The organism is Streptomyces sp. NPDC052079 (genome assembly GCF_040680275.1).
Lineage (GTDB): Bacteria > Actinomycetota > Actinomycetes > Streptomycetales > Streptomycetaceae > Streptomyces.
This window is the reverse complement of the sequence record NZ_JBFAWL010000023.1, coordinates 1-98,788: the sequence shown is the minus strand read 5'-3', so window position 1 is coordinate 98,788 and position 98,788 is coordinate 1. Positions and strand designations below refer to the sequence as shown.

The window sequence follows — 98,788 nt, the reverse complement described above, 5'->3', positions numbered from 1 at the left end:
AAACGCCCGGTTACATTCCGAACCCGGAAGCTAAGCCTTACAGCGCCGATGGTACTGCAGGGGGGACCCTGTGGGAGAGTAGGACGCCGCCGAACTCCTTTTAGAGCTCCGGCTCTTGGGCGTACAGCCCGAGAGCCGGAGCTTTTTTGCGTTGAGGTAAGGTCAGGGGCATCGTCGACACATTTCCCACAGGAGGATCCCGGGTGGAGGTCCAGGAGACGCGGGTCCAGACAGACCGCGTCCTCACCATCCCGAACATGCTCAGCATGGCGCGGCTCATTGGCGTACCCCTGTTCCTGTGGCTGATCCTCAGGCCGGAGTTCGGCGGTCCGAAAAGCGACGGCTGGGCGCTCCTGGTCCTGGCCCTCAGCGGCGTCAGCGACTACCTGGACGGCAAGCTGGCGCGACGGTGGAACCAGGTCAGCAGCCTGGGCCGGCTGCTCGACCCTGCCGCCGACCGGCTCTACATTCTTTCCACTCTGGTGGGTCTCACCTGGCGCGAGATTCTCCCGCTCTGGCTCACGGCCGTGCTCCTCGCCCGTGAGCTGGTTCTTCTCGTCATGGTGGGCATCCTCAGGCGGCACGGCTATCCGCCGCCCCAGGTGAACTTCCTGGGGAAGGCCGCCACGTTCAACCTCATGTATGCCTTCCCACTGCTCCTGCTCAGTGACGGAAGTGGCTGGATCTCGTCACTCGCTGCTATTTTCGGCTGGGCGTTCGCCGGATGGGGTACAACCCTGTATTGGTGGGCAGGAGTGCTCTACGTGGTCCAAGTCCGCCGCCTGATCCGTGCGGACGCCATGGCTGATTGACCTCGCTGACTGGTTCGCGCATTGTGGCGCGATGCCCGCAGTGGAACTGTGCGGGAGAACCCTGGCGGGTGAAGTCGGTCAGACCGTCGTCTCTTCGAGGAGGACGCTTCCGACATGAAGGCCGTCGTGATGGCCGGAGGCGAAGGCACCCGCCTTCGCCCCATGACCTCTAGCATGCCCAAGCCGCTCCTGCCGGTGGTCAACCGGCCGATCATGGAGCACGTTCTGAGGCTGCTCAAAAGGCATGGGCTCAACGAAACCGTTGTGACTGTCCAGTTCCTTGCGTCACTCGTCAAGAACTACTTCGGTGACGGCGAAGAGCTCGGAATGGAGCTCACCTACGCCAATGAGGAGACGCCGCTCGGTACCGCCGGGAGCGTCAAGAATGCCGAGGAGGCGCTCAAGGACGACGCTTTTCTCGTCATCTCCGGCGATGCCCTCACCGACTTCGACCTCACCGAGCTGATCAATTTCCACAAGGAAAAGGGCGCCCTCGTCACGGTCTGTCTGACCCGCGTGCCCAACCCGCTGGAATTCGGCATCACGATCGTGGACGAGGGAGGCAAGGTCGAGCGCTTCCTCGAGAAGCCGACCTGGGGACAGGTCTTCTCCGACACCGTGAACACCGGCATCTACGTCATGGAGCCGGAGGTCTTCGACTACGTCGAGCCCGATGTGTCCGTCGACTGGTCCGGTGACGTCTTCCCGCAGCTGATGAAGGAAGGCAAGCCGATCTACGGCTATATCGCCGAGGGGTACTGGGAGGACGTCGGCACCCACGAGAGCTATGTGAAGGCCCAGGCGGACGTCCTGGAGGGCAAGGTCGACGTCGACATCGACGGCTTCGAGATCTCCCCGGGCGTCTGGGTCGCCGAGGGCGCCGAGGTCCACCCCGACGCCGACCTGCGCGGGCCGCTGTACATCGGCGACTACGCCAAGGTCGAGGCCGGCGCGGAGATCCGCGAGCACACGGTCGTCGGGTCCAACGTCGTCGTCAAGAGCGGCGCCTTCCTGCACAAGTCCGTCGTCCACGACAACGTGTACGTCGGGCCGCACAGCAATCTGCGCGGCTGTGTCGTCGGCAAGAACACTGACATCATGCGGGCCGCGCGGATCGAGGACGGCGCCGTCATCGGGGACGAGTGCCTGATCGGTGAAGAATCGATCGTCCAGGGCAATGTGCGGGTGTACCCGTTCAAGACGATCGAGGCCGGTGCCTTCGTCAACACCTCGGTGATCTGGGAGTCCAGGGGCCAGGCGCACCTCTTCGGCGCCCGGGGAGTCTCCGGGATCCTGAACGTCGAGATCACCCCCGAACTCGCGGTGCGGCTGGCCGGCGCCTATGCGACGACCCTGAAGAAGGGCTCGACCGTCACCACGGCCCGCGACCACTCCCGAGGCGCCCGCGCCCTGAAGCGGGCGGTCATCTCCGCTCTGCAGGCCAGCGCCATCGACGTACGGGACCTGGAGAACGTGCCCCTACCCGTGGCGCGCCAGCAGACCGCGCGGGGCAGCGCGGGCGGCATCATGATCCGCACCACCCCCGGAGTGCCCGACTCCGTCGACATCATGTTCTTCGACGGGCAGGGCGCCGACCTGTCGATGGGCAGCCAGCGCAAGCTGGACCGGGTGTTCGCACGGCAGGAGTACCGGCGTGCCTTCCCGGGGGAGATCGGGGATCTGCACTTCCCGGCGAGCGTCTTCGACTCGTACACGGGGTCCCTGCTGCGCAACGTCGACATCACCGGCATCGCGGAGTCCGAACTCAAGGTGGTCGTGGACGCGTCCAACGGAAGCGCGGGCCTGGTGCTGCCGAGCCTCCTCGGCAAGCTGGGTGTCGACTCGCTGACCATCAATCCCGGCCTGGACGAGTCCAGGCCCACCGAGACGGCCGACATGCGGCGCTCCGGGCTGGTCCGGCTCGGGGAGATCGTGGCGTCCTCCGGAGCCGCGTTCGGCGTGCGGTTCGACCCCGTGGGCGAGCGGCTGTCGCTGGTAGACGAGAAGGGGCGGATCGTCGAGGACGACCGGGCGCTGCTCGTGATGCTCGACCTCATCGCCTCCGAGCGGCGCAGTGGCCGGGTCGCGCTGCCGGTGACCACCACGAGGATCGCCGAGCAGGTGGCGGCGTATCACGGCACGCAGGTCGAGTGGACGACCACCTCGCCCGACGACCTCACGCGCGTGGGCGGCGAGGAAGGCACGATCTTCGGCGGTGACGGCAAGGGCGGCTTCATCGTCCCCGAGTTCAGCAGTGTCTACGACGGCACGGCGGCCTTCGTACGCCTCATCGGCTTGGTGGCGCGCACCCAGCTCACGCTCAGCCAGATCGACGCGCGCATTCCCCGGGCGCATGTGCTCAAGCGGGACCTGGCAACCCCCTGGGCCGTCAAGGGCCTGGTGATGCGACGGGTCGTCGAGGCGGCCGGGGACCGCTTCGTGGACACCACCGACGGCGTGCGTGTGGTGGAGGCCGACGGCCGCTGGGTGATGGTGCTGCCCGACCCCGCGGAGGCCGTCACCCATTTGTGGGCCGAGGGCCCCGACGACGCCTCGGCGCAGGCGCTGCTCGACGAATGGTCGGCCGTCGTGGACAGCGCCGGACGGTAGAACGAGCGGTACGTGTGCGTGCCGGACAAGTGTCCCCAAGGGGGCCTGTCCGGCACGCCGCTAGGGCCGTTCGGAGGTAGTGGCCGTGGCGTGCGACGATGTGCGGCATGCCGCAGCAACCCCCCGTTCGGAGCACACCCGCGCGGCCCGCGCGCCCGGACGCCTCCATGTCGTTGATCACCAACGTCATGGACCACAGCCTCGACGACGGCTACGCCGAGGCCGCCGCGCGGAGGAAGGCCGACGGGGAGGACGGTCTGCCGAAGACCCTCAGGGCGAAGCTCGGCCTCGCCGTCGGTCTGGTGCTGGCGGCGCTGATCGTGACCGTCGGTGCCGCGCAGGCCCGGGTGGAGGCTCCCGTCGTCGCCAAGGAGCGCGAGGAGTTGATCGACCGGATCGACGAGGAGACCGAGGCCGCGGACCGGCTCGAGGACAGTGTCGACGAACTCCGCGCGGACGTGAGCGCCCGGCAGCGCGAGGCGCTCCGGGACAGCGGCGGAAACGACCGGTCGGCACTGGTGGGCATGCTGTCGGGCGCCACCGCGGTGCACGGGCCCGGGCTGCGGCTCGTGGTGAACGACGCCGAGGACGCGAGCGCGGGCGGTGACGGCGACGCCCGGTCGACCTCGGGGTTCTCCGACACCGGGCGGGTCCGCGACCGTGATATGCAGCGGGTGGTCAACGGACTGTGGGAGTCCGGCGCCGAGGCCGTGTCGATCAACGGGCAGCGGCTGACCGCCCTGTCGGCGATCAGGGCCGCGGGAGACGCGATACTGGTGGACAACAGGCCGCTGGTGCCGCCGTACACGGTGCTCGCGGTGGGGGACGGCGGGCGGCTCAGCGAGCGCTTCCAGAACAGCGCCGACGGGCTGTACCTGCACGCCCTGCAGGAGAACTACGGCATCAGGACCGCGATCTCCGTGGAGGACGACGTCCGGCTGCCCGCCGCACCGAGTGTGATCGTACGTACCGCACAGCCGATAACCGAGAAGGGCACATCGTGATCGCCGTACTGGGCCTCGTCGTGGGAGTGGTGGCCGGACTGTTGGTCCGGCCCGAGGTTCCGGCGGTCGTCGAGCCTTACTTGCCGATCGCCGTCGTCGCGGCGCTCGACGCCGTGTTCGGAGGGCTGCGGGCCATGCTCGACGGAATCTTCGACGACAAGGTCTTCGTCGTGTCGTTCCTGTCGAACGTGGTCGTCGCCGCGCTGATCGTGTTCCTCGGCGACAAGCTCGGCGTGGGGGCCCAGCTGTCCACGGGCGTGGTGGTCGTCCTCGGCATCCGCATCTTCTCCAACGCCGCGGCGATCCGCCGGCACGTGTTCCGGGCGTGAGGCCGATGAGTGAGCACGAGCACGACGAATCCACGCGCCCGGCGGTCTCCCGGCCCAGGACCGCTCCCGAGGAGCCGTCCCCGGCCGGCCTGCGCAGGGAACTGCCCGCGGAGGTACCCGCGGCCGAGCCCGCGCCCGCCGCAACGCCCTCCGGGGAGGACGCGGTGCGGGAGCCCGCCGGGCCGGAGGAGACCGGACGGCAGCGGCTGGTGAAGGGGCTGTGGCCGCCGCGAATCACCCGGGCCCAACTCATCGTCGCCCTGCTGCTGTTCGGTCTGGGCTTCGGACTGGCCGTCCAGGTGGCCTCCAACAGTGACGGTGACAGCGCGCTGCGCGGGGCACGTCAGGAAGATCTCGTGCGCATCCTCGATGAACTCGACGACCGCACAGAGCGTCTTGAGGACGAGAAGCAGGGTCTCGAGAAGCAGCGCGACGAGCTGGAGAACAGCTCCGACCAGGCGGAGGAGGCCCGCAAGCAGACGATCGAGAAGGAACGGCAACTCGGCGTCCTCGCGGGCACCGTGGCCGCGCAGGGGCCGGGGATCACGATGAATATCGAGGACCCGAAGGGCACGGTCGAGGCGGACATGCTGCTCGACGCCGTTCAGGAGCTGCGCGCGGCGGGCGCCGAGGCGATCCAGGTGAACGGTGTGCGGGTGGTGGCGAGCACCTATCTGACGGATTCGGGCAGCGGGATCGCCGTGGACGGGAACAAGATCACCGCCCCCTATCGTTTCAAGGTCATCGGCAAGCCGCAGGACCTCGAGCCGGCGCTCAACATCCCCGGAGGCGTGGTGCAGACTCTCGAGAAGGAACAGGCCACCGTTTCCGTGGAGCGGTCCAGCAAGATCGTTGTGGATGCCTTGCGGGCGGTGAAGCGGCCTGACTACGCTCGGTCGTCCTCCCAGTGAACCGGGGGTGCGTAGCGGGCGTCCGGCCAGGGCATGAGGTTGCGGGGGGTCGGCGCACCGAATGGGTGGTGCGTGGTGGAAACTGTCTGGCGGAGGCGGACGTTGTGAAGATGTCCGGGTCGGCCAATGTGTTCAGTCAGGGTTCGTCCTGCCCCACGGGCGGGTCTGTTTCGGTCAAGGGGAATCGCCCGTGAAGTTGTTTGCGAAGTTGTTCGGCAAGAGCGCGCGGCGAGAGGACAGCGACAACGCGACCGCTCGTCATCGCGCACAGCCTGATGCGGAAGGTCAGCGTCCGCTGTTTCGGGACCAGCTGGGTCAGGGCGCGCCGTCCGTTGACCCCGCACAGTCGGGCGGCATAGGTTTTGGACAGCCGTCGACCCCAGGTGCGGGCGGAGGGTTCTCCGAGCCGTACGCGTCCCAAGCCCCCGGTGGGCAGCCGCCGCAGGAGGATCCGTCCATGTCGGCCCTGGTGTGTACGAGGTGCGGTAACCGCAACGCGGAGAACAGCCGCTTCTGCTCCAACTGCGGCGCGCCGCTGAAGCCCGGAGTGGCCCCGGAGCGCCCCTCGGAGACGACGTCCACGATCTCCATCTCCGGTATCGAGGCATACGACGCCGAGGCCACCGGCCAGACGCAGATGCCGACGCTCTCTCCCGAGGCGCAGGCGGCCGTCGACGCGCTGCCGATGGGTTCGGCGCTCCTGGTCGTGCGCCGCGGGCCGAACTCGGGCAGCCGCTTCCTGCTGGACGGCGACCTGACCACGGCCGGGCGTCACCCGCAGAGCGACATCTTCCTGGACGACGTGACGGTCTCCCGGCGGCACGTGGAGTTCCGCCGGGGCCCGGACGGCTCGTTCACGGTCGCCGACGTCGGCAGCCTGAACGGCACGTACGTCAACCGCGAGCGGATCGACCAGGTCGCCCTGTCCAACGGTGACGAGGTGCAGATCGGCAAGTACCGGCTGGTCTTCTACGCGAGCCAGCGAGGCTGATGACCTCCCCGGATGCCATCCGGGGGACTCCAGGGAAGGTCCATGCTTCAGACACCCAGCGGCGGTGCCGGCAACGGCGCCGCCGCCGCGGACACCGGACGGATGAGCATCGGCGCGGTGCTGGGCGTGCTGCGTGAGGAGTTCCCCGACGTCACCATCTCCAAGATCCGCTTCCTGGAGTCGGAAGGGCTGATCGAGCCGCAGCGGACCCCGTCGGGGTACCGAAAGTTCAGCGCCCGGGACGTCGAGCGCCTCGGCCATGTGCTGAGGATGCAACGGGACCACTATCTGCCGCTCAAGGTGATCCGGGAGCACCTGGCGGCCATGGAGCGCGGGGAGGCCGTCCGGCTGCCCGCGCTGAGCCGTACGGGTGACGGTGACGCCGATGCGGAGCCGGCCGGCGACGACGGGCCCACGGCGGCCCGCATCGGGCGCGGCCAGCTGCTCGCGGCCGTCGGCGTAGGAGAGCCCGAGCTCGCCGAGTGGGAGTCGTACGGGCTGCTCGCTCCGGTCGAGGAGGGGGTGTACGACGCCGAGGCGGTCACCGTCGCCGGTCTCATCACGGAGCTGGGGCGGTTCGGTATCGAGCCACGTCATCTCAGGGCGATGAAGGCCGCCGCCGACCGGGAGGCCGGCCTCGTCGACCAGGTGGTGGCCCCGCTGCGCCGCCACCGGAACCCGCAGACCCGGGCGCACGCCGAGGCCCGTACGAAGGAGCTGGCCGGGCTCGCGGTGAGGCTGCACGCGGCACTGGTGCAGTCCGCGCTCGGGGTGCGGCTGCCGTGAGCCACCGGCTCAGGGGGCCGGATCGGGCACGCGTTCCCTGCCCGACTACCCAAACGTCCCGAGCACGGCCTAGGGTTGCTGTGTGAACGAGCTCGATGTCGTAGGTGTCCGGGTCGAGATGCCCTCCAACCAACCGATCGTGCTGTTGCGTGAGGTGGGCGGCGACCGCTACCTCCCCATCTGGATCGGACCGGGGGAGGCGACGGCCATCGCCTTCGCCCAGCAGGGCATGGCACCCGCACGGCCACTGACCCACGACCTGTTCAAGGACGTGCTGGAAGCCGTCGGACAGGAGCTCACGGAAGTGCGCATCACCGACCTGCGCGAGGGCGTGTTCTACGCCGAGCTGGTCTTCGCCAGCGGGGTCGAGGTGAGTGCCCGTCCGTCCGACGCCATAGCGCTGGCCCTGCGCACGGGCACGCCGATCTACGGCAGTGACACGGTGCTCGACGACGCCGGGATCGCCATCCCGGACGAGCAGGAGGACGAGGTGGAGAAGTTCCGCGAGTTCCTCGACCAGATCTCGCCGGAGGACTTCGGAAGCAGCAACCAGTGAGCGAGCGCGATCGGCGCCGCGTCAGCCGCGTCAACCGGTCGCGAGGGCCCCGGCGGAAGGCATTCGGCTAGCCTTTCCCCGCGGTGGGGCACGGGAAACCACTCTTAGGGTGATTATCACTCGGCGTGCCGAGTGTGGCGATCGTTGACGCACCCTTGGTGACTGCCTACCGTCGAGGAGGCAGGTCGAGGACGGAGGTCGGCGTGAGAAGCAGCGGCGACGGTACGGCTGGGGGTGCTCCCGAACCCGGTTTCGGGGCGAGCGGGCCGTATCCTCCCCAGGGCTCGCGGCTCCGCGTGGGCGGGGCGTATCCGATGCAGAGCGGCCCGATCGATCACGTTCCGCAGTGGCCGACGGCTGTGCCGGACGGCGGAGGGGCGGCGGCCATGGTGTCCGAGGAGATCGGTTACCGGGGGCCCACGGCCTGCGCGGCAGCCGGCATCACCTATCGGCAGCTCGACTACTGGGCCCGTACGGGGCTGGTCGAGCCCAGCGTGCGACCGGCCCATGGTTCGGGGTCACAGCGGCTGTACAGCTTCCGCGACGTCGTCGTCCTGAAGATCGTCAAACGGTTCCTGGACACCGGTGTCTCGCTGCAGAACATCCGCACCGCCGTACAGCATCTGCGCGAGCGCGGCTTCAGCGACCTGGAGCGCATGACGCTGATGAGCGACGGTGCCACGGTCTACGAGTGCACCTCGCCCGACGAGGTGCACTCGCTGCTCCAGGGCGGCCAGGGCGTCTTCGGCATCGCCGTGGGCGTGGTGTGGCGGGACGTCGAGAGCGCCCTCTCGCAGCTGCACGGGGAGCGCATCGACACCGGCGAGACCCTGGTCGGCCACAACCCGATGGACGAGCTGGCGCGCCGGCGCAACAAGGCCGTCTGAGACCCCTGTGTTCTGAGACCCCTGGGTGAAGAGGGCATTGTCAGTGGCGTAGGGCAGCATCGGACATGTGAGATCCGCGCCCACGATCCTGCATCTCGACATGGACGCCTTCTTCGCCTCGGTGGAGCAGGCGTCGAAGCCGAGCCTGCGCGGGAAGGCCGTGATCGTGGGCGGGCTCGGGCCCCGGGGAGTGGTCGCCACGGCCTCGTACGAGGCCCGGGTCTTCGGTGTGCACTCGGCGATGCCCATGTCCCAGGCCCGGCGGCTGGCGCCGAACGCCGCGTATCTCGTGCCGCGGTTCGCCCTCTACCGGTCGATCAGCGAGCAGGTGATGCAGCTGCTGCGGGCCCTGTCGCCGCTGGTGGAGCCGCTCAGCCTGGACGAGGCGTTCGTGGACCTGGAGGCCGGTGGCACCGCCTGGGACGAGCGGTCGGCCCGCCTGGCCGGAGCCAAGCTGCGCGCGGACATACGGGAGGTCACGGGGCTCACCGGTTCGGTGGGTCTGGCGGCCTCCAAGATGCTGGCGAAGATCGCGTCGGAGCAGGCCAAGCCGGACGGGCTGGTGGTCATCGAGCCGGGGACGGAGCGGGCGCTGCTGGGGCCGCTGTCGGTCCGGACCCTGCCGGGCGTGGGCCCGGCCACGGGAGACCATCTGCGCCGGGCCGGGATCCACACGGTCGACGAGCTCGCCGAGGCGGGGGAGGACGAGCTCGTACGGCTGCTCGGCAAGGCCCATGGGCACGCGCTGTTCGCCATGGCGCTGGCCCGGGACGAGCGGCCCGTGGTGGCCGAGCGGGAGACCAAGTCGGTGTCGGTTGAGGACACCTACGACGTGGACATCCACGACCGGGGGCGGGTCGGGACGGAAGTGCAGCGGCTCGCCGACCGGTGTGTGCGCAGACTGCGGGGGGCGGGCCTGTCGGGCCGGACCATCGTGCTGAAGGTGCGGCGGTACGACTTCTCCACGCTCACCCGGTCCGAGACCCTGCGGGGGCCCACCGACGATCCGGCCGTCGTGCGGGAGGCGGCGGCACGGCTGCTGGACTCGGTCGACACCACGGGCGGGGTGCGTCTGCTGGGAGTGGGGGTCAGCGGACTGGCCGACTACACCCAGGAGGACCTGTTCGCGCAGGCCGCCGGCGGGGGCGAGGAGGATCCGGTCAGCGAGGACACCGAGGCCGCGCCCACCGCGGAGGGCCCGGCGCCCGCCGAGCGGCGCTGGCCCGCGGGACACGACGTCCACCATGCCGCGCATGGACACGGGTGGGTGCAGGGCAGCGGACTGGGCCGGGTCACGGTGCGCTTCGAGACCCCCGACTCGGGCCCGGGCCGGGTGAAGACCTTCCGCGTCGACGACCCGGCGCTGGAACCGGCCGAGCCGCTGCCCCTGGTGTCACGCGGACCGGAGGAGGGCGAGGGCGTGAAGGCGGGCGGAGGGGCCGGGCCGGAGAGCGGGTGAGCGGGGCGGGTCAGGCCTGAGGGTCCTTCCCCGCGAGGTCGCCGGCGTCGCGGTCCCGAAGGGGCGGAGGGGCGGCGACGTCCAGACCGTAGTGGTGGTAGAGCTGGAGCTCCTGCTCGGGGGAGAGGTGGCGGCCCACACCGAAGTCGGGAGCGTCCTTGATCAGGGCGCGTTCGAACGGCACGTGGAGGGCACCGTCGATCAGTTCGCTCGGTTCCAGCGGGACGAAGGCGTCCCTGCTGAACAGTCCGGTGCGTATCGCCGCCCATTCCGGTACGCCGGTGGCGTCGTCGAGGTACACCTCGTCGATCGTGCCGATCCGGGTTCCGTTGCGGTCGAACGCCTTGCGGCCGATCAGGTTGCGCGGATCGATGTCGGTCTGCACGGGCCCTCCACTGGTCGCAAACTCATCAGTAAGCACTACAAAAAGGCACAATCGGCAGTGCGGCCACTCGAAGGCCCCGTGCTGTGCCCGCTGGTACTCTGACAATCGGCCGCTGACCCCGTGCGGGAGAGTCCTCCAAGCACCATCGGAGGCGCCGAAGGAGCAAATCCTCCCCGGAATCTCTCAGGCACACGTACCGCACGGACGAGGTCACTCTGGAAAGCAGGGCGGGTGTCGACGGCTTCCGCTCTCACCGACGGTGAAAACCGGATTCCTGCGGGCGGTCCGGTGAAGCTCTCAGGTTGAGATGACAGAGGGGGAGGCCGTCCGGGCACCTGCGCCGTGGTGCCCCTCGAAGGTCGTCGGACCAGGAGGCCTCCTCAATGACCGCCCCTCGCACCCCGCTCTCCGAGCTCGAACAGGGAATCCCCTTCGAGCAGCGTCACATCGGCCCCGACCACGAGGCCCGGGCCAAGATGCTCGCCCAGGTCGGGTACGGCTCGCTGGACGAGCTGACGGCCGCCGCCGTGCCCGATGTCATCAAGAACGCCGACGCGCTGGACCTGCCGGGTGCGCGGAGCGAGGCCGAGGTGCTGGCCGAGCTGCGCGCGCTGGCCGACCGCAACGAGGTGCTCGGCTCCATGATCGGGCTCGGGTACTACGGCACCTTCACCCCGCCCGTCATCCTGCGCAACGTGATGGAGAACCCCGCCTGGTACACGGCCTACACGCCGTACCAGCCCGAGATCTCCCAGGGCCGGCTCGAGGCGCTGCTGAACTTCCAGACCGTGGTCGCCGAGCTCACCGGCCTGCCGACCTCCGGTGCCTCGCTGCTCGACGAGGGCACCGCCGCCGCCGAGGCCATGGCGCTGTCCCGGCGCATGGGCAAGAACAAGAAGGGCCTGTTCCTGGTCGACGCGGACGCCCTTCCGCAGACGATCGCCGTGATCGAGACCCGCGCCGAGCCGACCGGCGTCGAGGTCGTCGTCGCCGACCTGAGCGACGGCATCCCGGCCGAGCTCGCCGAGCGCGACATCAACGGCGTACTGATCCAGTACCCGGGCGCCTCCGGTGCCGTACGCGACATCAAGCCGGTGATCGACCGGGCGCACGAGCTGGGCGCGCTCGTCACGGTCGCCGCCGACCTGCTCGCCCTTACCCTGCTGAAGTCGCCCGGTGAGCTGGGCGCGGACATCGCCGTCGGCACCACCCAGCGCTTCGGCGTGCCGATGGGCTTCGGCGGACCGCACGCCGGCTACATGGCCGTACAGGAGAAGATGGCGCGCAGTCTGCCCGGGCGGCTCGTCGGCGTCTCCGTCGACGCGGACGGACACAACGCCTACCGTCTCGCCCTCCAGACCCGTGAGCAGCACATCCGCCGCGAGAAGGCCACCAGCAACATCTGCACCGCCCAGGTGCTGCTCGCCGTCATGGCCGGGATGTACGCCGTCTACCACGGACCCGAGGGGTTGCGGCTGATCGCCCGGCGCACCCACCGTTACGCCACCGTCCTCGCCGAGGGGCTGCGGGCCGGCGGAGCCGAGATCGTGCACGGCGCCTACTTCGACACACTGACCGTGCGCGTCCCCGGGCGGGCCGCCGAGGTCGTCGCCGCCGCCCGCGACAACGGCGTCAACCTGCGTCTCGTCGACGCCGACCTCGTCTCGATCGCCTGCGACGAGACGACCACCCGGGACCGGCTGGCCGCCGTATGGAGCGCCTTCGGCGTCGACGGTGACGTCGAGGCGCTGGACGCGGCCGCGCGGGACGCGTTGCCGGACGCCCTGCTGCGCAACGACGAGTACCTGACGCACCCCGTCTTCCACCAGCACCGCTCGGAGACCGCGATGCTGCGCTACCTGCGCCGGCTCGCCGACCGCGACTACGCGCTGGACCGCGGCATGATCCCGCTGGGTTCCTGCACCATGAAGCTCAACGCGACCACGGAGATGGAGCCGGTCACCTGGCCCGAGTTCGGGCAGCTGCACCCGTTCGCGCCCGCCGAGCAGGCGCAGGGCTACCTCACGCTCATCCGCGAGCTGGAGGAACGTCTCGCCGAGGTCACCGGCTACGACAAGGTCTCCCTCCAGCCCAACGCCGGCTCCCAGGGCGAGCTGGCCGGTCTGCTGGCGGTGCGTGGCTACCACCGGGCCAACGGCGACGAGCAGCGCACCGTCTGCCTCATCCCGTCCTCCGCGCACGGCACCAACGCCGCGAGCGCCGTGATGGCCGGCATGAAGGTCGTCGTCGTCAAGACGTCCGACGACGGCGAGATCGACGTCGCGGACCTGCGGGCCAAGATCGCGCAGCACCGCGACGAGCTCGCCGTGCTGATGATCACCTACCCCTCGACGCACGGTGTGTTCGAGGAGCACGTCGCCGACATCTGCGCCGAGGTCCACGAGGCCGGCGGCCAGGTGTACGTGGACGGCGCCAACCTCAACGCCCTGGTGGGTCTGGCCAAGCCCGGCCACTTCGGCGGCGACGTCTCCCACCTGAACCTGCACAAGACCTTCTGCATCCCGCACGGCGGCGGCGGCCCCGGCGTCGGCCCGGTCGGCGTGCGGGCGCACCTCGCCCCCCACCTGCCCAACCACCCGCTCCAGCCCGAGGCCGGGCCGGAGACGGGCGTGGGGCCCATCTCGGCGGCCCCGTGGGGCTCCGCGGGCATTCTGCCCATCTCCTGGGCGTACGTCCGGCTCATGGGCGGCGAGGGCCTGAAGCGGGCCACGCAGGTGGCCGTGCTCAGCGCCAACTACATCGCCAAGCGCCTCGAGCCGCACTACCCGGTGCTCTACACCGGCCCCGGCGGGCTGGTCGCCCACGAGTGCATCATCGACCTGCGCCCGCTGACCAAGGCGACCGGCATCACCGTGGACGACGTGGCCAAGCGTCTGATCGACTACGGCTTCCACGCGCCGACGATGTCGTTCCCGGTGGCCGGCACCCTGATGATCGAGCCGACCGAGTCCGAGGACCTGGCGGAACTCGACCGGTTCTGCGAGACGATGATCGCGATCCGCGCCGAGATCGAGAAGGTCGGCTCCGGCGAGTGGCCCGCGGACGACAACCCGCTCCGCAACGCCCCGCACACCGCCGCCGCGCTCGGCGGGGAGTGGGAGCACGCGTACGACCGCCAGGAGGCCGTCTTCCCGGCAGGGGTGAGCGCCGCCGACAAGTACTGGCCGCCGGTCCGTCGCATCGACCAGGCCTTCGGCGACCGCAACCTGGTCTGCTCCTGCCCGCCGCTGGACGCCTACGAGGACTGAAGTGCACCGAAGGGCCCCCGCGCCGACGCCGGAGCGGGGGCCCTTCGGCGTGTGCGCGGCTGCAGCCGTCGCGGGGACTGGCCCCCGTCAGGCCGGATACGCGTGTGTCTGGGTCGCCTTGACCGCCGCCCAGACCGGTGCGCCCGGATGCAGATCAAGTTCGGCCGCGGCGACCGTGGTGAGGTCGGCGGCCAGGGAGAGTTCCCCGGTGAGCTCCGCGCGGATCTGGTCGCCGTGGCTCTCCAGCCCGGCGACCGCGCAGTGCCAGAGGTTGCGGGCGCTGGACCCGGTGGGCCGTTCCCGGTGGAGCGTCACCGCGCCGGGCGGGAATGCCACGAACACCGGCCCGGAGAGGTCCTCGGTGGTGCTGACGGCCGGGCCCGCGTCGAGCCGCACCGTGTGGCCGTCCGCCTGCCCGCGGTACAGGTTGAGGCCGACCAGCTGGGCGATGTACTCGGTGCGCGGGTGACGGGCGATGTCGGACGGCGTGCCCTCCTGCACGATCCGGCCCTGCTCCACGACCACCAGACGGTCGGCCAGCACCATGGCGTCCAGCGGGTCGTGCGTGACCAGGACCGCGACGGCCTCGAAGGCAGCCAGATGACGGCGCAGCTGTGCGCGCACCTCCAGCCTGGTGCGGGCGTCCAGGGCGGCGAGCGGTTCGTCCAGGAGCAGCAGCCGGGGGTGGGTGGCCAGGGCGCGGGCGAGCCCCACGCGCTGGGCCTGGCCGCCGGAGAGATGCCGGGGCTTGGTACCGGCCTGCTCCGCCAGCCCCATCCGGTCCAGCCACCCGGCGGCACGGGCTCGTGCCTCCGCCTTGCCGGCGCCCCGGCAGCGCGGTCCGAAGGCCACGTTGTCCAGGGCGGTCAGATGCGGGAAGAGCAGGTAGTCCTGGAAGACGACACCCACCGGACGTGACTCCGGCGCCGTCCGGCGCAGGTCGATGCCGTCCAGCCGCAGGTGGCCCGCGGTGAGGGGAGCGAGGCCCGCCAGTGCGCGCAGGGCCGTGGTCTTGCCGGCGCCGTTCGGGCCCAGCAGGGCGACGACATCGCCGGGGGCGGCGGTCAGCGCGATGTCGAGGCGGAAGGAACCGCGGTCCACAACGAGCCGCGCGTCCAGCCCGCCGGCGGCGGGCACGGGTGCGGGGGTCTCGCGATTCTTCGGCATGGTGTCAGACGGCCCTCATCCAGCGGTCCCGCAGCCCGGCCAGTACGGCGATGGACACCGCCAGCAGGACCAGGCTGAGGGCGATCGCGGCGGCCGGGTCGTTCTGCAGGGCGAGGTAGACCGCCAGCGGCATGGTCTGGGTGCGGCCGGGGAAGTTCCCGGCGAAGGTGATCGTGGCGCCGAACTCGCCGAGGGCGCGGGCCCAGGCGAGGACCGCACCGGCCGCGATGCCGGGGGCGACCAGCGGCAGCGTGACCCGGCGGAAGGCGGTGAAGCGGGAGGCGCCCAGCGTCGCGGCCGCCTCCTCGTAGCGCGGGTCGGCGGCCCGCAGCGTGCCCTCGACGCTGATGACGAGGAAGGGCATCGCCACGAACGTCTCGGCGAGGACGACGCCCGTGGTGGTGAACGGAAGGGTGATGCCGAACCACGCGTTCAGCCACTGGCCGACGACGCCGTTGCGGCCCAGCGCCAGCAGCAGGGCGACGCCGCCCACCACCGGAGGCAGGACGAGCGGAAGCGTCACCAGCGCGCGGACCAGGCCCCGGCCGGGGAAGTCCGTACGGGCCAGCAGCCAGGCCAGCGGGACGCCGACGACCAGGCTCAGCGCGGTCGCCGTCGTGGCGCACAGCAGCGACAGCCGCAGAGCCTCCCACACCTCCGGGCTGGTCAGCTGCTCGGGGAGACTCCGCCAGGGAGCGCGCAGCAGCAGGGCGAGCAGGGGCACCAGGAGGAACGCCAGGCCGAGCAGGGCGGGCAGGAGGAGGGCGAGCGGGACGCCGTGGCCGGGGGCGCGGAGAGGGGGCTTCAAGAGAGTTTCGCGGGTGCTCATGGTGCGAGGAACCCGGCCGCGCCCAGCACCTTCCGGCCCTCCGGAGACGTCACCAGTGTCACGAACGCCTTCGCCGCCTCGGGGTTCGGCGCGTCGTCGAGCCGGGCGATGGGATAGTCGTTGACCGCCTCGGCGGACTCCGGGAATTCCACACCCTCCACCTTGTCACCGGCGGCCTGCACATCCGTGCGGTACACGACGGCGGCGTCGGCCTCCTTCAGCCGTAGCTTCGTCAGGGCGCTCTTGACGTCCTGTTCATAGGACGCGGGGGACAGTTCGACGCCGCCGGCCGTGAGCGCCCTCCGCGCGGCCGTCCCGCAGGGGACCGTCCTGTCGCACAGTACGACCTTCAGGCCGGGAGCGGTGAGGTCCCGGAGGGAGCCGATCCCGTGCGGGTTGCCCGGAGCGGTGGCGATCTCCAGCCGGTTGCGGACGAACGTGCTGGGGCTGTCCGCCGTGAGCCCCTGGTCCGTGACGAGCCGCATCGTCCTGGTACTGGCCGCCGCGAACACGTCGGCCGGAGCGCCGTTGGCGATGCCCGCGGCCAGGGCGTCGCTGCCGCCGAAGTTGAAGGTGACCCGGGTGCCGGGGTGTTCCTTTTCGAACCGCTCACCGAGCTCGGTGAAGCTCTCCTTCAGCGAGGCGGCCGCGAACACCGTGACCGTGCCGTTCAGGCCCTCACCGCCCGCCCCGGAGACGGAGTCCGAGCCGGACGCGGAGCAGGCGCCCAGCGCGAGGACGGCCCCGGCCCCGAGCACGCCGATCCGGCGGGACGGGCGTGTCCACTGAGCGGAACGGGTCATCTCGGAGCACTCCCTGGGCGGCTGGGGGAAGGGTCCTGCGGAACTTCTGCCGATACGCCGATCATTTTGACGCATGTGCCAGGCGGAAGGCCTCTATATCATCGCATGAGCGAGGCAAAGGTCTGAGGGGGCCTGCATGTGCGTTCCCACAGGCGCACTTCCTCACTCAAGTGCGGTCGATATGGACGTTTGTCGACTTCACCCGCGCGGTGGCCTCCACGCCGACTTCGAGCCCCAGTTCCTCCACGGCCTCACGGGTGAGCAGGGAGACGAGACGGTGCGGCCCGGCCTGGATCTCGACCTGGGCGGCGACATCGCCGAGCTTGATCGCTGTGACGATGCCGGGAAAGGCATTGCGGGCGGAGGTGTACGGGGTGTCCTCCTCGGCGCTGCCCGCCTTGGCGAGTTCGACGGAGAAGGCGGCCAAGTCCCGGCCGTCGATGAGGCGCCGTCCGCCGTCGTCGCGATGGGTGACGATACGACCCGCGTCGGCCCAGCGTCGGGCGGTGTCCGGGCTCACTCCGAGCAGCCTCGCTGCCTGGCCGATCGTGTAGGACTGCATGCCGCTCACCCTAGGCCGGGGGTGCGGCCCCCGGGCCCGGGTGGGCGGCCTGAACCGGTCAGCGCCGGTCGGCGGATGCCGCCGTACTCGACCGGACGACGAGCTCCGTACCCAGTTCCACACGGGACGAGTTCGGCTGTTCGCCATGGCTGGGGCGGGGCACCGTACGGGCGGCGAGTTCGCCTATGTCGGAGAGGGGCTGGCGGGCCTTGGTCAGGGGCGGGGCCGACCAGCGGACTTCCGGGAGGTCGTCGAAGCCGACCACGCTCATGTCCTCCGGGACTCTCAGCCCCGGCCGCGCAGCGCCTCGATGGCTCCCAGGGCCATCTGGTCGTCGGCCGGGCCGATCGTGGGCACGTCCGAGGCGGGGGAGCCTGCCGGGTCCACGACGCCCAGCGGGATCCCCAGGACCCGCAACTCCTCGCGCAGGGTGTTCATCGCGGAGGTGACCAGGAGGACGCCGTGGGACGCGTGCGCCGGCAGGTTGCGCGTCCACTCCCGGGCGTTGCCCGAACGCCCGCGGATCGCCGACACCACCGTGCCCGCCCCGGCGGCTTGGGCGGCCTCCTCGAAGCCACGGATGATCTCCACGGCCCAGGGGCTGCCGAGGTCGTCGAAGACCAGGTCGAGCAGGACCGCGCGCGAGGCGGAGGAACTCGGGGCGCTTGCGGTAGCCCTGGCGGCGCAGCAGGTCCTCGACCCGGGCGCGGGTCTGCGGGGAGACGTCGGAGCGGCCGTTGACGACACGGAGACGGTCGGTACCGAGACGCCGGCCTGCCGGGCGATCTCCGTGATCGTGACTCTGCCCTCGGCATCGGCCTCATGTGCTGCCGGGAGGGAGGATGATCGTCGGGAGCGGGCGCTGATCACCCCGGCCCGGGTGGAGGGCTACGCTGAGTGATGGGCCCCGGACGTGCGTCGGGGCCGGTTCGCAGGAGGTCCTGCGTTCCGGCCCCTCTTCTTCCCGGGCGGTCCCGTTGTGCCCGGTCGTGCTCAGGCGGTGGTGAGGCTGGCGCCCCGGGGGCGCTGCGGGGCGATGATCCTGCCGTCGGGCAGGAGCTCACCGGTGTCCTCGAAGAGCACGACACCGTTGCACAGCAGGCTCCAGCCCTGCTCCGGGTGGTGCGCCACGAGACGGGCGGATTCCCGGTCGGCGGAGTCGGCTGAGGGGCACGGTGGCTGGTGCTGGCACATGGGTGGGATCTCTCGCTCGGTGGTGACCTGTGAGTCGGCTGTTGTTTCAGTTCCGCGGCGTGAAGCTTCGTTCATGACCGCCCCCCGTTGTGATAAGTCGGTCGGAAAACAGTGTTGCCCCATGGACGACGATCCGCAGGGATTTCGCAGCACCGCTCCTCACAGGTTGATGACGCATCACTCGCGCGGACGGTTCATCTCAACTGCACTGTCACTTCGGGTGGTTCGACGTGGCCGGATAGGGCTAGTCCCTGCCGTGCGGCCCGGCGTCCGGCATGGGTGTACCCCGCGGTCCGGCGTCCCGGACGGCGGGGTACACGGTCGTAAAACGTCAGGCCGGTGAGCCGAGCAGCCGGGTGGGGGTCGCCCGGTGCGTCAGTACCGGAAGGAGTTCGGTGACCTGGTGCGGACGGTGGGCCGCGATGCCGGGCGGTGCCGGCGCGAGCGGGACGAGCAGATCGGTGGGGGCGGGATCGCCGCCCGCGCCGTCCGCGGTCGGATCGCCGTGCAGCCATAGCGTCAGCATGTAGAGGCGGGGCACCGACAGCAGCCGCGGCTGGTAGGGCTGGGGCAGGGCCTCGGCCTGGCGCAGCGCCAGCTCGGTGGACGTGATGTACGGACCTTCGAAGAAGCGGGAGAAGGTCCATCCGTCGGCGGTGAGCACGGTGTCCGCGGCGGCCACCGCGCGGTCGCCGGTGCGGATCAGGAAACGCCACCCGGCCAGCCGTGTCGTGGTCCCGCCGTCGGCGGTGACCCGGTCCAGGACGTGCACGGGAAGGGGGAGCTCGGGGGAGGCGGGTCCATGGGCACCGAGCAGCGAGGGAGTTCGCGCCTCGCTGACCGCGGTCGGTGAGGAGAGCGCGGTCAGGACGGAACGCAGTGCGGGCGCGGGAGCCGGGGGGACATGCAGGGGCATGGTGGGTCGCCTCTCATTCGAAGGCACAGTGGCGCGAGGGCGGGGCGTGGGCGGGGCGGACGGCGCTGTCAGCTCGCGAAGGTCAGAGAGGCAGGGGCCGGGGTCCGAACGCGGGAGACGGGGCGGAGGACTGCCGCACGCCTTCTCCCGGCTGGATCGCTCGACCGTGGGCGCCAACCTTCTGCCTTGTGGGCGAAGTTTATACGACACGTGTTCAGACTGTGTTTCGGCTAACCGTTTTCGGTCGGGCGCGCAAGGGTACTTCTGGCCGGTGAAACGCGAAAATCATCCCGATTCCAGGCCGGGTGTAAGCCGATGACCTCGAATAACGGCCCCCGAGCGGTCGGCCCATTCTCGTCGGCGTTTTTCACGAGCTGGTAACGCGCCGCGCTACGGCGTTCCGGGCTCTGGGCCATGCCTCGTGAATGTGCCACAGGTCACCTTCGACAGACTAGCGGCCGATGGGTCCGTCCGGGACGTTATCGATCGCATCCGCGGGGCATCCTCCCTTGTGGACCGGGACCCCGGCGGCCGTTCTTCGGTCCGCCCATCCGAGGAGGGACGCTTCGATGGGGGAGAAGGTCGTGGCAGGTCAGTTCGACCTGTCCGATCGCCAGCGCTACCGCGAGAAGCTCCGCAGGTGCCTGACGGGCCTGGAGCGACTGCTGGCGGAGAAGCGGTTCGACCGCCCCAAGAACCTCATGGGGCTGGAGATCGAATTGAATCTCACGGGCGCCGACGGCATGCCGAGAATGTTGAATGCGCAAGTCCTCGAACGGATCGCCAGCCGGGACTTCCAGACAGAACTCGCCATGTTCAATCTGGAGGTGAACATCGCTCCGCACCCTTTGAGCGGGCGGGTATTCGACCGGCTCGACGAGGAACTGCGGACCTCGCTCGCATATGCCGACCGAAAGGCCGGTGAGCTCGATGCGGGCATCGTGATGATCGGCATCCTGCCGACGCTGGACCGGGACGACCTGGTCTCCTCGAACCTTTCCGACGTGGACCGTTACGCATTGCTCAACGATCAGATCGTGGCCGCGCGCGGTGAGGACTTCACCCTCGACATCCACGGTGTGGAGCGGCTCAGCTGCACCTCGAAGTCCATCGCCCCGGAGGCCGCCTGCACCTCGGTGCAGTTGCACCTCCAGGTCACGCCGGAGCGCTTCGCGAGCGTGTGGAACGCGGCCCAGGCCGTGGCCGCCGCGCAGATCGCCGTCGGCGCCAACTCGCCCTTCCTGTTCGGCCGGGAACTGTGGCGCGAGTCCCGGCCCCCGCTGTTCCAGCAGTCCACCGACACCCGCCCGCCCGAACTGCAGACCCAGGGTGTGCGGCCGCGCACCTGGTTCGGGGAGCGGTGGGTGAACTCGGCGTTCGACCTCTTCGAGGAGAATCTTCGCTACTACCCGGCTTTGCTGCCCATCTGCGACGACGAGGACCCGCTCGAGGTGCTGGACCGGGGCGGCATCCCCTCGCTCGCCGAACTCGTCCTGCACAACGGCACCGTCTACCGCTGGAACCGCCCCGTCTACGGCATCGCCGACGGCCTGCCCCACCTGCGCGTGGAGAACCGTGTGCTGCCCGCCGGGCCCACCATCACGGATGTCATCGCAAACGCGGCCTTCTACTACGGAGTGGTCCGCGCCCTCGCCGAGGAGAGCCGGCCGGTGTGGACCCGGCTCCCCTTCGAGGCCGCCGCCGCCAACTTCGACGCCGCCTGCAAGCACGGCATCGACGCCCGCCTCACCTGGCCCCGGCGCGGTCGCCTGGGCGGTCTGGGCGAGGTGGACGCGGTCACCCTCGTACGGGACGAACTGCTGCCGCTCGCCGAGGCCGGGCTGGACGCGTGGGGGATCGAACCCGCCGACCGCGACCTGTATCTCGGGGTGATCGAGGAGCGGTGCCGGCGGCGGGTCAACGGGGCCACCTGGCAGGCCGCGACCTTCCACCGCGCCCTGGACACCGGCCTCGGCCGGGAGGCCGCCCTGGCCGCCACCACCCGCCGCTACCGCGAGCTGACGCAACAGGGGGATCCCGTGCACACCTGGCCCGTGGGCCTGCCGGAACCGGTGCCCACCGCCTGACCCACGGTGCGGCCCCCGGGCCGTGCACACAGCCGCTGCCCTCATACTGATCTGACCGATCGGCGATGTGGAGGCAGGTGTGCAGGCGGAGGCGGGCCAGGGGGCCGATTCCCTTCCCGAGCGGAGACTGTCACGCACGACGCTCCGCAACGAGACGCTGCTGGTGCTCGCGCTGTCGCTCGGCGCGAGCGCAGTGTCCGCGCTGATCAGCTTTGTCGGCTCGGTCACCGAACCGGGCGGACTGAAGGACCAGGCGGCCACCCTCAACGCCTCGGCCGCGCCGGGCCGCCCCTGGCTGGACCTGGCCTGGCAGCTCTTCCAGATCGCCACGGCGCTCGTGCCGGTCGCGTTGGTCGCGCACTTCCTGCAGCGTGAGGGCGCGGGTCTGCGTGTCCTCGGCTTCGACCGCACCCGCCCCTGGTTCGACCTCGGGCGCGGAGCGGCGGTGGCGGCGGTCATCGGCAGCAGCGGCATCGCCTTCTACCTGGCCGCGCGGGGACTCGGCTTCAACCTCACCGTGGTGCCGGAGGCGCTGCCCGAGGTGTGGTGGAAGTATCCCGTGCTGATCCTCTCGGCGCTGCAGAACTCCATCGTCGAAGAGGTCATCGTCGTCGGCTATCTGTTGCGCCGGCTCAACCAGCTGGGGTGGACACCGGGCGCCGCGATGGCCGGCAGTGCGGTGCTGCGCGGTTCGTACCACCTCTACCAGGGCATCGGCGGCTTCATCGGGAACATGGTCATGGGGGTGGTGTTCGTGTACCTCTACCGGCGGTGGGGCCGCGTCGGACCGCTGGTGGTCGCGCACACACTGCTCGACATCGGCGCGTTCGTGGGCTACGCGCTGCTGGCCGGCAAGGTGGACTGGCTGCCGACGGCGTGAACCGGCGGCGAAGGGGCGTACGGCAGCGGCGTACGCCCCTTCGCCGTGCCGGGGTCAGACGAGCAGATCGCCCTCGATGACCGTGACGGCCCGTCCGCCGAGCAGCGTGCGCTCGCCGCGCACTTCCGTACGGACGCGGCCGGAGCGCGGTGACGCCTGGAGCCCGGTGAGGGCACTGCGGCCGAGACGCTCGGACCAGTAGGGGGCCAGCGCGGTGTGCGCGCTGCCGGTGACCGGGTCCTCGTCGATACCGACGTTGGGGAAGAAGCAGCGGGAGACGAAGTCGTACCCGAGGGCGGGGTTCTCGGCGCGGGCGGTGGCGATGACACCGCGCCGGGAGTGGGCGGCCAGGGCCTTGAGGTCGGGCCGCAGGGCGCGCACCGTCCGCTCGTCGGCGACCTCGACCAGCAGATCCCCGATGTCCGGCCCGGTGTCGAACGCCGTACGGGGCTCGGCACCCAGCGCCTCGGGGACGCCCGCCGGGATGTCGACCGCGGTGAGCGGAGCCGTGGGGAAGTCCAGGGTGACGGCGCCGTCGTCGCCGGGGGTGGCGATGAGGACGCCGCTGCGGGTGGCGAACCGCACTGGTCCCTGGTGGGCGCCGGTGCTGTGCAGGACGTGCGCGGTGGCCAGAGTCGCGTGGCCGCACATCGCGACCTCGGTGGCGGGGGTGAACCAGCGCAGCACCCAGTCGGCCTCGCCGCCGCCGGGGAGCGGGTGGGCGAAGGCCGTCTCGGCGTGATTGACCTCCAGGGCGATGTTCTGCAGCCGGCCGTCGTCCGGGAAGGCGTCGAGGAGCAGCACTCCGGCGGGGTTGCCGGAGAAGGGCCGGTCGGTGAAGGCGTCCACGATTCGAATCCGCATGGCCCGACGCTACGGGTTAGGGGAAGCAGCAGACCAAGGCCAATCGGCGAGGGCTGGACCGGTCGCCGGGGGAGCGCCTGGCCCGCCGGGGGCATTGCCGTAAGCGGCCTTCCGATATATCGTTGGAGCATCGTGATAGGTCAACGATGGAGTGGAGTGGTTGCGGTGCGTAGCCATGGACACGAGTGCGGACAGGGTCACGGGGGCCCGCGGGGTGGCCGGGGGGACTTCGAGAGGCTGCGCGCGGCCTTCGGTCCCTTCGGACCGGGGGGCCCGGGCGGTCCCTTCGGTCCCGGTTTCGGTCACGGCGGCCCCTGGGGTGGACGAGGACGCGGCGGACCCAGGGGAAGGGCACGGCGCGGTGACGTACGGGCCTCGATCCTGGCCCTGCTGAAGGACCGCCCCATGCACGGCTACGAGATGATCCAGGAGATCGCCGAGCGCAGCGGCGGTGCGTGGAAGCCCAGCCCCGGCTCGGTGTACCCGACCCTGCAGCTGCTGGAGGACGAGGGGCTGATCATCAGCCGGTCGGAGGGCGGCAAGAAGCTGTTCTCCCTCACCGAGGCCGGTCGCACGGCGGCCGGGGAAGGACCCGAGGCTCCCTGGGAGGAGGCCTCGCGCGGGGTCGACTGGGAGGCGCTGAGCGAGATCCGGCAGGCCGGCTTCGGCCTGATGGAGGCCTTCGGCCAGGTGTGGAAGACCGGCAGCAAGGAGCAGCGCGAGAAGGCCCTTGCGGTCATCAACGAGGCGCGCAAGAAGCTGTATTTGATCCTCGCCGACGAGGACTGAGGAGTACTCCCGGCGGTAACCGCACATGGCGAGGGGCGTGACGCAAACCGGCGCGCGCCCTTCGGCGTAAAACGCCCTGATCTCCTTCGCAAGGAGGAGATTCCGGCCCCGGGCGTCCACTTCCCGTGGGACGCCAAGATGCTTCCCGCCGGGGATGTCCCCGTGGCGGGCGACTGATGGGGTGGGCGACGTGCAACCCCGTATCCCCCGGCAGCAGGCCCACCAGCTCCAGGAGCAGGGCGTCCACCGCGCCGACAGCGACGCCAGGCTCAGCGCCGAGCTGGCAGCCGTGGTCGCCGGTGCCCGCCGCAGGGCGGTCCGGGACGGGGACGGCCAGATCGACACCGCCCATCTGCTGCACTCGCTCCTCGAGTCCGACGTCGAGGTGAGGTCCCTCCTGGGCGAGGGGCCGCGGGTGGCGCGGCTGCTCGGCTACCTGGTCCAGCGGAGCATCGGCTACGGCCTGCGCTGGCAGGGCGCCGTGGAGGACTCCGGAAGCGTCCCGGTGGTGACCGAGGCGGCGGGCTTCTCGCCGCTGGCCGCGGGCTGCATGGAGTACGCCCACGCGCGTGCCGCCCGCAACGGCGAAGGGCCGGCGCGCGGCGCGGACCTGCTCGCCGCGCTCGTCGCGGACCCGCAGGCACGCGCCGCCGAGGTGCTCGAACGCGCCGGAATCGACCCCCGCGAACTGTTCACCCGGCTCCAGGCGCCGTCCAGTCGCTGAGACAGGTGCCATAGGGGGTGACGCTCCTGTCGGCGCCTGTCATCATGTGCCGGTGCCTACCTCTGTCAGACCCCGGAACCACAGCGGAAGGGGCGTCGGACTCGGTCTCGCGCTGCTGTCCGCCGTGGCCTTCGGGGGATCCGGTGTCGCCGCCAAGCCGCTGATCGAGGCGGGCCTCGACCCGCTCCACGTCGTATGGCTGCGCGTGGCGGGCGCCGCGCTCGTCATGCTGCCGCTGGCGGTCCGCCACCGGGGGCTACTGAGCCGCAGGCCGGGGCTGCTCGCCGGATTTGGCCTGCTGGCCGTGGCCGGCGTCCAGGCCTGCTATTTCGCCGCCATCTCCCGGATCCCCGTCGGCGTCGCGCTGCTGGTCGAATATCTGGCGCCCGCGCTCGTGCTCGGCTGGGTGCGGTTCGTGCAGCGGCGGCCGGTCACCCGCGCCGCCGCGGTCGGCGTGGTCCTGGCGGTGGGCGGCCTCGCCTGTGTCGTGGAGGTGTGGTCCGGCCTCCGATTCGACCTCCTGGGGCTGCTGCTCGCCCTCGGCGCCGCCTGCTGCCAGGTCGGCTACTTCGTCCTGTCCGACCAGGGCAGCGACGCCGAAGAGGCCCCCGATCCGCTCGGTGTGATCGCCTACGGACTGCTGATCGGCGCCTCCGTGCTGACCGTCGTGGCCCGGCCATGGTCGATGGACTGGTCCGTGCTCGCCGGCAGCGCGGAGATGGACGGCACGCCGGTCGCCGCCTTCGTGCTGCTGGGGTGGATCGTCCTCGTCGCCACGGTGATCGCGTACGTCACCGGGGTGGTGTCGGTGCGCCGGCTCTCGCCGCAGGTGGCGGGTGTCGTGGCCTGTCTGGAGGCGGTCATCGCGACCGTGCTGGCCTGGGTCCTGCTCGGTGAGCACCTGTCGGCCCCGCAGATCGCGGGCGGTGTGGTGGTCCTCACGGGCGCCTTCATCGCCCAGTCCTCGGCCCCGGCGAAGGGCTCCGGGAAGCCGGTGGCCGGCGGCGGGCCGGAACGTGAGTTGTCCACGCCCGGAACGACGGCATAAGGTGCTGATCATGCATGCGCGCGCGCTCGTTCTTCCGCCCCCGGCCGCCTGAGGCGGGCCCTCCGGTACATCCGCCCGGCTGGTCGCCGGGCGTAACGGTGCTGCCCGCAGACGAAGTCCGCGGATCCCGCCGTCCCGGTCCCGGCCGGCACTGATCCGGGATCCCTTCCCGAACTTCCGCGCCCACGCCGCTGCGCGTGGTGCGTGTATCTGCGGAGAGAACACGTGTCGAACGCCGTCTCCGGCCTGCCCGTCGGGCGAGGCCTCCTCTATCTGATCGTCGCCGGTGCCGCCTGGGGCACCGCGGGCGCGGCTGCGTCGCTGGTCTACCGGACCAGCGACATGGGCCCCGTCACCCTGTCCTTCTGGCGCTGCGCCGTCGGCCTGGTCCTGCTGCTCGCCGTCCGGCCGCTGTCCCGCCGCTCCCGGCCCGCCGCCCCCGAGCCGACGGGCCGCAGGGTGCTGCGGGCCGGAGCCACCGGGGTCGGGCTCGCGGTCTTCCAGACCGCCTATTTCGCGGCCGTCTCCGCCACGGGCCTGGCCGTGGCCACCGTGGTCACCCTCGGTGCCGGACCGGTGCTGATCGCGGTCGGCGCCCGGCTGACCATGGGTGAGCGACTCGGACGCGGCGGACTGGCCGCCGTCGCGGGTGCGCTCGCCGGGCTCGTCGTCCTCGTCCTGGGCGGCGGGGAGACGACCGTGGACCCGTGGGGCGTCGTGCTCGCCCTGCTGTCCGCCGCCGGATACTCGGCGATGACCCTGCTCACCCGCTGGTGGGGACGCGACGGCGACACGGACTCCTCCGGCACGACCGTGGGGGCGTTCGCCGTCACCAGTCTGTTGCTGCTGCCGTTCGCCGCGCTCGAAGGGCTGGTGCCGCAGACCGACAACCCTGGCGCGCTGCTGTGGCTGCTGGCGTACGTCGCCTCCGTACCGACGGCGCTCGCGTACGGCCTCTACTTCGCCGGCGCTGCCGTCGTGCGGTCGGCCACCGTGTCCGTGATCATGCTGCTGGAACCGGTGAGCGCGGCGGTGCTCGCGGTCGCCCTGCTGGGTGAGCGGCTCACGGCGGCCACGCTCGTCGGCACCCTGCTGATGCTGGGCTCGGTGGCGGGGCTGGCGGTGGGTGAGGCACGGGGTGCGCGGGCCGGCGGGGGTGAGGCGGAAGCCGTAGCCGTGTGACGGACGGGGGAGAGGCGTGGGCCCTTCCGGCGGGAGGGTCCTCACGGGTCAGTCCGTGGCCCTCACGGGTCAGTCCGTTCGTCGGCGCAGGACGTGCGTGCGTGCTTGTGTGTCGCGCGCCGTCCCGCTCCGCGATCCGGTCGCGGACCGCCTCGGACCGCTTGCCCGCGTACTTGAACTTCGCGCGTACGCCCGTCACCTCGTCTGCCGGTTCGGCCAGAGCGGGTTCGCGGCGCCAGGTGGGTGACCGCCTCGCCGCGCCCAGCGTCGTACAGAAAGTGCAGCGGCTGGATGTACGGCGGTTCTCCCGGGCGTCTCAGGGGGTGGATCAGCTTCACAGGGTCGCCAGGTAGCTGGGCAGCTCGGTGCCGGGGGCCAGATTCGGGTCGGCGAGCGGGGTGTCGTAGCCCTTGCGCAGCGGAACGACTCCGGCCCAGTGGGGCAGGGCCAGATCCTCCGGCTCGTCGTTGACGCCGCCGGTACGGAGCTTCGCGGACACCTCGTTCAGATCGAGGCGGATCACAGCGGTCGCGGCGAGTTCCTTCTTGTCGGCCGGGCGGGAGTCGGCGGCGCGGCCCGGTACGACGTGGTCGACCAGCGCGTCGAGTGCCCGCCGCTTCTCCTCCGCTTCGGTCACGTCGTACGCCAGGCCATGCACCACCACGGAGCGGTAGTTGATCGAGTGGTGGAACGCCGCGCGGGCCAGCACCAGCCCGTCGACATGGGTGACGGTGAGACACACCGGGAGCCCCGGGTCGGCCAGACCCGCCGCACGCAGCGGACGCGACCCGGTCGAGCCGTGGACGTAGAGAACCTCGCCGACCCGGCCGTACAGCGTGGGCAGGACCACCGGCGCGCCGTCCCGGACGAAGCCGAGATGGCAGACGTAGCCCTCGTCGAGTATCGCGTGCACCAGTTCCTTGTCGTAGGCGGCCCGGTCGGGGGAGCGGGTGGGGACGGTGCGCTCGGTGGGCGGGTAGGTGGCGGCGGGCTGCTGCGGCGGCTGGGTCCCCTGCATGGCGCTCTCCATTGCACTAGTGCATAATTGGCTTTGTGCTAGGAGAGTATCGGATCAGTGGGCGGCGTGCAGCGGAGATCTCCGCGAGCATCGAGCGGGCGGTCGGGGAGGGCGCGCTGCAGCCGGGCGAGCTTCTTCCCCCGCTGCGGGAGCTGGCCGAGCGGCTCGGGGTGAATCCGAACACCGTCGCGGCCGCCTACCGGACGCTGCGGGAGCGCGGGGTCATCGAGACCGCGGGCCGGCGGGGGAGCCGGGTGCGGCCCAAGCCGGCCACGACCGCGCGTGACCTCATGCGGGTGGAGGTACCGCCGGGCGTGCGGGACCTGTCCGAGGGCAACCCGGATCCCGCGCTGCTGCCCGCACTCGCCGGGGCCTTCGCCGCGGCGGCCGCCCAGGGCGACCGCGAACCGGTGCTCTACGGGCAGGCGCCCGTGGAGCCCGAGTTGGCCCGTCTGACCCGGGCGGGACTGGACGCCGACGGTGTGCCCGACGGCCCCGTCGCCGTCACCTCGGGCGCGCTGGACGCCCTGGAGCGGGTGCTCATGGCGCACCTCAAGCCCGGGGACGCCGTCGCGGTGGAGGACCCCGGGTGGGGCAGTCTGCTGGACCTGGTCCCGGCGCTCGGCCTGCGGACCGTGCCCGTCGGCGTCGACGACGAGGGTCCGCTGCCCGACGACGTACGCAAGGCGCTGGCGGGCGGTGCCCGAGCGCTGATAGTCACGGACCGTGCGCAGAATCCGACCGGCGCCGCGTTGAGCGCCGCACGCGCCGGTGATCTGCGGTCGGTGCTTGCCGGGCACCCGGAGACGCTGCTGATCGAGGACGACCACGGGCATCACATCGTGGACCTTCCGCTCCACCCCTTGGCTGGGGTCACCCACAGCTGGGCCTTCGTTCGCTCGGCGTCCAAGGCGTACGGCCCCGACCTGCGGCTCGCGGTGCTCACCGGGGACCCGGTCACGCTCGACCGGGTGCGCGGACGGCAGCGGCTCGGGCCTGGGTGGGTGAGCCGGATCGTGCAGCGGGCGGTGGCGCGGCTGTGGAGTGAGGGCGCGGTGGATCCGGTGGCCGTGGCCGGGCGGTACGGGCGGCGCCGGGAGGCGTTGATCTCGGCGCTGGCGGGGCGTGGGGTCGGGGCGCGGGGGGTGAGCGGTTTGAACGTGTGGGTGCCGGTGCCGGATGAGACGGGGGCGGTTGCTCGGCTGCTGCATGCGGGGTGGGCGGTGGCGCCGGGTGCGCGCTTCCGGCTTCGCGCGGAGCCGGGGATTCGGGTGACGGTGTCGGGGCTGGGGGAGGACGAGGTGGGGGTGGTGGCGGAGGCGATTGCGGGGGCGGTCGGGGCGTCGGGCGCGGGGCCTTTGCGGACGTACGTCTGAGGCGCGGTCCTGTTGGTTTCCGGGGTGGGGGCTGGGCGGGGGGTGGTGCGCAGCCCGGCGATGGCGGGGTGCCTCCCCCACTCTCGGCTTCGCTCGAGCGGGGGGACCCCCATCGCCCACCCGTGCCGCCCTGGGGGTACCTCCCAGGCCTTTAAGGCACTGGGGGAGGCACGACTGCCCGCAGCTGCGGTGGCACGACTGCCCGCAGGTACGGCGGCGGGATTGCCCGCAGTTGTGGCGGTGCGGCTATGGGTGCTTTGGTTTTGTCTGGGTCAGGGATGCGCCGGCCAGGACGATTGCTGCGCCTACCGGGGTGGACCAGGACAGTGTTTCGCCGAGGAGGGCGATGCCGGCTGCGGCGGCGATCACCGGGACGAAGTAGGTGACCATCTGTCCGGTCGTCGGGCCGACCTCGGCGACGAGGCCGTACTGGATCAGTACGGCCAGACCCGTGCCCAGCGTGCCCAGTGCGGCGATGGCGAGCAGTGGACCCACGGCGAACGACGTCGGCAGGGAGGTGAACAGCGGGGTCACCACGGCCAGTTGGACGGTGGCGAGCAGAAGCTGACCGCCGGTCAGGGACAGGTTCGAGTGGGTGCTGCCCGCCAGGGTGCGGCGGACGTAGATCCAGCCGACCGGGTAGCTCAGCGAGGCCAGCAGGGCCAGCGCGGTGCCGCGGGCGTCGACGCCCTGGAAGCCCTGCCAGGCGCCCAGCACGGTCAGTACCCCGAGGAAGCCCAGACCCAGCCCCGCCACCCGCACCCGGGTCGGCCGGTCCTCGGACAGGGCCACCAGGGACAGCGCCATCCCCCACAGCGGCGAGGTGGCGTTGCAGATGCCGGCCAGGGTGGACGGGATGGTCAGTTCCGCGAAGGCGAACAGCGAGAAGGGCAGGGCGTTCAGCAGGAACCCGGCGACCGCCAGATGACCCCAGGTGCGGGCACCGCGCGGCAGCCGCTCCCGCCGGACCGCCATCGCGACGGCGAGGACGGCGGTCCCGAAGGCCAGCCGTCCCAAAGTGACCTGGAACGGGGCGTAGCCCTGGGTCCCGACCTTGATGAGAAGGAAGCTGAATCCCCAGATCAGCGACAGGGCGCCGAAACGCAGCCGCCAGTCCAGACGGGGGCGGGGGCTGTCCTGGGCGGTACCGGCCGGGCCCGGTGCGGTGGTAGTCGCGCTGACGCTGCTCATGGACGCAACAATGCTGGACGCATATCTCGTAGCACAATCGAGATTTCGCACGCGGTATCTCGTAGCATCACTTACATGTTGAACCTGGAGCGCCTGCGCACCCTGGACGCCTTCGCCCGGCACGGCTCGGTCACCGGCGCCGCCGAGGGGCTGCACATCACCACGTCGGCCGTCTCGCAGCAGATGGCCAAGCTGGAGCGCGAGGTCGGCCAGCAGCTGCTGGCCAAGAACGGGCGCGGTGTGCGGCTCACGGACGCCGGCCGGCTGCTGGCCGAACACGCCGCGCGGATCCTCTCCCAGGTCGAGCTCGCCCAGTCCGATCTGGAGGCGCAGCGCGGCCAGGTTGCCGGTGAGCTTCGCCTCTCGGCGTTCCCGACCGCCGCGCGCGGGCTGTTCCCGGTCGCGCTCGCGGATCTGCGCGCACGCCATCCCGCGCTGCGCGTGCGCTCACGCGAGCTCGAACCGGAACAGGGCATCCGGGGAGTGGTCCGAGGGGACCTCGATCTCGCCGTCGTGCTCGACTGGTACAACAAGCCGATGCCGCTGCCCGACGGCCTGGTCAAGGCGCCGCTGCTGGACGACCCGGCCGACGTGGCGATTCCGGCCGGCCACCCGCTGGCCGACCGTGACGAGGTGGACCTCGCGGAGTTCGCCGACGACGAGTGGATCACCTGGGGCGAGGGCGAGTTCTGCCACGAATGGCTCATGTTCACCCTCCGTTCGAAGGGGATCGAGCCGGTCGTCGGCCACCGCGCCGCCGAGAGCCACACCCAGCTCGGCCTGGTCGCGGCCGGGCTCGGCGTCTGCATCGCCCCCTTGCTCGGCCGCAACCCGCTGCCCGACGGGGTGGTGACCATCCCCTTGCGCCAGCGCGTGCGACGGCACGTCTTCGTGGTCTGGCGCGCGGACGCGGACCGCCGCCCGTCCATCCGCGCGGCGGTGAGGGCGCTACGGGCGGCCGGGGAACGCGTAGGGGGGACGGCGAACGTGTAGCGGGGGGACGGGGAGCGGCGGGCGGCCTACGGCAGCGTCGGCAGCTTTCTGAAGTCCCAGGACACGATCTTCTCCGGCGTCAGACGCAGCCAGGCGTGCCGCCCGTCATGAGGCATCTCGTCCAGGCCGAAGTTCTTGCGGGCGAACAGGGTCTCGGGTACGTCGAGTTCCGCGCGCAGCTCCCCTGTGCGCGGAATCTCGCCCACGAACTCCACCCGCCCCGACAGCTCCGCGCCGCGCAGCTCGTCGTACTCCTCACCCGTGTCGACCACGATCGCCACCCGGGGATCACGCCGCAGATCCACCCAGCGCCTGCTGCGCACCACGGAGTACAGCCACAGCGAAATCCCGTCCCAGGCGAACCAGAGCGTGCTGACGTGCGGCGTGCCGTCGGCGGACACCGTGGCGACCCGGCAGGTGCGCTGGACGGTCAGGAAATCGTCCAGCTCGCCGGGCGTCATCATGATCTTCCGGCCCCGGCGCTGGGTGGCGGACATATGGTGCTGGGCCCCTTCTTCTCTCATGTCGTGCATGGTGCCGCGTCAGGCGAGGGTGATCGAGTCCCCGCTGACGGTGATCTCCACCGCGGGCAGCGGTTTGGTCGCCGGGCCCCCCTTCACACTGCCGTCGGCGATGGAGAACTTGCTGTTGTGGCACGGGCAGTTGATGACTCCGTCGGCGATGCTCTTCACCGCGCACCCCTGGTGGGTGCAGGTCGCCGAGAACGCCTTGAACTCGCCCGCCGTCGGCTGGGTGACGACCACCTTCCGGTCGGCGAAGACCTTCCCGCCGCCCTCGGGGATGTCGGCGGTCGAGGCGAGCGGCTCGGCACCGGCGGCCGCGTCGCCGCCGCCCGAGCCCCCGGCGGAGCCGGAACCGGCTCCCGCTCCGGAGTCGGCGGAGGAGTTCGACGCGTCGTCGTCCGAGCCCCCGCACGCGGTCAGCGCGACGGCGAGGCCGGCCGCTCCGGCCGCCGCCACGACGGTTCGACGGGCAGGTCCGGACGCGGGCTGAAGCGATGCGGCCATGCTGATGTGTCCCTTCGCGGAGAGCAGATGATCTGTGGAGAGGTACGGTCGGCGGGCCCACGCCGTTCAGGAGATGCCGAGAGCTTGGCGTGCCCGCGGTCGGAAGGGCGTCCATCACAGCACCAGTAGCCTGGGGCGATGCTCAAGGAAGTCATCGCGACCCGTTTCATCGCGCCCCTGCGCGAGGGCGGCTCACTGCCCGGACTGATCGAGGCGGACGACCTGGGGACGTACGTACTAAAGTTCACCGGCGCCGGGCAGGGCCGCAAGACGCTGGTCGCCGAGGTGGTCTGCGGGGAGCTGGCCCGCCGGCTGGGTCTGCGGGTGCCGCGGCTGGTCACCGTCGCGCTCGACCCCGTGCTGGGGCTTGCGGAGCCCGACCAGGAGGTGCAGCAACTGCTCAAGTCCAGCGGCGGCACCAACCTGGGCATGGACTTCCTCTCCGGCGCCCTCGGCTTCGATCCGCTCGCCTTCGAGGTGAGCCCCGAGGAAGCCGGGCGGATCGTCTGGTTCGACGCGCTGGTGAACAACGTCGACCGCTCCTGGCGCAACCCCAATCTGCTCCGGCGGCGCGACGGGCTCTGGCTCATCGACCACGGCGCCACGATGATCTGGCACCACAACTGGCCCGGCGCCGACGCCTCCGCCGCCCGCCCCTACGACGCCTCCGACCACGCCCTGCGGACCTTCGCACCGGACGTCGCTGCCGCCGCCGCGGACCTCGCCCCGCTGGTCACCGAGGACCTGCTGGCCGAGGTCACCGCGGAGATCCCCGAGGTCTGGCTGACGGGTGAACAGGGCTTCGACACGCCGGAAGAACTCCGGCAGGCCTACGCGCGGCCGCTGATCGCCCGCGCCGCCACCGTCCACCAGCGCATCCACGGGCTCGAGGGGGACCAGTGAGCGACCGGCATGTCTATGAGTACGCGCTGCTGAGGGTCGTACCGCGCATCGAACGCGGTGAGTGCGTCAACGCCGGGGTGCTCCTGTACTGCCGGCCCAAGTCCTTTGTCGCGGCCCGCACTCACCTCGACGAGGCGCGGTTGCTGGCGCTCGATCCGACGGCGGATCTGCCCGGCGTGCGGGCCGCGCTGCGCGCGGTCGAGGGAGTCTGTGCCGGTGGGGAGGCGGCGGGGCAGGCCGCGCGGGACGACGCCGGACGGCGCTTCCGCTGGCTGATCGCGCCCCGGTCCACCATCGTCCAGCCCGGTCCCGTGCACACCGGGCTCACCGCCGATCCGGCGGCGGAGGTGGAACGGTTGCTGGATCTGCTGGTGCGCTGACCGGGGGCGCCCGCACGGCACGTCAGAGCCGGCGGCGTCTCACCACGTGTCCGGCCGCGAGGACGGCGCCCGTCACGAACGTCGCGCCGATGCCCACCTCCAGGCCGCTCGGCCCAGAGTCCCAGGCACCGCCCAGCCCGCCCTGCACACCGCGCGTGGGCGCGACGGTGGCGGGTGTCGTGGGCGCCATGGTCGGGGGCGGGGTCGTGGCGGGCGCAGTGGTCGCGGGCGCCGTGGTCACGGGCGGGGTCGTGGCGGGCGTCGTGGTGGCGGGCGGAGTCGTGGCGGGCGCGGACGTTGTCGGTGGCGCGGACGTGGGGGTCGCGGTCTGGGTGGGCGAAGCGGCCGTCGGCGACGGTGACGGTGACTCGGTGGGGGCGGGCGTGGACGGCTCGGGCAGGAACGTGGACGGCTCGGGCAGGAACGTGGACGCGGTGAGGCCACGCCGGGGAAGCGCCTCGCAGGCCAGACCGTCGTCCGGACCGGAGTCCTCGTCGAGCCGGTGCGGATCGCTCCGGTCCAGGTCGAAGAAGGTCTGCGCGTCCTCCTGATAGGTGAAGTCGCCGCAGTCCAGGTCCTGGGCGTGAGCGGGGTGGTCCAAGGGCACGATCGCGGCGAACGCGATCAGAGTGCCTATGGCACCGGTGCGACGGCGCATGGAACGCCTCCTTTCCGGTCGTGGGTGGCTCGCGCTTCGACGCTAGGCCCCGCCGGTCGCACGGGCGCGCAGCGCTGGGCCGATCGGGTGCCCCGCGCCGCCGGCCGCACCGGGCTGAGCGTCCCCGCGCGCAGAAGGTCATCCGCGGGGAATGGATCACACACGCGCGGTGTGCCGTTGACACCGGGTGCCATGGCTTCTAGCGTCACGTCTGCTGAAGGTACTAAGCGGTCGCTCACTCAACTGAGTGCGGCCGCAGGAGCCGCATCCCAAGGGCGAGGAGAAGCAGCAATGTCCACCACTGAGCAGCGGGTCGCGGTCGTCACCGGCGCCGCGCGCGGCATCGGCGCCGCCACCGCCGTACGACTGGCCGCCGAAGGCCGCGCGGTCGCCGTGATCGATCTCGACGAGGCCGCCTGCAAGGACACCGTCGAGAAGATCACCGCCGCGGGCGGGAAGGCCCTCGCGGTCGGCTGCGACGTCTCCGACGAGGCGCAGGTCGAGGCGGCCGTCGCGCGGATCGCCGAGGAGCTCGGCGCGCCCACGATCCTGGTCAACAACGCGGGCGTGCTGCGCGACAACCTGCTGTTCAAGATGAGCGTCTCCGACTGGGACACCGTCATGAACGTGCACCTGCGCGGCGCGTTCCTGATGTCGAAGGCCTGTCAGAAGCACATGGTGGACGCCGGCTTCGGCCGGATCGTCAACCTGTCGTCCTCCTCGGCCCTGGGCAACCGCGGCCAGGCCAACTACTCCGCTGCCAAGGCGGGCCTGCAGGGCTTCACCAAGACCCTCGCCAAGGAACTCGGCAAGTTCGGCGTCACCGCCAACGCCGTCGCCCCGGGCTTCATCGCCACCGAGATGACCAAGGCCACCGCCGACCGCGTCGGCATGGGCTTCGAGGACTTCAAGGCCGCCGCCGCGACCCAGATCCCGGTCGCCCGTGTCGGCGAGCCCGAGGACATCGCCAACGCCATCGCCTTCTTCACCGGCGAGGCCGCCGGCTTCGTCTCCGGCCAGGTGCTGTACGTCGCCGGCGGACCGCTCGACTAGGAAGACCGGAAACATGACTGCTGTGGAACTCTCGGGCAAGGTAGCCCTCATCACCGGCGCCAGCCGCGGCATCGGCTACGGCGTCGCCGAAGCGCTCGTCGCGCGGGGTGACCGGGTGTGCATCACCGGCCGTACCGAGGAGGCCCTGAAGGAGGCCGTCGAGAGGCTCGGCGCCGACCGGGCCGTGTACGTCGCGGGCAAGGCGCACGACGAGGCGCACCAGGCCGTCGCCGTGGAGCGCGCGATGGAGGCCTTCGGCCGCATCGACTACCTGGTCAACAACGCCGGTACCAACCCGGTGTTCGGGGCGATCGCCGACCTCGACCTGAACGTGGCCCGCAAGGTGTTCGAGACCAACGTGATCTCGGCGCTGGGCTTCGCGCAGAAGACCTGGCACGCCTGGCAGAAGGACAACGGCGGCGCGATCGTCAACATCGCCTCCGTCGCGGGCCTCGCGCCCTCGCCGTTCATCGCCGCCTACGGCGTCAGCAAGGCCGCGCTGATCAACCTGACCCAGCAGCTGGCGCACGAGTTCGCGCCCAAGGTGCGGGTCAACGCCATCGCCCCGGCGGTGGTGAAGACCAAGTTCGCGCAGGCCTTGTACGAGGGCCGGGAGGAGGAGGCCGCCGCGGGGTACCCGCTGGGCCGGCTCGGCGTGCCCTCCGACATCGGCGGCGCCGCGGCCTTCCTCACCTCCGACCAGTCGGACTGGGTCACGGGTCAGACCCTGGTCGTCGACGGAGGCATCTTCCTCAACGCCGGCGTGGCCTGACGCGAACGCCCGCGCGCGTGCGCGCGGGCCCGCGCGGAACCCTCCCGACACGGGCGTCCGTTGACGAAAACGGCGCCCGTGTCGGCGGATTCGCACCGCGACGGCGGGTGACAACGTAGTCATCGCGAAGTGGATCAACAAGGGCTGTACACAGGAGGGTCAGCAGGGGTGACACTGCGGTATGGTCTGCCGACCCTTGGTATGGCAGATCGAGGAGCGTGCGCGTGTTCAACCGGAACCGATGCCTGCGGCGGGTGGCGGCCATAGCGGCCATATCGTCCCTGGTAACCGGATGCGGCGTCCTGTCGTCCGACAGCTCGGACGACGAAGGACCGATAATCGTGGGCACCACCAGCTCGCCCAGCACGCTGGATCCTGCCGCCTCCTGGGACAGCTCCTGGGAGCTCTTCCGCAACATCTACCAGACCCTGCTGAGCTACCCGGTCGGTGCCTCCACGCCCCAGCCGGACGCCGCGGAGAGCTGCGAGTTCTCCGACAGCTCCAACCAGGTGTTCCGCTGCGAGCTGCGCGAGGGCCTGACGTTCTCCGACGGCGGCACGCTCGACGCCAAGGCGGTCAAGCACTCCATCGACCGGATCCGGAAGATCAACGTCAACGGCGGTCCCGCCGGTCTGCTCGGCAGTCTCGAACGGGTGCAGGCACCCAGTGAGCGCGAGGTCGTCTTCTACCTCAACAAGCCGGACGCCACCTTCCCGTTCGTCCTCGCCACACCCGCCATGTCGATCGTCGCCCCGGACGCCTACCCGGCGAACGCCCTGCGCGAGGAGAGCGGCGTCGTCGGCTCGGGGCCGTACACACTGCAGTCGTACGACGAGGGCAAGAGGGCCGAACTCGTCCGCAACGACCGGTACAAGGGCTACGCGGACCGCCGGAACAACGCGGTGACCATCCGCTACTTCCAGGACTCCGGCACCATGGTCAAGGCGCTGCGCGAGGACCAGATCCACCTGACCTACCGCGGCCTGGCCGCGAGCGACGTCATCGAGTTCCAGGGCAGGGCCGCCAAGGAGGAGGAGATCCAGCTCGTCGAAGGCAGCGGGACGGACATCAACTACCTGGTGTTCAACCCGAAGGACCCGTGGGCCGGCAAGCAGGAGGTGCGGCAGGCCGTCGCCCAGGTCGTGGACCGCGCGGCGATCGCGCACAAGGTCTACAAGGACACCGTCGACCCGCTGTACTCCATGGTCCCCAAGGGCCTCACCGGCCACACCACCGGCTTCTTCGACGACTACGGCGAGCCCAACGTCAAGAAGGCCCGGGAGATCCTCACCGACGCGGGTATCACCGAGCCGGTCCCGCTCACCCTCTGGTACACCACGGACCGCTACGGCTCCGAGACCGCGCTGGAGTTCAAGGAGCTCGAGCGTCAGCTGGAGGCGTCGAAGCTGTTCGACGTCACCCTCAAGAGCCGCCCCTGGAAGACGTACGTCGAGGGCTACCAGAAGGGCCAGTACCCGGTGTTCGGGCGTGGCTGGTTCCCCGACTTCCCGGACGCGGACAACTTCATCGCACCGTTCGTCGGCAAGCAGAACGCGCTGGGCACGCCCTACGAGGCGACCAAGATCACGACCGAGCTGCTGCCCAGCTCCCGCCGGGAGAGCGACCGCGGCAACGTGGTGAAGCAGTTCGAGGAGGCCCAGCAGATCCTCGTCGACGACGTGCGGCTGCTGCCGCTGTGGCAGGGCCGGCAGTACGTGGCGGCCAGCCGGGACATCTCGGGTGCGGAGCGGGCGCTGGACCCGTCCACCATCATGATGGTGTGGCAGCTCTCCCGGAAGACCAGCTGGTAGGGCCGGGCAGGGCCGGTTGTCAGTGGTCGCCTGTAGGTTCAGTGACCTGGAAGCGACCGCATACGTAAGGACATTGACGTGACCGACATCGCCATGCTGCCCGAGTCCTGGCGCGGGGTTCTGGGCGACGAACTGCAGCAGACCTATTTCAAGGAGCTGACGGAGTTCGTCGAGGAGGAGCGGGCGAACGGTCCCGTGTACCCGCCCCGCGAGGAGGTCTTCGCGGCGCTGGAGGCCACGCCGTACGACAAGGTGAAGGTCCTGGTGCTCGGCCAGGACCCCTACCACGGCGAGGGCCAGGGGCACGGCCTGTGCTTCTCGGTGCGGCCCGGTGTGAAGATTCCCCCGTCCCTGCGCAACATCTACAAGGAGATGCACGCCGAACTGGGCACGCCCATCCCGGACAACGGCTATCTGATGCCGTGGGCCCGGCAGGGCGTGCTCCTGCTCAACGCGGTGCTCACGGTCCGCGCGGGGGAGGCCAACTCGCACAAGGGGCGCGGCTGGGAGCTGTTCACCGACGCGGTGATCCGCGCGGTGGCGAACCGGCCGGACCCGGCGGTCTTCGTGCTGTGGGGCAACTACGCGCAGAAGAAGCTGCCGCTGATCGACGAGAGCCGGCACGTGGTGGTCAAGGGGGCGCATCCCTCGCCGCTGTCGGCGAAGAAGTTCTTCGGGTCCCGTCCGTTCACGCAGATCAACGAGGCGGTGGCCGCGCAGGGCCACGCGCCGATCGACTGGACCCTGCCGAGCGTCGGCTGACACCGCCGGCCGGCTCCGTGCCGGGGCCGCACCCGGCCCGCTCCAGGTGTACCGGAGCGGCTTGTCCGGTGTCGCCCCGGCCTGCGGTTAGCGTCGGGGGACGACAGCGGCGAGCGGCGCGGAGGACAGGGTGGCGGAGCGGCAGGGACAGGCGGCGCCGGACGCCGTACTGACACGGATCGGTCAGGTCGTCATGCTGCACCACGCGGGGGACCGCGAGGAGGCCCGGCACCGATTTCTTGGCCTGTGGGCGGAGATCGGCGAGCACGGCGATCCCCTGCACCGCTGCACACTCGCCCACTACCTCGCGGACACCCAGGACGACCTCGAGCACGAACTCGCCTGGGACCTGCGGGCGCTGACGGCGGCGGAGGAGGCCACGGAGGACCGGCCCGACGCGTACGGATGCTCCGTCGCGGTGCGCGCCCTCTACCCGTCGCTGCACCTGAACCTGGCCGACGACTACGCCCGCCTCGGCCGTCCCGACGCCGCCCGCGCCCACCTCCGCCGGGCTCGCGGCGCGGCCCGCACCCTCGCCGACGACCGCTACGGCGAGGGCGTGCGGGCGGCCATCCGGCGGCTGGAGATCCGGCTGGGCGAGGACGGGGCTTCCGGCGGCTGGGGGCCGCCGAGACAGCGGCCCTAGGGGCCCCAGGGGCCCTTAGGGGGCTGGCCGGCCCTTTTCGTCCGACCCTTCCCGCCGGCCCCGCGATGCCTGGCACGCGGCGGCTAGCAGGCGACGCCCGGCACGCGGCTCGCCGCGTTGCCGAACTGTGCACATGGCCCCGCCACAAGGACCTTCGGGGCCGTGCGATCGCACGCCCCGGATAGCGCGGCCCCTGCCTTCCGGATGGATGGCGGGAAGGGTTGTACAGGCCGGAGGGCGGGGTCACCGCCTTTCGCGTCCGTGCCGACGCGTGTCGTTCAGCGGCCGTAGGTGTCCTGGCAGATGGTCGCCTCCGGGCTGTCCGGGTGCCAGCCTCCGTACTGCCGGCCCAGCGCACAGAGGTCCGGCCGGTCCGGGGGGTTCTGCGCCGGCCGCCCGACATCCGGGAGGTTCGTCGGCGGCCGCGACGGCACGCGCGCGTCGGGCTCGGGACGGGCCGGACGCGGCCGGCTCTCGGAGGGGGTGCTCCGCTCCGGCGGGGCCGTGGGTACGGCGCGGCGCGAGGGCGACGTCGGCTTCCTCGGGGGCCGGGACGGGCCGACCATCTCCAGGGCCTCGCGCGCCGGTGCCTGCACGACCTGTGTCTCGTTCCGCTCGTCCGATCCCGGCCCGGTCCGCTGGGACGGTCCCGTCGCCGGACCGGGGGCGAGGGGACGCTGGACCGTCACACAGCCCGAGAGGGCGGAGAGCGCCACGGTCACCAGAAGCGTTGCTGTGGTCGTCGTTCGTTGCACCCGCGCCACTCTGCTGGCTCCGGCCGCCCGGGAGAGGGCGGACAGGCGCAGCATGCCCCGCACGGGTGATCTCCCACCCCGTACGGGCGCCCCTGCGATGGCGGGGGGTGACGTCAGTCGCCGGTGGCGCCGTCGAGCCGCTCCCGGATCAGGTCGGCGTGGCCGTTGTGCCGTGCGTACTCCTCGATCATGTGGGTGTAGATCCAGCGCAGGCTGTGCCGATCGTCGCCGGACCTGCTGCGGCCCCGGGACGGATCGTCCAGGGCGAAGGCTGCCGCGTTGCGCCGGGCTGCCTCGATCTCGGCCTGCCAGGTGGCGTACGCCTCCTTCCAGGTGTCCGCCTCGGTCATATGGAACTCGCCGTCCGGGTCGGCCTCGCTGTAGTACAGGGGCCTGGCGTCCTCGTCCGCGAGCGCTCTGCGGAACCAGTTCCGCTCCACCTCCGCCATGTGCCGTACCAGGCCCATCAGGGACAGCTCCGAGGGCGGGACCGACGCGGTGCGCAGCTGTTCGTCGGTCAGCCCCTCGCACTTTTGGGCGAGGGTGCTGCGGTGGTAGTCGAGCCACCCCTCCAGCATGGTGCGTTCGTCGGCGTCGACGGCGGGTTCGGTGCGCTCGATCGTCATGCCGCCATCGTGGCCGAGAGCGGAACCCCGCACCAGGGTTTTTCCGTGCCGAGGCCCCTACGCTGCTGCTGTGCGGCTTCGACGGGATCGCCGGACTGTCGCCCGCCGCAGCAGCCGTATGCTTCCCGGACCAGGGCAGGCAATGGCTGGAGGAGAACACCCGTGAAGGTCGGCTGCATCGGACTCGGTGACATCGCGCAGAAGGCCTATCTTCCGGTGCTCGCCGGTCTGCCCGGCGTGGATCTGCACCTGCAGACCCGCACCCCCGCGACCCTGGAACGGGTCGCCGACGGTCTCCACCTCCCGGCCGGTAGGCGCCACGCGGACCTGGACTCCCTCCTCGCCCAGGACCTCGACGCCGCCTTCGTGCACGCGCCGACCCAGGTCCACCCCGAAATCGTGACCCGGCTCCTCGAGGCGGGCGTGCCGACCTACGTCGACAAGCCGCTGGCCTACGAACTCGCCGAGTCCGAGCGGCTGGTGACGCTCGCCGAGGAGCGCGGCACGAGTCTCGCCGTCGGCTTCAACCGCCGCTTCGCGCCCGGTTACGCGCAGTGCGCCGACCACCCGCGTGAGCTGATCCTCATGCAGAAGAACCGGATCGGGCTGCCCGAGGAGCTGCGCACCATGATCCTCGACGACTTCATCCACGTCGTGGACACCCTGCGCTTCCTGGTGCCCGGCCCGGTCGACGACGTGACCGTGCGCGCCCGCACCGAGGGCGGGCTGCTGCACCACGTGGTGCTCCAGCTCTCCGGGGAGGGCTTCACGGCGCTCGGCGTGATGAACCGGCTCAGCGGATCGGCGGAGGAGATCCTGGAGGTCTCCGGGCAGGACACCAAGCGTCAGGTGGTCAACCTCGCCGAGGTGATCGACCACAAGGGCCAGCCGACCGTGCGGCGGCGCGGGGACTGGGTGCCGGTGGCACGGCAGCGCGGCATCGAGCAGGTGGTGCTCGCCTTCCTAGACGCGGTGCGCGAGGGCCAGGTGCTCAGTGCCCGGGACGCCCTGGCGACCCATGAGCTGTGCGAGCGGGTGGTACGAGCGATCCACGAGCGCCCCGCCTGAACCGCACCGCCCCGGTCAGGCCCCAGGCCGCGAGGACCAGCAGCGCCGCGTACAGCGGCCAGTCGCCGAAGCGGACGTAGAGCGTGGTGCCGTGTGCCAGCGGCACCTCGTAGACCTGGGCGGCGGCGGTGTCCGTGCCGAGCCGGGGGCCGACGCGTCCGCCGTCCGGGCCGTACACGGCGGAGACGCCCGTCAGGGTCGCGTGCACCATGGGGCGGCCGGTCTCCGCGGCGCGCAGCGCGGCCAGCGAGGCGTGCTGCCCGGGCGCCCAGCTCTGCTGGAACGTCGACGTGGAGGACTGGGCGAGCAGCACATCGGCGCCGTCCTGCGCGAGATGCCTGCTCATGTCGGGGAACGCCGACTCGAAGCACACCATGGGACCGATCCGCAGCCCGTTCCCCGCGTCCATCACCACCTGCTCGGACCCCTTCCTGCGGTCCTCACCGGCCGCCTCGCCGACCGAGGTCGCCCAGCCCAGCACGGAGCGGGCCGGGATGTACTCGCCGAACGGGACCAGCCGCATCTTGTCGTACCGGTCGCCGGTCGGGCCGTCCGGGCCGATCAGGACCGAGCTCTTGTAGATGCCGGGTTTGTCGGAGCGCCGCGCGTCCACGTTGGCCAGGATCCGTGCGCCCGTCTCGCGGGACAGCGCGGCCAGCCGCCGCGCGAGGTCGGGACGGTCCCCGAGGTCGAAGCCGACGCTGCTCTCGCCCCAGACGATCAGGCCGATGTCCTGGCCGGCCAGCTCGCGCGTGAGCCGCTCCTCGCGGTCGAAGCGGCGGTCGGCGCTGTCCGCCCCGGACACGACTCCGGGCTGCACGAGCGCGATCCGCGCCCGGTCGTCGGTGTCCGGGCGCGGCGCCCAGAGCCAGGCGGCGGAGGTGGCCGCGGCCGCGGCCACCAGCCCGGCCACGGCCGGCACCCGGGCCTGCCGGACCGCGATCAGTACGGCCACGGCGACGTTCAGGGCCACGATCAGGAAGCTCGCCAGCCATACCCCGCCCACCGACACGAGCCGCAGCGCGGCCCCTACCTCCCACTGGCTCGCACCGAGCACACCCCAGGGACCGCCGAGCCCCTCCCAGGAACGCACCAGTTCGATCGCCAGCCAACCCGAGGGCACCACGACGAGCGCGGCGGCGACCCTTCCCCGCGAGGGCACTCCGCCCAGCAGCCGCCGCACCAGCCACCCCCACGGCGCCCACAGCACGCCGAGCAGGGCGGCGATGACGAACGTGAACACGTGCAGGTTCGGCAGCAGCCAGTGGTGCATGGCCAGCATGAAGCCGAACCCGCCCCACCAGCCGTCGAAGGCCGCCCGCCTGCCCGTCGGAGCGGTACGGACCAGCAGGATCCAGGGGACGAGGGCGACGTAGGCGAACCACCACAGGGACGGTGCGGGAAACGCCAGGACGGGCAGGGCGCCCACGACCGCGGCGACGGTCGAGCGGCGCCACGGGGAGGCGAGCCAGTGGCCGAGCGACTTCATGGACGCCTCCCTACCCCGTGGTGCCTCCAGTGTGCGTCCCGAGGCCGATCCGGCACAGTGCACTCCGGTTCAGTTGATCACAGGAGCCGCCCGGCGCTCCGGAGCACGGCGCCACTTCTCCCGCAGGACCACCTCGCTCAGCCGCCAGCCCTCGTCCGTGCGCAGCATCGCGAAGGCGCACCGCCCGCCGCACACAAAATCCGGCGCGGCGGACATGCCGTCCCGCCCGGTGCGGCCCATCGGGCTCACGTAGTCCGCCTGCACCTGTGCCGTATCACCGGTGTCCTGCTCCCAGACCCCGAACCGCACCCGCCGGTTGACGATCAGATGCTGCCGCACGGGGAACGCCCCGAGGCTCTCCGCCAGCCATCCGGCCACCGCCCCGGCGTCCCCCTCGATACCGCCGGCCGAGCGGTAGTCCGCTCGCCCGCCCGGGGTGAACAGCCCTCGGTACGCCTCCCAGTCACCGTCGTCCACGGCCACCGCGTACTCGGTGACGAGCCCGTCCACGGCCAGCCGGTCCCTCATGGTCGCGAGCTCCACACGCTGCGTCATCGGCTCAGTGTTGGCCATGGGACGAGCGGAGCCAAGGGGCGTGCGCGGATTCCGCCCAGAAGATCCCGATCGGCGCTCAGATCGACATCCTCCCGCCGTCGCCCCCGACCGTGCCGGGCGCGAAGCAGGACGACAAGTAAGGTTCGCGTGGCTGCACCTTTGTGCCACGGGTGGCCCGTCTGCAACCAGACTACCGAGCAAGGCGGTTGTAGACAGGGCAACTATGCGCGGGTGCAGGTCTCCCCGGACCGGCGCGCCGCTGTCTCGTGCTCTTCGCCAGGAGGTACTCATGAAGCGTCTGGTCACGGTGGTCACCGGCGGCGGCCGGGGGATCGGGGCCGCGACCTGTCTGCGGCTCGCAGCCGAGGGACAGGACGTGGTGGTGAACTACGTACGTGACTCTGCCGCCGCCGAGGGGGTGGCGGACGGTGTACGGGCGGCCGGGGCCCGTGCCGTGACCGTGCGCGCGGACACCTCCGTCGAGGCGGAGGTCGAGCGGCTGTTCGAGGCGGCGGAGCGGGAGCTCGGGCCCGTGACGGGGTTGGTGAACAACGCGGCGGTGACCGGCCCGCTGGGGCGGTTCACCGAGGCGAACGATGCTGTGTGCGCGGCGGGCCGCCCAGCTGATGGTTCCCCGGGGTGAGGGCGTCATCGTGAACGTCTCGTCGGGCGCGGCCACGCTGGGCAGCCCGAACGAGTACGTGCACTATGCCGCGACCAAGGCCGCCGTCGACGCGCTGACCGTGGGGCTGTCCAAGGAGCTCGGCCCGGACGGGATCCGGGTCAACGGGGTCGCCCCGGGTCTGATCGACACGGAGATGCACGCCGCCATGGGGGCCCCGGACCGGGTCCGGGAAATGGCCGGAAGCATTCCGCTGCGGCGGGCGGGACGGGCGGAGGAGGTCGCCGCGGCCGTGGCGTGGCTGATGTCGCCGGACGCCTCGTACACCACGGGGGCGGTGCTGAGGGTCGCGGGCGGACGCTGACGCGCGGCGGCGGAGGGGCGGGGGAGGGTCAGGCCGCTTCGACGACCCGGCCGCGGATCGCCGCCGCCCACTCGATCACGAGCAGCTCGTACTCAGCGCGCTCCTGGGGGGACAGGGAGCCGCCCGCGCGCAGCCACAGCGCGCGGATCTGCTCGTTGACCTCGGCGGCGGAGCGCACGGAACCAGGGGTCGTTAAGTCGGGGGACATGCGGGCAAGCCTAGGCCCAGGCACTGACAGTGCGCTACCGGACGGCTACTCGTACCGTATGTCCTCGGTCACGTGCCCCGGTCACGTCCCGCCCGGTCACCTCCCGCTCTGGTTCAGCCCGCCGACTCCGCCGCGTGCGGGCTCAGTGTGCCCATGGCGACCAGGACGATGATCACGATGCCGAGCACGATGCGGTACCAGACGAACGGCATGAAGCTCTTGGTCGAGATGAACTTCATGAACCAGGCGATCACCGCGTACCCGACCGCGAAGGCGACGACGGTCGCGAAGAGCGTCGGCCCCCACGAGACGTGTCCGCCCTCGGTCGCGTCCTTCAGCTCGAACAGACCGGAGGCCAGCACCGCGGGGATGGCGAGCAGGAAGGAGTAGCGCGCCGCGGCCTCCCGCCGGTAGCCCATGAACAGACCGCCGCTGATGGTGGCGCCGGAGCGGGAGACGCCCGGGACGAGTGCCATGGCCTGGCAGACGCCGTAGATCAGACCGTCCCTGACGGTGAGGTCCCCGAGCTCCTTGCGCCGCTTGGCCACACGGTGCCGGCCGCCGCTCTCGTCCCGTGCCGCGAGCCGGTCGGCGACGCCGAGCACGATGCCCATGCCGATCAGCATCGCCGCCGTGAGCCGCAGATCACGGAACGGTCCCTCGATCTGGTCCTTGAGTGTCACCCCGAGCACGCCGATCGGAATCGAACCGACGATCACCAGCCACCCCATGCGCGCGTCCGGGTCCCGGCGCATCTCCTTGTCGGTGAGGCTGCGGGTCCAGGCGGACAGGATTCGGCCGATGTCCTTACGGAAGTAGATCAGCACCGCGGTCTCCGTGCCGATCTGGGTGATCGCGGTGAAGGCCGCGCCCGGATCCTCCCAGCCGGAGAAGGCCGCGGTCAGCCGCAGGTGCGCGCTGGAGGAGACGGGCAGGAACTCGGTCAGCCCCTGGACGAGTCCGAGGACGAGGGATTCAAACCAAGACATGAGGTAGCGGAGTCCAAGTGCCGATCGTGGGCGGGCGAAGGGCACACCTCACCGCTGTGTGCGGTGATCGGTGATCAGGCGCGCCGAGGGCGAAGCGTAGCGCCCTAAGATGAACCCCCGGTGCAGCCGCGTTGCGGCTCGCCGCCCGTGGTCAAGCCGCGGCCGGGCCGCCCGCAGGAGACCGGCGCCGACCTCGCCACGGCCAACGTCGACGGTGGCGCCGGCGCCCTCGGCCAGGCGGACAGGGCAACGGGGATGATTCTCCAGGCGGTCTGAAGCACCGCCGGCCCGTTCAGCGGGCGCGCAGCCCGTGCCGCTTGCGCCACGCCACCACCGCGCCCGCCAGGCCGGGTACGGCGATACAGGCCAGCGCGATCAGGAAGGCCGGGGACGTCGGAGTCGAGGCGCGGGCGCCGGCCACGACGTAGGCGGCGGTGTTCGGGATTGAACCGAGGGCCGTCGCCAGCAGGAACGGCAGCAGGCCCATACGGGAGACGGCTGCACAGTAGTTCGAGGCGGCGAAGGGGATGCCCGGGAACAGCCGCGCCGCCAGCATCGAGCGGAAGCCGTGCCGGCTGAGCTGGTTGTCCGCCGCCTTGAGCCAGCGGCCGCGCAGCAGCGGACGGAGCGCGTCCTGGCCGAGCGCCCGCCCCAGACAGAAGGCCAGCCCGGCACCCAGCACCGTGCCGCCCAGCGCGGCCGCCAGACCCAGCTGCGAGCCGAACAGCGCCCCCGCCGCGAGGTTCAGCAGCGGACGCGGCACGAACGCCACCGTGCACACCCCGTAGGCCACCGCGTACGCCACCACCGCCACGGCCCCGCCCAGCCGGTCCGGCCAGCCGTCCGTCAGCAGCCGCTGCGGCTCCAGGACCAGCATCGCCGAGGCCGCGGAGGCGAGCAGCACCACGAGCAACGACAGCCGTGACCACGGCGACAGCAGAACTCTGACGCATCGCGCGGCCCGGCCCGCGGCGGGCACGAGAGCGGGCGCGGCCGTGGGGACGGCGACCGCGAGGTCGGTGGCGGCGGTCTGGGTAGAAGCCGCGGCGGTGCCCCCGGAGCGGGTGGTGGCGTCGAGCATCCGGTGACACTAACCGACGAATATCTGTGATCGCCGTAGTGTTCGTCTCATGCGCGTCACAGCAGACGGCACGGCCGCCCGGACCCCGCCGGTGCCGCACAGCCCGCTCGCCGACACGGTGCTGGAGCGGCTCACCGCCGTATACGGGGCGGCTGCCGATCCCGGGCGGGCCGCGGGCATGCGGGCGTACATGAAGGACGTCGCCCCGTTCCTGGGCCTGCCCACCCCGGTCCGCCGGGACCTGTCCCGCACCGTGGTGGAGGGGCTGGCCCGGCCCGACGAGGCCGACTGCACCGCCGTAGCCGTGCGCTGCTGGGAACTGCCCGAGCGCGAGTACCAGTACTTCGCCGTGGACTACCTACGCCGCCACGTCCGGCGCTGCTCCTCCGGCTTCCTCCCCGTTGCCCGGCACCTCGTCACCACCGTGCCGTGGTGGGACACCGTGGACCTGCTCGCCGCGCATGTCGTCGGGGCACTGGTGGCCGCCGACCCGGAACTCACCGCCGACATGGACGAGTGGATCGGCGACGACGACCTGTGGCTCGCCCGCGCCGCCCTGCTCCACCAGCTGCGCTACAAGGAACGCACCGACACCGAACGCCTCTTCGGCTACTGCCTGCGCCAGTCCGGCCACCAGGACTTCTTCATCCGCAAGGCCATCGGCTGGAGCCTGCGCGAGTACGCCAGGACCGACCCGGACGCCGTGCGGGCGTTCCTGGCGCGCGAGCAGGGTCGGTTCGCGCCGTTGTCGGTGCGGGAGGCGCTGAAGAACATCGCCGCGTAACCGGCCCCCCGGCCCCCGGGGCTCCTCCGGCCCCTAAATTCATTCGACGCGAGGCGGGTTGTCGGCAATGATCGACGCCATGTTCCGGTACGCCTTCCACCTCGCAGCATCCGCCGTCGCGGATGCCCCGAAGGCTGCCGTTCCCGCTTTCCTCGCCGCTGTCGACGGCGCCCGAAGCTGACCCTCCCCGGATCGTCCGGCGGACCCCCCAGGGGGAGGGTCGGCCAGGTTCCTGGGGTCCACGTCCCGGCCGCGCGCCGATCCGCCGCGCCCGGGCACGTCACGCGTCACCACCGAGAGGCTTCGAGGTACCGCCATGTCCAAGACGGCGTACGTCCGCACCAAACCGCATCTGAACATCGGCACGATGGGCCATGTCGACCACGGCAAGACCACCCTGACCGCCGCCATCACCAAGGTCCTCGCCGAGCGCGGCGCCGGCAGTTTCGTGCCGTTCGACCGCATCGACCGGGCCCCCGAGGAGGCCGCCCGCGGCATCACCATCAACATCGCGCACGTCGAGTACGAGACCGACACCCGGCACTACGCGCACGTGGACATGCCCGGTCACGCCGACTACGTCAAGAACATGGTCACCGGCGCCGCGCAGCTCGACGGGGCGATCCTCGTCGTCTCCGCGCTCGACGGGATCATGCCTCAGACCGCCGAGCACGTCCTGCTCGCCCGCCAGGTGGGCGTGGACCACGTCGTCGTGGCGATCAACAAGGCCGACGCGGGCGACGAGGAGCTGACCGACCTGGTCGAGCTGGAGGTCCGCGACCTGCTCTCCGCGCACGGCTACGGTGGTGAGTCCGCGCCCGTCGTGCGGGTCTCCGGGCTGAAGGCGCTGGAGGGCGACCCGCGCTGGACGGCGTCGGTGGAGGCGCTGCTCGACGCGGTGGACACCTATGTGCCCATGCCCGAGCGGTATCTGGACGCGCCGTTCCTGCTGCCGGTGGAGAACGTGCTCACCATCACCGGCCGGGGCACCGTCGTGACCGGCGCGGTGGAGCGCGGCACGGTCCGCGTCGGTGACCGGGTCGAGGTGCTCGGCGCCGGGGTGGAGACCGTGGTGACCGGCCTGGAGACCTTCGGCAAGCCCATGGAGGAGGCGCAGGCCGGGGACAACGTGGCGCTGCTGCTGCGCGGGGTGCCGCGTGACGCGGTGCGGCGCGGGCACGTGGTGGCCGCCCCGGGCAGCGTGGTGCCGAGCCGGCGCTTCACCGCGCAGGTGTACGTCCTGTCCACCCGCGAGGGCGGCCGTACGACACCGGTGTCGACCGGGTACCGGCCGCAGTTCTACATCCGCACGGCGGATGTCGTCGGGGACGTCCACCTCGGTGCGGCGGCGGTGGCGCGGCCCGGGGACACGGTGACGATGACCGTGGAGCTGGGGCGCGAGATGCCGCTGGAGCCCGGGCTCGGATTCGCCATCCGTGAGGGTGGCCGCACGGTCGGGGCCGGCACGGTCACCTCGGTCGGCTGAGCGGCGGACGGCCGACCCGCTCCCCGCGGAGGGGGCGGGCGGCCGGTCGTCGGGCCGACGGCACAATGGAGCGGTGAGCGAGCCCATCCCCGTGACCCGCGTCGTCGATCACGGCACCGCCAAGCTGATGCCCGACGTGGACCGGGAGCGGGCCTGGCTGCTGACCGTCGACGGGGCACCGCAGTCGTACGTGGACCTGGAGGAGCCCGCACACCTGGAGTTCGAGTACGTCCGTCGGCTCGGGCACGTCCTGGACGTCCTCGCCGAGCCCGGCGCCCCGGTGGACGCCCTGCACCTCGGCGGTGGTGCGCTGACCCTGCCCCGCTATCTGGCCGTCACCCGGCCCGGCTCCCGGCAGCACGTCGTCGAGTTCGACCGGCGCCTGCTGGAGCTGGTCACCGGGTATCTGCCGCTCCCCGTCGGCGCCGATGTCACGCTGCACGCGGCGGATGCCCGCGCCTGGCTGGAGGAGGCACCCGACGACAGCGCGGACGTCCTGGTCGCCGACGTCTTCGGCGGCTCACGGGTGCCGGCCCATCTGACGTCCGTCGCCTACGTCCGTGAGGCCGCGCGCGTCCTGCGGCCCGACGGGGTGTACCTGGCGAACCTCCCGGACGCGGCCCCGTTCGCCTTCCTGCGCTCCCAGCTCGCGACGCTCGGGACGCGGTTTCCGGAACTGGCGCTGATCGCCGAGCCGGGGATGCTGCGTGGCCGCCGTTTCGGCAACGCGGTCCTCGCCGCCGCCCACCGCCCGCTGGACATCGCTCGTCTGTCCCGCGCCACCGCCGCCGACGCGTTTCCGGCCCGGGTGGAACACGGCGCCGCGCTGCGGGACTTCACCGCCGGGGCGCGCCCGGTGCGGGACGAGGACGCCGTACCGTCACCCGAACCCCCGGCCGGAGCCTTCGGCATCGGCTGACGCGCGGTGCGGGCCCGGGCGCCGAGGGGTACGGCGTCCGGTCGGGGTTCCGTGGGTTCAGTCCTGTGGGGCCGGCTCGCGGGTGCCGGCGGAATCTTCGGCATCGGCGGCCACGGCAGCCGTGCCGGGTCGGCGTCCGGTCGGGGTTCCGTGGGTTCAGTCCTGCGGGGCCGGCTCGCGGGTGCCGGCGGGATCTCCGGCATCGGCGGCCACGGCAGCCGTGCCGGTGACGCGCAGGGTCGGCGTCCGGTCGGGGTTCCGTGGGTTCAGTCCTGTGGGGCCGGCTCGCGGGTGCCGGCGGGATCTCCGGCATCGGCGGCCACGGCAGCCGTGCCGGTGACGCGCAGGGTCGGCGTCCGTTCGGGGTTCCGTGGGTTCAGTCCTGTGGGGCCGGCTCGCGGGTGCCGGCGGGATCTCTGGCATCGGCGGCCACGGCAGCCGTGCCGGTCACGTGCAGGGTCCGGCGGCGCAGGTTGCGTACGTCCGGCACGCACAGGACCGCCGCCGTGACGACCACGACCAGCGCGGCGCAGCCCCACAGCGCCTCCGTGCGGCCGAACGCCGACTCCGCCGGGCCCGCCAGCGCCATCGCCGCCGGCACCAGCGCCACGGAGCCGAACCAGTCGTACGCCGTCACCCGGGAGAACTTCTCCTCGGGGATCTCCTGGTGCAGCGCGGTCATCCAGGAGACCCCGAACACCTCCACGGACACGCCGGTCACGAACATCACCGTGCAGAGCAGCGCGACCGGCACCGGCACGGCGAGCGCCGCGGACGGCAGCGCCAGCGGGAACACGCACACGGTGCCGACGAACAGCAGACGGCGCGGCTGCCAGCGCGTCATCAGCAGCGCGCCCACCACGGTGCCCCCGCCGAAGAAGGCCAGCGCCACGCCCCACGGCGCCGCCCCGCCCAGATGATCCCGGGCGACGAGCGGCCCGTAGACCGCGTCGGCGGCGCCGACGACCGCGTTGGCGATGGAGAACTGGACGACGATGCCCCACAGCCAGGGCCGGCCGGTGAACTCCCGCCAGCCCTCCCTGAGATCGGAGAGCATGCCGCCGCCCGGCGCACGCGCGGGGATGTGCTTGACATCGAGGAACGCCCGCAGCGCGGCGGCGACCGCGAAGGCCGCCGCGTCCGCCGCCAGGACCCAGCCCGGCCCGATCGCGGCGACCATCGCACCGCCGAGCGCGGCACCGCCGAGGGTCGCCCCGTGCATCGCCATCCGGAACACCGCGAACGCCCGGCCGGCCTGCTCGCCGTCGACCGAGGACAGCAGCATGCCCTCGGCGGCCGGGTTGAAGAACGCCTGACCGGTGCCGCCGAGCGCGCTGAAGAGCATCATCTGCCACAGCTGCGCCTCGCCCGCCAGGACCAACGCCGCGAACGCGGCCTGCGAGACACAGTTCAGGACGTTGGCCGCGACCATCACCCGGTGCCGCGGCAGCCGGTCCGCGACGGCGCCGCCGATCAGCAGGAACAGCACCAGCGGAAGGGTGCGGGCGGCGGCCACCAGACCCACGTCGCCGCTGTCGCCGCCCGCGCCCAGCACGGCGAACGCGGCGGCGATCAGGGCGCCGTTGCTGCCGAGGCCGGTCACCACGGCGGCGGCGGTCAGCAGGGAGTAGTTGCGCCCGGCGAGGACGGGGCGGCGGCGAAGGACGGAGGTCGGCACCCCGTGACTATCGCCGGGCGGGGGCCGACTTGCCAAATGGGCCGCCGGCCCCCTGGCTTGTTACGTCCCCGTCGGCGGTTCCTCGGTCAGGCGCACCGTGCTGAGGATCTTCTGCACGGTCGCCTCCGGGATCTCGTCCTTGACGCCCTTGGCCCCGTAGAGGTTCCAGGTGACGAAGTCGCCCGCGCCGTTCTTGAAGGCGAAGGTGATCGCCTTGCCCTCGCTCTTGCACTTCCCCTTCTGCGGGGTGTTCTCCGAGTGCGACGTGGCGACATGGCCCTTGATGCCCGACGTGGTGGTGTACGCCTTCGGCTTCACCTGCTTGACGCTCTTCTTGTCGGGCTGTGTGTACCCGCCGTAGATCCACCACGGCACCCGGGTCTCGGCCGCCTCCTGCGTGGTCTTCGCGCCGTTCTCACCGCGCGTTCCGGCGGTCGCGAGGGCGGTGTCGTCCTCGCGGCCGTCCTTGTCGTCGTCGCTGGTGCACCACTTGGACTTCAGATACGCCGGGGCGGTGACGGTGGTGCGGCCCATCTCACCGTCCTTCTCCTCCCACTCGAAGCCCACACTGGTGCCGGGAGTCTCGATCTCCCAGTCGCCGGGGACGTCGAACTTGGTGCCGAAGCGCGTGTTCACGACGACCTGCCAGCCCGGAATCGTCGCCTTCTCCTCGTCACCGCCCCGGGGGTTGCCGCCCGAGGCGGAGGCGCTCGGCTCCCCGGAGGAGCCCTTCGGCGCGGTCGCGCTCGGCCTGGTTTTCTTCTTGCCGTCGGCCTCGTCGTCCTTGTCACCGCCGAGCACCAGGAACCCGGTGACGCCCGCCGCCACCACCACGGCCGTCGCCGCCACGATGGCCACCAGCTTGGTCTGGTTCCCGCCGCCTCCGCCCTGCGGCGGCTGCGGCATGCCCGCGGTGGACGCACCGCTCCACTGCGGCTGTTGCTGATACGGGTTCGGCTGCTGGTAGCCGGGCTGCTGATACGGATTCGGCTGTTGGTACCCCGGCTGCTGGTACGGATTGTTCGACTGCGGGTTCTGCTCGCCCCCGGGCGGCTGCTGTCCTGGCCACATGGGCAGCCACCCTAGCCGCGCCCGGGACACGATTGGGTCACCGCCCTTTGACGGGGACGTAGCAACTCGGGGCCGAGCGGCATGGTGTCACAGGCTACTAGTGGGTAACATTCGGTCATGAGCGCAGACCAGATGTCCGTCGGCGAGATGCTCGCCGCCACGGTGCCCATGGCCCGTACCCTCGACCTCCAGTTCCTGGAGACCACGCCCGAGCGGGCCGTGGTGGCCCTGCCCGACCAGGCCGACTACCACAACCATGTGGGAGGCCCGCACGCCGGAGCCATGTTCACCCTGGGTGAGTCCGCGAGCGGCGCTATCGTGCTCGCCGCCTTCGGGGACCAGCTCGCGCGTGCGGTGCCGCTGGCCGTCCGCGCCGAGATCGCCTACAAGAAGCTGGCGATGGGCCCGGTCACCGCCACCGCGACCCTCGGCCGCCCGGCCGCCGAGGTCGTGGCCGAACTGGACGAGGGCCGCCGCCCGGAGTTCCCGGTGTCGATCGCCATCCGCCGCGAGGACGGCGCGGTGACCAGCGAGATGACCGTCGTGTGGACCCTGCGTCCCAACAGCTGACCTTCACCACCCCCTCACGAGGCGAGGCGGCCGTCCCTCACAGGGCGCCGCCGGCGCCGTAGGGGCCGTAGAGGTCCAGCAGCCGGACCCGGGCGGCGTGCAGCCGGTGGGCCACCACGTTGCCGACCCAACGGGTGAGGTCCCGGCCGATCTCGGGGTCCTCCTGGCACAGGGCGAGGACGGCCGGGGCGTCGAACTCGTACGCCCGCACCGGAGTGGCCGCCTCGGCGCCCAGGTGCCACACGTGCGGGGAGAACAGCCAGGACCAGCCGATGAGTTCGTTGTGGCCGAGACGTTCGATGACGGCGGCCCGGCGACCGGGTACCCGCATGTCGAGTTCGACGGTGCCGGTGCGGATCACCCAGAACCGGTCCGCGTGGCCGCCCTCCTCGAACAGCCGGGCGCCTTGCGGGAAGGACACCTCACGGGCGGTCCGCACGAGCCGCGCCCGGTGCTCGGCGGGCAACGCGCGCGGCATGCTGGGGGACGGGGGAGCGAACATGGCGAGCCTCCCGGACGGGACGATCGGTACTGCCCTGGTCCCGCCAGCCTGACCCTTCCCGTCACCCCGCACCAAGGGCCGTACGGCCCCAACCCCATGGCGTTCGGCCCCGCTTTTCTCGCCGGGGCTCGACCGAGGCCCTTCTTTTCTCGCCGGAGCCGGACCGGGGCCCTTCGGCGCCGGCCCGGGACCTCTGGCCCCTGCGGCCGGATCGGCTGTGCGGGCGACACTCGTGGTGATCATCCAACGGCCGGAGGTGCCCACCATGACCCGCACCATCACAGTCGGACTCGACGGCTCCGCCGAGAGCCGCGCCGCCGCCGAGTGGGCGGCCCGGGAGGCGCTGCTGCGCGGTCTGCCGCTGCGGCTGCTCCACGTCCGCCGGCCCGCTCCCGGGCCCGCGCGGGAGCCGTCCCGGCCCGGAGACGGGACCCGCTGGAGCGACCGCATGCTGCGGGAGACCGCGGAGGGACTGCGACTGCGTCACCCCGGTGTCGGGATGTCGCACGAGCAGACCGACGGCATGCCGTACGAGGTGCTGACCGAAGCCGCGAAGGACGCCGAGCTGCTGGTGCTCGGTTCCCGGGGGCTCGGCGGCATCGGCGGATTCCTGGTCGGCTCCGTCGGACTCGTCGTCGTGGCCCACGCCGAGCAGCCCGTCGTCCTGGTCCGTGCCGGTGAGCAGGCGGCCGACGAGCACGAACCCGACCCCGCGGGCATCCCGTCCGCCGCCACCGGGTACCGGCCGGTCCTGCTGGGTCTGGACGCGGACCGGCCCGACGAGCCGGTCATCGGCTTCGCCTTCGCCGAGGCCGCGCGCCGCAGGACCGCGCTGCGCGCCGTCCACGGCTGGGCCCTGCCCCCTTACTACGTCTACGGTCTCGCCGCAGCGCCGGAGGCGTACCACGGCATCGCGCGGGAGGAGGCGGAGAGACTGACGCAGGCGCTGGCCCCCTGGCGTGAGAAGTTCCCGCAGGTGGAGGTCGTCGAGGAGTCCTTCGGCGGCAGCCCGTCCATCCGCCTGGTCGAGGCGTCGGCGGAGTCCTCGCTGGTGGTCGTCGGCCGCCGGATCCGCCGCAATCCGCTCGGCGCGCACATCGGGCCCGTCACGCACGCGGTGATGCACCACTCGGCGGCACCGGTCGCGGTCGTCGCACACGACTAGAGGGACGGGGGCCGCCGCCCACCGGATCCGCCCGCAGCCGTACCGCACCGGATTGAGCCACCTGGCCCGTTGTGCGTGCCAGGGGCATCGGCCCCCGGGAAACTGGTACCCCGCTCCTGATGCCCGTCCCGGACGCGGCCCCCGTCCGTGCCCGCCGACACCCCGACCACCCAGGCCGACCACTCACGGAGTCATCCATGCCTGAGGACCAGGACATCCGGACCGTACTGAGCGACGAGGAACTGCGCACGCTGGACGCCCACTGGCGGGCCGCCAACTACCTGTCGGCGGGCCAGATCTACCTGCTGACGAACCCGCTGCTCACCGAGCCCCTCCGGCCCGAGCACATCAAGCCCCGGCTGCTCGGGCACTGGGGCACCTCGCCCGGGCTGAACCTGGTGTACACCCACCTCAACCGGGTCATCGCGGCCCGGGGACTGGACGCGCTGTGCATCTGGGGGCCGGGGCACGGCGGCCCCGCCGTGCTGGCCAACTCCTGGCTGGAGGGCAGCTACAGCGAGACCTATCCGGACGTCGGCCGGGACGCGGCGGGCATGGAGCGGCTGTTCCGCCAGTTCTCGTTCCCCGGCGGTGTGCCCAGCCACGTCGCCCCCGAGGTCCCCGGCTCCGTGCACGAGGGCGGCGAACTCGGCTACTCCCTCGCCCACGCCTACGGCGCTGCCCTCGACAACCCGGATCTGCTGGTCGCCTGCGTGATCGGCGACGGCGAGGCGGAGACCGGGCCGCTGGCCGGGTCCTGGCACTCCAACAAGTTCCTCGACCCGGTCCACGACGGTGCCGTGCTGCCGATCCTGCACCTCAACGGCTACAAGATCGCCAACCCGACCGTCCTGGCCCGGCTGCCCGAAGCCGAACTCGACGCACTGCTGCGCGGCTACGGCCACGACCCCCTCCACGTGAGCGGCGACGACCCCAACGCCGTCCACCGCGCGCTGGCCGGAGCCATGGACACCGCCCTGGACCGCATCGCCGAGGCACAGCGCGCCGCCCGCGAGGACGGCGCGACCGGGCGCCCGCGCTGGCCCGTGATCGTGCTGCGCACCCCGAAGGGCTGGACCGGCCCCGCCGAGGTGGACGGACAGCCCGTCGAGGGCACCTGGCGCTCCCACCAGGTGCCGCTCCCCGGCGTGCGCGACGACCCGGCGCATCTGCGGCAGCTGGAGGCCTGGCTGAAGTCGTACCGGCCCGAGGAACTGTTCGACGAGGCGGGCCGACCCGTCCCGGACGTACTCGCCTGCGTCCCCGAGGGCGCCCGGCGCCTCGGCTCCACGCCGCACGCCAACGGCGGACTGCTGGTGCGCGGCCTGCCCATCCCCTCGCTCGACGACTACGCCGTCCCCGTCGACAAGCCCGGCACCACGCTCCACCAGCCCACCCGGATCCTCGGTGAACTCCTCGAACAGATCATGCGGGACACCGCGGGCCGGCGGGACTTCCGGCTCGTCGGCCCCGACGAGACCGAATCCAACCGGCTCCAGGCCGTCTACGACGCCAGCGGCAAGGCCTGGCAGGCCGCCACCCTCGAGGTCGACGAACACCTCGACCGGCACGGCCGGGTGATGGAGATCCTCTCCGAACACCTGTGCCAGGGCTGGCTGGAGGGCTACCTCCTCACCGGCCGGCACGGATTCTTCTCCTGCTACGAGGCGTTCGTGCACATCGTCGACTCGATGGTCAACCAGCACATCAAATGGCTGAAGACCTCCCGCGAGCTGACCTGGCGCGCCCCGATCGCCTCCCTCAACTACCTGCTCACCTCGCACGTGTGGCGCCAGGATCACAACGGCTTCTCCCACCAGGACCCCGGCTTCGTCGACCACGTGCTCAACAAGAGCGCCCACGTCGTACGGGTCTACCTCCCGCCGGACGCCAACACCCTGCTGTCCGTCGCGGACCAGGTCCTGCGCAGCCGCGACTACGTCAATGTGATCGTGGCCGGCAAGCAGCCCTGCTACGACTGGCTGTCGATCGACGAGGCGCGCGTCCACTGCGCGCGGGGCGCCGGGATCTGGGAGTGGGCCGGCTCCGAGAACGGCGGCGAACCCGACGTGGTGCTCGGCTGCGCCGGGGACGTGCCGACCCAGGAGGTGCTGGCCGCCGCGCAGCTGCTGCGCCGCCATCTGCCGGAGCTGGCGGTGCGCGTGGTGAACGTCGTCGACATCGCCCGGCTGATGCCTCACGGGGAACACCCGCACGGCATGACCGACTTCGAGTACGACGGACTGTTCACCGCCGACAAGCCGGTGATCTTCGCCTACCACGGCTACCCGTGGCTGATCCACCGTCTCGCCTACCGCCGCAACGGACACCGGCACCTGCATGTGCGCGGCTACAAGGAGTCCGGCACCACGACCACACCGTTCGACATGGTCGTCCGCAACGATCTCGACCGCTATCGGCTGGTCATGGACGTCATCGACCGCGTCCCGGGACTGGCCGTACGCTCCGCCGCCCTGCGGCAGCGGATGGCCGACGCGCGCACGCGGCACCACGCCTGGATCCGCGAGCACGGCACCGACCTGCCCGAGGTGGCGGAGTGGAACTGGAACGCCTGAATCCGGGCATGGCGTCCCCAACCGGTAGGCTTCCCGTCCGTGCGCCGTGTCCGGGCGCACGGACACAGGACCGGCCGAGCGGAAGGAAGCGGCGTTGCACGTCCAGGAGTGGCTCGAGACCGTACCCGCGGTCGCCGTGTACGCACTGGTGGGTCTGGTCATCGGGCTGGAGAGCCTGGGTATCCCGCTGCCGGGGGAGATCATCCTGGTCTCCTCCGCGCTGCTCGCCTCCCAGCACGGCGACATCGACCCGGTGGTCCTCGGCGCCAGCGCCACCGCCGGCGCGATCATCGGCGACTCGATCGGCTACGCCATCGGCCGCAAGGGCGGGCGGCCGCTGCTGGCCCGGCTGGGCGCGAAGTTCCCCCGGCACTTCAGCGAGGCCCACATCGCGACCGCCGAGCGGTCCTTCCAGAAGTGGGGCATGTGGGCGGTCTTCTTCGGCCGTTTCGTCGCCCTGCTGCGCATCTTCGCCGGCCCGCTCGCGGGCGTGCTGCGGATGCCGTACTGGAAGTTCCTCACCGCCAACATCCTCGGCGGCATCCTGTGGGCGGGCGGCACCACGGCCGTCATCTACTACGTCGGCATCGTCGCCGAGTCCTGGCTGAAGCGCTTCTCATGGCTGGGCCTGGTGCTGGCGGTACTGATCGGCATCACCTCGATGCTGGTACTGAAGCGCAAGGCGAAGCAGGCAGGAGCCGAGCCCGCCGTCGCGAGCGAGTAGTAGCGCCCCCAGAGGGGCGCGGGAACCGGCCCGCGGTCCGCCGACTACCCCCTACGCGCCGTGTTCTTCCCGGTGAACCTTCGCCAACTCCGCGTACATCGTGCCGTTGAGGGTGAGCCCCTCCCGTTCCTCGGAGCTGAGCTCCCGCCGCACCTTGGCCGGCACACCCGCGACCAGCGACCCGGGCGGCACCTGCATCCCCTGCGGCACCAGCGCCTGCGCGGCGACGAGCGACCCGGCGCCGATCACCGCGCCGTTCAGCACCGTCGCCCCCATGCCGATCAGGCAGTCGTCCTCGACGGTCGCCCCGTGCACCACGGCGTTGTGTCCGATGGAGACCCGCTCGCCGACACTGACCGGAAACCCGGGATCGGCGTGGAGCGTGCAGTTGTCCTGCACGTTGCTGCTCGCGCCGACGGAGATCCGCTCCACGTCCCCGCGCAGCACGGCCCCGTACCAGACGCTCGCGCCCGCGTGCAGCGTCACGTCCCCGATCACCGAGGCCGTGGGAGCCACGAACGCCTCCGGGTCCACCTGCGGCTTCTTGCCGCCGATGCCGCTGATCAGGGCCTGCTGGGTCATCGTCGCCTCCTCGTCGGGTGATGGGGGGAACCGTACGCCAACCCGGTGGGGTGAAGATCACAGGGGTGCGGGCCCGTCGTCATGACGCCCGCGGACTACGGTGAACTCCGTGCCGAAGCGCAAGAACATGTTCTCGTCCTGGCCGCGCCGCTTCGCTCAGCGCGTGGTCCACGCCGGCTGGGCCTGGCTGCAGCGCACGGGCTCGGTGACCGCCGAGCACCCCGGCCGCTTCCGCTTCGGCTCGATCGGCGAGGCCACCCGCCTCGCCTTCCCGCTCGGCACGGTGTTCGGCGAACCGTGGATCCGGCTCGGCGCGCACTGCATCGTCGGCGAGCAAGTCACCCTCACCGCCGGTCTGATGCCGGGTCTCGACCTCGGTCCCGAGCCGATCCTGCGCATCGGCGACGGGGTCGTCCTGGGCCGCGGCAGCCACGTCATCGCCGACACGGCCGTCACCATCGGCAGCGACTGCTACTTCGGGCCGTACGTCTACGTCACCTCGACCAATCACTCCTACGACGATCCGCACGAGCCCATCGGCAAGCAGTGGCCGCGGATGGAGCCGGTGGAGATCGGCGCCGGCTGCTGGATCGGCACCGGCGCGGTGATCCTGCCGGGGGCGCGCATCGGGCGGAACGTGGTGGTGGCCGCGGGGGCGGTGGTCCGGGGCACGGTGCCCGACCACGCCGTGGTCGCGGGGGCCCCGGCCCGCGTCGTACGCCGCTGGACTCCCGCCGACGGCTGGCAGCCGCCGCTGCGCACCCCGGCGCCCGTGCCGATACCGGAGGGTGTCACCCCGGAGCAGTTGCGGGCGCTGTCGTTGCTGGACGAGGAGAGCGTGGCCCGGCTTGCGGAACTGGACGGGGGGAGCGCGGGGCGGCTCGCCGACGGCGCACCCCGGCTCGCGGAACTCGAACCCGGGAGCTGACCGGCGCTCACCCCGTCGCGAGCAGCACCGATCCCACCAGTGCCAGTCCCGCCCCGGCCGCCTGCACCGCACGCAGTCGCTCGCTGAGCAGCCCCCGGGCGGCGAGGGCGGTGACCACCGGGTAGAGCGAGGCCAGCACCGCGGCCACCGTTACCGGCCCGTGCTGTGCCGCGATCGAGTACGTGCCGTTGGCCGCCACATCGGCGAGTCCCACGAACGCGAGCGCCGGCAGCGAACGCCGGGGAAACCCGCCCGGTCCCAGAGCGGAGTTCCCCCGCCGCACCGAGACGCAGAGGGCGAGGCCGCCCGCCGCCACATTGGTGACCCGCTGCACGAACAGGGCGAGGAAGAGTCCGGTGAGGCTCGTCGACGCCTCGGCGATCAGGGCCATCACCGCGCCGAAGCCGAATGCCGCGAGCAGTGTGAGCAGAACGGCCTGGCGCTGCACGGGGGCGCCCCTGAACTGCGGTCCGCCGGCCAGGACGACACCGGCCACGGCGACCAGGATGCCCGCGAACTGGAGCACTCCGGGCCGCTCGCCCAGCACCAGTCCCACCCCGACCGGCACGGCCACGCCGATCGAGCCCAGCGGGGAGACGACCCCCATCGGGCCCAGGGCGAGCGCCTTGTAGAAGGCCAGCATCGCCACCGGCCCGACCAGCCCGGCGGCCACGGCGAACCACAGCCGCCCGTCCGCCTCGCTCCAGGCCCCCGTCGCGACGACGATCGCACCGAGCACGGCCACCGCGATGGACTGCGAGACCACCACCACGGTGAGCGCGGGGGTGCGCCGGGTCAGCAGTCCGCCGCCGAAGTCGGCCAGACCCCACAACAGGCTCGTGGCCAGGGCGAAAAGTGCTGTCACGGCGGACCTCGCAGTACAGTGCGGTGAACAAACGGGTGCACCACACCGTAGTCGAACGCATTGAACTAAGCCATCCAAAATATTCAACGTGACGGAACGGAACGGACGGAATGTGTCGGACCTCGACCTGCTGACCCAGTCCCTGGCGCGCAACGTCAAGCGCTGGCGCGCCGAGCGCGGCTTCACCCTGGACGCGCTCGCGGCGCGTGCGGGCGTCAGCCGCGGCATGCTCATCCAGATCGAGCAGGCCCGCACCAACCCGAGCATCGGCACGGTCGTCAAGATCGGCGACGCGCTGGGTGTCAGCATCACCACCCTGCTCGACTACGAGCGGGGTCCACAGGTCCGGATCGTCCCCGCCGACCAGGCGGTGCGGCTGTGGCACACCGAGCGCGGCAGCTACAACCGGCTGCTCGCGGGCACCGAGGCGCCCGGCCCGCTGGAGATGTGGGAGTGGCGCCTCATGCCCGGAGAGAGCAGCGACTCCGACCCGCACCCGGCCGGCACGGTCGAACTCGTCCATGTCACCACCGGCGAACTGACGCTCACCGTCGACGGCACCGAGCACCGAGTGCCCGTCGGCGCCAGCGCCTCCTTCGAGGCCAACGTGCCCCACACGTACGGCAACCAGGGTGACGAACCGATGGAGATGATCATGGCTGTGTCGGTGCCGCCCGTGCACTGAGACGCCCCTTCGACCGCCTTCCGGCTGCTGTTACGGTGCGGCCATGCGCGCACCCATCGGAGACTTCGACCACGCCACACCCGCGCCCGACTGTCTCGACGAGCTGACCGCCCCGGTAGCCGCCGCCGTCCGCGCCTGGAGCGGCAGCGTCCCCGCCGACCGGATCCTCTACGTCGAGACCGACCCGCGCTGGGCCGACACCGCGGTCTTTGTCGAGCACTACGGCCGGGACCTGCTGGAGCGGTCGGCGAACTGCGTGGTCGTCGCGGGCAAGCGTGGCGGCGACACCACGCTCGCGGCATGTGTGGTGCTGTCCACCACCCGGCTTGACGTCAACGGCGTCGTCCGCCGCCACCTGGGTGCCCGCAAGGCCTCCTTCGCCCCGATGGACACGGCGACGGGGGAGACCGGCATGGAGTACGGCGGCATCACCCCCATCGGCCTGCCCGGCGACTGGCCGGTCCTGGTCGACGCCGCCGTCGTGGACCTGCCGTACGTGCTCGTCGGCAGCGGCCGGCGGCGCGGCAAACTGCTGGTTCCGGGCAAGGCGTTCGCGGAGCTGCCCGGAGCGGTCGTCCTGGAGGGACTGGGCACGGCCTGAGGCCGCCGGGTCAGGCCGGGCCCGCCGCGTGGTGGGCCAGCGGCAGATGCGGGTCCCCCGCACCCGGCACCGGTTCCGGATCGGCGTGGATCATCGCGGCGGTGAGCCGGGGGACGGCGTGCAACAGCGCGTGCTCGGCGTCGACGGCGATGCGGTGGGCCTCACGCACCGTGGCCTCGCCGTCCACCACGACCGCCACCTCCGCGCGCAGCCGGTGGCCGATCCAGCGCAGCCGCAGTTCGCCCACCCCGCGCACCCCCGGCACCTCCGTCAGCGCCCGTTCGGCCCGGTCCACCAACGCCGGGTCCACGGCGTCCAGCACCCGCCGGAACACCTCCCGCGCGGCGTCACGCAGGACCAGCGCGATCGCCGCCGTGATCGCGAGCCCCACCACCGGGTCCGCGTACCGCCACCCCAGGGCCGCGCCACCCGCACTCAGCAGCACCGCCAGCGAGGTGAACGCGTCCGTGCGGGCGTGCAGCCCGTCGGCGACCAGCGCGACCGAGCCGATGGCACGGCCGACGCGGATGCGGTACCGGGCCACCCACTCGTTCCCCGCGAACCCGAGAAGGGCCGCGGCGGCGACCACCGGAACGTGTTCAACCGGCCGCGGGTCCAGCAGCCGGCCGAACGCGGTCCAGCCCGCGAAGACCGCGGACGCGGCGATCGTCAGCACGATCACGATGCCGGCCAGGTCCTCGGCCCGCCCGTAGCCGTAGGTGAAGCGGCGGGTGGCGGCGCGCCGCCCCAGCACGAAGGCGATGCCCAGCGGTACGGCGGTCAGCGCGTCGGCCGCGTTGTGCACCGTGTCGCCGAGCAGCGCCACCGAGCCCGAGACGAGCACCACCCCTGCCTGCGCCAGCGCCGTCACCCCGAGCACCGCGAGGGAGACCCACAGCGCGCGCATGCCCCGGGCCGAGGACTGCAGAGCGGAGTCGAGCTTGTCGGCGGTCCCGTGGGAATGGGGACGGAGGCGATGGGCGAGGCGGCGGAACGGGGAAGGCCGGTCGTGGTCGTGGGGGTGGTCGTGGTCGTGCCGGTCGGTCACGGTCGTCCCCTTCCGGAGCCGGTGCCTGGGCGGGATGGACGCGGCGGCGCCCATGGAGTCATTATGTGCGTATGAGCGCACGCATGCACCTGTCAGCTGCGCAGGATGCGCATCCGCACACCCCCGGCGAGGAGCAGTTCGCGCTCGCGGCGGAGCTGCTCGCGCTGCTCGGCGACCGCACCCGGCTGACCCTGCTGCACGCCCTGAGCGGCGGCGAGGCCGATGTCACCACGCTCACCGAGGCATGCGGGGCGGCGCGCCCGGCGGTCAGCCAGCATCTGGCGCGGCTGCGTCTCGCCGGCCTGGTGGACACCCGCAAGGAGGGCCGCAGGGTGATCTACTCCCTGCGCGACGGCCATCTGCGGCGGCTGGTGGGAGAGGCGCTGAACGTGGCCGACCACCGGATCGGCGACCGTCCGCCGCACGACTGACGGGGTGCCGCGCCCTCAGTGACGGGCCGCCGTGCCCAGGTACTGCTCCGCGAAGGCGGCAGCGGCCGTGGGGGAGGTGAACAGGCGGTGCAGCCGGGCCAGCGTAGTGCCCGAACGGAACGGGTCCCCCGTCGCGGCGCCGTGGTACAGCTCGGAGAGCCACTGGGAGAACTCCTGGTAGTCCCACACGCGCCGCAGACACTCCCGGGAGTAGCCGGCCAGTCCGCTGTCGTCGTCCCGGGTGAGCAGGGCGACCAGGGAGTCCCCGAGCAGGAACGCGTCGTGCAGGGCGAGGTTCATGCCCTTGGCGGCGATCGGTGCGATCAGATGCGCCGCGTCACCGGCCAGGAAGAGCCGGCCGAACACCATCGGCTCGGTGACGTAGTCGTGCATGTCCAGCACACGCTTCTCGATCAGCCGCCCCTCAACCGGCGGAGCCGCTCCCGCCGCCGCGAGCCGGCGCCGCAGCTCGGTCCAGACGCGCTCGTGCGACCAGGAGTCCGGGTCGTCGCCGGGCGGGCACTGGAGGTAGTAGCGGGTCACCTCCGGACTGCGGGGCATCTGGCCGGCGAAGCCGTCCGGGTGGCAGCCGAACAGGACGCAGTCGGCGGACGCGGGCGCCTCGGCGAGGAGGGCCAGCCAGCCGATGCCGTAGTCGTGCCGCGCCACCCGGGCCCGTCCCGGCGCGACGGACGACCTGGTCACCCCGCGGGCTCCGTCGCAGCCTGCGACGAAGTCACAGGCCACGACCTCCCGTCGGCCGCTTCGGGGGCAGACGTACGACACCGAAGGACGGTCGCCGTCCAGGTCGTGCAGCCGGACGTCCCGCACGCCGAACCGTATCCGTCCGCCGCGTACATCCGCGTACTCGCGCACCAGGTCCGTCACCAGCAAGTGCTGCGGATACACCCAGTGATGACTACCCGTCAGCTCCTGGTACGACAACCGGTAGCGCTCCCCTGCGAAACGGAACTCGCACGCGGTGTGCCGCTCGGCGCGGTCCAGCAGCCGGCCCGCCAGGCCCCGCCGCTCCAGACCGCGCACGGCCCACTCCTCGAGCACCCCGGCCCGGGGCCGGCGTTCGATGAACTCCCGGGTCCCGGTCTCCAGGACCAGACAGTCCACACCGGCCGCCCGCAGGATGTTGCCGACGGTCAGCCCGGCCGGCCCGGCGCCCACCACGACGACCGGAAAGTGTTGCGGCGTAGGGGAGTTGGAGTGGGGGAACCTCTGCGTCATCGCGTCATTATGGCGGCACTTCACCGTGCCGCCGCGGCCCCCGGGGACGGTCAGCCGAGCCGGGGTATCTCGATCGCCGGGCAGCGGTCCATCACCATGTCCAGGCCCGCCGCGCGGGTCCGCTCGTAGGCCGCCTCGTCGATGACGCCGAGCTGGAACCACACCGCCTTGGCGCCCTTGGCCACCGCCTCGTCCGCGACCGCGCCGGCGAGGTCGCTGTTGACGAACACGTCCACGACGTCCACGTCGAACGGGATGTCCGCGAGCGAGGCGTAACCCTGCTCGCCGTGCACCGTCTCGGCCTTCGGATGCACCGGCACCACGCGCTTGCCGAAGCGCTGGAGCACCTGGGCGACGCCGTACGCCGCGCGCTGCCGGTTCGACGACAGGCCCACCACGGCCCAGGTGTCACCGTGCTGGGTGAGGATCTTGCGGACCGTTGCCTCGTCGCCGTACACCGCCGGCCTCCCGGAATCGTGAAAGAGCTGTCACTGCGCACAACGAGGCAGGGCACGCGGTGATTCCCGTCACCGCCGCCGCCCCTAGCCGCCTCTGTACCCCGCGACGCCGCTAACGGCGCACGGCGACCCGAAAAGCGGGCCGAATATCTGCGTACGCCCGCTCGCACGCCTACGCTCGCCTCGTGCTGCGCATCACCGACGCCCGAACCGGCGAGCCCGTGGACGCAGCCCCCGCGCGGCGGGGGCTCACCCGGGTCGAGGCCCACACCCAGGGGTTCGACCCGGCGAACCTGCGGGTGCTGCTCGTCGCCGACCTGCTCGTACGCGCCCTGGAACTCGGCGGCACGCCCGTGTGGGCGCTGCTCACCGGCGAGCGGCAGCGCGCGGAGCTCCGCGCCGCGGGCGAGGCCCTCGGTGCCCGTCCCTTCGAGGACGGCCGGGACGCCGGCACCGGCCTGGGCGAGGCGCAGGTGCTGCACGTGGCGGGCGAGGGCACCGAAACCCCCGAAGGGCCGTGCCTGGCCGTCGCACCCGTGCACTGGGAGGCGCCCGGCCCACCGGACGCGACCGACCCCGCCGTGCTGCGCCTGACCCTGCTCGCGCACCCCAGACGCGCACCCGTCACGGTCGGCACGGCCGCCCTGGACGAGGCCCGCGACACTCTCGGCCGCTGGCGCCGCGCGGTCGCCGACTGGGCCTCCCGGCCCTCGCGCCCCGTCCCGGACCCGGTGCGCGCGGGGCTGCGCACCGCCTGGGAGGACGACCTGGACACGGCCGGCGTGCTGCGTGTGCTCCGCGCGGTGGAGACCGACCCGGACCTCCCGGACGGCGCCCGCTTCGAGACCTTCGCCTACGCCGACCGCCTGCTCGGTCTCGACCTCACCCGCGACCTGGGCTCACCGGCATGACCCAGCGCACCGACCCGGAACCCCTGCGCCGCCTGGTCGTCCTGCGCCACGCCAAGTCCGCCCGCCCGGAGGGCGTCACCGACCACGAACGCCCCCTCGCCCCGCGCGGCGCGCGCGACGCGCCCGCTGCCGGACGGGTGCTCGCCGACTCCGGCTGTCTGCCCGGCCTCGCCCTGTGCTCCACCGCGCTACGCGCCCGCCGGACCTGGGAACTGGCCGCCGCACAGTGGGGCACGCCACCGCCGGTCCGTCACGACCCGCGCCTGTACCACGCCGGCGTTCCCGAATTGCTGGCCGTGATCCACGAGGTGCCGGCCGAGGTCGAGACGCTGCTCCTGGTCGGCCACAACCCGGGGCTCGAGGACCTCGTCCTGGCACTTGCCGGTGAGGGACTGGACGACACCCTGGACCGCGTCCGCGCGAAGTTCCCGACCTCCGCGGTCGCGGTGCTCTCCTGGCGCGGCACCCGGTGGCGGGACCTCGCCCCCGGCAGCGCCCTGCTCACGTCGCTGACCGTGCCCCGCGGCGGCAAGCGGTAGCCGCGGCGTCCCCTCCGGGTGGCGGCGCATAGGCTGGCCGGATGCAGGACGAGTACCGCACCGTCGCGCGCGCGGGTGTGCACGAGACCGAGATCAACCGCTCCCGCTTCCTGTGCGCCCTCGCCCCGGCGGCCACCGAGCAGGAGGCGCAGGACTTCATCGCGGCCGTCCGCAAGGAGCACGCCGACGCCACCCACAACTGCTGGGCCTATGTCATCGGCGCCGATGCCTCCACCCAGAAGGCCAGTGACGACGGCGAACCCGGCGGCACCGCCGGCGTCCCCATGCTCCAGATGCTGCTGCGCCGCGACGTGCGCTACGTCGTCGCCGTCGTCACGCGCTACTACGGCGGCGTCAAGCTCGGCGCCGGCGGTCTCATCCGCGCGTACGGCGGCGCCGTCGGCGAGGCCCTGGACACGATCGGCACCCGCACCCGGCGCCGCTTCCGGCTGGCCACCGTGACCGTCGACCACCAGCGGGCCGGCAAGGTCGAGAACGACCTGCGGGCCACCGGACGCGACGTGCGCGAGGTGCACTACGGCGAGGAGGTCACCCTCCGGATCGGCCTCCCGGACGCCGACGTCCCCGCCTTCCGCGCCTGGCTCGCCGACGCCACCGCGGGGACGGCCGGATTCGAGCTCGGCGGGGAGGCGTACGGGGACGTCTGACCGGTTTGAAGGCCTTTCACCGCATAACAGGCGAACCCGCACCGGGTCATGACGGAGCGATACGGGAGTAACCGCCCGTGCTGTCAGACCCGCCGGTTACGCTGCGGGGATCATGAGACTGCTGCACACTTCCGACTGGCACCTCGGCCGGTCCTTCCACCGGGTCGGCATGCTCGGTGCCCAGGCCGAGTTCATCGGCCACCTCGTCACCACCGTGCGTGAGCGCGATGTGGACGTGGTGGTCGTGTCGGGAGACGTGTACGACCGCGCGGTGCCGCCGCTCGCCGCGGTCGAGTTGTTCGACGACGCCCTGCACCGTCTCGCCGACCTTGGCGTGCCCACGGTGATGATCTCCGGGAACCATGACTCGGCCCGCCGCCTGGGCGTCGGCGCCGGACTCATGGGGCGGGCGGGCATCCATCTGCGGACCGAACCGGCCGCGTGCGGCACGCCGGTGGTGCTGTCCGACGGGCACGGGGACGTCGCCTTCTACGGGCTTCCCTATCTCGAACCCGCCCTGGTGCGGCACGAGTTCGCGGTGGAGAAGGCCGGCCACGAGACGGTGCTCGCCGCCGCCATGGACCGCGTCCGCGCCGATCTCGCCGGACGCCCGCCCGGCACCCGCTCCGTCGTCCTCGCCCACGCCTTCGTCACCGGCGGCCAACCCAGCGACAGCGAGCGGGACATCGGCGTCGGCGGGGTGGCCGCCGTCCCCGCCGGGGTGTTCGACGGCGTCGACTACGTGGCACTCGGCCATCTGCACGGCTGCCAGACCCTCACCGACCGGGTCCGCTACTCCGGCTCCCCGCTGCCGTACTCCTTCTCCGAGGCCGGCCACCGCAAGACCATGTGGCTCGTCGACCTGGCCGCGGACGGGGCCGTGACCGCCGAGCGCGTGGACTGCCCCGTGCCCCGCGCGCTGGCCCGGCTCCGCGGCACCCTGGAGGACCTGCTCGCCGACCCCGCCCTGGCACGGCACGAGGACGCGTGGGTCGAGGCGACCCTCACCGACCCCGTCCGCCCGGCCGACCCCATGGCCCGGCTCACGGAGCGCTTCCCGCACACCCTCAGCCTCGTCTTCGATCCGGCCCGCACCGCCGACGACCCCGAGGTCTCCTACGCCCGCCGCCTCGCCGGCCGCGACGACCAGCAGATCGCCGAGGACTTCGTGGCCCACGTGCGCGGCACCGGCCCCGACCCACACGAACGAACCGTGCTCCGCGACGCCTTCGACGCGGTCCGCGCGGACGACGCGGAGCGCGAGGTGGCGCGATGAGGCTCCACCGGCTGGACCTCACCGCCTTCGGGCCCTTCGGAAGCACCCAGAGCGTCGACTTCGACGAACTGTCCGCCGCGGGGCTCTTCCTGCTGCACGGCCCCACCGGCGCCGGCAAGACCTCCGTGCTGGACGCCGTCTGCTACGCCCTGTACGGCTCCGTGCCCGGAGCCCGGCAGAGCGGCCAGGGCATGGCACTGCGCAGCGACCACGCCGCCCCGGCCACCCGCACCGAGGTCACCCTCGAGCTCACCGTCGCCGGACGCCGGCTCGAGATCACCCGGCAACCGCCCTGGGAACGGCCCAAGAAGCGCGGCACCGGCACCACCCAGGACAAGGCCCAGACCTGGCTGCGCGAACGCGACGCCGTCTCGGGGGTCTGGAAGGACCTCAGCCGCTCGCACCAGGAGATCGGCGAGGAGATCACCCAGCTCCTCGGCATGAGCCGGGAGCAGTTCTGCCAGGTCGTGCTGCTGCCCCAGGGTGACTTCGCCCGCTTCCTGCGCGCCGACGCCGAGGCACGCGGCAAGCTGCTCGGCCGTCTCTTCGACACGCGCCGCTTCGCCGACGTGGAGAAGCGCCTCGCGGAGCGCCGGCGGGTCACCGAGTCCCGGGTGCGCGAGGGCGACACCGGCCTGCTGGCCGACGCGCACCGGATGCAGCAGGCCGCCGGCGGCACCATGGAACTGCCCGCGCTGGAACCCGGCGAGCCGGGACTGGCCGAGGCGGTGCTGGGCGCGGCCGCCGTCGCCCGCAGCACCGCGCGGGAACAGCTCACCGTCGCCCAGTGCCGCCTCGCCGCCGCGGAGTCCGCCCTGCGGGATGCCGACCGGGACCTGGAGGACGTACGCGAACGCGACCGGCTGCAGCGGCGGTTCGCCGAGGCACGGGAGCGGGCGGCGCGGCTCGAGGAGACCTCCGCGGCCCACCGGGAGGACCAGGCCCGCATGGAGCGGGGCCGGAAGGCGGAAACCGTCGCCCCCGCCCTGGAACTGCGGGACTCCGCCGAGGCAGAGCACCGGCGGGCGGCCGATGCCGAGCAGCGGGCGCGGGCCCTGCTCCCGGCGTCGTCGGCGGACGCGGGAGCGGCCGAACTCGCCGTCGCCGCCCGCAGGGCCGCCGAGGAACTGGGCGGTCTCGAGTCGGCCCGCCGCGCCGAGCGGCGACTGGCGGAACTTTTCGGCGAGCGGGCCGGCCTGGACCGCCAGGAACGCGCCGACGAGGAGGTCCGGGAGGAGGCGGAGAGCTGGCTCGCCGGCTGGGAGGAGACCCGGACCCGGCTGCTGACCCGCATCGAGTCCGCGCAGCAGGCCGCGACCCGGGCCGGGGAACTCGCCGTGCAGCGCGAGCCCGCGCGGCAGCGGCTGAACGCCGCGCGGACGCGCGACCGGCTCACCGTGGACACCCACACGGCCGCCGAGCGGGCCCGCACCGCGCGGGAGCGCGCGCTCACCGCCCGGCAGCACTGGCTCGACCTCAAGGAACAGCGGCTGAACGGCATCGCCGCCGAACTGGCCGCGGGCCTCACCGACGGCGAACCCTGCGCCGTCTGCGGCGCCACCGAACACCCCGCCCCCGCCCGCAAGGTCGACGGACACGTCGACCGCGAGACGGAGGAACGCGCCCTCGCCGACTACCAGAGCGCCGACGACGCCCGCGCGGCGGCCGAGCGGCGGCTCGGCGGGATACGCGAGGCGCTGGCCGCCGCGAGCGCGGAGGCCGGGGACACCCCCACCGAACAACTCTCCCGCGCGGTCGACGAACTGGAGCAGCAGTACGCACAGGCACGGGACGCCGCCTCCGGGCAGCACTCCGCGCAGGAACAACTGCGCGCCGCGGAGCGCGAGCACGAACTGCGGATCGCCGCCCAGCGCGAGGCGGCCGTCCGGGCCGCGTCCCGCGTGGGTCACCGTGAGCGGCTGGACCGGGAACGCGCCGCGCTGGAGGAAGAGTTGGCCCAGGCGCGCGGGGAGGCCGGCAGCGTGGCCGCCCGCGCCGAGCAGCTGGAGCAGAGCGTCGCGCGGCTCACGGACGCCGCCGACGCCGTGCGCGCCGCCGAGACCGCGGCCCAGCGGCTCAAGGAGACCGACGCCCGGCTGTCCGACGCCGCCTTCCGCGCGGGTTTCGACACCCCGCAGGCCGCCGCGGGCGCCCTCCTCGACGACGCCTCCCATCGCGCACTGCAACGGCGCCTCGACGCCTGGCAGCACGAGGAGGCGGCCGTCCGGGCCGTCCTCGCCGAGCCGGAGACCGCGGCCGCCGCGCAACAGCCGCCCGCCGACCTCGCCGCCGCGCAGCGCACCGCCGCGGAAGCCGAGCGCAGGGTGCGCGAAGCGGCCTCCGCCCATGACGCCGCCGCCCGGCGCTGCGCCGAGCTGGACCGGCTGTCCGCGCGGGCCACCGCCTCGGTACGCCGGCTGGGGCCGCTGCGCGAGGAGTACGACCGGGTGGCCCGTATGGCCGGTCTCGCCGCCGGCACCTCCGCGGACAACGAACGCCGGATGCGGCTTGAGTCGTACGTCCTCGCCGCCCGCCTCGAACAGGTCGCCGCCGCCGCGACCGCACGGCTGCACCGCATGTCGTCCGGGCGCTACACCCTCGTGCACTCCGACGACCGCACCGGCCGCGGCCGCAGCGGACTCGGGCTGCACGTCGTCGACGCCTGGACCGGACGCGAGCGGGACACCGCGACCCTTTCGGGCGGCGAGACCTTCTTCGCCTCGCTCGCCCTCGCGCTGGGCCTGGCGGACGTCGTCACCGACGAGGCCGGCGGGGTGCGGCTGGACACCCTCTTCATCGACGAGGGTTTCGGCAGCCTGGACGACCAGACGCTCGACGAGGTCCTGGACGTCCTGGACTCCCTGCGCGAGCGCGACCGCAGTGTGGGCATCGTCAGCCATGTCGCCGATCTGCGGCGGCGGATACACGTCCAGCTCGAGGTCGTGAAGGGCCGCTCCGGTTCGGAACTGCGACAGCGCGGAACGCGCTAGCAGCGGCTCACCGTCCCAGCGGACGGCGCGGCAACGGCGAGGAGCACACTGACGTGGCCGCCGCGCTCGCGGCCGGCGGCGACCCCGGTTCGTCCTGGTGGACTGCCGCTCCACCGACGCACGGGACCAGGGCCACGTCCCCGGCGTGGTGCACCTGCCCTCGCCCTCGCCCAACTCGGCCATCAGGTCAAGGAGATGCTCGGCGGATCGAGTACTGGGTGGGCGAGGGACTGCAGTTCGAAACCTGGCGCGGACGCGGACACCGCGCCGCCGACCCGCTGACCGCACCCGCGGCGGCCGACGACTCCACATGCTGAACCCCCGCGTCCGGTAGTCCGGACGACCCGATAGGTTCTGCGCCATGGTGCGATACGCGGAGCCGGGCACGGTGCAGTGGGTGGAGTCGGGCGGAGGACCGCTCATCGCGGTGCCGGAGACCGTACTGCCGTTCTGGACGGGTGCCGACGGTGAGGAGACGGCCTCGGACTACGACCGGGCCTGCGAGGTGGACGGGCTCGTCGGGCTCCTCCCGGTCGGCGACGCCGCGGCCCTGGTCCTCGGCGACGAGCCCGCCGCCACCGCCTTCCTCCCCGACCACAGCACCCTCGTCCGGTGGGTCGCCGGGGACTCGGAGGCGGAGCTGCTCGCGAGCGTCCCGGCGGCGCTGCACACCGCGCGGTGGCAGACCGAGGTGCGGTGGAAGGTGCCGGGCACCGTCCTGCTGTTCGACGCGGCCTGGCCGGGATCGCACTCCACGGGCACCGACCATGCACGCCTCACGCTCGCCCCCGGCAGCTACGCGGTCCGCGCGGCCGCGGTGCAGCCGGGCCCGGAAACCTGGCTGGTCCTGGTGCAGTTCCGACCGTTGCCCTGACCGGCGGCCCGCCGTCAGGGCGGTCGCGCCCGCGTGCTTCCCCGCCGGCCGCTGGGGCATGCCCGACGACCCCGCCCGCCTCATCGCCTGGCCGGCCATGGACGAGGCGAGCTGGATCACCGGACAGGTCATCGGCTCCGAGGGCCGTTTCCGGCGCTGACCCGGCTCACAGGGCCGACAGTTCGTCCACCAGGTCGTCCAGACCCAGCGATCCCTGGGAGAGCGCGGCCATGTGCCAGGCCTTGAGGTCGAAGGCGTCGCCGTGGCGCTTGCGTGCGTTCTCCCGGCCCAGCAGCCACGCCCGCTCACCGAGCTTGTAGCCGATCGCCTGGCCCGGGATGGTCAGATACCGGGTCATCTCGCTCTCCACGAAGTCCGCCGGGCGGCTGCTGTGCGCCCCGAAGAACTCCTCGGCGAGCTCGGGGGTCCAGCGCTCGCCCGGGTGGAACGGCGAGTCCGCCGGGATCTCCAGCTCCAGGTGCATGCCGATGTCGACGATCACCCGGGCCGCCCGCATCATCTGCGCGTCCAGATAGCCGAGCCGCTCCTCCGCGTCCGCGAGGAACCCGAGCTCGTCCATCAGCCGCTCCGCGTACAGCGCCCAGCCCTCGGCGTTGGCGCTGACCCCGCCCACCGACGCCTGGTAGCGGGAGAGGTTCTCGGCCACGTGCACCCACTGCGCCAGCTGGAGGTGATGGCCGGGGACGCCCTCGTGGTACCAGGTGGAGACCAGGTCGTAGACGGGGAAGCGGGTCAGTCCCATGGTGGGCAGCCAGGTGCAGCCCGGCCGGGAGAAGTCCTCCGACGGCGGCGTGTAGTACGGCGCCGCCGCGCTGCCGGCCGGGGCGATCCGCGCCTCCACCCTCCGCACCCGCTCGGCGAGGTCGAAGTGGGTGCCGTCCAGGGCCTCGATCGCCCGGTCCATCAGGCCCTGGAGCCACTCGCGGACCTCGTCGACGCCCTCGATGTGCCGGCCGTGCTCGTCCAGGTACGCCAGCGCCACCCACGGGGTGGCGGCGCCCGGAAGGATCCTCTCGCCCTCCTCCTTCATCTCGCCGAGCAGCCGGTGGTACTCGGACCAGCCGTACGCGTACGCCTCGTCCAGGTCCAGGTCGGTGCCGTTGTAGTAGCGGGACCAGCGGGCGTAGCGCTCCCGGCCCACGGTGTTCGGCGCGCCCTCGATGGCCGGCGCGTACACGTCGCGCATCCAGTCCCGCAGCTCCACCACGGCCGCGGTCGCCATGCGGGCGCCCTCGTCCAGCTCCGCGCGCAGTGCCTGTGGGCCCGCGGCCGCGAACTCCTCGAACCAGCCGCGCCCCTCGCCCGTGTCCGCCCACTCGCTCAGCTGGCCGATGAACGTCTCCGTCGGCCGCGGAGCCGCGTACAGCTTGCGCTCCAGGCCCAGCTCGAGGGACTCCCGGTAGCCCGCCAGTGCGGCGGGGACTGCGCGCAGCCGCTGGGCGATCGCCGCCCAGTCCTCCTCCGTCTCGGCCGGCGTCACGGTGAACACCTCCCGCACCGAGTGCGCGACCGTGCCCAGATTGCCCACCGAGCGCAGCCCCTCGTCGGCCTCGTGCACGGCCAGCTCCGCGGTGAGCCGCTCACGCAGCAGGCGCGCGCAGCGGCGCTCGACGTCGCTGTCCGCGCCGGGCAGCCGCTCGGCCTCGTCGAGCCGCGCGAGCGTGGCCCGGTTCAGCTCGGCGAGGGCCTCCTGGCCGGCGGGCGAGAGATCGGGCAGCCGAGAGGAACTCTCCTTGACGCCGAGGTAGGTTCCGGTGACCGGATCGAGGGCGATGAGCTCGTCGACGTAGGCGTCGGCGACCTGACGGGGAAGCGCACTGTTGGTCTGTGACATGCGGACCATCCTGGTACGCGGCCCGCCGCGCGTCACCCGGATTGAGCCGAGGGCGAAGCCGGCAGTATCGGCCCGCAGTCCCACTGCTGGAAGATCAGCCGCGTCTCCACCCGCGCCACCTCGCGCCGGGAGGTGAACTCGTCGAGCACCAGCCGCTGCAGATCCGTCATGTCCGCGACCGCCACATGCACCAGATAGTCGTCGGGGCCGGTCAGATGGAACACGGTCAGCGACTCCGGCAGCGCCCGGATCCGTTCCACGAACGGCCCGACCAGCTCCCGGCGGTGCGGTCTGACCTGCACCGAAAGCAGCGCCTGCAGACCTCGGCCCAGTTTGGCCGGGTCCAGCTTCAGCCGGTGCCCGAGGATCACGCCCGAGCGGCGCAGACGGGTCACCCGGTCCAGACAGGTGGACGGTGCGACCCCGACCTGCGCGGCAAGATCCCGATACGTCGCCCGGGCGTCGTTCTGCAACAGCCGCAGCAGATGAAGGTCCACCGGATCCAGTACGACAGATTCGGCCACGGGCCGAACGTAACACGGGAATCCGCGCTCGCGCCCCGGCCGGTGTTCACCCTTCCGTACATGGACCTGGGCATGGACACGCTACGCACCACCAGAGCACTCGCCACCGAGGCCGTGCACGCCGGCCGGGACGACCTCGCCGGACTCGGACTGCACGCCCCGCCGATCGACCTGTCCACCACCTACCCCTCGTACGACAGCCGCGCGGAGGCCGCCCGCATCGACGCCTTCGCCACCACCGGCGCCGAACCGGACGGCCCGCCCGTCTACGGGCGGCTCGGCAACCCCACCGTCGCCCGGTTCGAGACGGCCCTCGCGCGGCTGGAGGGCACCGAGTCGGCGGTCGCGTTCGCCAGCGGCATGGCCGCGCTCAGCGCCGTGCTCCTGGTGCGCGGCTCGATGGGGCTGCGGCACGTCGTCGCCGTACGACCGCTGTACGGATGCAGCGACCATCTGCTGACCGCCGGGCTGCTCGGCTCCGAGGTGACCTGGACCGACCCGGCCGGCATCGCCGACGCGCTGCGCCCGGACACCGGCCTGGTGCTGGTCGAGTCCCCGGCCAACCCCACGCTCGCCGAGATCGACCTGCGGGCCGTCGCCCACGCCTGCGGCTCCGTGCCGCTGATGGTCGACAACACCTTCGCCACTCCGGTGCTGCAGCGCCCGGCCGAGCACGGGGCCCGGCTGGTGCTGCACAGCGCCACCAAGTACCTCGGCGGTCACGGTGACGTCCTGGCGGGCGTGGTGGCCTGCGACGAGGAGATCGCCGGGCAGCTGCGCCAGGTACGGTTCGCCACCGGCGGCGTGCTGCATCCGCTGGCCGGCTACCTGCTGCTGCGGGGCCTGTCGACCCTCCCGGTGCGGGTACGGGCCGCGTCCGCGAGCGCCGCGGAACTCGCCGCCCGGCTCGCCGCAGACCCGCGCGTGACCCGGGTGCACTACCCGAGCATCGGCGGGGCGATGGTCTCGTTCGAGGTGCAGGGCGACCCGCACGAGGTGATCGCCGGGGTACGGCTGATCACCCCGGCGGTGAGCCTTGGCAGCGTGGATTCCCTCATCCAGCACCCGGCGTCCATCAGCCACCGCATCGTGGACGCCGACGACCGCAGGGACGCCGGGGTCAGCGACCGGCTGCTGCGGCTCTCGGTCGGCCTGGAGGACGTCGAGGACCTGTGGGCCGACCTGGACGCGGCCCTGGGGGAGCGGACCGGCACGCCCGCCCGGCAGGAGACGCTGGCTCAGAGCTGAGGCCCCGCACCGCACCCACGGCAACGGTTCGGCGATCCCCGCCGGGCCGTTGTCGCCCGACGCTTTGACCTCATGACGTCCCCGGTCGCGGTGCACGGAACCCGCCGACGGGCTCCCCGAACTCCCGCACCCCGCGCGCCGGCACGGCGTCCAGGCGGGCCGTGACGACCAGGGTGCCCTCCTCGATCTGGTATTCGAGAGGAAGGCCCAGGCCGCGCATCGCGGCGACCATGCCGGTGTTGGACGCCTGTGTCACGGCGTACACCTGCGAGCAGCCCGCCTCGGCCGCCATCGACACCAGCCGGGCGAGGAGCCGTGCGCCGATGCCCCGGCGCTGCCAGGTGTCCTCCACGATCAGCGCGACCTCGGTCTCGTCTCCGTCCCACATCAGATGACCGAGGGCGACGACGCGGCCCGCATCGGTCTGCGCGACCAGTGTCCGCCCGAAGCGCGGGCTCAGCAGGTGGTTGAGGTAGCGGTTCGCGTCGCCGACCGGCCCGTGGTAACGCCTGCGCAGGGTCTCGGTGGAGCACCGCTCGTGCATCGCCCGCGCGGCGGCCAGATCGCCGCTGTCCGCCCGGCGCACGGAGATGTCACGGCCCTCCGGCAGGGTGAGCACGTCACGGCCGCGCGGCATGCGCGGTCCCAGCCGGGTGTCGAGTTCCACCAGCGCGCGGGCCCGCGCGAACTCGGTGGGGGTGAACGGCAGATACGGCCGTTCGACGGTGAGCACCCCGCCCCCGGGGGCACGCAGCCGGATCACGGTGCCCTCCAGCGAGCCCTCCGCCGGGACCGTCCCGGCCGGCGCGGAGGGGTGGGAGCGGATGGTGCACCGCCCGAGTAACTGACGCAGGGCCAGCGGAAGTTCGGCGGAGTCCGTGGCGGTACGGGTGGCCAGTCCCAGCACCCGGGTCGGAGGGTCCACCAGATCGTGGGCGTCGGCCCGCTCGGTCCAGGTGTCCCGGCCCCCGGCGAGCGACACCGCTGCGGAGAGGTCCGTTCCCGCCGGTGCGCGCAGCAGGAACTCGTCGACGGTGTCCTCGCCCAGCGGGTGCGTCTGCAGGCTCAGGATGTCGACCCCTCGCTCGGCCAGCACCGTGCACAGCGCGGCCAGCGAGCCCGGCTCGTCCTTGACCGTCGTGCGCATCCGCCACAGCACGCGCTCCCCGGCCGTGGCGGAGGGCGGCGGGGCGTCGCCGGTATGGTGCGCCGGCGGTGCGTGGCCGTGGCGTCGTGTCCACCACGAGTGGAAGGCCGCCGTGCACCGCGCGGGGAGTCCGGTCGGGTGCCACCGGCGGCGCGCGAGGCCTCCGTGTCGGGCGTACATCACTTCGGACATGTCTCGACTCATACAGCCCACTGTGAAGGAATCGTGTTGCGCGATCACGAACGCACGGTGACTGATGAGTAAAGGCGGCGTACTTCTGTCCGAATCGCTGCGTTACTGGCCGAAGAGGCCCGGGCGGCAGCGTCTTGGGGAACAGCACGGAGCCGTCCCGCTCCCGCATCCGCACCGTCAGCTCACCGCTGTCGCCGAGACGTTCGACGCACTGGCGTCAGCCCGTGGCGCGGCTGCCGTCCAGGATGACGCGGGCGACCAGTGCCGGGTCGTCGTTCATCGGGACATGACCGCAGCCGGGCAGCCGGACCAGCCGCGCCCTGGGAATGATCCGCTTGGCGCGGACACCCTGACGGGGGAACAGCAGCCGGTCCCGGGCACCCCAGGCGACGGTCACCGGGATGCCGGGCACGTCCTCGGTGAACTGTACGGTGATGCCCGCGCGGAGGGTCTCGGCGAAGCCGGTGGCTCCGGCGAGCGCGAGCGTCTCGGCGACCACGGCCTCCGGCGAACGCCGCCCGGGGCGGGCGTAGATGGTGCTGGTCAGCGCCCAACGGCCGGCCGCGGAACGGGCGAGGTGCTCGACCAGCGGCGGCGGCATCCGCTCGGCGATCCGCCGCATGCCGGACAGCACGGCGAAGGCGTACCGCCGTTCGTTCTGGGTCCAGAAGCCCGCCGGAGACAGGGCGGTGACGGACCGGACGAGTCGCTCGCGGCCGAGCTCCAGGGCCAGCAGACCGCCGAGCGAGTTGCCCGCCACGTGCGGCCGTTCCAGCTCCAGCGCCTCGCACAGCGCGCCGAGCGCGGCGTTCATGGTGGGCAGGTCGTGGGCGAGGCCGTCGGGCAGCGCGGGGGAGGCGCCGAATCCGGGCAGGTCCACGGCGATCACCTCGCGCTCGGTCGCGAGGATGTCCACCACCGGGTCCCAGGCCTGGCGGTGATGGCCGATGCCGTGCAGCAGGAGCAGCGGTTCGCCCCGGCCCACGCGCGCGTAGGACAGGGTCACGGTCTGCGGGCCGAGGGGAGAGGTGACCTTGAAGAAGACGGTCGCGGACATGAGGCTGCTCCTCGTCTGGGACTCGCGGAAAAGGACGCCGCCCGGCGCCGTAGACAGCTTGTCAGCAATTGCTACCCACGGGTAGCCCCCGCTCGGGGCATTCCGGCGCCGCCTGGACACGGCCGCGCGCGTCGGTTGGGATGGTGGCGTGACCACCGACACCCTGACCGGCGTCTTCGAAGAGCACCGTCCCGTTCTCCAGGGGGTCGCCTACCGCATGCTGGGCCGGGTGGCCGACGCGGAGGACGTCGTCCAGGAGGCGTGGCTGCGCTGGTCGGGCGGCGACCGGTCCGCGGTACGCGAGCCCCGCGGCTATCTGGTGCGCGTCACCACCCGCCTCTCCATCGACCGGCTGCGCCAGATCAAGGCACGCGGCGAGACCTACGTCGGCCCGTGGCTGCCCGAGCCGTACGTCACCGACTTCGGCGGCACCGCCCCGGACACCGCCGAGCGGGCCGTGCTCGCCGACTCCGTCTCCCTCGCCGTCCTCGTCGTGATGGAGTCCCTGTCGCCGCTGGAACGCGCGGTGTTCGTCCTGCGGGAGGCCTTCGGTTATCCGTACGCCGACATCGCGGCCATGCTCGACCGCGGCGAACCGGCCGTACGCCGGCTCGCCGGACGCGCCCGCAAGCACATCAAGGAGCGGCGCCCGCGCTACGACGTCGATCCCGCCCGGCGGCGCGACCTCACGGAGCGTTTCCTGGCCGCGGCGGCCGGCGGCGACCTGGCGCAGCTGATGGAACTGCTCGCGCCGGACGTACGCCTCGTCGGCGACAGCGGCGGCAAGTCCCGCGCCCCGCTGCGAGTCCTGGAGAGCGCCGACCACGTGGGGCGCTTCCTCATCGGCGTGGCCGGCAAGGGGATTCAGGACCCCGCCGTCCGCTTCCTGGAGCTCAACGGCGGTCCCGCGGTGCTCGTCCTGTCGGGCGGCAGGCCCGACACCGTCCTCCAGCTCGACATCGCCGAAGAGCGCGTCCAGACGGTGTACGTCGTCCGCAACCCCGACAAGCTCCGCGCACTCGTGCCGTAGGAGCCGGTTCCCGCCCAGCGGCCCCCGTCATGCCATGACGGCGGCCCCGCCGTGGCGCCGATTGGTATTGACCAAGGGTGAGGGCCGCCTTATGGTCGCAGACAAGTGAAACAACCTTTAATAAACAAGGGCGCTAAAACGCGACCGTACTCGGCGATCGTGGAGGACAGGGTGGGGACCACGCAGCTGGAAACGGTGCCGGAACCGAAGTACTGGCACCTCAAGACCGTGCTGAGCGAGGCACTGGACTCGGAGTTCTCGGTGGGTGAGATCCTGCCCAACGAGCGCGATCTCGCCGCCCGCTTCGGTGTCGCCCGCGCCACGCTCCGTCAGGCCCTGGAACAGCTCGAGCTGGAAGGCCGGCTGCAGCGCCGTCGCGGGGTCGGCACCACCGTCGCCCCGCCGCGCATGGGCGTCTCCGTCGGCTCGGAGCGGCACGCCTGGCCGGGCGGGCCGCTCGACGCCTGGCAGCCGCTCGACTGCGCCCTGGAGGTACCGCCCTCCGCCGTCGCCGAGACCCTGGCCACCGGCCGCGACGAGCCCGTGCACGTCGTGCGCCGCTCCCGTGTCACCCACGGCCAGCCCGTGGCCGCGGAACTGCTGTACATCCCGGCGGAGTCGGTCCCCGACCTGTCCGGCATCGACGCGCCCTCCGGGGCGGCACGCGCGCGTGCGGTGCTGCGTGAACTGCAGCGACTGGAGCTGGAACGGCAGGAGAACGCCGTCGAGCTCGGTTCCGCCCGCGCGGACGACGCCCGGGAACTGGACCGTCTGCCGGGCGCGCCCGTCCTGGTCGTCACCACGCGCTTCATCGCCCGCGGACGCACCGCGGCGCTCTCCGTGGCCACGTACCGCGCGGACACCTGCCGGCTGACGTTCGGCGACTCCGGCGATGTGCAGATCCACCACGGCCCGGAACGCCACGCATCCTGACGGACGTCGGACGCCCGGGCCGCCGCGCGGGCGTCAACGGCGTGCGGTCACCGTGCCCTCCACCGCGAACAGTTGCTCTTCCACGTGGTCGAGCGCGAGCCGCACCGCGCCCGTGGCGACCGCCGCCTCGCCCAGCAGGGACAGGGCGACCTTCGGCGGACGCAGGCAGTAGCGGGCCAGCTCCCCGCGCAGCGGCTCCAGCACGTCGTCCAGGCCGGCCGCCCAGCCGCCGATCACGACCAGCTCCGGGTCGAGGGCCAGCACCAGCGCCGCCACGTCGTGGACCAGCCGGTGGATGAAACGGTCCATGGCCGCGAGCGCCCGCTGATCGCCCTTCCGGGCCTGGGCGAAGACCTCCGTGACCGCCTGCTCGTCCAGCGGGTGCAGCGGCTGGTCCGTGGTGGACAGCAGCGTCTCCGGGGTCGCCTCCCGGCCCAGCAGATGCAGCGCCCCGATCTCACCGGCCGCCCCGCCGTACCCCCGGTGCAGCCGTCCGCCGATCAGCGATCCGGCGCCCGGGCTCAGCCCGGCCAGCACGAACACCACGTCGTCGGTCTCCCGCGCGGCGCCCTTCCAGTGCTCGGCGACGACCGCGGCGTTCGCGTCGTTCTCCACCAGCACCGGACACTTGAAGGACCGGCCCAGCCGCTCGCCGAGCCCCAGCCCCGTCCAGCCGGGCAGCGCCGTACCCAGCGCCACCGTGCCGTCCGCCTCGACGATCCCCGGGGTGCCCACGCCGACGGCCCGCAGGGAGCCGCGCGGCACACCGGCCCGGTGCAGCAGCTCCGCGACGGCCGTGCCGACCCTCTCCAGCCGCTCGTCGGCGTCGACCGTCTCGTCGACATGGCTCGCCTCCGCGCCGATCACCCGGCCGTCCAGATCGGCCAGCAGCGCGGCCACCCGGTGCACGCCGATCTCCAGGCCGAGCAGATGCCCCGCCTCGGCCCGGAACCGGAACCGACGCGCCGGCCGCCCCTGCCGCCGGGCGGCACCCTCCTCCGCCGCCGCCTCCACGACGAGACCCGCCTCCATGAGCCCCTCGACGACGCCCTCGACGGTCGGCCGGGACAACCCGGTGACCCGGGTGACCTCGGTCAGCGTCGCGCAGTCCGTGGCCCGCAACGCGTGCAGCACCACCGCGGAGTTGATCCTTCGCAACAGCGAGGGATCCCCGCCGCTCAGCCGACGCACCGTCCGCCCTCCCCGCTCGCACGCGTGTTGGCCGGATCGTACTCGGCGCCGACAACCCCGGCGACCTCCGGCCGGCGCGCCCCCAGGCACACCGGGCGAAGCCAGGTCATCCCGGCGCCACGAAGCCCGACTCGTAGGCCGTGATCACCGCCTGGGTCCGATCGCGCACCCCCAGCTTCGTCAGGACGGCGCTCACATGGCTCTTCACGGTCTCCGTCCCCACCACGAGCCGTGCGGCGATCTCCGCGTTGGCCAGGCCCCGCGCCATCAGACGCAGCACCTCCTGCTCGCGCTCGGTCAGCCGCGCCCGCTCCAGCACCGCCCGCGCGGCGCGGTTGCCGCCGTCGTCGCCGTACTCGGCCGCGAGCCGTCGCACCGAGGCGGGAAACAGCAGCGACTCGCCCTCGGCGACCAGCCGCACCGCGTGCACGATCTCCGCGGGCCGGGCGCGCTTCAGCAGAAACCCGTCCGCGCCCGCGCGCAGTGCCCCGTACACGTACTCGTCGTTCTCGAACGTCGTCACCACGAGGATCTTCGGCGGCGCCTCGATCGCCCGCAGCAGCGCGCGCGTGGCCTCGATCCCGTCCAGCAGCGGCATGCGTACGTCCATGGCGACCACGTCCGGCCGCAGTTGCCGCACCAGCGGAATCACCGCCGCACCGTCGGCTGCCTCCCCGACCACCCCGATGTCGGGCTGCGCCTCCAACACGGCCCGCAGACCGGCGCGTACGAGAGGTTCGTCGTCGACGAGCAGAACGGTGACCGGCATCCGGCCAGCGTAGATCAGCGCAACGGCAGCTCCACCCGCACCTGCCAGTCGCCCCCCGCGGGACCGGTGTGCGCCTCCCCGCCCAGCAGCGCCGCGCGCTCGCGCATGCCGCGCAGACCGCTGCCCCGGCCGGACTCGGAGGTCACCCCGGTGAGCGGATTGCGGACCTCCAGGTCCAGCCAGCCGTCGCCGACCGCGACACGGACCCGCACGGGGACGGCACCCGCGTGCCGCAGCACATTGGTGAGGGCCTCCTGGAGGATCCGGTACCCCTCGCGGGACACCGGCCCGGGCACGGTGTCCAGGGGCCCGGTCACATCGGCGTCGACCTTCGCGCCGGAGGTCCGCGCGGACTCCAGCAGCCGGCCGGCGTCCGCGAGGGTCGGCCGGGCGGCGGCCGGACGGCCGGACTCGCGCAGCACGCCGAGGACCCGCTCCAGGTCCTCCAGCGCGGCCCGGCCGGTCTCCTCGATGGCGTCCAAAGCCCGGTCGGTGAAGGCGGGATCGCCCGCCGCGCGGGCGGCACCCGCCTGCACGACGGCCAGGGTCAGCGCGTGTCCGATGGAGTCGTGGAGTTCCCGGGCGATGCGCGTGCGTTCCAGGAGCTGCTCGGTCCGCTCCTCCAGCGCGGCCAGCCGCTCGGCGGGGGAGGGACCGAGCAGACGGTGCGCCAGTGCCGTGATCAGCCGGCCCGGCACGACCACGGTCACCGCCATGGCCGCCAGCGCCGGAGGGAGCAGCAGGACGTGCCACCAGCGATGGCCCTCGAGCAGGTGCAACGCGCCGGAGGCCGTGTCCCCGCGGAACGGCGCCGCCGCCAAGTCCACCACGGCCACCAGCAGTTGCACGATGATCACGGAGGTCACGCAGCCGATCAGCAGCCGCGCCTGAAGCCATACGACGAGCCTGCCCCGGTCGGTCCAGGAGGCGGACGGCGCGACCACGATGCCGGTGCTCTCACCGTCCGGCCGCTGACCGGTCAGCAACAGCCTGGCCTGCAACCCCTCCACGGTGCGCATCGCCGGCACCAGCCCGGCGGGCACGAGCAGCAGCGCCGCCGCCACCCAGGTCCACCACGCCTCCTGAATGAACAACCACATCGACGGCCACACCATCGCGATGAACAGATGCAGCAGTCGTGTGTATGTCACCGTCCGACCCAACGGGCGCAGCAAGCCGACCATGCCGTCATCGTGCCGGAGGCCACCGACGGCGGTCCTCCCCCGCACGGGGGAGACGCTCTCCACCGCCGGGGGAGGACCCGCCCCCGTACGAGCCGTCACGCTGCTGCCATGACCAGCATCGACGTCCAGGACCTCACCAAGGAGTACGGCACCCGGCGAGCCGTCGACCACCTCAGCTTCCGCGTCCTTCCCGGCCGCGTCACCGGGTTCCTCGGCCCCAACGGCGCCGGCAAGTCCACCACGATGCGCCTGGTGCTCGGCCTCGACCACCCCACATCCGGCTCCGCCACCCTCGGCGGCAGCGCCTACGCCACCCTCACCGAACCCCTGCGCCGGGTCGGCGCCCTGCTCGACGCACACGCCGCCCACGGCTCCCGCTCCGGCCACGACCATCTGCGCGTCCTGGCGGCGAGCCACCGGATCGCGGACAGCCGGGTGGACGCGGTGCTCGAGGAGACCGGACTCGGGCCGGTGGCACGCAGGCGGGTGCGGACGTACTCCCTGGGGATGCGCCAGCGGCTGGGCATCGCCGCCGCGCTGCTCGGCGACCCGGAGGTCATCATGCTCGACGAGCCCTCCAACGGCCTCGATCCGGAAGGCATCGTGTGGATCCGTACCCTGCTGCGCCGGCTCGCGGACGAGGGACGGACGGTCCTGGTCTCCAGCCACCTCATGAACGAGACCGCCTCTTTCGCCGACCACCTCGTCGTCCTCGGCCGGGGCCGGCTGCTGGCCGACACCCCGATGCGGGAGTTCATCGACGCGCGTGTGCGCCCCGCCGTCCGCATCCGCACCTCCGAACCCGCCGCCCTCCGGCGCGTCCTCGCCGGCCACGGTCACGAGGTCGTGGCACACCCCGACGGCCACTGGACCGTCCCCGACGCCCGCGTGGACGACATCGGTCGCCTCGCCTCTGCCGCGGGGGTGCCGATCCTCGAACTCACGACGGACGAGGGCACACTGGAACAGGCCTACCTGGACCTGACCGCCGCCGAGACCGAGTTCGCGGCACAGCCCCGGGAGGCCTGACCCATGCGGTTCGCACCCGTGCTCCACTCCGAGTGGCTGAAGATCCGTACGGTCCGTGCGCTTCCAGGAGCGCTGCTGGCGCTGTTCGCCACGACCACGGCGTTCTCCGCGATCGCCGGGATCTCGAGTACGTCGGACCCCGAGTTCGACCCGCTGTTCACGGCCCTGTCCGGAGCCGCCCCGGGACAGATCGCCGCCATCTCCTTCGGCGCCATGGCGGTATCGGCGGAGTACCACAACGGCGCCGTGCGACTCTCGCTGGCCGCGGTCCCGCAGCGCGGACGCTGGTTCGCCGCCAAGGCCACGGCCGTCGCCGTTCCCGCCCTGGTCGTGAGCCTGCTGACCGCCCCTGTCGCCCTCCTCGTGGCCCGGGCGGGGCTCGGCCGGGCGGCGAGCGGCCTCAGCGCCGCCGAGCAGGTCCGGGGTGTGGTGGGCTGTGCCCTGTACCTGACGCTGATGGCGCTGTTGGCCGCGGGCCTGGCGACCGTGCTGCGCAGCGGAGTCGCCACGCTGTCCGTGCTGATCCCCTTCGTCCTGGTCGTGTCGTTCGTGATCGGCGACTCGGCCGGTACGGTCGTCGACTTCCTGCCCGATCGAGCCGGACAGATCGTGCTGCACGAGACCTACGACGGAACCCTCGGCCCCTGGTCGGGACTTGGGGTGACCGCGCTGTGGACGGCCGGCGCCCTTCTGGCCGGGGTATGGAGCCTGCGGCGACGGGACGCCTGACCGGGAGTCGGCTGACGGGCCGCCAACTGTCAGTGGCGGCGGGTTTACTGGTCCCATGAACATCGCGCAGCACATCGCCCTGATCGACGAGCTGTGCTTCCGCCCCTTCCCGGCGGAGCACGGCCCGTCGGATGTGGGCTTCGGGGGACCCGGCCATCATGTCGCCGTGCTGCAGACCGGCGACGGCCCGGGCGGCGATCCCGCTCAGTGGGCGGTGACGGTGGACCAGTTCGAGAAGGACCGCGACGCCGTGTACGAGGTTCTGGCGTCCCGCTGGGGGGACACCGACCCCTGGAACCTGCAGACGGTCCTGCTGCGCACGGCACAGGAGGAGATACCGGAGCCGTGGCAGTGGCTCGGCCTCCGCGCGAACGTGGCCTGGCTGTGGGAGGTGCAGGGCACCGGCCGCTGGGTCGCCGTGGCGGTCGCGGACCGGGACGCGGCCGACGCGATCCAGCTGCTGGCGGTGGTCACGGAGACCGCGCCGCCCTGAGCCCCGGCCGTCACCGGTCCGCCGCGGCCTCCCGCAGCCGTCCGAACTCCTCCGCCAGCGTGGCGGGTGTCCAGTGCGCGTTCAGCCCGCTTGGATTGGGCAGCACCCACACACGGGTCCCGCCGATGGTCCGCACCTGCGGGCCCACCCGGGCCCTGGGATCGTCGAACGCCGCACGGTAGGCGGTCACGCCCAGCACGGCCAGCCACCGCGGACGCAACCGGGCCACCTTCACGGCGAGCAGCCGCCCGCCCTCCCGGTACTCCTCGGCGCTCAGCTCGTCGGCCCGCGCGGTCGCCCGCGCCACCACATTGGTGATGCCCAGCCCGTACGACAGCAGCTCCCCCTGCTCAGCGGGCGGCAGCAGCCTGGGAGTGAAGCCCGAGCGGTGCAGCGCGGGCCAGAAGCGGTTGCCCGGGCGTGCGAAGTGATGACCGGTCGCCGCCGTCATCAGACCCGGGTTGATGCCGCAGAACAGCACGCGCAGGCCGCCCGCGGCCACATCCGGCACCAGCCGGTCGCGGGCGGCCTCCAGTTCCTCCTGAGTGAAGCGCTTCAGAGGATCGCCCCGGGGGTGTAGCCGGCGGCCTCCGGGTGCTGCTTCACGATCTCGTCGATGCGGCGCACCACGGCCGTCACCTGGTCGCTCGCGGCACCGGTGAAGGACAGCTTGTCCGCCATCAGCGCCTCCAGCTCCTCCCGGCCGAGCGGCAGCCGCTCATCGGCGGCGAGCTTGTCGAGGAGGTCGTTGCGCTCGGCCCCCTGCTCGCGCATCGCCAGGGCCGTGGCGACGGCGTTCTCCTTGATCGCCTCGTGCGCGACCTCACGGCCCACGCCCGCGCGCACCGCGCCCATCAGCACCTTGGTGGTGGCGAGGAACGGCAGATAGCGGTCCAGCTCCCGGGCGACGACCGCCGGGAAGGCGCCGAACTCGTCGAGCACCGTCAGGAAGGTCTCCAGCAGGCCGTCCAGCGCGAAGAACGCGTCCGGCAGCGCCACCCGGCGCACCACCGAGCAGGACACGTCGCCCTCGTTCCACTGGTCGCCGGCCAGCTCGCCGGTCATCGAGGCGTAGCCGCGCAGGATCACCATCAGGCCGTTGACGCGCTCGCAGGAGCGGGTGTTCATCTTGTGCGGCATCGCGGAGGAACCGACCTGGCCCGGCTTGAATCCCTCGGTGACCAGTTCGTGCCCGGCCATCAGCCGGATCGTCTTCGCCAGCGACGACGGCGCGGCGGCCAGCTGCACCAGAGCCGTGACGACCTCGTAGTCGAGGGAGCGCGGGTAGACCTGGCCGACCGAGGTGAAGACCTCGGAGAAGCCCAGGTGACCGGCGATGCGCCGCTCCAGCTCCGCCAGCCTGTCCGCGTCCCCGCCGAGCAGGTCCAGCATGTCCTGCGCCGTACCGACCGGGCCCTTGATGCCGCGCAGCGGATAGCGCCCCAGCAGCTCCTCCACCCGGCCGTACGCGACGAGCAGTTCGTCGGCCGCCGTCGCGAAACGCTTGCCCAGGGTGGTGGCCTGCGCGGCCACGTTGTGCGAGCGGCCGGCCATGACCAGCTCGCCGTACTCACCGGCCAGCCGGCCCAGGCGCGTCAGCACGGCCACCGCGCGGTCGCGGATCAGCTCCAGGGAGAGCCGGATCTGCAGCTGCTCGACGTTCTCGGTGAGGTCCCGGGAGGTCATGCCCTTGTGCACGTGCTCGTGCCCGGCGAGGTCGTTGAACTCCTCGATCCGTGCCTTCACGTCATGCCGGGTGACCTTCTCGCGCTCGGCGATCGAGGCCAGGTCGACCTGGTCGAGGACACGCTCGTAGTCGGCGATCACCGCGTCGGGAACCTCGATCCCGAGGTCCTTCTGGGCCCGCAGCACGGCGAGCCAGAGCTGCCGCTCCAGCCTCACCTTCTGCTCGGGGGACCAGAGCGTGGCGAGCTCGGCGGAGGCGTAGCGTCCGGCGAGGACGTTCGGGATACGGGGCTTGGCGGGCGCAGCTGTCACGTACAGGGATTCTACTGGCGCTTCCTGCAGGCCGGCGCCACGGGGTGACTTGGAGGAACCTACAGGACGCCGGTCAGGCCTGTCCGGCGGGTCAAGTCGGGGGAAAGGGGGCGGCGCCGTGCAACCCAGGTGAGCGGGGTCTGGTCCGTCCAGCTGCACGGCGGAGGATGGAGTCGACGTGATGGGGTCCCCCCGCTCGAGAGCGTGGGGGAGTCGGCGACCGACGACAACGCCGCATGGGGCGTGCCAGGCCCCGCATCCCCGGCATGATCCGCCGGACAGGACCTGAAGCAGCCCTAAAGCCCCTCGTACGGCAGCAGCTCCGGCCGCTTCGGGGGCAGGCCGTCGCCGGAGGAGCGGCCGGTGAGGCGGCGGCCTATCCATGGCAGGAGGTGCCGGCGTGCGAACCGGGCGTCGGCGGCGCGCCGCGCCACCCAGCGCGGTGGCAGCGTCGCTTCCGGGGGCAGATGCCACTCGGGGTCCTCCGCCGGGTAGCCGAGCGTCTGCCAGACCGCCTCCGCGACCCTGCGGTGCCCGTCCGCCGTCAGATGCAGCCGGTCCACGTCCCACAGCCGGGGATCGCCGAGCGCGGGCGCCCCGTACAGGTCGACGACCAGCGCGCCGTGCCGTTGGGCGAGCTCGTCGACACAGGCGAACAGGGACTCCATGCGCGGCCGGAAGCGCTCCAGGACCGGCCCCTGCCGGCCGGGGCTGCGCATCAGCACCAGCTGCTTGCAGTGCGGGGCCAGCCGCTCCACGGCCTCGGTGAGCAGGTCCCGCACCTGCTGCATGTCGCACTTCGGCCGCAGGGTGTCGTTGAGGCCGCCGACCAGGGTGACGACGTCGGCCCGCATGGCCGCGGCCGTCTCGACCTGCTCGTCGACGATCTGCCGGATCAGCTTGCCGCGCACTGCCAGGTTGGCGTAGCGGAAGCCGGGGGAGACGGCCGCCATCCGTCCGGCGAGAAGGTCGGCCCAGCCGCGGTAGGTGCCGTCGGGGAGCCGGTCCGACATGCCCTCGGTGAAGGAGTCGCCGAGGGCGACGAGGCTGCTGTGGGTGGGGTTCGTCTGCATCGCGCCACAGATGGTATCCCGTGGCACATACCCGTCGGTCGGTCGCTCTCAGCCGCGCTCCGCGCGCTGCCCGAACAGCTCCCGCAGGACGTCCTCCATCGTCACCAACCCGGCCAGCCGGCCGTCGTCCCCGAGCACGGCCGCCAGATGCGTACGGCTGCCGCGCATGGCGGTGAGGACGTCGTCCATCGGCGTGTCCTCCCGCACGCGCGCGATGGGCCGCATCTCCGCCAGCCGGAACGGCCTGTCGCGCGGTGAGGCGTCCAGGGCGTCCTTGACATGCAGATAGCCGACGATCCGGCGCTGCTCGTCCACCACCGGGAACCGGGAGAAGCCGGACTCCGCCGACAACCGCTCCAGACCCTCCGGGGTGACGCCGACGCGCGCGTAGACCACCCGCTCCAACGGCAGCATCACATCCCGGACCGGCCGCCGGCCCAGCTCCAGCGCGTCGTACAGCCGCTCCTGCGCACGGTTGTCGATCAGCCCGGCCTCGCCCGAGTCCTTCACGATCTGGGCCAGCTCCGCGTCCGAGAAGGAGGCGACGACCGCGTCGCGGGTCTCGACCCGCAGCAGCCTCAGCAGGATGTTGGCGAAGGCGTTCACCGTGAAGATCACCGGGCGCAGCGCGCGGGAGAGCGCGACCAGGGGCGGACCCAGCAGCAGGGCGCTGCGCACCGGCTCGGCGAGCGCCACGTTCTTCGGCACCATCTCACCGAGCAGCATGTGCAGATACGTCGCCAGTGCCAGCGCGATCACGAAGGACACGGCGTGCCCCGCGCCCTCCGGGACGCCCACCGCGTGGAACACCGGCTCCAGCAGATGGGCGATCGCCGGCTCGGCGACGATGCCGAGGATCAGCGTGCACAGCGTGATGCCGAGCTGCGCCGCCGCCATCAGCGCCGACACGTGTTCGAGGCCCCAGAGCACGCTCCTGGCGCGCCGGTCGCCCTGGTCGACGTACGGCTCGATCTGGCTCCGGCGGACCGAAATGAGGGCGAACTCGGCACCCACGAAGAACGCGTTGACGACCAGTGTCGCCAGACCGATCAGCAACTGTACGGCGGTCATCGCCGCGCCCCCTCGTCGTCCGTGCTGCCCGTCGGCAGGCGTCCCTCCGTCGCGGGCCTGTCGCCGGGCGGCGCGTGCAGCAGGAGGCGTGCCGCGCGGCGGCCGGTGGCGTCCACCACGTCCACCTGCCAGCCGGCGACCTCGAGGGTGTCGCCGACCTCCGGGATCCGGCCGAGCGAGGCCGCCACAAGCCCGGCGAGGGTCTCGTAGGGCCCTTCCGGAACGCGCATGCCGACCCGGGCGAGCTGGTCCACGCGGGCGAAGCCGTCGGCCGAGAACACCGTCCGGCCGTCCTCGTCGGTGCCGACCCGGACCAGGTCCGGGGTCTCGTGCGGGTCGTGCTCGTCGCGGACCTCGCCGACGACCTCCTCGACGATGTCCTCCAGGGTGACCACCCCCGCCGTGCCGCCGTACTCGTCGATCACCACGGCCATGGTGCGCCGGCCGGAGAGGCGGTCCAGCAGCCGGTCGACGGTGAGCGAGCCGGGGACCAGCAGCGGTTCGCGCATCACCTCCGACACGGGCACCCGCGCACGATCTTCCGCCGGCAGCGCCAGTACGTCCTTGATATGGACGGTGCCGACGACGGCGTCGAGGGTCTCGCGGTATACGGGGAACCGGGACAGCCCGGTCGCCCGGGTCACGTTGGCGACGTCCTCGCACGTCGCCTGTTCGTCGAGGGCGACGACCTGGACGCGCGGGGTCATCACGTTCTCCGCGGTGAGGTCGGCGAGGTTCAGCGTGCGGACGAACAGCTCGGCGGTGTCCGGCTCCAGCGCGCCCTCCTTGGCGGAGTGCCGGGCGAGCGCCGCCAGCTCCTGGGGCCCGCGCGCGGACGCCAGTTCCTCCGCGGGCTCCAGGCCGATGCGGCGCACCATGCGGTTGGCCGAGTTGTTCAGATGAGTGATGAACGGGCGGAACGCGGCGCTGAACCAGCGCTGCGCGTTGCCGACTCGCTTGGCCACGGCCAGTGGCGAGGAGATCGCCCAGTTCTTGGGCACCAGCTCGCCCACCACCATCAGGAACACCGTCGACAGGCCCGTACCGATCACCAGCGCGAGGGAGCGCGCCATCGCGTGGGAGGCGCCGAGGTCCTGCAGCGGGCCGGAGATCAGCGCGGCGATCGACGGCTCGGCGAGCATGCCGACCACCAGGTTGGTCACCGTGATGCCGAGCTGCGCGCCGGACAGCTGGAAGGTCAGGTTCCGTACGGCCTTGAGCGCGCCCGCCGCGCCCCGCTCGCCGCGTTCGACCGCCCGCTCCAGCTCGGCCCGCTCGACCGTGGTGAGGGAGAACTCGGCCGCGACGAACGCGCCGCAGGCGAGCGAGAGCAGGATCGCCGCCAGTAGAAGCAGCACTTCGGTCATCGGGTCACCTCTGTCCCATGGTCGGACAGGACGGGGACGGTTGCGCGGTGTCGCGGACCGGGGGGCTCGCCCATGGGCGGACGCACACAACCTTTCATGGGGGACCGGGTGGCCCGCCAAGAGTAAGGGATCGGCAAAGGATGGCTGTGGGGCTGTGGATCAGCCGGCTCAGCCGGTGAGCGGCTTCACCCAGCGCCGCCAGCGCTCCTCCGGCCCGTACCCCGCGGCGGACCACGCGAAGTGCGCCGTCTCGTTGCGCTGCAGCACCATCGCGTCCGCGCGGCGCCCTCCCAGCCGTACGAACCTCTCCTCCGCGGCGGTCAGCAGCGCCGTGGCGATGCCCTGCCGGCGGCGGTCCGGGTGCACGGCCAGCCGGTAGAGATGGCACCGCCAGCCGTCGAAGCCCGCGATCACCGTGCCGACTAGCTCACCGTCGGCCTCCGCGAGGATCAGTGCCCCTGGGTCGCGGGCGATCAGCCGTTCCATACCGGAGCGGTCGTCGCTGATGCTCGTGCCTTCGGCCGCCGTCCTCCAGAAGGCCAGCACGGTGTCGACATCCTCGGGCCCGGCGGCCCGCACACGTGGTTCGGTCATACGCCCGATCCGAGCACGCCGCACGACGGACGACAGGGGAATTCCACGATCCGGACGACCGGCGTGCGGCTCACTCGTGTGCGATGGCCTCCAGCACGTTCATCCGCGAGGCCCGCAGCGCGGGCAGCAGGGCCGCCGCAATGCCCACCACGGCCGCCCCGACGACCACCGCCACGACCGTCCCCCACGGAATCGCGAGGGCGGTCATGCCCTGGAGGGCCAGGACCTGCTGGATGCACAGCCCCCACACCAGCCCAAGCCCGAGCCCCAGCACCGCGCCGAAGACCGCGATCACCACCGACTCCAGCCGGATCATCCGCCGCAGCTGCCGCCGGGACAGGCCGATCGCCCGCAGCAGACCGATCTCGCGCGTACGCTCCACCACCGACAGCGCGAGGGTGTTCACCACGCCCAGCACCGCGATGATGATCGCCAGCCCCAGCAGGGCGTAGACGAGATACAGCAGAACCGCGATCTGGTCGTGCACCAGCTCCTTGTAGTCGGCCTGGTCGCGGGCCTGCACCTGCGGGTACGGCTCGAGCGTCGCGTCCAGCCGCTCGCGCAGGTCGTCCACGCTCGTCCCGTCGGCCCCGTTGACGTACAGCGCGATGTCCTGCCCGCCCGGCACGTACTCCTCGACCGTCGCGATGCCGAAGACCAGTCCGCCCTGCATCCCGAAGCCGTCGCCGCCCTCGACGTCCGTGAGGGCGGCCACCGTCAGCTCGGTGCTCCTGCCGCCGGGGAACTCGACCGGGATCGTGCTGCCCATGCGGACGTCGTGCTCCTCGGCGAAGCCGGCGTCCATGGCGATGTTGCCGTCCGCCAGGGCGGCCGCCGTGTCACCGGCCGTGTACGTCACCCGCGCGACGTCGTCCACCCGGTCGTCGTACCCGGCCGCGGTGGTCTCGATCCGCTCACCGTCCGGCAGCCGGACCGCCACCGGCGCGAACCGCTGGCGGACGACCAGCCCCACGCCCTCCGTGGCGCCCACCCGGTCGGTGATCTCCTGGGAGAACGGCAGGAAGTTGGCGTTCTGGATCACGAAGTCCGCGCCCAGCGTCTTGTCGATCTGCTCGTCGAAGGACCGGGACATCGAGGCGCTGGCCACCGACATCCCGCCGACCAGGGCGAGCCCCACCATCAGCGCGGCGGCCGTGGCGCCGGTGCGGCGCGGATTGCGCAGGGCGTTGCGCCGGCTCATCCGGCCGACCGAGCCGAACAGTACGGGGAAGGCCGCACCCAGCACCCGGATCACCGGCCGCACCAGCAGCGGACCCGCGATGACGGTCGCGACCAGGGTGAGCACGACCCCGAGTCCCAGCAGCGAGGCGGCGGAGGCGGTCTCGCCGGCCAGCACACAGCCCACCAGCGCGGCGGCACCGAGCGCCCCCACCACGGATCCCGTCACCGCCCGCGCCCGCAGCGGCCGCCCCACACCGGCGATCTCCGCGTCGGCCAGCGCGGCCATCGGGGACACGCCCGCCGCGCGGCGGGCCGGGAGATACGCGGCGACGAAGGTGACGCCCACGCCGACGGCGTACGCCGTGACCGGTGTGGCCCAGCCGACCACCATCTCGGTGGTCTTCAGATTCATGCCGACCGCGCCCATGAGCCGGATCAGGCCGAAGGCGAGACCGATGCCGGCGGCCAGACCCAGCGTCGAGCCGACCAGTCCGAGCAGCACCGCCTCGGTGAGCACCGACCGGCGCACCTGCCTGCGGTCGGCGCCCAGCGCCCGGAGCAGGCCTAGTTCGCGGGTGCGCTGGGCGATCAGCATGGAGAAGGTGTTGACGATCAGGAAGACACCCACCAGCACGGCGATCCCGGCGAAACCGAGCATCACGTACTTGATCACGTCGAGGAACCCGCCGAGCTCCTCGGCGGCCGTCTCCGCCGTCTCCTCGGCCGTCCGCACCTCGTAGGCGCCGGCGCCCAGTTCGGCGGTGATCCGCCGCTTCAGTTGTTCGTCGGAGACGCCCGGCGCGGCGGTGACCGAGATGCCGGTGGCCCGGTCCGCGGAGCCCAGCAGCTCGGTGGCGGCGACCGCCGGGTCGAGGAAGACGAGCGCCGCGCCGGGGTTGGTGGTGGTGAACGTGGCGATGCCGACGATCTCCACCCGGAAGGTGCCGGGCTGGGCCTGCATCGACAGGGTGTCGCCGATCTCCACGCCCTTGGTGTCGGCGGTGTCCGCGTCCAGGACGGCCTCGCCGGTTCCGCGCGGGGCGCGGCCGGAGGTCAGCTCCACGACGCTGCGCTCGGTGACGTGCCAGTCCACGGCGAGGGTGGGGGCGCCGGTGGTCGGTCCCACCGACTCGTTGTCGCTGTCGACGACCGTGATGTTGTCGACCTCGACGTCCGGGTGCGCCGACTCGACGCCTTCGACTCGGGTCAGCCGCTCGGCGAGCGAGGCCGGGACCGTGGCGACGGCGCCGGTGGGCACCGACGACTCCAGGTCCTCCCGGGGAGCCACGGTCGCATCGGCGGACGTGGAGGCGAACAGCCGGTCGAAGGTACGGGAGACCGTGTCGGAGAAGATCAGGCTGCCCGCGACGAACGCCACGGACAGCACGACGGCCAGCGCGGACAGCAGCAGCCGTCCCTTGTGCGCGAGGAAGCTCCTGAGCGTCGTCTTCAGCACGGTCTCAGTCCTCGCCGGCCGTCGTCGGGCCCGCGCCGTCGCTCCCGCCGCCGTCGTCCGACGGTGCGCGGATCACGTCGAAGCGTTTCATCCGCTCCAGCACCGACTCCGCCGTCGGCCGGGGCATCTCGTCCACGATCCGGCCGTCCGCGAGGAAGAGCACGAGGTCGGAGTGGGCCGCGGCGCCCGGGTCGTGAGTGACCATCACCACGCTCTGTCCGAGCGAGTCCACGGCCTCGCGCAGAAAGCCGAGCACCTCGAGGCCCGCGCGGGAGTCGAGGTTGCCGGTCGGCTCGTCCGCGAAGATCAGCTCCGGCCGGGAGGCCAGCGCACGGGCGCAGGCCACCCGCTGCTGCTGCCCGCCCGACAGCTGAGCGGGCCGGTGCCGCAGCCGGTCGCGCAGGCCCAGCGTGTCGATGACCTGGTCCAGCCACTTCTCGTCCGGCTTCTGGCCCGCGATGTCCATGGGCAGGGTGATGTTCTCCCGCGCGTTGAGGGTCGGTATGAGGTTGAACGACTGGAACATGAACCCGATCCGGTCCCGTCGCAGCCGGGTCAGTTCACGGTCCTTCAGTCCCGTGATCTCGGTGTCTCCCAGCCACACCTGCCCGGCGGACACGGTGTCGAGCCCCGCCAGGCAGTGCATCAGCGTGGACTTCCCCGACCCCGACGGTCCCATGACGGCCGTGAACCGGCCGCGCGCGATGTCCACGTCCACCGAGTCGAGGGCGAGCACCGCCGTCTCGCCCGAGCCGTACGCCTTGGTCAGACCGCGGGCGCGGGCCGCGATCCCGTCGGCCGACGCGAGGCCGGGGGCGTGCTCCGCAGCAGGTGTGAACAAGGCCGCCTCCTCCGAGTGGACGTCCGGTCATGCCGGTCGCGCCGAGGGTAGTGTGACCTGCCCCACGCCGGTATCCCCCCTGGGGGCGGGGCCTTCTCCACCCCAGGTCTGGTCCCGGAAACCGATGTAAGGGGCACGTTCATTGGTCCGGTGTTCGCGCTTGCCGCTGCTAGCGTTCCGGCGCTAGCGTCGAGGTATGGCGAAGACCCAGCTGAACGTACGCGTGGACGAGGGCACCGCCCGCGCGGCGCGGGAGCGTGCCCTGGAGCGGGGGATGAGCGTCAACCGCTACATCGAGGAACTCGTCCGGCAGGACACCGGCGAGGCCGGCCGCGCCTTCGTGGACGCCGCCGCCGACTTCATGAAGCAGTACGAGAGCGTCTTCGCCGAGGAGTTCGAGGCGGGTTCCCCCGCCCGGACGACGCCACGCGACGGCCGCCGCTGAGCCGTTGGACAACCTGCGCATCGACCTCGCGTGGCTGCTGATGCTCGCCGAGCAGCGGACTCCCGGTGACCCCCGGGTCACCGACTGGGGTGCCCTCGTCGCCGCCGTCGCACGCCACGAGGCCGAGATATTCGACGTCCCCGTCTACGACAGCCCCCACACCCGCGCGGCCGCGCTCCTCCAGCTGCTGATCCACGTCCCCGCGCTGGAGCGCTCCAACGCGCTGTTCGCCTCCGCCGTCGCGTACGCCTATCTCGTCGCCAGCGGTCTGAAAGTCGTCACCTCGCCGGAACAGGTGCGCGATCTCGCCCGGCTGGTGAAGAGCGGCGAGGCCGCCCTGGACGACATCGCGGACGAACTGCGCCGCTGGAGCGAGTGATCAGCTCCCGCCGGTCGCGGTATCAACCACCGGCCGCCACGCGGTGCCGGTGACACAGTACGAGGCGGGCAGCGTCGGCCCCTTCTCCGGGATCATCAGCCGCCGGTACGGGCCCAGTTCGAAGCCCGCCTCCCGCAGTGCCCCGACCGGGTCCCGCGCCAGATGACAGCCCCCGGCCAGCAGCGGCCACACCGTGCGGTCCAGCGCCCGCTGGGTGAGGCGCATGACCCGGCCGCCGCCCCGGCCGTGCTCGAAGAACCGCAGCTCGCCGCCCGGCCGCAGCACCCGCATCGCCTCCGCCAGCGCCCTCGGCACGTCCCGGACACTGCACAGCACCAGCGACAGGACCACGGCGTCGAACGCCTCGCTCTTGACCGGCAGCGCCTCCGCCACCCCCGGCGCGACGTCCACCGGCACCTGGGCGCGCAGGGCGGCCTCCACGGCCAGCGCCCGCAGGGCCCGCTCCGGTTCGATGGCGACGACCTCCGAGACAGCGCGCGGATAGTGCGCGAAGTTCAGCCCGTTGCCCGCGCCGACCTCGAGCACCCGCCCGGACAGCCCGCCGAGCAGCCCGTCCCGCACGTGCGCCAGCCCGGCGCGGGTCTCGGCGGCGACACTGGCCCGGGCGTAGTAGCGGGCGAACACCGGGTGATGGACGGGGTCCCGCGCGACCTGCGCGGAGCGGGCGGATCGCAGCAGCATGAGGACCTCCCCAGGACGGACCTACGGCGATTCTCCCCCTGGTCCCGTCCGCCAAATCCCTGTCACCCGCCCGGCCCACGCACCCGGGCCGCCGGATCGCCTCTGCCGGTTCGGACTCCGGTCCTGCGGGTGTGCGGCGATTACCACCACCGGTACCGGTACCACTCCTCACAGGGTGCGGACGGGCGTGTCCAGCTGAACCACCACGCCGCTCCGCACCCGACCAGGGTGCGGGCTGCCGGCCCCACCTTCGACGGACCCGCGGAGCTCCACCAGGAGCCTGCCATGTCGTCCGCCCCACCCCACGCCGCTTTCGATGCCCAGCCCGATGCGGCCGCGGGCGAAGATCCTCTTGCCGACGCCGCTGCCGCGCACGCGGCCGCAGCCGGCCCGCCCGCGCGCCACGCGCACAAATTCGGCGGCAGCAGCCTCGCCGATCCCGACCGCTACCGCGTCGCGGTCGGCCTGCTCGACGACGGCGCGCGCGAGCGCATCGCGGTGGTCTCGGCGATGCAGGGCGTCACCGACGCGCTGGTCGCGATCGTCGACGCCAGATTGGGCGGCCAGGACTGGAAGCCGGCCTGGACCACGCTGCGCAAGCGCCACCTCGACACCGCGCTGTCGCTGGACCCGCACCGCCGCCACGGCGCGCTGGAAGCGCTGGAAGCCGAGTTCGTGCAGTTGCGCGACGCCCTGGAGTCCCTGCATTCGCGCGACGAAAAAACCCCGCAGGCGATCGCCGGCCTGGGCGAGGTGTGGTCGTCCTATCTGATCCACGCCGCGCTCGGCGGCGATCCGGCCGGCTGGGCGCGGCTGGACGCGCGCGAGGTGCTGGTGGTGCACCCCAGCGAAATGGGCATGGCGGTGGACTGGGCGCAAAGCCGCGACAACCTCGCCGCGTGGCGAAAACGCAACGCCGCGGCCAACGTGGTGGTCACCGGCTTCGTCGCCCGCGACGGCTACGGCTACGCCACCACGCTCGGCCGCAACGGCAGCGATTACTCCGCGGCGATCTTCGCCAACCTGTTCGACGCCGACGCGCTGACCATTTGGACCGACGTCGACGGCGTGCTCTCGGCCGATCCGCGGCTGGTGCCCGATGCGGTCTGCCTGCCTTCGATGTCGTATGCCGAAGCCTGCGAACTGGCTTATTTCGGGGCGAAAGTATTGCATCCGCAGACCATGGCGCCGGTGCAGCAGCGCGGCATCCCGCTGCGCATCCGCAACACCCGCAACCCGCACTCGCCCGGCACGCTGATCAGCCTGCGCGCGCAGCCCGGGCAGGCGCCGGTGAAGGGGCTCAGCCTGGTCCACGACCTGGCGGTGCTGGAGTTGGT

98 protein-coding genes, 1 rRNA gene, 4 pseudogenes and 1 riboswitch are annotated in these 98,788 nt (G+C 72.3%); of the genes and pseudogenes, 58 read left to right on the top strand and 45 right to left on the bottom strand.

Annotated features, from left to right (window positions below; translation table 11 throughout):
- The 11 genes from rrf to AB0L56_RS26700 form a co-directional block, all read left to right on the top strand.
- A 5S ribosomal RNA gene (gene rrf, locus AB0L56_RS26750) occupies positions 1–95 on the top strand; the annotation flags it as partial.
- A gap of 108 nt (positions 96–203) precedes the next feature.
- Positions 204–812, top strand: coding sequence for a CDP-alcohol phosphatidyltransferase family protein (locus tag AB0L56_RS26745; protein WP_361024241.1), 609 nt, complete (start codon positions 204–206; stop codon positions 810–812).
- Between the two features lie 114 nt (positions 813–926).
- Positions 927–3,422 carry a mannose-1-phosphate guanyltransferase gene (locus AB0L56_RS26740; protein WP_361024238.1) on the top strand — a complete coding sequence of 832 codons (2,496 nt, stop codon included), beginning with the start codon at positions 927–929 and terminating at the stop codon, positions 3,420–3,422.
- 107 nt (positions 3,423–3,529) lie between these two features.
- Positions 3,530–4,426, top strand: coding sequence for a DUF881 domain-containing protein (locus tag AB0L56_RS26735; RefSeq protein ID WP_365427366.1), 897 nt, complete (start codon positions 3,530–3,532; stop codon positions 4,424–4,426).
- The gene (locus AB0L56_RS26730) at positions 4,423–4,755 is read left to right on the top strand and encodes a small basic family protein (protein WP_003988855.1); all 333 of its coding nucleotides are present in this window, start codon (positions 4,423–4,425) and stop codon (positions 4,753–4,755) included. Before AB0L56_RS26735 ends, AB0L56_RS26730 begins: the two co-directional genes overlap by 4 nt.
- 5 nt (positions 4,756–4,760) lie before the next feature.
- Positions 4,761–5,666 carry a DUF881 domain-containing protein gene (locus tag AB0L56_RS26725; protein ID WP_365427363.1) on the top strand — a complete coding sequence of 302 codons (906 nt, stop codon included), beginning with the start codon at positions 4,761–4,763 and terminating at the stop codon, positions 5,664–5,666.
- A 61-nt stretch (positions 5,667–5,727) separates the two neighbouring features.
- On the top strand, positions 5,728–6,657 hold the full coding sequence (locus AB0L56_RS26720) for an FHA domain-containing protein (protein WP_361024229.1): 930 nt from the start codon (positions 5,728–5,730) through the stop codon (positions 6,655–6,657).
- Between the two features lie 42 nt (positions 6,658–6,699).
- Positions 6,700–7,443 carry a MerR family transcriptional regulator gene (locus AB0L56_RS26715; RefSeq protein ID WP_365427359.1) on the top strand — a complete coding sequence of 248 codons (744 nt, stop codon included), beginning with the start codon at positions 6,700–6,702 and terminating at the stop codon, positions 7,441–7,443.
- A gap of 82 nt (positions 7,444–7,525) precedes the next feature.
- Positions 7,526–7,999 carry a bifunctional nuclease family protein gene (locus AB0L56_RS26710; protein WP_030833746.1) on the top strand — a complete coding sequence of 158 codons (474 nt, stop codon included), beginning with the start codon at positions 7,526–7,528 and terminating at the stop codon, positions 7,997–7,999.
- A gap of 203 nt (positions 8,000–8,202) precedes the next feature.
- Positions 8,203–8,886 (top strand): MerR family transcriptional regulator, encoded by a 684-nt coding sequence (locus tag AB0L56_RS26705; protein ID WP_365427356.1) that lies wholly within the window; start codon positions 8,203–8,205, stop codon positions 8,884–8,886.
- A 67-nt stretch (positions 8,887–8,953) separates the two neighbouring features.
- Entirely contained in the window at positions 8,954–10,345 is a 1,392-nt protein-coding gene (locus AB0L56_RS26700) for a DNA polymerase IV (protein WP_365427353.1), read from the top strand.
- Between the two features lie 10 nt (positions 10,346–10,355).
- On the opposite strand, the gene AB0L56_RS26695 is transcribed toward AB0L56_RS26700, so the two are convergent.
- Positions 10,356–10,730, bottom strand: a complete 375-nt coding sequence (locus AB0L56_RS26695) for a PRC-barrel domain-containing protein (protein WP_361024216.1) — start codon at positions 10,728–10,730, stop codon at positions 10,356–10,358.
- A 113-nt stretch (positions 10,731–10,843) separates the two neighbouring features.
- Positions 10,844–10,939, top strand: a riboswitch (glycine riboswitch).
- Between the two features lie 174 nt (positions 10,940–11,113).
- Between AB0L56_RS26695 and gcvP the strand changes: the two genes are divergently transcribed.
- Entirely contained in the window at positions 11,114–13,999 is a 2,886-nt protein-coding gene (gene gcvP, locus AB0L56_RS26690) for an aminomethyl-transferring glycine dehydrogenase (protein ID WP_365427350.1), read from the top strand.
- Between the two features lie 87 nt (positions 14,000–14,086).
- Here gcvP and AB0L56_RS26685 read toward each other — a convergent pair whose 3' ends face one another.
- The 7 genes and pseudogenes from AB0L56_RS26685 to AB0L56_RS26655 form a co-directional block, all read right to left on the bottom strand.
- Complete coding sequence (locus tag AB0L56_RS26685; protein WP_365427347.1) at positions 14,087–15,166, bottom strand: ABC transporter ATP-binding protein; 1,080 nt, start codon at positions 15,164–15,166, stop codon at positions 14,087–14,089.
- A 4-nt stretch (positions 15,167–15,170) separates the two neighbouring features.
- Positions 15,171–15,995, bottom strand: a complete 825-nt coding sequence (locus AB0L56_RS26680; protein WP_361024208.1) for an ABC transporter permease — start codon at positions 15,993–15,995, stop codon at positions 15,171–15,173.
- Complete coding sequence (gene modA / locus AB0L56_RS26675; protein WP_365427343.1) at positions 15,992–16,798, bottom strand: molybdate ABC transporter substrate-binding protein; 807 nt, start codon at positions 16,796–16,798, stop codon at positions 15,992–15,994. Before modA ends, AB0L56_RS26680 begins: the two co-directional genes overlap by 4 nt.
- A 166-nt stretch (positions 16,799–16,964) precedes the next feature.
- On the bottom strand, positions 16,965–17,360 hold the full coding sequence (locus AB0L56_RS26670; RefSeq protein ID WP_361024202.1) for a helix-turn-helix transcriptional regulator: 396 nt from the start codon (positions 17,358–17,360) through the stop codon (positions 16,965–16,967).
- A gap of 58 nt (positions 17,361–17,418) precedes the next feature.
- A pseudogene (locus tag AB0L56_RS26665) lies at positions 17,419–18,155 on the bottom strand (substrate-binding domain-containing protein).
- A gap of 198 nt (positions 18,156–18,353) precedes the next feature.
- Positions 18,354–18,554 (bottom strand): DUF5999 family protein, encoded by a 201-nt coding sequence (locus AB0L56_RS26660; protein WP_037935139.1) that lies wholly within the window; start codon positions 18,552–18,554, stop codon positions 18,354–18,356.
- A 331-nt stretch (positions 18,555–18,885) separates the two neighbouring features.
- The gene (locus tag AB0L56_RS26655; RefSeq protein ID WP_365427340.1) at positions 18,886–19,470 is read right to left on the bottom strand and encodes a hypothetical protein; all 585 of its coding nucleotides are present in this window, start codon (positions 19,468–19,470) and stop codon (positions 18,886–18,888) included.
- Positions 19,471–20,039: 569 nt separating this feature from the next.
- Here AB0L56_RS26655 and AB0L56_RS26650 point away from each other — a divergent pair.
- Entirely contained in the window at positions 20,040–21,557 is a 1,518-nt protein-coding gene (locus AB0L56_RS26650; RefSeq protein WP_361024196.1) for a glutamate-cysteine ligase family protein, read from the top strand.
- 79 nt (positions 21,558–21,636) lie between these two features.
- The gene (locus AB0L56_RS26645) at positions 21,637–22,437 is read left to right on the top strand and encodes a type II CAAX endopeptidase family protein (protein WP_365427338.1); all 801 of its coding nucleotides are present in this window, start codon (positions 21,637–21,639) and stop codon (positions 22,435–22,437) included.
- Positions 22,438–22,491: 54 nt separating this feature from the next.
- Here AB0L56_RS26645 and AB0L56_RS26640 read toward each other — a convergent pair whose 3' ends face one another.
- Complete coding sequence (locus tag AB0L56_RS26640; protein ID WP_365427335.1) at positions 22,492–23,301, bottom strand: PhzF family phenazine biosynthesis protein; 810 nt, start codon at positions 23,299–23,301, stop codon at positions 22,492–22,494.
- A 165-nt stretch (positions 23,302–23,466) separates the two neighbouring features.
- On the opposite strand from AB0L56_RS26640, the gene AB0L56_RS26635 reads away from it, so the two are divergent.
- The 4 genes from AB0L56_RS26635 (at position 23,467) to AB0L56_RS26620 (ending at position 27,044) form a co-directional block, all read left to right on the top strand.
- Positions 23,467–24,090: a PadR family transcriptional regulator gene (locus AB0L56_RS26635; protein WP_365427332.1), complete on the top strand. Its 624-nt coding sequence runs from the start codon at positions 23,467–23,469 to the stop codon at positions 24,088–24,090.
- A 190-nt stretch (positions 24,091–24,280) separates the two neighbouring features.
- A complete protein-coding gene (locus AB0L56_RS26630; protein WP_361024184.1) occupies positions 24,281–24,814 on the top strand; it encodes a Clp protease N-terminal domain-containing protein in 534 nt (177 codons plus the stop codon).
- 46 nt (positions 24,815–24,860) lie between these two features.
- On the top strand, positions 24,861–25,862 hold the full coding sequence (locus AB0L56_RS26625; protein ID WP_365427328.1) for an EamA family transporter: 1,002 nt from the start codon (positions 24,861–24,863) through the stop codon (positions 25,860–25,862).
- Positions 25,863–26,087: 225 nt separating this feature from the next.
- Positions 26,088–27,044 carry an EamA family transporter gene (locus AB0L56_RS26620; protein ID WP_361024178.1) on the top strand — a complete coding sequence of 319 codons (957 nt, stop codon included), beginning with the start codon at positions 26,088–26,090 and terminating at the stop codon, positions 27,042–27,044.
- 334 nt (positions 27,045–27,378) lie between these two features.
- Here AB0L56_RS26620 and AB0L56_RS26615 read toward each other — a convergent pair whose 3' ends face one another.
- Positions 27,379–28,062, bottom strand: a complete 684-nt coding sequence (locus AB0L56_RS26615; RefSeq protein WP_365427324.1) for a pyridoxamine 5'-phosphate oxidase family protein — start codon at positions 28,060–28,062, stop codon at positions 27,379–27,381.
- A gap of 35 nt (positions 28,063–28,097) precedes the next feature.
- Here AB0L56_RS26615 and AB0L56_RS26610 point away from each other — a divergent pair, with 35 nt between their 5' ends.
- Positions 28,098–29,438, top strand: coding sequence for an aminotransferase class I/II-fold pyridoxal phosphate-dependent enzyme (locus AB0L56_RS26610; RefSeq protein ID WP_365427321.1), 1,341 nt, complete (start codon positions 28,098–28,100; stop codon positions 29,436–29,438).
- A 246-nt stretch (positions 29,439–29,684) separates the two neighbouring features.
- On the opposite strand, the gene AB0L56_RS26605 is transcribed toward AB0L56_RS26610, so the two are convergent.
- Positions 29,685–30,629 carry a DMT family transporter gene (locus AB0L56_RS26605; protein WP_365427318.1) on the bottom strand — a complete coding sequence of 315 codons (945 nt, stop codon included), beginning with the start codon at positions 30,627–30,629 and terminating at the stop codon, positions 29,685–29,687.
- Between the two features lie 75 nt (positions 30,630–30,704).
- Here AB0L56_RS26605 and AB0L56_RS26600 point away from each other — a divergent pair, with 75 nt between their 5' ends.
- Complete coding sequence (locus AB0L56_RS26600) at positions 30,705–31,622, top strand: LysR family transcriptional regulator (RefSeq protein ID WP_365427315.1); 918 nt, start codon at positions 30,705–30,707, stop codon at positions 31,620–31,622.
- 26 nt (positions 31,623–31,648) lie between these two features.
- Here the strand turns inward: AB0L56_RS26600 and AB0L56_RS26595 are convergent, their stop codons facing one another.
- On the bottom strand, positions 31,649–32,119 hold the full coding sequence (locus tag AB0L56_RS26595; protein ID WP_361024294.1) for a pyridoxamine 5'-phosphate oxidase family protein: 471 nt from the start codon (positions 32,117–32,119) through the stop codon (positions 31,649–31,651).
- A 45-nt stretch (positions 32,120–32,164) separates the two neighbouring features.
- On the bottom strand, positions 32,165–32,650 hold the full coding sequence (locus AB0L56_RS26590; RefSeq protein WP_361024163.1) for a Rieske (2Fe-2S) protein: 486 nt from the start codon (positions 32,648–32,650) through the stop codon (positions 32,165–32,167).
- 138 nt (positions 32,651–32,788) lie between these two features.
- Here AB0L56_RS26590 and AB0L56_RS26585 point away from each other — a divergent pair, with 138 nt between their 5' ends.
- Complete coding sequence (locus AB0L56_RS26585) at positions 32,789–33,553, top strand: HipA family kinase (protein ID WP_361024160.1); 765 nt, start codon at positions 32,789–32,791, stop codon at positions 33,551–33,553.
- The gene (locus tag AB0L56_RS26580) at positions 33,550–33,933 is read left to right on the top strand and encodes a DUF3037 domain-containing protein (RefSeq protein ID WP_361024157.1); all 384 of its coding nucleotides are present in this window, start codon (positions 33,550–33,552) and stop codon (positions 33,931–33,933) included. Before AB0L56_RS26585 ends, AB0L56_RS26580 begins: the two co-directional genes overlap by 4 nt.
- A 22-nt stretch (positions 33,934–33,955) precedes the next feature.
- On the opposite strand, the gene AB0L56_RS26575 is transcribed toward AB0L56_RS26580, so the two are convergent.
- Positions 33,956–34,591 (bottom strand): excalibur calcium-binding protein, encoded by a 636-nt coding sequence (locus AB0L56_RS26575; protein ID WP_365427311.1) that lies wholly within the window; start codon positions 34,589–34,591, stop codon positions 33,956–33,958.
- 291 nt (positions 34,592–34,882) lie between these two features.
- Between AB0L56_RS26575 and fabG the strand changes: the two genes are divergently transcribed.
- From fabG to AB0L56_RS26550, 5 genes are all read left to right on the top strand, one after another.
- Entirely contained in the window at positions 34,883–35,644 is a 762-nt protein-coding gene (gene fabG, locus AB0L56_RS26570) for a 3-oxoacyl-ACP reductase FabG (RefSeq protein ID WP_361024151.1), read from the top strand.
- 13 nt (positions 35,645–35,657) lie between these two features.
- Positions 35,658–36,416: an SDR family oxidoreductase gene (locus AB0L56_RS26565; RefSeq protein ID WP_361024148.1), complete on the top strand. Its 759-nt coding sequence runs from the start codon at positions 35,658–35,660 to the stop codon at positions 36,414–36,416.
- A gap of 224 nt (positions 36,417–36,640) precedes the next feature.
- On the top strand, positions 36,641–38,227 hold the full coding sequence (locus AB0L56_RS26560) for an ABC transporter substrate-binding protein (RefSeq protein ID WP_365427307.1): 1,587 nt from the start codon (positions 36,641–36,643) through the stop codon (positions 38,225–38,227).
- A gap of 78 nt (positions 38,228–38,305) precedes the next feature.
- Positions 38,306–38,989, top strand: a complete 684-nt coding sequence (ung, locus tag AB0L56_RS26555; protein ID WP_361024142.1) for a uracil-DNA glycosylase — start codon at positions 38,306–38,308, stop codon at positions 38,987–38,989.
- 130 nt (positions 38,990–39,119) lie between these two features.
- A complete protein-coding gene (locus AB0L56_RS26550) occupies positions 39,120–39,635 on the top strand; it encodes a hypothetical protein (protein WP_365427303.1) in 516 nt (171 codons plus the stop codon).
- 278 nt (positions 39,636–39,913) lie between these two features.
- On the opposite strand, the gene AB0L56_RS26545 is transcribed toward AB0L56_RS26550, so the two are convergent.
- Together AB0L56_RS26545 and AB0L56_RS26540 are read right to left on the bottom strand one after the other, a co-directional pair.
- Positions 39,914–40,390 (bottom strand): hypothetical protein, encoded by a 477-nt coding sequence (locus AB0L56_RS26545; protein WP_365427300.1) that lies wholly within the window; start codon positions 40,388–40,390, stop codon positions 39,914–39,916.
- A gap of 113 nt (positions 40,391–40,503) precedes the next feature.
- The gene (locus tag AB0L56_RS26540; RefSeq protein ID WP_361024133.1) at positions 40,504–41,016 is read right to left on the bottom strand and encodes a DinB family protein; all 513 of its coding nucleotides are present in this window, start codon (positions 41,014–41,016) and stop codon (positions 40,504–40,506) included.
- 162 nt (positions 41,017–41,178) lie between these two features.
- Here AB0L56_RS26540 and AB0L56_RS26535 point away from each other — a divergent pair, with 162 nt between their 5' ends.
- Positions 41,179–42,084, top strand: a complete 906-nt coding sequence (locus AB0L56_RS26535) for a Gfo/Idh/MocA family oxidoreductase (protein WP_365427296.1) — start codon at positions 41,179–41,181, stop codon at positions 42,082–42,084.
- Here AB0L56_RS26535 and lnt read toward each other — a convergent pair.
- Entirely contained in the window at positions 42,008–43,573 is a 1,566-nt protein-coding gene (lnt, locus tag AB0L56_RS26530; protein ID WP_361024127.1) for an apolipoprotein N-acyltransferase, read from the bottom strand. The two genes, AB0L56_RS26535 and lnt, sit on opposite strands and share 77 nt — an antisense overlap.
- 69 nt (positions 43,574–43,642) lie before the next feature.
- Entirely contained in the window at positions 43,643–44,128 is a 486-nt protein-coding gene (locus AB0L56_RS26525; RefSeq protein WP_365427292.1) for a nuclear transport factor 2 family protein, read from the bottom strand.
- A 289-nt stretch (positions 44,129–44,417) separates the two neighbouring features.
- On the opposite strand from AB0L56_RS26525, the pseudogene AB0L56_RS26520 reads away from it, so the two are divergent.
- Positions 44,418–45,114, top strand: a pseudogene (locus tag AB0L56_RS26520) (SDR family oxidoreductase).
- Positions 45,115–45,142: 28 nt separating this feature from the next.
- Here the strand turns inward: AB0L56_RS26520 and AB0L56_RS26515 are convergent.
- Positions 45,143–45,322, bottom strand: coding sequence for a hypothetical protein (locus AB0L56_RS26515; RefSeq protein WP_361024120.1), 180 nt, complete (start codon positions 45,320–45,322; stop codon positions 45,143–45,145).
- A 113-nt stretch (positions 45,323–45,435) separates the two neighbouring features.
- Positions 45,436–46,311: an undecaprenyl-diphosphate phosphatase gene (locus AB0L56_RS26510; protein WP_365427288.1), complete on the bottom strand. Its 876-nt coding sequence runs from the start codon at positions 46,309–46,311 to the stop codon at positions 45,436–45,438.
- Positions 46,312–46,431: 120 nt separating this feature from the next.
- Here AB0L56_RS26510 and AB0L56_RS26505 point away from each other — a divergent pair, with 120 nt between their 5' ends.
- A complete protein-coding gene (locus AB0L56_RS26505; protein ID WP_365427285.1) occupies positions 46,432–46,587 on the top strand; it encodes a hypothetical protein in 156 nt (51 codons plus the stop codon).
- A gap of 16 nt (positions 46,588–46,603) precedes the next feature.
- Here AB0L56_RS26505 and AB0L56_RS26500 read toward each other — a convergent pair whose 3' ends face one another.
- The gene (locus AB0L56_RS26500) at positions 46,604–47,392 is read right to left on the bottom strand and encodes a TVP38/TMEM64 family protein (RefSeq protein WP_365427282.1); all 789 of its coding nucleotides are present in this window, start codon (positions 47,390–47,392) and stop codon (positions 46,604–46,606) included.
- 49 nt (positions 47,393–47,441) lie between these two features.
- Between AB0L56_RS26500 and AB0L56_RS26495 the strand changes: the two genes are divergently transcribed.
- From AB0L56_RS26495 to AB0L56_RS26485, 3 genes are all read left to right on the top strand, one after another.
- Positions 47,442–48,176: a DNA alkylation repair protein gene (locus AB0L56_RS26495; protein ID WP_365427279.1), complete on the top strand. Its 735-nt coding sequence runs from the start codon at positions 47,442–47,444 to the stop codon at positions 48,174–48,176.
- 316 nt (positions 48,177–48,492) lie between these two features.
- The gene (tuf, locus tag AB0L56_RS26490) at positions 48,493–49,662 is read left to right on the top strand and encodes an elongation factor Tu (protein ID WP_365427276.1); all 1,170 of its coding nucleotides are present in this window, start codon (positions 48,493–48,495) and stop codon (positions 49,660–49,662) included.
- A 73-nt stretch (positions 49,663–49,735) separates the two neighbouring features.
- Positions 49,736–50,581: a fused MFS/spermidine synthase gene (locus AB0L56_RS26485; RefSeq protein WP_365427273.1), complete on the top strand. Its 846-nt coding sequence runs from the start codon at positions 49,736–49,738 to the stop codon at positions 50,579–50,581.
- A 376-nt stretch (positions 50,582–50,957) separates the two neighbouring features.
- On the opposite strand, the gene AB0L56_RS26480 is transcribed toward AB0L56_RS26485, so the two are convergent.
- A complete protein-coding gene (locus AB0L56_RS26480; RefSeq protein ID WP_365427270.1) occupies positions 50,958–52,259 on the bottom strand; it encodes an MFS transporter in 1,302 nt (433 codons plus the stop codon).
- 60 nt (positions 52,260–52,319) lie between these two features.
- On the bottom strand, positions 52,320–53,330 hold the full coding sequence (locus AB0L56_RS26475; RefSeq protein ID WP_365427267.1) for a hypothetical protein: 1,011 nt from the start codon (positions 53,328–53,330) through the stop codon (positions 52,320–52,322).
- 117 nt (positions 53,331–53,447) lie between these two features.
- Between AB0L56_RS26475 and AB0L56_RS26470 the strand changes: the two genes are divergently transcribed.
- Complete coding sequence (locus AB0L56_RS26470) at positions 53,448–53,900, top strand: DUF4442 domain-containing protein (RefSeq protein ID WP_361024093.1); 453 nt, start codon at positions 53,448–53,450, stop codon at positions 53,898–53,900.
- A 37-nt stretch (positions 53,901–53,937) separates the two neighbouring features.
- Here the strand turns inward: AB0L56_RS26470 and AB0L56_RS26465 are convergent, their stop codons facing one another.
- A complete protein-coding gene (locus tag AB0L56_RS26465) occupies positions 53,938–54,402 on the bottom strand; it encodes a cyclic nucleotide-binding domain-containing protein (RefSeq protein ID WP_365427264.1) in 465 nt (154 codons plus the stop codon).
- A gap of 265 nt (positions 54,403–54,667) precedes the next feature.
- On the opposite strand from AB0L56_RS26465, the gene AB0L56_RS26460 reads away from it, so the two are divergent.
- The 3 genes from AB0L56_RS26460 to AB0L56_RS26450 all read left to right on the top strand — a co-directional run bounded on the left by AB0L56_RS26460 (position 54,668) and on the right by AB0L56_RS26450 (position 58,867).
- Positions 54,668–55,567 (top strand): universal stress protein, encoded by a 900-nt coding sequence (locus AB0L56_RS26460; RefSeq protein WP_365427261.1) that lies wholly within the window; start codon positions 54,668–54,670, stop codon positions 55,565–55,567.
- A gap of 197 nt (positions 55,568–55,764) precedes the next feature.
- Complete coding sequence (locus AB0L56_RS26455) at positions 55,765–58,143, top strand: phosphoketolase family protein (protein WP_365427258.1); 2,379 nt, start codon at positions 55,765–55,767, stop codon at positions 58,141–58,143.
- 94 nt (positions 58,144–58,237) lie between these two features.
- Entirely contained in the window at positions 58,238–58,867 is a 630-nt protein-coding gene (locus tag AB0L56_RS26450; RefSeq protein WP_365427255.1) for a DedA family protein, read from the top strand.
- 51 nt (positions 58,868–58,918) lie between these two features.
- On the opposite strand, the gene AB0L56_RS26445 is transcribed toward AB0L56_RS26450, so the two are convergent.
- Positions 58,919–59,449 carry a gamma carbonic anhydrase family protein gene (locus tag AB0L56_RS26445; RefSeq protein ID WP_365427253.1) on the bottom strand — a complete coding sequence of 177 codons (531 nt, stop codon included), beginning with the start codon at positions 59,447–59,449 and terminating at the stop codon, positions 58,919–58,921.
- Positions 59,450–59,558: 109 nt separating this feature from the next.
- Between AB0L56_RS26445 and AB0L56_RS26440 the strand changes: the two genes are divergently transcribed.
- On the top strand, positions 59,559–60,377 hold the full coding sequence (locus AB0L56_RS26440; RefSeq protein WP_365427250.1) for an acyltransferase: 819 nt from the start codon (positions 59,559–59,561) through the stop codon (positions 60,375–60,377).
- Positions 60,378–60,384: 7 nt separating this feature from the next.
- Here the strand turns inward: AB0L56_RS26440 and AB0L56_RS26435 are convergent, their stop codons facing one another.
- Positions 60,385–61,242, bottom strand: coding sequence for a DMT family transporter (locus tag AB0L56_RS26435; protein WP_361024072.1), 858 nt, complete (start codon positions 61,240–61,242; stop codon positions 60,385–60,387).
- 112 nt (positions 61,243–61,354) lie between these two features.
- Between AB0L56_RS26435 and AB0L56_RS26430 the strand changes: the two genes are divergently transcribed.
- The gene (locus AB0L56_RS26430) at positions 61,355–61,927 is read left to right on the top strand and encodes an XRE family transcriptional regulator (protein ID WP_361024291.1); all 573 of its coding nucleotides are present in this window, start codon (positions 61,355–61,357) and stop codon (positions 61,925–61,927) included.
- Positions 61,928–61,970: 43 nt separating this feature from the next.
- Entirely contained in the window at positions 61,971–62,528 is a 558-nt protein-coding gene (locus tag AB0L56_RS26425; RefSeq protein ID WP_365427247.1) for a YbaK/EbsC family protein, read from the top strand.
- A 10-nt stretch (positions 62,529–62,538) separates the two neighbouring features.
- Here AB0L56_RS26425 and AB0L56_RS26420 read toward each other — a convergent pair whose 3' ends face one another.
- Positions 62,539–63,576 carry a cation diffusion facilitator family transporter gene (locus tag AB0L56_RS26420; RefSeq protein WP_365427244.1) on the bottom strand — a complete coding sequence of 346 codons (1,038 nt, stop codon included), beginning with the start codon at positions 63,574–63,576 and terminating at the stop codon, positions 62,539–62,541.
- 71 nt (positions 63,577–63,647) lie between these two features.
- Between AB0L56_RS26420 and AB0L56_RS26415 the strand changes: the two genes are divergently transcribed.
- Positions 63,648–64,007 carry a metalloregulator ArsR/SmtB family transcription factor gene (locus tag AB0L56_RS26415; protein WP_361024063.1) on the top strand — a complete coding sequence of 120 codons (360 nt, stop codon included), beginning with the start codon at positions 63,648–63,650 and terminating at the stop codon, positions 64,005–64,007.
- Between the two features lie 15 nt (positions 64,008–64,022).
- On the opposite strand, the gene AB0L56_RS26410 is transcribed toward AB0L56_RS26415, so the two are convergent.
- Both AB0L56_RS26410 and AB0L56_RS26405 read right to left on the bottom strand, forming a co-directional pair.
- Positions 64,023–65,246, bottom strand: coding sequence for a 4-hydroxybenzoate 3-monooxygenase (locus tag AB0L56_RS26410; RefSeq protein ID WP_365427241.1), 1,224 nt, complete (start codon positions 65,244–65,246; stop codon positions 64,023–64,025).
- A 50-nt stretch (positions 65,247–65,296) separates the two neighbouring features.
- The gene (locus AB0L56_RS26405) at positions 65,297–65,704 is read right to left on the bottom strand and encodes a CoA-binding protein (RefSeq protein ID WP_365427238.1); all 408 of its coding nucleotides are present in this window, start codon (positions 65,702–65,704) and stop codon (positions 65,297–65,299) included.
- A 185-nt stretch (positions 65,705–65,889) separates the two neighbouring features.
- Between AB0L56_RS26405 and AB0L56_RS26400 the strand changes: the two genes are divergently transcribed.
- The 8 genes and pseudogenes from AB0L56_RS26400 to AB0L56_RS26365 form a co-directional block, all read left to right on the top strand.
- Positions 65,890–66,615, top strand: a complete 726-nt coding sequence (locus tag AB0L56_RS26400; RefSeq protein ID WP_361024054.1) for a hypothetical protein — start codon at positions 65,890–65,892, stop codon at positions 66,613–66,615.
- On the top strand, positions 66,612–67,154 hold the full coding sequence (locus AB0L56_RS26395) for a histidine phosphatase family protein (protein ID WP_365427234.1): 543 nt from the start codon (positions 66,612–66,614) through the stop codon (positions 67,152–67,154). Before AB0L56_RS26400 ends, AB0L56_RS26395 begins: the two co-directional genes overlap by 4 nt.
- Before the next feature lie 41 nt (positions 67,155–67,195).
- On the top strand, positions 67,196–67,822 hold the full coding sequence (locus AB0L56_RS26390) for a YigZ family protein (RefSeq protein WP_365427231.1): 627 nt from the start codon (positions 67,196–67,198) through the stop codon (positions 67,820–67,822).
- A 112-nt stretch (positions 67,823–67,934) separates the two neighbouring features.
- Positions 67,935–69,098: an exonuclease SbcCD subunit D gene (locus AB0L56_RS26385; RefSeq protein ID WP_365427228.1), complete on the top strand. Its 1,164-nt coding sequence runs from the start codon at positions 67,935–67,937 to the stop codon at positions 69,096–69,098.
- Positions 69,095–72,088 carry an SMC family ATPase gene (locus tag AB0L56_RS26380; protein WP_365427225.1) on the top strand — a complete coding sequence of 998 codons (2,994 nt, stop codon included), beginning with the start codon at positions 69,095–69,097 and terminating at the stop codon, positions 72,086–72,088. Before AB0L56_RS26385 ends, AB0L56_RS26380 begins: the two co-directional genes overlap by 4 nt.
- 47 nt (positions 72,089–72,135) lie before the next feature.
- A pseudogene (locus AB0L56_RS26375) lies at positions 72,136–72,405 on the top strand (rhodanese-like domain-containing protein); the annotation flags it as partial.
- A gap of 44 nt (positions 72,406–72,449) precedes the next feature.
- A complete protein-coding gene (locus AB0L56_RS26370) occupies positions 72,450–72,962 on the top strand; it encodes an immunity 21 family protein (protein WP_361024039.1) in 513 nt (170 codons plus the stop codon).
- A gap of 19 nt (positions 72,963–72,981) precedes the next feature.
- Positions 72,982–73,122: pseudogene (locus AB0L56_RS26365) on the top strand (3-ketoacyl-ACP reductase); the annotation flags it as partial.
- Positions 73,123–73,128: 6 nt separating this feature from the next.
- On the opposite strand, the gene AB0L56_RS26360 reads toward AB0L56_RS26365, so the two are convergent.
- Together AB0L56_RS26360 and AB0L56_RS26355 are read right to left on the bottom strand one after the other, a co-directional pair.
- Complete coding sequence (locus AB0L56_RS26360; RefSeq protein WP_361024036.1) at positions 73,129–74,817, bottom strand: DUF885 domain-containing protein; 1,689 nt, start codon at positions 74,815–74,817, stop codon at positions 73,129–73,131.
- Positions 74,818–74,849: 32 nt separating this feature from the next.
- The gene (locus AB0L56_RS26355) at positions 74,850–75,341 is read right to left on the bottom strand and encodes an Lrp/AsnC family transcriptional regulator (RefSeq protein WP_190163655.1); all 492 of its coding nucleotides are present in this window, start codon (positions 75,339–75,341) and stop codon (positions 74,850–74,852) included.
- 72 nt (positions 75,342–75,413) lie between these two features.
- Between AB0L56_RS26355 and AB0L56_RS26350 the strand changes: the two genes are divergently transcribed.
- Positions 75,414–76,589: a PLP-dependent transferase gene (locus AB0L56_RS26350; RefSeq protein WP_365427220.1), complete on the top strand. Its 1,176-nt coding sequence runs from the start codon at positions 75,414–75,416 to the stop codon at positions 76,587–76,589.
- Positions 76,590–76,659: 70 nt separating this feature from the next.
- Here AB0L56_RS26350 and AB0L56_RS26345 read toward each other — a convergent pair whose 3' ends face one another.
- Positions 76,660–77,940 (bottom strand): GNAT family N-acetyltransferase, encoded by a 1,281-nt coding sequence (locus AB0L56_RS26345; protein ID WP_365427217.1) that lies wholly within the window; start codon positions 77,938–77,940, stop codon positions 76,660–76,662.
- A gap of 205 nt (positions 77,941–78,145) precedes the next feature.
- The gene (locus AB0L56_RS26340) at positions 78,146–78,985 is read right to left on the bottom strand and encodes an alpha/beta fold hydrolase (protein ID WP_365427214.1); all 840 of its coding nucleotides are present in this window, start codon (positions 78,983–78,985) and stop codon (positions 78,146–78,148) included.
- Positions 78,986–79,133: 148 nt separating this feature from the next.
- Here AB0L56_RS26340 and AB0L56_RS26335 point away from each other — a divergent pair, with 148 nt between their 5' ends.
- A complete protein-coding gene (locus AB0L56_RS26335; protein WP_365427211.1) occupies positions 79,134–80,015 on the top strand; it encodes an RNA polymerase sigma-70 factor in 882 nt (293 codons plus the stop codon).
- A gap of 171 nt (positions 80,016–80,186) precedes the next feature.
- Positions 80,187–80,948, top strand: a complete 762-nt coding sequence (locus AB0L56_RS26330) for a GntR family transcriptional regulator (RefSeq protein ID WP_361024023.1) — start codon at positions 80,187–80,189, stop codon at positions 80,946–80,948.
- Positions 80,949–80,981: 33 nt separating this feature from the next.
- Here the strand turns inward: AB0L56_RS26330 and AB0L56_RS26325 are convergent, their stop codons facing one another.
- From AB0L56_RS26325 to AB0L56_RS26315, 3 genes are all read right to left on the bottom strand, one after another.
- A complete protein-coding gene (locus tag AB0L56_RS26325; RefSeq protein WP_365427207.1) occupies positions 80,982–82,139 on the bottom strand; it encodes an ROK family protein in 1,158 nt (385 codons plus the stop codon).
- Positions 82,140–82,245: 106 nt separating this feature from the next.
- On the bottom strand, positions 82,246–82,908 hold the full coding sequence (locus tag AB0L56_RS26320) for a response regulator transcription factor (protein WP_361024018.1): 663 nt from the start codon (positions 82,906–82,908) through the stop codon (positions 82,246–82,248).
- 14 nt (positions 82,909–82,922) lie between these two features.
- Positions 82,923–84,092: a histidine kinase gene (locus AB0L56_RS26315; protein ID WP_365427204.1), complete on the bottom strand. Its 1,170-nt coding sequence runs from the start codon at positions 84,090–84,092 to the stop codon at positions 82,923–82,925.
- 108 nt (positions 84,093–84,200) lie between these two features.
- Between AB0L56_RS26315 and AB0L56_RS26310 the strand changes: the two genes are divergently transcribed.
- From AB0L56_RS26310 to AB0L56_RS26300, 3 genes are read left to right on the top strand one after another with little or no spacing between them, the layout of a single operon-like run.
- Positions 84,201–85,121, top strand: coding sequence for an ABC transporter ATP-binding protein (locus AB0L56_RS26310; protein ID WP_365427201.1), 921 nt, complete (start codon positions 84,201–84,203; stop codon positions 85,119–85,121).
- 3 nt (positions 85,122–85,124) lie between these two features.
- Positions 85,125–85,850: an ABC transporter permease gene (locus tag AB0L56_RS26305; protein WP_365427198.1), complete on the top strand. Its 726-nt coding sequence runs from the start codon at positions 85,125–85,127 to the stop codon at positions 85,848–85,850.
- Between the two features lie 55 nt (positions 85,851–85,905).
- Complete coding sequence (locus tag AB0L56_RS26300) at positions 85,906–86,343, top strand: hypothetical protein (RefSeq protein WP_365427195.1); 438 nt, start codon at positions 85,906–85,908, stop codon at positions 86,341–86,343.
- Positions 86,344–86,353: 10 nt separating this feature from the next.
- Here the strand turns inward: AB0L56_RS26300 and mug are convergent, their stop codons facing one another.
- The 8 genes from mug to AB0L56_RS26260 all read right to left on the bottom strand — a co-directional run bounded on the left by mug (position 86,354) and on the right by AB0L56_RS26260 (position 95,925).
- Positions 86,354–86,854 carry a G/U mismatch-specific DNA glycosylase gene (mug, locus tag AB0L56_RS26295; protein ID WP_365427192.1) on the bottom strand — a complete coding sequence of 167 codons (501 nt, stop codon included), beginning with the start codon at positions 86,852–86,854 and terminating at the stop codon, positions 86,354–86,356.
- A gap of 44 nt (positions 86,855–86,898) precedes the next feature.
- Positions 86,899–88,341 (bottom strand): adenylosuccinate lyase, encoded by a 1,443-nt coding sequence (purB, locus tag AB0L56_RS26290; RefSeq protein ID WP_365427189.1) that lies wholly within the window; start codon positions 88,339–88,341, stop codon positions 86,899–86,901.
- Positions 88,342–88,637: 296 nt separating this feature from the next.
- Complete coding sequence (locus AB0L56_RS26285) at positions 88,638–89,414, bottom strand: SGNH/GDSL hydrolase family protein (RefSeq protein ID WP_365427186.1); 777 nt, start codon at positions 89,412–89,414, stop codon at positions 88,638–88,640.
- A gap of 48 nt (positions 89,415–89,462) precedes the next feature.
- The gene (locus AB0L56_RS26280; RefSeq protein ID WP_361023995.1) at positions 89,463–90,485 is read right to left on the bottom strand and encodes a hemolysin family protein; all 1,023 of its coding nucleotides are present in this window, start codon (positions 90,483–90,485) and stop codon (positions 89,463–89,465) included.
- Positions 90,482–91,852, bottom strand: a complete 1,371-nt coding sequence (locus tag AB0L56_RS26275) for a hemolysin family protein (protein WP_365427182.1) — start codon at positions 91,850–91,852, stop codon at positions 90,482–90,484. The genes AB0L56_RS26280 and AB0L56_RS26275 overlap by 4 nt, the downstream gene beginning before the upstream one ends.
- 168 nt (positions 91,853–92,020) lie before the next feature.
- Positions 92,021–92,455 carry a GNAT family N-acetyltransferase gene (locus tag AB0L56_RS26270; protein ID WP_365427371.1) on the bottom strand — a complete coding sequence of 145 codons (435 nt, stop codon included), beginning with the start codon at positions 92,453–92,455 and terminating at the stop codon, positions 92,021–92,023.
- A gap of 61 nt (positions 92,456–92,516) precedes the next feature.
- Positions 92,517–95,084 carry an FtsX-like permease family protein gene (locus tag AB0L56_RS26265; RefSeq protein ID WP_365427179.1) on the bottom strand — a complete coding sequence of 856 codons (2,568 nt, stop codon included), beginning with the start codon at positions 95,082–95,084 and terminating at the stop codon, positions 92,517–92,519.
- 4 nt (positions 95,085–95,088) lie between these two features.
- Positions 95,089–95,925 carry an ABC transporter ATP-binding protein gene (locus AB0L56_RS26260; protein WP_361023985.1) on the bottom strand — a complete coding sequence of 279 codons (837 nt, stop codon included), beginning with the start codon at positions 95,923–95,925 and terminating at the stop codon, positions 95,089–95,091.
- A 196-nt stretch (positions 95,926–96,121) separates the two neighbouring features.
- Here AB0L56_RS26260 and AB0L56_RS26255 point away from each other — a divergent pair, with 196 nt between their 5' ends.
- Positions 96,122–96,370, top strand: a complete 249-nt coding sequence (locus AB0L56_RS26255; protein WP_365427176.1) for a toxin-antitoxin system HicB family antitoxin — start codon at positions 96,122–96,124, stop codon at positions 96,368–96,370.
- Between the two features lie 4 nt (positions 96,371–96,374).
- On the top strand, positions 96,375–96,749 hold the full coding sequence (locus tag AB0L56_RS26250; RefSeq protein ID WP_361023980.1) for a fic family toxin-antitoxin system, toxin component: 375 nt from the start codon (positions 96,375–96,377) through the stop codon (positions 96,747–96,749).
- On the opposite strand, the gene AB0L56_RS26245 is transcribed toward AB0L56_RS26250, so the two are convergent.
- The gene (locus AB0L56_RS26245; protein ID WP_361023977.1) at positions 96,750–97,451 is read right to left on the bottom strand and encodes a class I SAM-dependent methyltransferase; all 702 of its coding nucleotides are present in this window, start codon (positions 97,449–97,451) and stop codon (positions 96,750–96,752) included.
- Positions 97,452–97,736: 285 nt separating this feature from the next.
- Here AB0L56_RS26245 and AB0L56_RS26240 point away from each other — a divergent pair.
- The coding region (locus AB0L56_RS26240) for an aspartate kinase (protein WP_365427172.1) at positions 97,737–98,788 on the top strand (1,052 nt) is incomplete at its 3' end.

Excerpts from the sequence above, each read along its gene's own strand:
- AB0L56_RS26740 (WP_361024238.1), top strand. The coding sequence starts at position 927 with ATGAAGGCCGTCGTGATGGCCGGAGGCGAAGGCACCCGCCTTCGCCCC.
- AB0L56_RS26735 (WP_365427366.1), top strand. The coding sequence starts at position 3,530 with ATGCCGCAGCAACCCCCCGTTCGGAGCACACCCGCGCGGCCCGCGCGC.
- AB0L56_RS26725 (WP_365427363.1), top strand. The coding sequence starts at position 4,761 with ATGAGTGAGCACGAGCACGACGAATCCACGCGCCCGGCGGTCTCCCGG.
- AB0L56_RS26720 (WP_361024229.1), top strand. The coding sequence starts at position 5,728 with ATGGGTGGTGCGTGGTGGAAACTGTCTGGCGGAGGCGGACGTTGTGAA.
- AB0L56_RS26715 (WP_365427359.1), top strand. The coding sequence starts at position 6,700 with ATGCTTCAGACACCCAGCGGCGGTGCCGGCAACGGCGCCGCCGCCGCG.
- gcvP (WP_365427350.1), top strand. The coding sequence starts at position 11,114 with ATGACCGCCCCTCGCACCCCGCTCTCCGAGCTCGAACAGGGAATCCCC.
- AB0L56_RS26685 (WP_365427347.1), bottom strand. The coding sequence starts at position 15,166 with ATGCCGAAGAATCGCGAGACCCCCGCACCCGTGCCCGCCGCCGGCGGG.
- AB0L56_RS26680 (WP_361024208.1), bottom strand. The coding sequence starts at position 15,995 with ATGAGCACCCGCGAAACTCTCTTGAAGCCCCCTCTCCGCGCCCCCGGC.
- modA (WP_365427343.1), bottom strand. The coding sequence starts at position 16,798 with ATGACCCGTTCCGCTCAGTGGACACGCCCGTCCCGCCGGATCGGCGTG.
- AB0L56_RS26670 (WP_361024202.1), bottom strand. The coding sequence starts at position 17,360 with ATGCAGTCCTACACGATCGGCCAGGCAGCGAGGCTGCTCGGAGTGAGC.
- AB0L56_RS26660 (WP_037935139.1), bottom strand. The coding sequence starts at position 18,554 with ATGTGCCAGCACCAGCCACCGTGCCCCTCAGCCGACTCCGCCGACCGG.
- AB0L56_RS26655 (WP_365427340.1), bottom strand. The coding sequence starts at position 19,470 with ATGCCCCTGCATGTCCCCCCGGCTCCCGCGCCCGCACTGCGTTCCGTC.
- AB0L56_RS26650 (WP_361024196.1), top strand. The coding sequence starts at position 20,040 with ATGGGGGAGAAGGTCGTGGCAGGTCAGTTCGACCTGTCCGATCGCCAG.
- AB0L56_RS26640 (WP_365427335.1), bottom strand. The coding sequence starts at position 23,301 with ATGCGGATTCGAATCGTGGACGCCTTCACCGACCGGCCCTTCTCCGGC.
- AB0L56_RS26615 (WP_365427324.1), bottom strand. The coding sequence starts at position 28,062 with ATGCAGGGGACCCAGCCGCCGCAGCAGCCCGCCGCCACCTACCCGCCC.
- AB0L56_RS26605 (WP_365427318.1), bottom strand. The coding sequence starts at position 30,629 with ATGAGCAGCGTCAGCGCGACTACCACCGCACCGGGCCCGGCCGGTACC.
- AB0L56_RS26600 (WP_365427315.1), top strand. The coding sequence starts at position 30,705 with ATGTTGAACCTGGAGCGCCTGCGCACCCTGGACGCCTTCGCCCGGCAC.
- AB0L56_RS26595 (WP_361024294.1), bottom strand. The coding sequence starts at position 32,119 with ATGTCCGCCACCCAGCGCCGGGGCCGGAAGATCATGATGACGCCCGGC.
- AB0L56_RS26590 (WP_361024163.1), bottom strand. The coding sequence starts at position 32,650 with ATGGCCGCATCGCTTCAGCCCGCGTCCGGACCTGCCCGTCGAACCGTC.
- AB0L56_RS26585 (WP_361024160.1), top strand. The coding sequence starts at position 32,789 with ATGCTCAAGGAAGTCATCGCGACCCGTTTCATCGCGCCCCTGCGCGAG.
- AB0L56_RS26575 (WP_365427311.1), bottom strand. The coding sequence starts at position 34,591 with ATGCGCCGTCGCACCGGTGCCATAGGCACTCTGATCGCGTTCGCCGCG.
- fabG (WP_361024151.1), top strand. The coding sequence starts at position 34,883 with ATGTCCACCACTGAGCAGCGGGTCGCGGTCGTCACCGGCGCCGCGCGC.
- AB0L56_RS26565 (WP_361024148.1), top strand. The coding sequence starts at position 35,658 with ATGACTGCTGTGGAACTCTCGGGCAAGGTAGCCCTCATCACCGGCGCC.
- AB0L56_RS26540 (WP_361024133.1), bottom strand. The coding sequence starts at position 41,016 with ATGACGATCGAGCGCACCGAACCCGCCGTCGACGCCGACGAACGCACC.
- lnt (WP_361024127.1), bottom strand. The coding sequence starts at position 43,573 with ATGAAGTCGCTCGGCCACTGGCTCGCCTCCCCGTGGCGCCGCTCGACC.
- AB0L56_RS26525 (WP_365427292.1), bottom strand. The coding sequence starts at position 44,128 with ATGACGCAGCGTGTGGAGCTCGCGACCATGAGGGACCGGCTGGCCGTG.
- AB0L56_RS26515 (WP_361024120.1), bottom strand. The coding sequence starts at position 45,322 with ATGTCCCCCGACTTAACGACCCCTGGTTCCGTGCGCTCCGCCGCCGAG.
- AB0L56_RS26510 (WP_365427288.1), bottom strand. The coding sequence starts at position 46,311 with ATGTCTTGGTTTGAATCCCTCGTCCTCGGACTCGTCCAGGGGCTGACC.
- AB0L56_RS26500 (WP_365427282.1), bottom strand. The coding sequence starts at position 47,392 with ATGCTCGACGCCACCACCCGCTCCGGGGGCACCGCCGCGGCTTCTACC.
- AB0L56_RS26495 (WP_365427279.1), top strand. The coding sequence starts at position 47,442 with ATGCGCGTCACAGCAGACGGCACGGCCGCCCGGACCCCGCCGGTGCCG.
- tuf (WP_365427276.1), top strand. The coding sequence starts at position 48,493 with ATGTCCAAGACGGCGTACGTCCGCACCAAACCGCATCTGAACATCGGC.
- AB0L56_RS26475 (WP_365427267.1), bottom strand. The coding sequence starts at position 53,330 with ATGTGGCCAGGACAGCAGCCGCCCGGGGGCGAGCAGAACCCGCAGTCG.
- AB0L56_RS26470 (WP_361024093.1), top strand. The coding sequence starts at position 53,448 with ATGAGCGCAGACCAGATGTCCGTCGGCGAGATGCTCGCCGCCACGGTG.
- AB0L56_RS26465 (WP_365427264.1), bottom strand. The coding sequence starts at position 54,402 with ATGTTCGCTCCCCCGTCCCCCAGCATGCCGCGCGCGTTGCCCGCCGAG.
- AB0L56_RS26460 (WP_365427261.1), top strand. The coding sequence starts at position 54,668 with ATGACCCGCACCATCACAGTCGGACTCGACGGCTCCGCCGAGAGCCGC.
- AB0L56_RS26455 (WP_365427258.1), top strand. The coding sequence starts at position 55,765 with ATGCCTGAGGACCAGGACATCCGGACCGTACTGAGCGACGAGGAACTG.
- AB0L56_RS26445 (WP_365427253.1), bottom strand. The coding sequence starts at position 59,449 with ATGACCCAGCAGGCCCTGATCAGCGGCATCGGCGGCAAGAAGCCGCAG.
- AB0L56_RS26425 (WP_365427247.1), top strand. The coding sequence starts at position 61,971 with ATGCGCGCACCCATCGGAGACTTCGACCACGCCACACCCGCGCCCGAC.
- AB0L56_RS26415 (WP_361024063.1), top strand. The coding sequence starts at position 63,648 with ATGAGCGCACGCATGCACCTGTCAGCTGCGCAGGATGCGCATCCGCAC.
- AB0L56_RS26410 (WP_365427241.1), bottom strand. The coding sequence starts at position 65,246 with ATGACGCAGAGGTTCCCCCACTCCAACTCCCCTACGCCGCAACACTTT.
- AB0L56_RS26395 (WP_365427234.1), top strand. The coding sequence starts at position 66,612 with ATGACCCAGCGCACCGACCCGGAACCCCTGCGCCGCCTGGTCGTCCTG.
- AB0L56_RS26390 (WP_365427231.1), top strand. The coding sequence starts at position 67,196 with ATGCAGGACGAGTACCGCACCGTCGCGCGCGCGGGTGTGCACGAGACC.
- AB0L56_RS26385 (WP_365427228.1), top strand. The coding sequence starts at position 67,935 with ATGAGACTGCTGCACACTTCCGACTGGCACCTCGGCCGGTCCTTCCAC.
- AB0L56_RS26380 (WP_365427225.1), top strand. The coding sequence starts at position 69,095 with ATGAGGCTCCACCGGCTGGACCTCACCGCCTTCGGGCCCTTCGGAAGC.
- AB0L56_RS26370 (WP_361024039.1), top strand. The coding sequence starts at position 72,450 with ATGGTGCGATACGCGGAGCCGGGCACGGTGCAGTGGGTGGAGTCGGGC.
- AB0L56_RS26360 (WP_361024036.1), bottom strand. The coding sequence starts at position 74,817 with ATGTCACAGACCAACAGTGCGCTTCCCCGTCAGGTCGCCGACGCCTAC.
- AB0L56_RS26350 (WP_365427220.1), top strand. The coding sequence starts at position 75,414 with ATGGACACGCTACGCACCACCAGAGCACTCGCCACCGAGGCCGTGCAC.
- AB0L56_RS26345 (WP_365427217.1), bottom strand. The coding sequence starts at position 77,940 with ATGAGTCGAGACATGTCCGAAGTGATGTACGCCCGACACGGAGGCCTC.
- AB0L56_RS26340 (WP_365427214.1), bottom strand. The coding sequence starts at position 78,985 with ATGTCCGCGACCGTCTTCTTCAAGGTCACCTCTCCCCTCGGCCCGCAG.
- AB0L56_RS26320 (WP_361024018.1), bottom strand. The coding sequence starts at position 82,908 with ATGCCGGTCACCGTTCTGCTCGTCGACGACGAACCTCTCGTACGCGCC.
- AB0L56_RS26315 (WP_365427204.1), bottom strand. The coding sequence starts at position 84,092 with ATGGTCGGCTTGCTGCGCCCGTTGGGTCGGACGGTGACATACACACGA.
- AB0L56_RS26310 (WP_365427201.1), top strand. The coding sequence starts at position 84,201 with ATGACCAGCATCGACGTCCAGGACCTCACCAAGGAGTACGGCACCCGG.
- AB0L56_RS26305 (WP_365427198.1), top strand. The coding sequence starts at position 85,125 with ATGCGGTTCGCACCCGTGCTCCACTCCGAGTGGCTGAAGATCCGTACG.
- AB0L56_RS26300 (WP_365427195.1), top strand. The coding sequence starts at position 85,906 with ATGAACATCGCGCAGCACATCGCCCTGATCGACGAGCTGTGCTTCCGC.
- AB0L56_RS26285 (WP_365427186.1), bottom strand. The coding sequence starts at position 89,414 with ATGCAGACGAACCCCACCCACAGCAGCCTCGTCGCCCTCGGCGACTCC.
- AB0L56_RS26280 (WP_361023995.1), bottom strand. The coding sequence starts at position 90,485 with ATGACCGCCGTACAGTTGCTGATCGGTCTGGCGACACTGGTCGTCAAC.
- AB0L56_RS26275 (WP_365427182.1), bottom strand. The coding sequence starts at position 91,852 with ATGACCGAAGTGCTGCTTCTACTGGCGGCGATCCTGCTCTCGCTCGCC.
- AB0L56_RS26255 (WP_365427176.1), top strand. The coding sequence starts at position 96,122 with ATGGCGAAGACCCAGCTGAACGTACGCGTGGACGAGGGCACCGCCCGC.
- AB0L56_RS26245 (WP_361023977.1), bottom strand. The coding sequence starts at position 97,451 with ATGCTGCTGCGATCCGCCCGCTCCGCGCAGGTCGCGCGGGACCCCGTC.